The sequence below is a fragment of the Burkholderia diffusa genome (assembly GCF_001718315.1).
GTDB classification, from domain to species: domain Bacteria; phylum Pseudomonadota; class Gammaproteobacteria; order Burkholderiales; family Burkholderiaceae; genus Burkholderia; species Burkholderia diffusa_B.
Map to the genome: position 1 here is coordinate 3018760 of NZ_CP013362.1, position 114044 is coordinate 3132803.

The window sequence follows — 114044 nt, forward strand, 5'->3', positions numbered from 1 at the left end:
CGTAACGCGCGCGCGGGTCGCGGGTTGCCGCGCGGCGCTTGCGGGTCGCCCAGCCGATGTCGCCGCCCGCCAGATCGACAACCTGGAACGGCCCCATCGGGAAGCCGAATTCGCGTACCGCGCGATCGATCTGGTACGGCGACGCGCCGTCTTCCATCAGGTAATCGGCCGCCGTTCGGTAGACGGCGAGGATCCGGTTGCCGATGAAACCGTCGCACACACCCGCGCGCACCGGCGTCTTCTTCAGCTGTTTGGCCAGCGCGAACGCGGTCGCGACGACGTCCGCGCTCGCGCGCGCCGGCACGACGATCTCGAGCAGCTTCATCACGTTGGCCGGCGAGAAGAAATGCAGGCCGATCACGTCGGCCGGCCGGTCGATGCTGGCGGCCAGCTCGTCGATGTCGAGATACGACGTGTTGGTCGCGAGTACCGCGCCCGGCTTGCATACGCGCGCGAGTTCGGCGAATACGGCCTTCTTCACGGCCATGTCCTCGAACACGGCCTCGATCACGACGTCGGCCTGCGCGAGCGCGTCGTACGACGTGCTGCCCTTGAAGCGCGCGAGACGCGCCGCATGCGCGGCCGGCGTCATCCGCCCCTTCGCGACGAGCGCGTCGTACACCTTCTCGACATGCGCACGGCCGCGCGCGAGCGACGCTTCGTCGCGCTCGATCATCGTCACCGGCAGCCCGGCGTTGAGCGCCGCGACCGCGATCCCTGCGCCCATCGTGCCGCCGCCGACCACGCCGATCCGCTCGACCGGACGCGCGCTCGCGCGGCGCGCCTCGGGCGCCTTGGCCGCCTCGCGTTCCGCGAAGAACGCGTGCACGAGGCCCGCGCGTTGCGGGCTGTCGATGCATTGCAGGAACAGGCTGCGCTCGAGCCTCATCCCCGCGTCGAACGACAGCGTGAGCGCCGCCTCGACCGCTTCGACGATCTTCGCCGGCGAGAACAGCCCGCGCGACTTCTTCGGCAACTCGGCGCGCGCCGCGTCGATCGCGGCCTGCGCGGCCGCGCGATCGGCAAGCCCTTGCGCATCGCGCGTGCGCCGCGCCGGCGCGCCGAGCGACACGAGTTCCTGCGCGTAGGCGAGACCTTCGGCGAGCGTGTCGTCGCTGTGCGCGACGCGATCGACGAGGCCGAGCGCGAGCGCTTCGTCGGCGCTTGCGTGACGGCCCGTCAGCATCAGGTCGAGCGCGGCCTTCGCACCGATCAGGCGCGGCGTGCGCTGCGTGCCGCCCGCGCCGGGCAGCAGGCCGAGCGTGACTTCGGGCAGGCCGAGCTTCGCGCCGGGCACCGCGAGCCGGTAATGCGCGGCGAGCGCGACCTCGAGGCCGCCGCCGAGCGTCGCGCCGTGCAGCGCGACCACGACCGGCTTCGCACTCGACTCGATCCGCTCGCACACGTCGGGCAGCGACGGCGGCACCGGCGGCTTGCCGAATTCGCGGATGTCGGCGCCCGCGATGAAATTGCGGCCGGCGCCGACGATCAGCACCGCGCGGATCGCGTCGTCGGCCTGCGCGGCGTCCAATGCGTCGGCGAGGCCACGCCGCACGTCGGCGGACAGCGCGTTGACGGGCGGATGGTCGATCGTGACGACGAGCACCTTGTCGCGCCGTTCGCGCGTGACGGTGCCGGCTTGGGAGGATTCGGGGGAAGCGGGTGAATTCATCGTGTCTCCAGTGCGGTGCGCCGCGCGGGCGGGATCGGTCATCGGGCCGGCGAGCGATGCCGGCTCCCGAGCCTGGTGCCGCGCGGCGGGAAACGATCCGGCGTGTTTGCCGGGCATGACTCGATTCTCGATTGATCGAGATTCATTGACAATTCCCGCACGCCTTTACAAGCTGTCAAGTCTGACTTGACATTGAATGGTTTCGGACCGTCAAAGGGCCGGATCGGGGAGACACAGGGGCATGGACCTGAACGCGCTGACGCTGCTCGTCGAGATTCTCGATGCAGGCAACCTGAGCAAAGCCGCGCAGCGGCTCAAGATGAGCCGCGCGAATGTCAGCTACCGGCTGAACCAGCTCGAACGCTCGATCGGCCAGCAGCTCGTGCGCCGTACGACACGCCGCATCGAGCCGACCGAGATCGGGCTGAAGCTGTACGAACACGGCCGGCGCATCCGCAACGAACTGCTCGCCGCGCAGGAATCGGTGACGACGCTCGGCCAGGACCTGCAGGGCCGCGTGCGGCTGTCGGTGCCGAGCGGCTACGGGCAGATGGTGATGTCGGACTGGCTGCTCGCGTTCAAGCGGCTGCATCCGGGCATCGTGCTCGACGTCGTGTTCGAGAATCGCGTGGAGGACCTGATGCGCGACGAAGTCGACATCGCGATCCGCGTGATGTCCGAGCCGCCGCAGAATCTCGTCGCGCGCGACATGGGCGCGGTGCGCTACGTCGCGTGCGCGTCGCCCGCGTTCGCGGCGGCGCACGGGATGCCGGCAAGCCTGGGCGCGCTGGCCGCCGCGCCGGTCGTCACCGCGACGGTGCTCGGGCGGCAGCTGCGGATCGCCGCGTATCTCGGCGACGAGCGCCACGAGGTGCTGCTCGAGCCCACGCTGATTTCGGAGAACTTCCTGTTCCTGCGCCAGGCGATCCTCGCCGGGATCGGCGTCGGCATCGTGCCCGACTACGTGATGCAGGACGACATGCGGCGCGGCACGGTCGTCACGTCGCTCGACGCGTATCGGCTCAGCATCTTCGGCACGCACATGTACATGCTCTACATGCCGAACCGGCACCACACGCGCGCGACCGCGACGTTCATAGAGTTCATCCTCGAACAGGCCGGGAAGACCGGTCGGGGCGGGCCCGACGGGATGCGTCAGGGTTTCCTGTCGGGTGACAACCCGCCGGCCGCGCGGCGACAATAGCGCGCCGCCCGTGCGGAGCGCGTGCCGCGCACACGCCGCCTCCTTCGAATTCACTGTTGCCGAGGGTTTCAATGTTCGACCGGATCCGTCCGCATTCGCGTCCCCCGACGCTTGCCGCCACGCTCGCGCTCGTCGCGCTCGTCACGTTCAGCGCCGGCTGCACGTCCCCGTCCGCGCCGTCGGGCGCCGTCGTCCCGGTGGCCGCCGCGTCGGGCGCCGCGGTGCCGCTGCCCGGCGTTCACGCGCCGGAACGGTCGTCCGGCTGGACCGACAAGCCGGGCTGGACCTCGCAGCACTTCATGATCGCGGCCGCGAACCCGCTCGCGACGCAGGCCGGCTACGACATGCTGAAGGCCGGCGGCACCGCGATCGACGCGGCGATCGCGACGCAGATGGTGCTCGCGCTCGTCGAGCCGCAATCGTCGGGGCTCGGCGGCGGTGCGTTCATGCTGTACTCCGACGGCAAGACCACGCAGGCATACGACGGCCGCGAGACCGCGCCCGCCGCTGCGACCGACCGCCTGTTCTACGGCCCGACCGGCCAGCCGATGGGCTTCTACGAAGGTGTCGTCGGCGGCCGTTCGGTCGGCACGCCGGGCGTGTTGCGCATGCTCGACGCCGCGCACCGGGCGCACGGCAAGCTGCCGTGGCACCGGCTGTTCCAGCCCGCGATCCGGCTCGCCGAGCACGGCTTCACGATCAGCCCGCGCCTGGCGATGCTGATCGCGAACGACAAGTACCTGATGAACGACCCGGCCGCGCGCGCGTACTTCTACAACAAGGACGGCACGCCGAAGGCGGCCGGCACGGTGCTGAAGAACCCCGCGCTCGCGACCGTGCTGCGCCAGGTCGCCGACCGCGGCGCGAATGCGTTCTACACCGGTGCGATCGCGCGCGACATCGTCGCGAAGGTGCGCAAGCACCCGACCAACCCGGGCCTGCTGTCGCTGCAGGATCTCGCGCGCTACAAGGCGAAGGTGCGTGCGCCCCTGTGCGCCGACTACCGGCGCTCGGTGGTGTGCGGGATGCCGCCGCCGTCGTCGGGCGGTCTCGCGGTCGCGCAGATGCTCGGCATCCTCGAAGCGATGCCCGACTGGCAGCAGATCGGCGCGCAGAAGCCGGTGCGCACCGAGCTCGGCTACGAGCCGACGCCGTTCGCCGCGCACCTGTTCAGCGAGGCTGGGCGCCTCGCGTTCGCGGATCGCGCGCGCTACGTCGCCGATCCCGATTTCGCGCCGTTGCCGGGCGGCAGCTGGGCGAGCCTCACCGACAAGGCCTATCTCGCGCAGCGCGCGCGCCTGATCGGCGACACGAGCATGGGCGTCGCTCAGGCCGGGACGCCGCAAGGCGCGACGCTCGCGCTGGCCGACGACCGCAGCCCCGAATTGCCGTCGACGTCCGACATCGCGATCGTCGACCGCTATGGCCAGGCGCTGTCGATGACGACCAGCGTCGAGGATGCGTTCGGTTCGCGGCTGATGGTGCGCGGTTTCATGCTGAACAACCAGCTCACCGATTTCTCGTTCGTGGCGAGCGAGAACGGCCGGCCCGTCGCGAACCGCGTGCAGCCGGGCAAGCGGCCGCGCTCGTCGATGTCGCCGGAACTCGTGTTCGACAAGAAGACGAAACAGGTGACGATGATCGTCGGCTCGGCCGGCGGTCCCGCGATCATCAACCACGTCGCGAAGACGCTGATCGGCGTGATGGACTGGGGGATGACGATGCAGCAGGCGATCGCGCTGCCGAACTTCGGATCGATGAACGGGCCGACGCAGCTCGAGCGCGGCCGCGTGTCGGATGCCCTCGTCGACGGGCTGAAAGGGCGCGGGCACGACGTGCAGGTCGTCGAGATGAATTCGGGACTGCAGGGCATCCAGCGGCTGAACGTGCAGGGGCAGACGGTGTGGTTCGGCGGTGCGGATCCGCGACGCGAAGGGATCGCGATGGGGGATTGAGAATAGCTGGCAGAGGCGGCGCGTGCGCCGCCTCTTTTCGCGTCACCCGCGCCCTTTCCATGGCACCACCCGCCGCTCGCCCCATCGCATCGCGAGATCGAACAGCCACGCGATCGCGCCGATGATCAGGATGCCCATCACGACGATATCGGTGCGCAGGAAGCTCGACGCATTGAGCACCATCTGTCCGAGCCCGGCCGTCGCGGCGACCATCTCGGCCGCGACGAGCGTCGTCCAGCCGAAGCCGATCGCGATCCGCAGGCCGGTGAGGATTTCCGGCAGCGCGGCCGGCAGCACGACGTGGCGCACGATCTGCACGAAGCTGCCGCCGAGCGAATACGCGGCGTTGATCTGCTCGACCGTCGCCGCGCGCACGCCCGCGCGGGCGGCCATCGCGATCGGCGCGAAGCACGCGAGGAAGATCACGACCAGCTTCGCCGTCTCGTCGATGCCGAACCAGATCACGACGAGCGGCAGGTACGCGAGCGGCGGCAGCGGCCGGTAAAATTCCAGCAGCGGATCGAGCACGCCGCGCGCGATGCGGCTGACGCCCATCAGGATGCCCGTCGGCACGCCGATCGCAGCGGCGAACACGAACGCGCCGAACACTCGCGCGGCGCTCCACAACAAATGTTCGGACAACGGCAGGCCGCCCTGGATGCGGCCGTGCCATGCGTCGACGAACGCGGCCCACACCGCTTCCGGCGTGGGCAGGAACAGCGGCGGCAGCCACTGCAGATGCGTCGCCACCCACCACAGCACGGCCAGCGCCGCGACCGTCGCCGCGCTGAGCGCGGCCGTCTTCCCCTGCCCCGGCAGCCGGTAACGATGCGATGCGCGCGACGCACGCGCCGCGCGATGCCCTTGTGTGTTGCGCTCGTCCTGCACGAACGGCGCGGCCGCTCGATCGGCCGGCCACGAATCCTGCGTGCTCATGTCGTCCTGCCTGTGCAAAGTACTGATCCGGCCACGCCCGACGGACGCGCCCTGCCGCGCGAACTCGTGCATCACGCCGCCTGCCCGAGCGCCTCGTCGCGATGCAGATATGCGATCAGCCGCTCACGCCATGCGATGAATTCCGGCGCCGACTTCACCGCGCGCGCGTCGCGCGATTCGACGTAGCGCCGCGCGAACGGCAGCTCGAAGGTTTCCGCGATGCGGCCGGGGCCGGGCGTCATCACGACGAGACGCGTCGCGAGGAACAGCGCCTCCTCGACGTCGTGCGTGATGAAGAACACCGTCTTGCCGGTGCGTGCCCATACATCGAGCACGAGCGCCTGCATCGTGCCGCGCGTCATCGCGTCGAGCGCGCCCATCGGCTCGTCCATCAGCAGCACGCGCGGATCGCTCGCGAGCGCGCGCGCGATGCCGACGCGCTGCTGCATCCCGCCCGACAGTTCGTACACGCGCGCATGCGCATGGCGCTCGAGGCCGACGAGCGCGAGCATCTCCAGCGCGCGCGCTTCGCGCTCGGCCTTCGACACGCGTGCGAAGCGCAGCCCGAGCGCGACGTTGTCGAGCACGTCGAGCCACGGCAGCAACGCATATTTCTGGAATACGACGCCGCGATCGGCGCCGGGGCCGGCGACCGGCACACCGTCGACGCGCACGTCGCCCGTCGTCGGCGCGACGAAGCCGGCCATGCAATTCAGCAGCGTCGTCTTCCCGCAACCCGACGCGCCGAGCGCGACGACGAATTCACCGGAATCGATGCGCAGGTCGACGCGCGCGAGCGCCTGCGTCGTCGGCCGACCGCGTTCGCCCGGATAGGCGACGGATACCTGACGGACTTCCAGCGTGCTCATGATCGAGGGCTCCGCGATGAGTGGCCTGGGTCGCCTGATGCGCCGCGTTCAGCGAGCGGCTTTCTGCACGAACTGCGGATCGACGCCGACCGAGTAGTCGGCGAGCACCGTCTGGATCGTGCCCTGCGATTTCAGGAACGCGGCGGTGGCCGCGAGCGACTTCGCGGCGCCCGACTGCGCGCCGCCGCCGAGCCAGGCCGGCGACGCCTGCTCGGCCGGCGTCGGGAACGCGTAGAGCGCGAGGCTCGCGGGCACGTCCTGCACGTTCGCGCCGGACACCTTAGCCACTGCCGCGACCTGCGGCGAACCGGCTTTCCACGCGGCCGCATGCGCGCGGTAATCGGCATCAGCGGACGCAAGCACCTTCACGAAGCGCGCGACGAACTCGGGGTTCTCGCGCGCGAACTTGCGGGTCACGACGAATCCGTCGAACGTGGCCTTGCCGCTTTCCTTCGCGACCTGCCCCGACGTCGTCAGCACGGTGCCCGACTGCTTGACCTTCGCGAGCACCGGATCCCAGATATAGGTCGCGTCGATGTCGCCACGCGTCCACGCGGCCGCGACCTCGGGCGGGCGCAGGTTGACGATCTTCACGTCGTTCGGATTCACGCCGGCGGCCTGCAGCGCGACGAGCGTATGGAAATGCGACGTCGACACGAACGGCACGCCGATCTTCCTGCCCTTGAGCGCAGCCACGCTGGTCACGCCCGAGCCGTTGCGTGCGACGAGCGCCTCGGCGTCGTTGATGTTGTCGAGCACCCAGAACAGCGAGATGTCGAGCCCCTGCGACAGGCCGGCCGCGATCGGGCTGGAGCCTGCCTCGCCGAGCTGCACGGAGCCCGACGCGAGCGCGCGGATCACGTCGGCCCCACTGTCGAGCTTGCGGAACGTGACCTTGTAGCCGGTCGCCTTTTCGACTTCACCGCTCGCCTGCGCGTAGCGCCACGGCACGACCATGTCCTGGTACGCGATCACGACTTCACGCGATTCGGCGTGCGCCGCGCCCAGCGCGGCAAAGGCGGTCAGCGCGGCGACGGCGCGGCCAACGAGGCTGAAACGGGACATGCGGCTCTCCTTCGAATGCGTGCATTGCTGCTGGAGAGCCGACTTTACGGGCTTTGCGCGCGACGGGAGCGAACTTATCCTGCGAAGCTATCGATGCCGTTTCAGCTTTGCTTTCCACGTTCGATTGGATCGGGCGTCCGGTCGGGTGGCGAATGTCGTGCGAACGCGCGCTCGACGGCCGCGCCAACGAAAAAGCCCGCATCGCTGCGGGCTTTTTTCGACTGCATGGCTTCTGCGAAACAGGCCAATGGCGCTCAAACCACCCCCGCCCCATGCGCCTGCAGATCGGCGTGATAGCTCGAACGCACCATCGCGCCGACGGCCGCGTGCGTGAAGCCCATCTTGTACGCTTCTTCCTCGTACATCTTGAACGTGTCCGGATGCACGTAAGCACGCACCGGCAGGTGGTGCTCCGACGGCTGCAGATACTGGCCGATCGTCAGCATGTCGACGTCGTGCGCACGCAGGTCGCGCATCACCTGCAGGATTTCCTCTTCGGTCTCGCCGAGGCCGACCATCAGGCCCGACTTCGTCGCGACGTCCGGATGCAGCGCCTTGAAGTCCTTCAGCAGCTTCAGCGAGTGCGCGTAGTCCGAACCCGGGCGCGCTTCCTTGTACAGGCGCGGCACCGTTTCGAGGTTGTGGTTCATCACGTCGGGCGGCGCCGCGTTCAGGATCGAGATCGCGCGGTCGAGACGGCCGCGGAAGTCCGGCGTCAGGATCTCGATGCGCGTTTCCGGCGACTGCTCGCGCACTTCGCGGATGCATTCGACGAAGTGGCCCGCACCGCCGTCACGCAGGTCGTCGCGGTCGACGCTCGTGATCACCACGTACTTGAGCTTGAGTGCTGCGATCGTGCGCGCGAGGTTCTTCGGTTCGTCCGCGTCGAGCGGATCGGGACGGCCGTGGCCGACGTCGCAGAACGGGCAGCGACGCGTGCACTTGTCGCCCATGATCATGAACGTCGCGGTGCCCTTGCCGAAGCATTCGCCGATGTTCGGGCAGCTCGCTTCCTCGCATACGGTGTGCAGGTTGTGCTCGCGCAGGATCGTCTTGATCTCGTTGAAGCGCGAGCTGCCGGTGGCCGCCTTCACGCGGATCCATTCCGGCTTCTTCAGCTTCTCGATCGGAATGACCTTGATCGGGATGCGCGCCGTCTTCGCCTGCGCCTTCTGCTTGGCGGTCGGATCGTAGGCAGGGGTCGCGGCCGAATCGGCCGGTGCGGGGGAAGCGGTAACGTCAGTCATTCGAATGTTCCAGTGCCTGCGGCTTGTCGGCGGCCGCGGATTCGCCGTCGAGGTTGGCGATCAGACGCCCCACCAGCGTGTGGGCGACGTCGTTCCAGTCGGCGGCAACCTCGAGGCTCGCCATGTCGACGGTTTCCAGTCCGGCATAGCCGCACGGGTTGATCGCGAGAAACGGGCTCAGATCCATCTTCACGTTCAGGCTCAGCCCGTGATAGCTGCAGCCGTTGCGGATCTTCAGGCCGAGGGCCGCGATCTTCGCGCCCTCGTGCACGCCGGATGCCACGTAGATTCCCGGCGCGCCCGCCTTGCGGACCGAAGCGAGATTATACGCCGCGAGGGTTTCGATCACGGCCTCCTCGATCTTCGTCACGAGCGTGCGCACCATCAGCTTGCGCCGGCGCAGGTCCAGCAACAAATAGACGACGATCTGGCCGGGGCCGTGGTAGGTGATTTGTCCGCCGCGGTCGACCTTCACGAGCGGCACGCCGCTGTCGGCCACCAGCAGGTGGGCCGGGTCGCCGGCCTGGCCGAGCGTGTAGACGGGCGGATGCTCGACGACCCAGATTTCGTCGCCGGTGTCGGCCGTGCGCGTGTCGGTGAACGCGCGCATCGCGTCGAAGCTCGTCTCGTACGCCTCGCTGCCCCGCCAGCGCACGGTGACCGGCGCGACGGGCTGAACCGGAGACCCGGCGGGCGATTCGGAAACAGCGACAGGCGTGGACACGATGGCAACCGGCGAGACGGACATGGGCGGTAGTTTACCGAAAACCCATGCGTCTCGCCGGCTGCGGAAGGGGACGGATCATGCGTATCCGTCGGAGGAAAGGCCCGTCAGACGGTGCGCCAGCCGTCGTGGAACAGTGCATTCACGCGGTGACGCAGCCGTGCGAGCGCGCCGCGCGCGACCTCCGCGGCCGGCCGCGACACCGAGAACGCGACCTGCGCGCCCTGCCCGCTTTCCGCGCTGAGCCACAGCCGCTCGCCGCGGCGCAGCCGCAGCGTCTCGCCGTCGACCAGGAAATAGTCTTCGACGTCGTTGCTGCGCGTCGCCCACACCGGCCCGCATTGCACTGTCAGACGCGTGCTGCGTTGCACCTTCATCGGCACGGTTTCACCCGCCGGGATTTCGAACGTGATGCTTGAAGAAATTTCTTGCATGATCGACTCCGCCAATAAATGCTTCGATGGCTACAATCGTAGTCATTTGAAGGCACTCGACCAAACGACCAATTTTCACGTCGATGTGAGGAAAATTAGCAAATGGACCTCCGCCAGCTGCCTGCGCTGAACGCGATTCGCGCGTTCGAAGCCGCCGCCCGCCACGAGAATTTCTCCCGCGCCGCCGACGAGCTGTACGTCACGCACGGCGCGGTCAGCCACCAGGTTCGCGCGCTCGAGGAAGAGCTCGGCGTGCAGCTGTTCACGCGCAACGGCAAGCGGCTGTGCCTGACCGACGCCGGCATGCGCTACGCGCAGCAGGTCCGCACCGCGCTGATGGTGATCGCCGATGCGACGCGCGACGTGCGCGCAAGCGACCGCGGGCGGCGGCTGGTGGTGTCGATGCTGTCGTCGTTCGCGGCGCGCTTCATCACGCCGCGCATCGGCACGTTCATCGAGCGGCATCCGGAAATCGACGTCGAGCTGCAGTCGACCAACTCGCTCACCGATTTCGCGCGCGACGACGTCGACCTCGCGATCCGCTTCGGCTCCGGCCACTATCCGGGGCTGCACGTCGAGCCGTTGTTCGAGGAGGTGTTCTTTCCGGCATGCTCGCCGACACTGAACGGCGGCAAGCTGCCGCAAACGCCCGCCGATCTCGTGCACTACAACCTGCTGCGCTCGGACGACGAGCTGTGGCGGCCGTGGTTCGACGCGGCCGGGCTCGATACGCTGACCGAGCCGAAACGGGGGATTCTGTATCAGGATTCGTCGAACCTGCTGCTGGCCGCGATCGATGGTCAGGGCATCGCGCTGGTGCGCCGCTCGCTCGCGGTGCACGACCTGCTGGACGGGCGCCTCGTGCGCCTGTTCGACATCGACGGGCAGAGCCCGTGGCACTACTTTTTCGTGTGTCCGCCGCCGCTCGCGAACACGCCGCGCGTGCAGGCGTTCAGAACCTGGCTGCTTCAGGAAGTCGCCGAATACAAGCTGCTGTGCGACGAGCTGGACGCGCGGCGCGCGGCGGGGAAGCCCCCCGCCGAGTGCGCGCAGGAAGGAGGATGGAAGACGGCGCTCAGAGCACGACCTTGACCATCGGATGGCCGGTCAGCGCGCGGTAGATGTTGTCGAGCTGTTCCTGGCTCGTCGCGCGCACGGTGATCGTGAGGCCGGTGTAGTTGCCGCCGCTCGATGCACGCTCCTCGATCTTCTCGACGTCGATCTCGTTGTCGTGGACGGCCACGACCTTGAAGATCGTATCCTTGAACTCCGGGTGCGCCTTGCCCATGATCTTGATCGGGAAATCGCACGGAAACTCCAGCAGCGACTCCTTCCTGGCGTCGATCGCGCCGGTAACCTCGATGGTTTTGGTCGGTTCGCTCATCACTTTCTCCGGGTTAGGTCAAACTGTTCAAACTCGCGCGCCTTCGCACGCTGGTACGCGTCGTACAACGCCGCGAACACGGGGCCCGGCTTGCCGCCTTGCACGGGCAGATCGTCGAGCGACGTGACAGGCAGGATTTCCTTCGTCGCCGACGTGATCATGATCTCGTCCGCCGAACGCAACTCGACCTCGCTGATCTCGCGCGCGACGAACCGAATGCCGCATTCGTCGGCCAGCTGCTCGACCAGCGCGTAGCGGATTCCCTCGAGGATCTTGTTGCTGCGCGGCGGCGCCATCAGCTCGCCGTTCTTCACGATCCATACGTTCGACGACGAGCCTTCGGTCACGTTGTCGTCGCGCAGCTGGATCGTCTCGAACGCATCGCGTTCGGCCGCATGCTGCGCCATCAGCACGTTGCCAAGCAACGAAATCGACTTGATGTCGCAATGCAGCCAGCGACGATCCTCGGCCGTCACGCAGCGCACGCCCCGGGCGCGCTCGTCGTCCGACGGCAGGCGCAGCGGGCTCGCCATCGCGAACACCGTCGGCACCGCGTTCGCGGGGAACGCGTGGCCGCGTTTGGCAACGCCGCGTGTCACCTGCAGGTAGACGAGCGCATTGCCGTCGCCGAGGCCTTGCACGTTCGCGGCGACCACGCGCTCGATCAGCGCGCGCCAGCCGGCCGCGTCATGCGGATCGTCGATGCCGATCTTCTTCAGGCTGCGCGCGAGCCGCTCCAGATGCTGGTCGATCCGGAACGGCACGTGCGCGCCGGCGTGCGCATAAACGGGGACGACTTCATACACGCCATCGCCGAAGATGAACCCGCGGTCGAGCACCGGCACCCGGGCTTGCGACAGCGGCACCAGCTCCTCCTGCGACGACACGCTGAGGTAGACGATCGGTTCGAATTCGGCTTGGCTCATGGCTATACCAGATGGGGTTGAAGTCGTAAAAACAAAGGCCCGTCGTTGCTTACTTCTTCTTGCTGAACATCAGCAGAATCGAGTCCCAGATACGCCCGAAGATACCCGCTTCCGGCACCGCCTGCAGCGCGACAACCGGGAACTCCGACAGCGTCTTGCCGTCGGCGACGATCTTCACGGTACCGACCTGCTGGCCCTCCGCGAGCGGCGCGATCAGCGGCGCGTTGACCTCGACTTCCGGCTTGACCTTGTCGCCCAGGCCGCGCGGCACGGTCACCCACTGGTCGCCCTTCACGCCGACCTGCACGGTGTTTTCCTTGCCCTTGTAGATGCGCGGCGTCGACATCGCCTGGCCGCCCTTGAACAGGCGCACCGCGTCGAACGCGCTATAGCCGTAGTTCAGCATCTTCATGCTGTCCTGCGTGCGCTCGCCTTCCTTCTGCTCGCCCATCATCACCGACACGAGCCGGCGCTGGCTGTCGACACCCGGGATCGCGCGCTTGGCCGATGCGATCAGGCAGTAGCCGGCCGCTTGCGTGTGGCCCGTCTTCAGGCCGTCGACCGTCGGATCCAGCCACAGCAGGCGATTGCGGTTGCCCTGGCGGATGTTGTTGTACTTGAATTCCTTCTCCGAGAAGATGCTGTAGTACTGCGGAAAATCGCGGATCAGGTGCGCGGACAGCTTCGCGAGGTCGCCGGCCGTCGTGTAGTGGTTCGGGTCGGGCATGCCGTTCACGTCGGCGAAGTGCGTGCCCTTCATGCCGAGGCGCGCCGCCTCGTCGTTCATCATCGTGACGAACTGCCCTTCGCTGCCGCCGACGAGTTCGGCCAGCGCGATCGCGGCGTCGTTGCCCGACTGGATGATCATCCCGTATACGAGATCGTGCACCGATACCGGCTTGTTCGCCTCGATGAACATGCGCGATTCGTCGCGGCCGACGCGGCGCACCGCTTCGCTCGGCGTGACGATCTGCTCCATCGAGATCTTCTTCTTGTCGAGCGCCTCGAACACCAAGTAGGCCGTCATCAGCTTCGTCAGCGACGCGGGCTCGACGCGTTCGTCGGCGTTGCCCGATGCGAGCACGGTGTTGCTCGTCGCATCGACGAGCACCCACGAGCGCGCGTTCACGCCGGGCGGCGGCACCGCGCCCGGCATGAAGGTCGCGGGCGCGCCGGTGAACTGCTCGGCGGCGGCGGCCGGCGCGGCATGCGCGGCCTTGGTCTTGGCGGCCGGCTTCGCCTCGGCGACGACGATCGTCGACGCGAGTGCGACGGGCAGCATCACGCCCAGCGCGACGTTGCGCGCGGCGGTGCCGAAGGCGATGGAAGAAGCGAGGGACTTGAGGCCTTGGGAAGACAGACGCATGATCGATTCAGGCTGGTGGCAGAAAGTGCGGCGCGAAACGCGCAGGGGTTGAACGGCAAGGCGGCGAGCGTTCCGGTGTTCGCCCGACTGCGTCGGACGGCGCGAAACGCGCCGGTTGGACTCGTGCGGACGCGTTCGGTTCGCGGCCGTCGCGAGCGGGCGGACAGGCGGCGAAACGAGCACCGCATGGGCCCGGCCGGGCCGCGGGTGACGCGAAATGCGGCCATTATACGTGGCCGCGAACGGCGTTTTCGCGAACCATGGGCAGGTGGCCACACACAGGCTTCGGGAGGATAGCGCGGCTTCGCTGCGGACAATCGTGCTCGAAGCCGCGCGAAAGGCGTGCGCAGGCGCCGCGCAAGCCGGGTTGCGCCGCGCTGGAGCGGGCATGCGCGGTTCGTGTCGTCATGCGATGCGGCGCGACGTCGCGCGAGCGGCGACGTCGCGGGCATGCGGCAGCCGCGCCGCATGGCGGGTTCAGCGGATCAACGCCACGCGTCGACGATGATGCGCTTCAGCACGTGCAGCTTGCGATGCAGGAAATGCTCGGCACCGGGGATCACGACGACCGGCAGTTCCTGCGGCCGCGCCCAGTCGTAGACCGATCCGATCGGCACCGTGTCGTCGGTTTCGCCGTGGATCACGAGCGTGTTCTCGGGTACGTCGGCGACTTGCCAGCGGCTCGCGGCCGTGCCGACGAACACCATCCGCTCGATCGTCTCGCCCGCGTCGCGCAACCGCTTCGCGACGTGCGACAGCACGAAGGTGCCGAACGAGAAGCCCGCGAGCACGAGCGGCAAGTCCGCATAGGCGGGCTGCGCGCGCATGTGCGCGAGCACGGCGAGCAGGTCGTCGGCCTCGCCGATGCCGTTGTCGTGCACGCCCTCGGTCGCGCCGACGCCGCGGAAGTTCGACCGGTACACCACGTAGCCGAGCTGGACCAGCGTGCGCGCGAGCGTTTGCGCGACCTTGTTGTCCATCGTGCCGCCGAACAGCGGATGCGGATGCGCGACGAGCGCGATGCCGCGCGGCGCGGCGCCGCCTTCGCGCACGGCATCCGGCAGGTCGACCGCGATTTCGATCTGCCCGACCGGGCCGGCAATCAGCGACTTCTGCGTATGAACGTTCATTCGGCCCGCCCGCTCAGATCTTCAGGCGGTCGACGACCTTGCCGTCGCGCAGGTGCGATTCGACGATCTCGTCGATGTCGGCCTGGTCGACGTACGTGTACCACGTGCCTTCCGGATATACGACCATCACGGGCCCTTCCTCGCAGCGGTCGAGGCAGCCGGCCTTGTTGATGCGCACCTTGCCAGGCCCCGCGAGGCCGAGTTCCTTCACGCGCTTTTTCGCGTACTCCTGCATGGTCTGCGCATCGCATTGCGCGCAGCTCGGGCGTTCGGCGCCCGGTTCGCGCTGGTTCAGGCAGAAGAAGACGTGGTGCTGGTAGTAGGAATCCATGATGGTGACGAGCGGCCCGGCGCGGTGCCGGGCGGAAAGAGAGGCGACTGGCGTTGCGCGTGGCAACGGATGTGCGGTCGATTATAGCGACCGGCGCGCGCGGCTGCCCGCGATCGACGCGCGGCGCGGCGGCGCTGCCCCGTTGCGTCTGCCGCCGCGTCAGCGCCGCCGCGCGGCCGGCAGCCACGCGTGCTCGACCCGCTGGCCGAGCCAGATCAGCGCCGCGTAGGGCCAGATCCATGCGAGCCAGCGCGCGATGCTGTTGAAGTGCACGTAGCGGCCCTGCCGCCAGCCCGACAGCGTGAAGTCGAAGAACGGGTTGACGGGCAGCAGGTTGACGAGCGCCACGCCGGCCAGCAGCGCGAGCGCCGCGAGCAGCGCGCGCCACGCGGCCGGCACGCGCAATGCGAGCAGCGCCGCCGCGAAGCCGAGCTCGATGCCGAGCCGCGCGCCGGGCGTCGCCCATACGACAACGAGGCCGGTCCTCGACTGCATGAAGGTTGCGGCCGCCTTCAGCGCGAGCGTCGCGCCGACGAACGCGATCAGGAGCCGCACGCGGGGCGCGCCGGCGCGCATCGCGAGCGACGTGATCGCCAGCGCGGCAAACAGCATCAACCCGCCGAGCGCGGCTTCCCACGCGGAGTCGGACAGCCAGCCGTCGACGCGCTCGGGCCATTCGCTTACGCGCCACGCGGCCGGCAGCCATGCGAGCAGCGCATCCTGCATCGACCCGTCGGCGCGCTCCCACAGCGCGGCCGGCCAGTCGCCGATGCCGAACAGGAACGGCGACGGAAACAGGATCGCGAACGGCCACAGGCCGGCGAGCAGCAGCGGCGTCGCACTGTCGGCCTCGAACCACGCGAAGCGCAGCCGCCGCAGCGCGCCGCGCTCGAGCAGCGCGCCGGTGGCCGGCGCCGCAAGCGCCGCGCCGAGCAGCGCCCCGAGCGCATTGGCCGCGAGGTCGAGATTCGACGCGACGCGCGTCGGCAGGTAGGTTTGCAGCGCCTCCATCGATCCCGACAGCAGCACGCCGAGGCCGCCCACGAGCAGCGTCGCGGCCACGCCGCGCCAGCGCGGATGCAGCGCCAGCACGCCGAGGGCGCCAAACGGCATGTAGCCGAGCACGTTGGTGACCACGTCGAACGCGGTCACATAACGCTGCATCGGCGCGAACAGATAGTCGAACGGCCCGATGCCGAGCGATACCCAGCCGTCGAACGGGTACAGCGATGCATAGACGATCAGCGCCGCGTACGCGGCGAACGCCTGCCGCGCCAGCGACGACGCGCGCGACGCGCCCGGTGCGCTCATCGCAGCTGCGCGCGGTGCGTCACGGGTTGCCCGCGTACGCCTGCACGCCGACCCATGCGGCGATCTGCGACACGAGCTCGTCGCTCGCGGCCGCGAGCGCCTGCGCGCCGCCGGCCGCATCGGGCGTGCTCGACGGCGCGCGCGCGACGAACGTGCGCTGGCCGAGCACCTTGCCGTCCTGCATCAGCGTCGCGCGCGCGGTGACCGCGCCGTGGCTCTTCGATTCCCCGTCGAACACCTGCTCGAATTCATTCAGATCGACCTTCAGCGTCGGTGCACGCACGCCGTCGGAGCCTTCGAGCACCGCGCCGCGCGACGACAGCGCGCCGCGCAGCCGCTGCGTGAGCAGTTGCGCAGGCGTCGCGGTCCAGCGGCTGTCGCGATAGACGGCCATGCGTTGCGCATCCGCATACGCGAGACGGTAGACGAACTTGTCGGTATCGAGCGCGTCGGGCGCGGCGACGTCGAGCACCTTCAGCGCGGGGCCCGTGCCGGCCGTGACGGCCGATGCGGCCGGCCCGAGGTCGTAGCGGATGTTCGACAGCGCCGCGCTGTTGCCGGCACAGCCGGCGGCGAGCACGAGCGTCAGCATCGCGAGCGCGGTCGCGGCCGGACGCAGCGCGCGATCAAGGATTCGTGGCATGGCATGTTCCTGCATGATGTTTCCGGTTTCGATGGTGCCGTGGCCCTGTCTCGCGCCGGGCCGGACGATCAATTTCGATGAGCTGACGATCTGCTTCATTTCCCGGCCGCAGCCCCCGGCCAGACGAATCCCGCCTCGCCGGGCCCGGGCGCGGCGCCGGGCGAACCGAACAACAGACTGCGCGGGTTGCGGCCGAGTTCGCCGGCGACGTCCTTCAATTGCCGCGATGCATCGCCGACGCTGCCGGCCAGCGCGTTGAAACGCGGCAGCGTGTCGTACTGGACCCGCGCGTTCAGGTCGTTCAGCGCGACGCCAACCTGCTCGGCCGCCGAGCCGGCCTTGTTCAGGTTCGACACGAGCGGGCCGTTCGGCTGCAGCAGCGTGTTCGCCGACGCCATCGCGCGATCGACCTGGTGCATCGTTTCCGGCAGCGCGGCCACCGCCGGCGCGAGCTGCTTCGACAGCGTCGTCGCGCCGTCCGCCGCGTGCTGCAGGCTTTCGGCCGTCGCGCGCAGCTGCTCGCGCATTTCCGGCGACATCAGCGCGTTCGCGCTTTTCGCCGCCAGTTCGAGCTGCCGCAGCAGCACGTCGCCGCGCTCCTGGATCTGGTCGAACAGGCTCGGCCGCATCGGGATCTGCGCGATCGCCTTCGGCGACGACGGCAGCGGCGCCAGGTCGCGGCCCGTGTCCTCGAGCTGCACGAACGCGATGCCCGTCACGCCCTGGAAGCCGAGGCTGCCGTAGGTCGACTGCGTGATCGGCGCGTCGTGGTCGACGAGGATCCGGATCCGGATCTGGCCCGGATGCGTGCGGTCGAAGCCGATCGACTGCACCTTGCCGACGTCGAGCCCGCGAAAACGCACGGCCGCGTCGGGGAACAGGCCCGTCACGTTGGTGCGCGCGAGCAGGTCGTACGGCACGCGCACGGTGCGATCGACGTTGAACCAGAACACGGTGCCCGCGATCGCCAGCGTCAGCGCGATCGTGAACAGGCCGGCCCAGAACGCATGTGATTTGTTTTCCATTCGCGGGTTCCTTGCTTCTTGCCTTTCCTACAGTTCGACGCTCGACAGCGCCGGTTCGAGGGCCGCCTTCGGCAGCTTCGCGCGCCGCTCGGGCGGCAGCGCCTGGAGTGCGCGGCGCCCGCGCAGCCCCAGGAAATATTCGTGGATGAACGGATGGTCGACGCTCGCGGCCTCCTCGACCGGCGCCGCGACCAGCACCTTGCGATCGGCCAGCACCGCGACGCGCGTCGACAGCGCGACCATCGTGTCGAGATCGTGCGTCACCATCACGACGGTCAGCCCGAGCGTGCGGTGCAGCGTCGCGATCAGCTCGACGAATTCGTCGGACGCCTGCGGGTCGAGGCCGGCGGTCGGCTCGTCGAGGAACAGCAACTCCGGCTCGAGCGCGATCGCGCGCGCGATGCCGACCCGCTTCACCATCCCGCCCGACAGCGCGGCCGGCATCTTCGACGCGTGCTTGCACGGCAGCCCGACCATCTCGAGCTTGAGCATCACGATGTCGTGCAACAGGTCGGGCGGGACGCGGCCGAGCTCGCGCAGCGGCTGCGCGACGTTGTCGAACACCGTCATCGACGAGAACAGCGCGCCCTGCTGGAACAGCATTCCCGAACGCGTGCGCATCATTCGCGCGGTCGCGTCGTCGATCTTCGACGTATCTTCTCCAAACACCTTGATCGTGCCGGAAGTCGGCCGCTCGAGGCCGAGGATCTGCCGCACGAGCGTCGTCTTGCCCGAGCCCGAGCCGCCGACGATCGCGACGATCTCGCCACGTCGCACGTCGAAATCGAGCTTCTGATGAATGATGTTGCGCCCGTAGCGCTTCGTCAGGTTGCGTACCTCGATCACGAGGTCGTCGCCGCGCGCTGCCGCCGCCGGCGGCGTGCCGACCATGCCCGCGCCGATTGCCGCCGCGTGGGCGCTGGCGGCATCTGCCGGCACGGCATCGGCCGCGGATTCTTTCGACGCGTTCATCCGAGCCCCACGTTCTGAAACAGGATCGCGAACACCGCGTCGGCGAGGATCACCACCGTGATCGACGTCACGACCGACGTCGTCGTGCCTTCGCCGAGGCTCTGCGAGTTCGCCTTGATCCGGAAACCGAAATGACATGCGACCAGCGCGATCAGCATGCCGAACACGACACCCTTGCCGAGGCCGATGTACAGGTTCGCGATCGGCACGACGCCCGGCAGCGAGCGCACGAAATAGTTGACGTCGATCCCGAGCACGAATTTCGCGGCGAGCGCGCCGCCCGTGAGCGCGACGACGTTGGTCCACATCACGAGCAGCGGCATCGCGACGCCGAGCGCGAGCACGCGCGGCAGGATCAGCCGCAGCCCGTGCGGAATGCCCATCACGCGCATCGCGTCGAGCTCCTCGGTCACGCGCATCACGCCGATTTGCGCGGTGATCGCCGAGCCCGAGCGGCCCGCGACGAGGATCGCCGACAGCACGGGCCCGAGCTCGCGAATCACCGACAGCCCGAGGATGTTCACGATGTAGCGGTTCGCGCCGAACATCTGCAGTTGCTGCGCGGACAGATAGCTGAGCACGATGCCGATCAGGAATGCGACCAGCGCGGTGATCGGCAGCGCCTGCGCGCCGGCGCTGTAGATGTTCGCCGAGGTTTCCTTCCACGGCATCGTCTGCGGACGGCGCAGCACCGACAGCGCATCGAGGATCACGAGGCCGAACATCGCGATGCCGCCCTGCAGATGTTCGCCGAACGTGAAGATCGCCTGGCCGAGGCGCGTGACGGGATCGAAGCGCACGATGCGCTCGGGCGCCTCGCGCTGGCTGTCGAGACGCTCGATCCGCTCGAAGATCGTGCGCTGCGTGGCGGTCAGCGCGACGCCGGCCGGCAGCTTGCGGCCCCATACGCGCCACAGCGCCTGGCCCCCGACATGGTCGAGCCGCTCGATGCCGGACAAATCCCATTCGTTCACGCGCCCGGACGCGATGCCCGCGATGCGGCGCGCGACCTCGCCGCGATTGCGCGCGAGCGCGAGCGCGGTCCACTGGCCGGTCAGGCGCACCGTCTGGCCCTGGCCGCCGGCGTCGACCGACAGGCCGGGAGGTGTGTCGAAGTCCAAGGGCGGGTTGTTTGCAAAAGGATGACAGCGGCCATTGTAGCGAACCGTCCGGCGGCGCGACGTGAGGATTTCCGTCGGGGCGCGCAGTCGCGCGCGGCCGGCGCGGACGCCGGGCCAGAGGTGCGTCGTCGACGGTGTCCGACCCGTCACGGCGCGGCGTTCCCCGCCGCAACGCCGCGCGGCACACGCGACCTTTCATTCTTCCGTCACGTTTCCTTTCGATACTCTCACGCGCCGCACGTCAGGCCGTCGGCGCCCGCGCCGCCATTTCGTGGCGCGCCTCGCGATTCATAGAACAGAACACCAAACAGGACAATCGATGCGTCTCCCTCCGCTTACCCGCCGCCGCGCGAGCACCGCCGCCGCGCTCGCCAGCCTCGCCTTCGCCCTCGCCGGTTGCGGCGGCGACGACGTCACGGCCCCATCGTCGCAGACGCAGGCCCAGGCCCCGGCCGGCACGACGGCCACGCTCGCGCTGCTCGAAACGACCGACCTGCACACCAACGTGCTGTCGTACGACTATTTCAAGCTCGCCGCCGACAAGTCGCTCGGTTTCGAGCGCGTGTCGACGCTGATCGCGCAGGCGCGCGCGCAGTATCCGAACACGCTGCTGCTCGACAATGGCGACACGATCCAGGGCACCGCGCTGTCGGATTATCAGGCGCTCGTGAACCCGCTCGGCTGCGACCAGACGCTCGCGATCTACAAGGTGATGAATGCGGCGAAATTCGACGGCGGCGGGATCGGCAACCACGAGTTCAACTACGGGCTGCCGTATCTGTCGCAGGTGACCGGCAACACGTTCGACGTCGACGGGCTGCCGGCCCCCGCGCAACAGAAGAAGTGCGCGGGCCCGAACTTCCCGCAGGTACTCGCGAACGTGATCAGCGCGCGGACCAACGCGCCACTGTTCACGCCGTACACGATCCTGACCCGCACGGTGACGGCCGTCACGCCCGACGGCAAGACCGTCAGCGCGCCGGTGAAGATCGGCATCATCGGCTTCACGCCGCCGGCGATCATGAGCTGGGACAAGCGCTGGCTCGACGGCAAGGTCTACACGACCGGCCTGAAGGAAGCGGCCGAGAAGTACATCCCGGAGATGCGCGCGAAGGGCGCCGATCTCGTTGTCGCGATCTCGCACGGCGGCCTCGACAATTCCGCGTATTCGCCGACCATGGAAAACGGCAGCTGGTGGCTGTCGAAGGTGCCCGGCATCGACGCGATGCTGATCGGCCACTCGCACCAGGTGTTCCCGGACGCGAACAGCACCGTGGCGCAGTTCAACCTGCCGGGCGTCGACAAGGCGAAGGGCACCGTCAACGGCGTGCCGACCGTGATGGCGAATTACTGGGGCAAGCATCTCGGCGTGATCAAGCTCGGCCTGAAGTTCGACGGCAACACGTGGAGCGTCGACAAGTCGCAGACGACCGTCGAAGCGCGGCCGATCCAGAACGCGGACAAGAGCTACGTCGCCGCCGATCCGTCGGTGTCCGCCGCGATCGCCGCCGAGCACCAGGCGACGATCGACTACGTGAAGACCCCGATCGGCTCGACCGACTACCGGATGAACTCGTACTTCGCGGACGCCGGCGATCCGGGCGCGATCCAGATCGTCAACGAGGCGCAGGCCGACTACGTGAAGACCTACGTGCAGGCGAACCTGCCGCAATACGCGTCGCTGCCGGTGCTGTCGGTCAGCGCGCCGTTCAAGAGCGGCTTCGGCGGCGGCAGCGACTACACCGACGTCGCGCCCGGCGCGCTCGCGATCAACAACGCGGCCGACCTGTACCTGTATCCGAACACCGTGTACGCGGTGAAGGTGAGTGGCAGCGACGTGAAGAACTGGCTCGAGACGGCCGCGAAGCGCTTCAACACGATCGATCCGGCCAAGGCGACCGTGCAGCCGCTCGTCAGCAGCTTCCCCGGCTACAACTTCGACATGTTCACGTCCGCGGATCTCGCTTACGAGATCGACGTCACGCAGCCGGTCGGCAGCCGGATCAGGAACCTGACGTACAAGGGCGCGCCGATCGACCCGAACGCGCAGTTCATCATCGCGACCAACAACTACCGCGCGAGCGGCGGCGGCAACTTCCCGGGCCTCGACGGCAGCAAGACGATCTTCGCGTCGCCGGACGCGAACCGCGACGTGCTGATTTCGTTCATCAAGAAGCGCGGCGCGATCACGCGCGCGGCGGACGGCGCGCAGCGCAGCTGGCGCTTCACGAAGCTCGCGAGCTCGGTCGCGCACGTGCAGTTCACGTCCGCGCCGAACCGGCTCGGCGACGCGGCGGCAGCCGGCCTGACCGGCCTCACGCAGGTCGCGGCCGACGACGGCTCGGGCAAGAACCTCGCCATCTACGAGATCGACCTCACGCAATGAACACGAGACCCGCGATGCAACCGATCCGGACGATGCGTCCGGCCGAGTCCGGCTTCTCCGGCGCCGCGCGACGCGTGCTGCGCGCAAAGCTGCCGCCCGCCGCGCTGCTCGCGGCGGCGGCCGTGACCGTTGCGGCCGTCGTCGCGGCGACCGGCTGGCGCGCCGCCGGCCCCGCGCCGAGTGCCGCCCAGCTCGACGAATGGCAGGCGATGGTCGCGCAGGCCGTCGAGCCGCACGCGCTCGCGCAGTTGCGCACCCTCGCGCGGCGCGGCTCGGGCGACGCGCAGGCGGCGCTCGGCATCGCGCTCGTCGATGCGCGCGAGCCGGGGCTGCGCGACGAGGGGCGCGGCTGGCTCGAAACCGCCGCGCAGGCGGACGGCCGTACCGACACGCCGGCCGTGCGGCGTGCGCAGCTTGCGCTCGGCAAGGCGCTGCTGCTCGGCAGCGGCGACATGCCGAAGGACTACGCACGCGCCCGCACGCTGCTCGGCGAAGCGGCCGCACAGGGCGATCCGGCAGCCGCGTATTACCTCGGGCTGATCTATCGCAGCGGCTACGGCATCGCGGCCGATCCGGCGCAGGCCGCGCACTGGTTCGCGATCGCGTCGCGCGTGGACATCCCGGCCGCGGACTTCATGCTCGCCAACGCGTACCGCGAAGGCAGCGGCGTGCCGCGCGACGAAGCGCGCGCGCTCGCGCTGTATCGCCGGGCGGCGGAACACGAGTTGCCCGAAGCCGTGCAGACGCTCGCGATGGCGTATCGCAACGGCGAGCTGGGGCTGCGCGCCGACGCGGACGAGTTCCACGCGCAGTGGATCGAGACCGCGCATGCGTTGAAGCATCCGGTCGTCGCGCCGTGACGGTGCGTCGGCGGCGCCGGCGCGAACGCGGCGGCCGAGCGATGCTGGGTGCGACGAGCATGACTTGACGCGCCGCGCATCGATCGCCCGCAACGGGAATCGATGCGCGGCGCGCGGATCGTCGGGAGTCGGGCCGCCAGGGCGCAGCCCTGAATGGCAAGACGCTGCTTGCCCACGAAACGACGTCTGAAGAAGACATCAACGCGCTGGAACAGAAGGAGAAGCACCAAGTCGCGCGGCGGCGGCCCTGCGCAGGTCGCGTGCGGGCCGCGCGTCCGCGGCCCCGCCTGCCATGCGCGCCGCCCGGCACGCACTGTCCCCCTGTGGCTACAATAAGCGCCATGAACGCCCCCACCTCCTCCGACATGCCCGATTCCGGCGACGCGCACATCGCGCGCAACCGGCTCGAGGCACACCTGGACGCCGGCCCGCGTGCGTGGCCGCTCGACATCGTTGCCGCCACCGGCTCGACCAACGCCGACGTCGCGACGCGCCTCAAGGCGCTGCCGCGCACCGCGAACGCGCTGCCCGCGCCGCTCGTGCGCGTCGCGTTCGAGCAGACGGCGGGCCGCGGCCGGCAGGGGCGCCCCTGGTTCGCGCAGCCCGGCAACGCACTGCTGTGCTCGGTCGGCTGCATCGTGCCGCGCCCCGTCGATGCGCTCGGCGGCCTCAGCATCGCGATCGGCGTCGCGCTCGCGGAAGGGCTCGCCACGCTGCCGCTCGACGCCCGCACGCGCGTCGCGCTCAAGTGGCCGAACGACCTGCTGCTGACGGCCACCGACGACGGCGCGCCGCGCATCGTCGGCAAGCTCGCCGGGATCCTGATCGAAACCGTCTGGACCACCGCCGACGCGACCGCCGTCGTGATCGGTTTCGGCATCAACGTGCGCGGCGCGGAAGCCGTCGCCGCGCAGGTCGATGCACTGCGCGCGCGCGAAGCGACGCTCGCGAGCGGGCTGCCGCCGGCCGCGTTGTCGGCCGCCTGCGCGTCGGCGAACCTCACCGATACGCTCGCCGCGGCGCTGAACGCGCTCACGCCCGCACTCGCGCAGTTCGGCACCGACGGGCTCGCGCCGTTCCTGCCGCGCTGGCACGCACTGCACGCGTACGCGGGACGTGAAGTCGTGCTGCTCGAACAGGGCGTCGAACGCGTGCGCGGCATCGCGACGGGCATCGACGCGACCGGCCAGCTGCTGCTCGACACGCCCGACGGCATCCAGGCGATCGCGGCCGGCGACGTCTCGCTGCGCGAAGCGCAATGAACGACCCGCATCTGCTGATCGACGCCGGCAACAGCCGGATCAAGTGGGCGCTTGCCGACGCGCAGCGCACGCTCGTCGACACCGGCGCGTTCGGCCATACGCGCGACGGCGGTGCCGATCCCGACTGGTCGGCTCTGCCGCGTCCGCGTGGCGCATGGATCTCGAACGTCGCGGGCGCCGACGTGGCCGCGCGGCTCGATGCGCTGCTCGACGCCCGCTGGCCGGGCCTCGCGCGCACGACGATCCGCTCGCGGCCTGCGCAATGCGGCGTGACGAACGGCTATACGACGCCCGAGCAGCTCGGCAGCGATCGCTGGGCCGGCCTGATCGGCGCACGGGCGGCGTTTCCGGGCGAGCATCTGCTGATCGCGACGTTCGGCACGGCAACGACGCTCGAAGCGCTGCGCGCGGACGGCCGTTTCACTGGCGGGCTGATCGCGCCGGGCTGGGCACTGATGATGCGTGCGCTCGGCACGCACACTGCGCAGTTGCCGACGCTCACGACCGACATCGCGAGCGGGCTGCTCGCGGGCGGGCGAGCCGAGCCGTTCCAGGTCGATACGCCGCGCTCGCTGTCGGCTGGCTGCCTGTACGCGCAGGCGGGGCTGATCGAGCGCGCATGGCGCGATCTCGCCGATGCATGGCAGGCGCCCGTGCGCCTCGTGCTGGCGGGCGGCGCGGCGGACGACGTCGCGCGCGCGCTGACGCTGCCGCATACGCGACACGACGCGCTGATCCTGTCGGGGCTTGCGTTGATCGCCGCGGAAGCGGCGGCGCAGGATTGACGGCAACCGGCCGGCATCGCGCCAGTCGCGTCGATGGATGCCCGGCTGCGGGCATCGTCACGGTGAAGATGGAAAACCGGGCGCCGGCGTTTGCGCCCATGCAGACACCCGGCCGCATGGGCATGCGGCCCGGCCGACGCGTACGATCGCCCGCGGCAGATCAGCGACCCCGCGCGCCGTGCGGCCGGCCCGACCGAACGATTGAACGACTCAACAACGACGAGGAGTATCGACGATGCTGCGCTGGCTGATCGCTGTTCTCATTCTCGCGAACCTGCTGGCGTTCGTCGCGGTGCGCGGTGTGTTCGGGCCGCTGCCGGCGGCCGGCCCGCGCGAACCGGGCGTGTTGGCCCGGCAGGTTCGGCCCGATGCGTTGCATGCGATGCCGCTCGCGCAGGCGAGCGATCAGCCCGTGATCGGCGGCCCGATCGGCGCGCCGGCCGTAACGGCCGAGCCGCTCGCGGCCTCCGCGCCCTGACGGCGCGGCACCCGCATCAAGACTGCTGCGCGCGCACCTTCTTGAGCAGCGCGGTGGTCGAGCGGTCGTGCTCGAACGGAATCGCGAGCGCACGCCCGCCCCAGCCGCGCACGATGGCCGATTCCGGCAGCGCGTCCATGTCGTAGTCGCCGCCCTTCACGAGAATGTCCGGACGGACGGCCTCGATCAGCGACACCGGCGTCTTTTCCTCGAATTTCACGACCCAGTCGACGCTTTCCAGCGCCGCGAGCAGCGCCATCCGGTCTTCCTCGCGGTTGATCGGACGGTCGTCGCCCTTGCCGAGCATGCGCACCGACGCATCGCTGTTCACACCGACGATCAGGCACGCGCCGAGCGCCTTCGCATCGGCGAGATACGTGACGTGGCCCCGGTGCAGGATGTCGAACACGCCGTTCGTGAACACAACGGGCGAAGGCAGCGAAGCGCGCAGGGCAACCAGGGCATCGCGGGTGATCAGCTTGCGTTCGAAGGTAGCGGACATGATGAATTTCGGATGGCGTGAGCGGCGCGCGGTGCACGTCGCAGCGGAACACGGCGGCGCCAGATAAAAAGCCCGCCGGATGGTCGGGCGGGCTTCATGCGGAACTACACTGCGGCGATCGCGGCCGGCGTCGCTTCATGCCAGCTTCGATGCCGCGCAGCCTCAGGCCGGTTGCGCGGCCGACGACGGGCCGCTTTCGGACTGCAGGCGGCCAGTGACTTCCTTGCGGTAGCGGTTCAGTTCCTGGGCGGTCGCGAACGTGCGCTCGAACAGGATCGACAGGTTGTGCAGGATCCGTTCGACGACCTTCTTTTCCCACTCGCCGTCGAAGCGGATCTGCTCGTCGAGCCAGCGCTCGAGCCATTCCGGATCGGGCAGGCGGGACTGCACGGTGTCGCGCGGGAACAGCGCCTGGTTCACGTGCAGGTTCGTCGGGTGCAGCGGCTTCTCGGTGCGGCGCGCCGACGCCATCAGCACGCCGATTTTCGCGAACGCCGCACGCGCGACGTCGCCGCAATTGTTCAGCGCCTTCTTCATGTAGCGCAGGTATGCGCCGCCATGGCGTGCTTCATCGCGCGAGATCGTTTCGTAGATGTGCTTGATGACCGGCTCGGTGTGCCAGTCGGCCGCGCAGCGATACCAGTGGTTCAGGCGGATCTCGCCGCAGAAGTGCAGCATCAGCGTCTCGAGCGGCGGCGCCGGATCGAACTCGAAGCGCACTGCGTGCAGTTCTTCTTCGGTCGGCACCATTTCAGGCCGGAAGCGGCGCAGGTATTCCATCAGCACGAGCGAATGCTTCTGCTCCTCGAAGAACCACACGCTCATGAACGCGGAAAAGTCGCTGTCGTGCTGGTTGTCGCGCAGGAACATTTCCGTCGCGGGCAGCGCCGACCATTCGGTGATCGCGTTCATCTTGATCGTCTTCGCCTGCTCGTCGGTGAGCAGCGAAGCGTCGAACTTGTCCCACGGAATGTCCTTCTCCATGTCCCAACGGACAGCTTCGAGCGACCTGTAAAGTTCCGGATAAAGCATGGTGTTCATGATGGTCCCACCCCTGTTCTGCGCAATGCGACTTCTCTAAACGTGACTGTTGCCGCGCCAGCGCGCGAACGCGCCTTTTGCAGCCAAGACTCTAATTTTACGCGTGTATCCAGCCCCCGGACGCAGTTTCCGCTTCCGGCAGCCGGGCGGCCGCGCCGCCTTGAAGCACGACGGCCCCGCTCCGCTCGAACGGAACCGGCCGTGCGTGCCTGATGTGGGGGGCCGGCGCAGGCCGGCTCGGTGGCGAGCCCGCCCGGCGCCACGCGGTTCCCGGACGGGTCCCCGTGCGACCGCCGGACCGACGGGCTGCTCGATATGGTGTATACGGCGGCGGCCATGATAGCACGCGCGCATGACGGTTCCGAGACGCGGAACCGGTCTCGCGCCGCCAACGGCGGTGCGGCGTTCGGTCGCGGGCGGCCGTCGCGAAAACGCAACCGGTATGTAAGCTTCATCCGCTTCGGCCACGCGCCGCTCCGCGTCAGACCCGTATTTCGCCCGCCGCACGGCCGCCCTGCGGCGACATGCCGGATGCCGGCGCGCTGCCGCCATCGGCCCCGGCGATCCAGTTCGCCAGCGTGTCGCGCTGCGCGCGCCCGTCGCGATAGCCGAGCTCTATCAGTTCGCGCGTGAACGCTTCCTCGAACAGCAGGTAGCTCGCGAACGACGCGCCGGCCGGCTGGCTGCCGCCGATCGCGCCGAGCAGCCCACGCATGGTTGCCGGCATCTGCTTCAGGTGTTTCGCTGCGATCAGCTCGATGCGCTCGGACGGCGCGATCGCGAGCACGTCGACATGCCGCCAGCCGCTATCCACTTCGATCTGGTGCGGCAAGTGCTCGATCATCCGGTTGATGTGCTCGATCCGCTCGATGTCCGAGCCGATCGAGTCGAGAAACACGCTTGCGAGCACCTGCTGGCCGATCTGCGCGAGCGTCGGGTAGCCGCGCACCCGCCCGGAGCCGTTCGCGGCCGGAATCTCGGGCCGCGGGTCGGCCGCGCCGACAACGACGATCCGGTTCGCGCCGAAGTGGATCGCCGGCGACAGCGGCGCGACCTGCCGGATCGAGCCGTCGCCGAAATATTCGATCTGGCCGTCGAGCACCAGCGGCACGGCCGGAAACACGAACGGAATGGCCGACGACGCAAGCAGGTGCGATGCCGACAGATCGACGAGCCGCGCGGTGCGCTGCGCACGCCGCCATGCCTGAATCGGCTCGGCGGCCTGGTAGAACGTCAGGTGCCGGCCGCTCGAATAGCTGAGCGCCGTCACCGAAAGCGCGTGCAGCAGGCGGCCCTCGAGCATCTGCTCGATCCGGTGAAAGCTCAGCTCGCGCTGCAGCAGGTGCGCGAGCGGCGCGTTGTCGAGCAACCCTCGCGGCGAGCGGCGCGCCGCCCAGCCGAAGGTCATCGTCGCGAGCCAGCGTGCACCCGCCGCCGCGATGCCGAGCCAGTCGGTGCGATACACGTAGTCCGCGCGCAGCGGCTCCCAGAATTCGAGGAGCCGCCGCACGCCGTGCGAAAAGTCGTCCGCGTGGCTCGCGATCGAGGTTGCATTGATCGCGCCGGCCGACGAGCCGCAGACAACCGTGAACGGCACCGTGTGCCGGTTCGGATCGGCCTCGCGCGCGATCTCGGCCAGCGCCTTCAGCACGCCGACCTGGTAGGCGGCACGTGCGCCGCCCCCCATCAGCACGAGCGCGAGCCGCATGATCGACCTGCTATCCGGTTCGCGTCACGTCGAGCGCTTCGGCGGACGCGTTTCGGGCGACGAGGCGGCCGCCGCGCGCGCCGCGGCCGACCCGGCCGGCTTCGCGCGCTTCGCGGCCGGCTTGCGCGGCGCGGCGGCCGCGGCCGGTGCGGGCCGTTCCGCCTGCGCCGTCGATTCAGGCTGCCCGGACGACGCAGCGCCCGGCGCCGCGGGCTGCGCGCCCGGCTGCGTCATCGCGAGGCTCGCGAGCTGGTTGAACTGCGCCTGCAGCAGGTTCCACCAGCCGGCCGGGTCGAATGCCTGCTGCGCGGCGTCGCCTGCCGGCGGTGCGTCAGCCGCGGCAGCAGCATCCGCTTGCGGCGCATCGGCGCGCGGCGCGGACGCCGCTTGCGCGGCCGCGACCGCCGCTTCCTCGGCCGCCGACATCGAGCTTTGCGCGAATGCGCCGAACGCGCGCAGCGTCGCGAGCGTCGCGCGCTGCACCTCGAGCGCCTGGATCGCGGACTGCAGCATCCCGAGATTGAGCTTGAGCCACTGCTCGACGGCACGCAGATCGGTGATCCGCTTGTCTAGCTCCTCGACGCTCGTGAGCGGCGCCATCATGTCGGACATGCTCGACAGCGACGGCGGCAGCCCCGATGCGGCGCCGGGAAACGACGCCATCCCGCCGAACGGCGACATCCGCATCATGTCCCACATCCGGTCGAGCATGTCGGCAGGCTTGAAACCGGCAAAGCCGGCGAAAGGATTGGAGCCGGAGGCATCGGTCGTCATACGGGCATCCTGGTTGACTGGGTGGGCGATGCGGCCGGCACGAGTCGCGCGGCCGCCCTTGGTCCGATCATAGCGCGCGTCAGAACGGAGCGTCGCCGGGGAAGTCGGGCGGGCGCCGCTCGCGCAGCGAGCGAATGCCTTCCTGCACGTCGGGCCCCGAGAAGCCCATGAATTCGAGCGCGAGCGACGTATCGAAGGCCGGCCCGGCACTGCGCAGCCAGTTGTTCAGCGCGTACTTGGTCCAGCGGATCGCCGATTGCGACCCGTGCGCGAGCCGCTCCGCGACCTCATACGCCTTCGGCAGCAGGTCGGCCGGCTCGACCGCGAGCGACACGAGGCCGATCCGTTCGGCCTCCTCGCCGCTCACCGGTTCGCACAGCAGCAGGTAATACTTCGCCTTCGCCATCCCGCACAACAGCGGCCACACGATCGCCGCGTGATCGCCGGCCGCGACGCCGAGCCGCGTATGGCCGTCGATGATGCGCGCGTCCTTCGCGGCGATCGAGATATCGGCGAGCAGCCCGGCGACGAGCCCCGCGCCGACGGCCGGGCCGTGCATTGCGGACACGATCGGCTTGCTGCAGTTGATCACGTTGTAGACGAGGTCGCGCGCCTCGCGCCACACGCGGGCGCGCACGTCGAAGTCGTTCGCCATCGCCTCGACGAGCGCGAGATCGCCACCCGCCGAAAATCCCTTGCCCTCGCCGCGGATCACCGCGACGCGCGTGTCGGGATCACGGTCGACGTCGCGCCAGATGTCGGCGAGCTCGCGATGCATGCGTTCGTTCGCGGTCGCGAGCCCGCTGCGGTTCGCGCCCTCGCCGCTCATCACGATGTCGAGCACGCCATGCTCGCGGCGCGTCACCTTCAATGCTTCATAACCGCCGTATGCGGCGAGATCGGCCATGCGCAGCTCCCGGGTTCCTGAAATGCCATCAACGTTTGAAACGTCTGAATCGAGTGTAGCCAAGCCCGCGCGGCCAAACATCGGGCGAAACCCGGCGCGCGGGCCGCGGCCGGGCTTCGCGCGGGCGTTCAGGCCGCGCCGTCGGGCGGCGCGACGGCCTGCTCGATCGCGCCGAAGATCGACTTGCCGGCCGCGTCGAACATCTCGATGCGCACGGTGTCGCCGTAGCGCATGAACTCGGTCTGCGGCGCGCCGTGCTCGATCGTCTCGAGGCAGCGCTTCTCGGCGATGCAGCAGTAGCCGCGCTTCGCGTCCTTGTTCGACACCGTGCCCGAGCCGACAATCGAGCCGGCACGCAGGTTGCGCGTCTTCGCCGCATGCGCGATCAGCTGGCCGAAGTGGAAGACCATGTCGGTGCCCGCGTCGGGCTGGCCGACTTTCCTGCCGTTCCAGTGGACGATCATCGGCCGGTGCACGCGGCCTTCGCGCCATTCGTCGCCGAGTTCGTCGAGCGTCACCGCGACCGGTGCGAATGCGGTGGCCGGCTTGCTCTGGAAGAAGCCGAAGCCCTTCGCGAGTTCGGCCGGAATCAGGTTGCGCAGCGACACGTCGTTCACGAGCGTGACGAGCCGCACGGCCTTCAGCGCGTCGTCGGGCGATGCACTCATCGGCACGTCGCCGGTGATCACCGCGACTTCGGCCTCGAAATCGATGCCCCACTCCTCGGACGGGCACACGATGTCGTCGCGCGCACCGAGGAAATCGTCGCTGCCGCCCTGGTACATCAGCGGATCGGTCCAGAACTCCGGCGGCATCTCGGCACCGCGCGCGCGGCGCACGAGCTCGACGTGATTCACATAGGCGGAGCCGTCGGCCCACTGGAACGCGCGCGGCAGCGGCGCCATGCAGTTCGCCGGGTCGAATGCGAACGCGTTGCGCGCGCGACCATGGTTCAGCGCGTCGTACAGGTCGCGCAGTTGCGGCGCGTAGAACGCCCAGTCGTCGAGGACGCGCTGCAGCGTCGGTGCGATCGCGTCGGCGATCGCCGCGGTGTGCAGGTCGCGCGACACGACGATCAGCTGGCCGTCGCGCGTGCCGTCCTTCAGCGATGCAAGTTTCATGGGGTATCTGCCGTTGTAGTGACGATGGAGGGAATCTATTTTACGATGGTGAATCCATGCGGCGCGCCACGATCGTGCACGCCGTTTTCGTCCCGACCCTTGTCGCCTTGTCGCGCCCCGTTGCCCATGCCCGCCAGCCCGCTCCCCGACGACGATCTCGTCGATTCCGACACCGACGACACCGGCTCCGGCGAGCCCGGCGAAGGCGGCGAGAAGGTCCGCTCCGGCATCCAGTCGATCGAGGTCGGCTTCCGCCTGCTCGACGTGCTGACGAGCGAGCCGCGCGCGATGATGCTGCGCGATCTCGCGCAGCGCGCGGGCATGAGCCCGGCGAAGGCGCATCGCTATCTGGTCAGCTTCTTGCGGCTCGGCGTCGTGTCGCAGGATCCCGTATCGGGCCGTTACGAACTCGGCGGCTTCGCGCTGCAGATGGGCCTCGCGCGGCTCGCGCGCGTGGACGGCGTGAAGCTCGCGCGGATCGCGCTGACCGAATTGCGCGACCGCGTCGACCAGACGGTCGGCATCGCGGTGTGGGGCAATCAGGGGCCGACGATCGTGCACTGGATGGAGTCGAGCCACCCCGCGAAGGCGTCGCTGAAGCTCGGCGACGTGATGCCGCTGCTCGGCTCCGCGACGGGCCTGCTGTTCGCCGCGTATCTGCCGCGCAGCAAGACCGCGGCGATGCTCGAACGCGAGCTCGCGGACACGCGCCGCTCGCCGCATCACGGCGGCCCGCGCACGCTCGACGAAGTCGAGGCGGTGCTCGCCGACGTGCGCGCGCATCAGGCCGCGCGCGTCGAAGGGATGCTGCTGCCGACAATCCACGCGTTCTGCATGCCGGTGTTCGATGCGGTCGGCGAACTCGCGCTCGCGATCGTCGCGCTCGGCCAGGAAGGCACGTTCGACATCGCGTGGGGCGGCGAAATGGACACCGCGCTGCGTGCATGCGCGCAGAAACTGTCTTACGAACTCGGCTATAGTCCGGACGCACGCGACGCCTGACACGCGGGGCGTGCGACACCCGCGCGATGTACCGCGAACGCGCGGCGCATCCGGCGGTCCGAACGCTGTGCGCGCCACGCGCCGCGACCGCCCCAAACCTTGCTCCGTTTCGCCGATGCCGCCTGCCGACACCCGTCCTCGTCACGCCCTGCCCCGCCACTGGCTGCGCGTGGGCGTCGCGCTCGTCGTCGTGCTGGTGCTGCACGCGCTCGCGGCGTTGTGGCTGACGCGCAGCCGCGACGCATTCACGCCGCCTGCGCCCGCCGAGATACCGGTGCAGATCGAGCTGCTCAAGCCGCAGCGAATCGAGCGCGGGCCTGCGCCGAAGCCGGCCGAGCAACCGACCAGACAACCGGCCGAGCCAGCGCCGGCCAAGCCGGCCGCCGCCGCACCGAAGCCTGCAGCGAAGCCCGCGCCGCCAGCCGAGCCGGTCCTCACGTCGACGCAGACGGCCGAGCATGGCGAACCGCCGGCCGCTGCCTCCGCCGCAAGCGGCGCGGCAGGCGCATCCGGCACGCACGCGGCATCAGCCGGCGAGGCCGGCAGTGCCGCGACGCCCGGCCCCGCGACGAGCGGCGTGAAATTCGCGGCGCCGCCGCCCGGCGACCTGCAGTACGACACGTTCTACAACGGAATGCAGAACATGATCGGCACGATCCACTGGCGCACCGACGGCCATACCTACGACCTGTCGGTGTCCATGCCCGTGCCGTTCGTCGGCCCGTTCACCTATCGCAGCGAAGGCCGTATCGACGCATTCGGCATCGCGCCCGATCGTTATGTCGAAAAGCGCGGCAAGCGGCCCGAGGACATCGCGATCTTCAACCGCGAGATCCACCAGGTCGTCTTCACGCGCACGCCGAACAACGCACCATTGCCCGACGGCGTGCAGGACCGCTTCAGCATGCTGATGCAATTGTCGGGGCTCGTGCGCGGCAATCCGTCCGCCTACAAGCCAGGCGTCACGCAGCAGTTCTTCGTGATCGACAACAACAACGGCGAGACCTGGCCGATCACGGTGATTGGCGACGAAGATGTGCAGACGCAGGCCGGCAGCGTCCGCGCACGCCACTTCATGCGGCTGCCGCGCCGCGACGGCGACACGCGCCGCATCGACATGTGGCTCGCGCCGTCGCTCGGCTGGCTGCCCGCGCGGCTCGTCCAATCGGAACCGAACGGCTCGCAGATCGAGCTGCTGTGGCATGGCCGGCTCGCCCCGCCCGGTGCGCCCGCCGTTGGCGAGACGCAACGCGCAACGAACGAAGACGCAACGAACGCGCCTGCCAGCGGACCGGCCCTCGCCGCACCGGCTGCGGAGCCGGTACAACCCGCGCCGCCGCCCGCCGGGCAGGCGTCCGCGCCGGCGGCTGCACCGGCGGCCTCGTCGCCACCCGCGCCGTGACGATCGACCAATCGGCAATTTCGACCGATTAAAGCTCTCGCCAAAATGGCCGATGACACTCTTTAACAACTATTTCGGTGCACCGGATCACAATAAGAAACGTTTGAGAGATATCGGCTTCTAACCCGATACACCCCACGCAAAGGGAGAACGGGGTGTGCTGCGCAAGCCCCTTGAAACCGGCAAGGTCTGCCCCACCTACGGGACAACAAGGCCAGATGCCACTGCGAAGAGGAGTGCCGCCATGCAAATGATCTACAACAGCCCGAACTACTGCGTCGTCGAATTCGCGCCGCAGGCCGGCCACCATCTGATGAATGCCGGCGGATACGAAATCGTCGACAAGAACGCGCAGCGCGAGATCTTCATCGACGGCGAGCTCGCCGAGCGATTCCGCGCACACGTGAAGCAACTGATCGAGGATGAACCGTCGCTCGACGAAGTGGACGAATTCCTCGGACAGTTCGACAGCCTGATGATGATGCCCGTCGTCCTGCACTGACGACCTGCGGCCCGGCGCATCGCCGGGCCATTCGCCGCGTTCGAGCGGCGCCGCGAGCACTCCGATCCAAGCCCCCGTCCGGTTCGCCGGGCGGGGGTTTTCCTTTGGTGCGGGCCGGGCGGCGCCCCGGCGCACCGGCTACAATGACGGTTTTCCCGTCTTCGCCGCTCTTCCGCCATGTCCGCGACTCCTCTCGCCGCTTCCGCCCCGCTCGACGCGCCCTACACGCGCGGCGCCGACCTGCCCGCGCTGCTGAAATCGCGCATCCTGATCCTCGACGGCGCGATGGGCACGATGATCCAGCGCTACAAGCTCGACGAGGCCGCGTATCGCGGCGAGCGTTTCAAGGATTTCCCGCGCGACATCAAGGGCAACAACGAACTGCTGTCGCTCACGCAGCCGCAGATCATCAGCGAGATCCACGACCAGTACTTCGCGGCCGGCGCGGACATCGTCGAAACCAACACGTTCGGCGCGACGACGGTCGCGCAGGCCGACTACGGGATGGAAGACCTCGTCGTCGAGATGAACGTCGAATCGGCGCGGCTCGCGCGCGCATCGGCCGAGCGCCATGCGACGCCCGACAAGCCGCGCTTCGTCGCCGGCGCAATCGGGCCGACGCCGAAGACGGCGAGCATCTCGCCGGACGTCAACGATCCGGGCGCGCGCAACGTCACGTTCGACGAGCTGCGCGACGCGTATTACCAGCAGGCGAAGGCGCTGCTCGACGGCGGGGTCGACCTGTTCCTCGTCGAGACGATCTTCGACACGCTGAACGCGAAGGCCGCGCTCTTCGCGCTCGACGAACTGTTCGAGGACACCGGCGAGCGCCTGCCGATCATGATCTCGGGCACCGTGACCGACGCATCGGGCCGCATCCTGTCGGGCCAGACGGTCGAGGCGTTCTGGAATTCGCTGCGCCACGCGAAGCCGCTCACGTTCGGCCTGAACTGCGCGCTCGGCGCGGCGCTGATGCGCCCGTACATCGCCGAGCTCGCGAAGCTGTGCGACACCTACGTGTCGTGCTACCCGAACGCCGGCCTGCCGAATCCGATGAGCGACACCGGCTTCGACGAGACGCCGGACGTCACGTCGGGCCTGCTGAAGGAATTCGCGCAGGCCGGGCTCGTGAATCTCGCGGGCGGCTGCTGCGGCACGACGCCCGAGCACATCGCCGAGATCGCGAAGGCGCTCGCCGACGTGAAACCGCGCCGCTGGCCGAGCCAGTACAGCGACGCCGCCTGACCCGAACGCATCAACGCCCTACCTCACACGAATTCGCACCGCCATGACCGATCACATGATGCGCCTTGCCGGCCTCGAGCCGTTCAACGTCACGTCCGGGACGCTCTTCATCAACGTCGGTGAACGCACCAACGTCACCGGCTCGAAGGCATTCGCGCGAATGATCCTCAACGGCCAGTTCGACGAGGCGCTCGCCGTCGCGCGCCAGCAGGTCGAGAACGGCGCGCAGGTGATCGACATCAACATGGACGAGGCGATGCTCGATTCGAAGGCGGCGATGGTGCGCTTCCTGAACCTGATCGCATCCGAGCCGGACATCGCGCGCGTGCCGATCATGATCGATTCGTCGAAGTGGGAAGTCATCGAAGCGGGCCTCAAGTGCGTGCAGGGCAAGGCGATCGTGAACTCGATCTCGCTGAAGGAAGGCGAGGAAGCGTTCCGCCACCACGCGAACCTGATCCGCCGCTACGGCGCGGCCGCGGTCGTGATGGCGTTCGACGAGAAGGGCCAGGCCGACACCTACGAGCGCAAGATCGAAATCTGCAAGCGCTCGTACGACTTCCTCGTGAACGAAGTCGGCTTTCCGCCGGAAGACATCATCTTCGACCCGAACATCTTCGCGGTCGCGACCGGCATCGAGGAGCACAACAACTACGCGGTCGACTTCATCGAGGCGACCCGCTGGATCAAGCAGAACCTGCCGTACGCGAAGGTGAGCGGCGGCGTGTCGAACGTGTCGTTCTCGTTCCGCGGCAACGACCCGGTGCGCGAGGCGATCCATACCGTGTTCCTGTACCACGCGATCCAGGCGGGCATGGACATGGGCATCGTGAACGCGGGCCAGCTCGGCGTGTACGCCGATCTCGACCCGGAGCTGCGCGAGCACGTGGAGGACGTGATCCTGAACCGTCGCGCGGATTCCACCGACCGCCTGCTCGAGATCGCCGACAAGTTCAAGACCGGCGCCGCGAAGAAGGAAGAGAACCTCGAATGGCGCAACCAGCCGGTCGAGAAGCGCCTCGCGCATGCGCTCGTGCATGGCATCACGAACTTCATCGTCGAAGATACGGAAGAAGCGCGCGCGGCCATCGCCGCGGCCGGCGGCCGCCCGATCAACGTGATCGAAGGCCCGCTGATGGACGGGATGAACATCGTCGGCGACCTGTTCGGCCAGGGCAAGATGTTCCTGCCGCAGGTCGTGAAGTCGGCGCGCGTGATGAAGCAGGCGGTCGCGCACCTGATCCCGTTCATCGAGGAAGAGAAGCGCCTGCTCGCGGAAGCGGGCGGCGACGTTCGCGCGAAGGGCAAGATCGTCATCGCGACCGTGAAGGGCGACGTGCACGACATCGGCAAGAACATCGTGTCGGTCGTGCTCCAGTGCAACAACTTCGAAGTGGTCAACATGGGCGTGATGGTCCCGTGCAACGAGATCCTCGCGAAGGCGAAGGTCGAGGGCGCGGACATCATCGGGCTGTCGGGCCTCATCACGCCGAGCCTCGAGGAAATGGCGTATGTCGCGTCCGAGATGCAGCGCGACGACTATTTCCGCGTGAAGAAGATTCCGCTCCTGATCGGCGGCGCGACGACCTCGCGCGTGCACACGGCCGTGAAGATCGCTCCGCACTACGAAGGCCCGGTCGTCTACGTGCCGGACGCTTCACGCTCGGTGTCGGTCGCGTCGAACCTGTTGTCGGACGAAGGCGCGGCGAAGTACCTCGACGAACTGAAGTCCGATTACGAACGCATTCGCGACCAGCACGCGAACCGCAAGGCGCAGCCGATGGTCACGCTCGCCGAAGCGCGCGCGAACAAGACGAAGATCGACTGGGCGGGATACCAGCCCGTGAAGCCGAAGTTCATCGGCCGCCGCGTGTTCAGGAACTACGACCTGAACGAACTCGCGAACTACATCGACTGGGGCCCGTTCTTCCAGACCTGGGACCTCGCGGGCCCGTACCCGGCGATCCTGAACGACGAGATCGTAGGCGAATCGGCGCGGCGCGTGTTCTCCGACGCGAAGTCGATGCTCGCGCGCCTGATCCAGGGCCGCTGGCTGACCGCGAATGGCGTGATCTCGCTGCTGCCGGCGAACACGGTGAACGACGACGACATCGAGATCTACACCGACGAGTCGCGCTCGGAAGTGCTGATGACGTGGCGCAACCTGCGCCAGCAGAGCGTGCGACCGGTGGTCGACGGCGTGATGCGCCCGAACCGCTCGCTCGCCGACTTCATCGCGCCGAAGGAATCGGGCGTCGCCGACTACATCGGGATGTTCGCGGTGACGGCCGGCCTCGGCGTCGACGTGAAGGAAAAGCAGTTCGAAGCCGACCACGACGACTACAGCGCGATCATGCTGAAGGCGCTCGCCGACCGCTTCGCGGAAGCGTTCGCCGAGGCGATGCACGCGCGCGTGCGCCGCGAATTGTGGGGCTATGCGAGCAGCGAGACGCTCGACAACGACGCGCTGATCGCCGAAAAGTACGCGGGCATCCGCCCGGCGCCCGGCTACCCGGCGTGCCCTGACCATCTGGTGAAGCGCGACATGTTCGCCGCGCTGCATGCGGACGAGATCGGCATGAGCGTCACCGATTCGCTGGCGATGCTGCCGGCGGCCAGCGTGTCGGGTTTCTACCTCGCGCACCCCGACAGCAGGTATTTCTCGGTCGGGAAAATCGGTCAGGATCAGCTTGAGGACTACGCGCAGCGGATGGCACTGTCGCTCGACGACGCGCGCCGCGCGCTCGCGCCGCAACTCTGATCGATGCACGACCGGGGCGGCCTCGCCGCCTTTTGATCAGACAAATAAAAAGCCCGCATCGCGCGGGCTTTTTCTTGCCTGACCCATCCTGCGGCCCGTATCGGCCGGGGCAATGAAGCTTAGAAGCCCCAATGCACGTCGGCCTCGGCGGCCTTCGCTTCGCGCAGCATCGTGAGGAACGGCGCCACGCGCTGCGCCAGGCTCGGCGGCACTTCGTGGTGCGCGTGATCGGCTTCGTCCTCGTGGAAATGGCCGGCGTGCTCGGCGCGCTCCTGCTTCGCCTGCGCGACCGCGCCTTCCAGCTTCGCAATCGCGTGGTCCAGTTCGTCGTGCGTAATGACACCGCGTTCGCCCAGCTGCTTGCCGACGAGGCCCAGCACGTATACGGCGAAATCCTTCAGCACGTCGAGATCCTGTGCCGCCTTGCTCTTGAACGTAATCATGACAATTCCCTTTTCATCTTGTTGTGCCTGCGCGGCGCGGTTGGGGCACGCCGGCTGGCCGGCGTCCGGCCTCGCGGACGCGGGGCGCCTGAGCGGCATATTAGCACCTGTTAAAATTCTGCGATCCCTGAAACGCGCGCTTAAAAAGCGCGCCGGCCGGCCGGCGTTTCCGGCCGCCACCAACGAAGCCTTCTACCAGCATGCTGCCAGCTCACAAACAGACCCTCGAAGCCCTGCTCGCGGATAGCGTCACGCAGGTCGCACACGCGCTGAAAGGCGCCGACGCGGCATTCGTCACCCCGGCCATCACGCTGGAGCGCCCGAAGGTCGCCGCGCACGGCGATGTCGCGTGCAACGTCGCGATGCAGCTCGCCAAGCCGCTCGGCACGAACCCGCGCCAGCTCGCCGAGAAGATCGTCGCCGCGCTCACGGCCCAGCCGGCCGCGCAAGGGCTCGTCGACGCGGCCGAAATCGCCGGTCCCGGCTTCATCAACCTGCGCCTGACGGCCGCCGCGAAACAGGCGGTGATCGCCGCCGTGTTCGACCAGGGCCGCGCGTTCGGCACGTCGGATCGCGAAAAAGGCAAGCAGGTGCTGCTCGAATTCGTGTCGGCCAACCCGACCGGCCCGCTGCACGTCGGCCACGGCCGCCAGGCGGCACTCGGCGACGTGCTCGCGAACGTGATCGCGAGCCAGGGCTATGCGGTGCATCGCGAGTTCTACTACAACGACGCCGGCGTGCAGATCGGCAACCTCGCGATCTCGACGCAGGCGCGCGCGCGCGGCCTGAAGCCGGGCGACGCGGGCTGGCCGGAAGCCGCGTACAACGGCGAATACATCGCCGACATCGCACGCGACTACCTGAACCGCGAGACGGTGGCCGCGAAGGACGGCGAGCCGGTCACCGGCGCGGGCGACATCGACGATCTCGACGCGATCCGCAAGTTCGCGGTCGCGTACCTGCGTCACGAGCAGGACATGGACCTGCAGGCGTTCGGCGTGAAATTCGACCAGTACTACCTCGAGTCGTCGCTGTACAGCGAAGGCCGGGTCGAGAAAACGGTCGACGCGCTGATCAAGGCCGGCATGACCTACGAGCAGGACGGCGCGCTGTGGCTGCGCACGACCGACGAAGGCGACGACAAGGACCGCGTAATGCGCAAGACGGACGGCACGTACACGTACTTCGTGCCCGACGTCGCGTACCACGTGACGAAATGGGAGCGCGGCTTCACGAAGGTCATCAACATCCAGGGCTCCGACCACCACGGCACGATCGCACGCGTGCGCGCGGGCCTGCAGGGCCTGCACGTCGGCATCCCGAAGGGCTATCCCGACTACGTGCTGCACAAGATGGTCACCGTGATGCGCGACGGTCAGGAAGTGAAACTGTCGAAGCGCGCAGGCAGCTACGTGACGGTCCGTGACCTGATCGAATGGTCCGGCGGCGCGGCGCCGGGCCAGGAAGCGGCACCCGACCTGATCGACGAGGCCACCATCACGCGCGGCCGCGACGCGGTCCGTTTCTTCCTGATCTCCCGCAAGGCCGACACCGAATTCGTGTTCGACATCGACCTCGCGCTGAAACAGAACGACGAGAACCCGGTCTATTACGTCCAGTACGCGCACGCGCGGATCTGCTCGGTGCTCAACGAACTGAAGTCGCGCTACAACGTCGAGGCCGCGCAACTGCCGGGCGCCGACCTGTCGCAGCTCACGAGTCCGCAGGCCGTGTCGCTGATGCAGAAGCTCGCCGAGTATCCGGACATGCTCACGCACGCGGCGAACGAACTGGCGCCGCACGCGGTCGCGTTCTACCTGCGCGATCTCGCTGGTGAATTCCACTCGTTCTACAATGCGGAGCGCGTGCTGGTGGACGACGAAGCGCCGCGCAACGCGCGCGCCGCCCTCCTCGCCGCGACCCGGCAGGTGCTCGAGAATGGTCTGGCGGTGCTCGGCGTGTCCGCGCCCGCCAAGATGTAAGCGGCCCGAACCGGGCTGCGAATGGCCGCGGCAGCACCCGTCGCCGGATGCCCGTCGCCGGATGCCCGCCGCGACCTCTTCACGATTCTTTTTGCAGGTGACTCAAGCAATGGCACAACCACGCCGCACTTCGAAGCAATCGAAACAAACCGGAGGGACATTTCTGGGAATCGTGCTGGGCCTGATCGTCGGCCTCGCGATCGCCGTGGTCGTGGCGCTCTACATCACGCGCTCGCCGTCGCCGTTCGTGTCGAAGGTCGCGCCGCCGCCGGCCGACAACGGCGCGAGCCAGCCGCAGCAGTTCGACCCGAACCGCGCGCTGCAGGGCAAGACGCCCGGCCAGCCGGTGCCGCAGGCCGCACAGCCCGCGCCGCCCAATACCGCGCCGGGGCAGGCCGCGAACCAGACCCAGGGCGGCCTGCTGCCCGAGCCGCAGATCGTCGAAGTGCCGCCGTCGGGTAGCTCGAACGGCACGACCGGCTCGAGCAACACCACCGCGTCGAACAATGCGTCGTCGGGCAACGGCGTCGCCGTCGCGCCGAAGCCGGCCGACAACACGCCGCCGCCGAAGAAGACGCAGCAGGCGCAGCAACAGCAGCAGCAAGGCGGCGAGGACGACCTCGCGCGCTTCGCCGCGCAGAAGCAGGCGCAGCAGGCTGCCGCGCAGAAACAGCAGCAACAGCAACTGGCCGCGAACACGCCGAAGCCGGCGCCGTCCGCGACATCCTCCGCGGCAGCGAAACCGCCGACCGCGAACGACGCGAACACCGGCTACTTCCTGCAGGTCGGCGCGTACAAGACGGAAGGCGACGCCGAGCAGCAGCGCGCGCGCCTGGGCTTCCAGGGCTTCGAGTCGAAGGTGTCGAAACGCGATGTCAGCGGCGTGACCTATTTCCGCGTGCGCGTCGGTCCGTTCTCGAAATTCGAGGATATGAACTCGGCCCGTCAACGCCTGTCCGATGCAGGTGTCGACACGGCGGTGATCCGTTTCACGAAGCAGTAAGCAACCGGCCGCGCCCACGCAGAACCCGTTACGTTTCGTAACCCGAGCAACTGATTCGACGTCCACAACATGAAAAAACTGCTTAGCACGCTCCTTCTGTCCCTGGGCCTGGCCGCTGCCGGCTTCGCCCAGGCAACGCCTGCCGCACCGGTGTCCGGCAAGGACTTCGAGGTGATGAAGTCGCCGCAGCCGGTGTCCGCGCCGGCCGGCAAGGTCGAGGTCATCGAGTTCTTCTGGTACGGCTGCCCGCACTGCTACGAATTCGAGCCGACGATCGAGGCCTGGGTGAAGAAGCAGGGCAACAACATCGACTTCAAGCGCGTGCCGGTCGCCTTCCGCGACGATTTCGTCCCGCATTCGAAGCTGTTCTACGCGGTGTCGGCGCTCGGCATCTCGGAGAAGGTCACGCCGGCGATCTTCAACGCGATCCACAAGCAGAAGAACTACCTGCTGACGCCGCAGGCGCAGGCCGACTTCCTGGCGACGCAAGGCGTCGACAAGAAGCAGTTCATGGACGCGTACAACTCGTTCAGCGTGCAGGGCCAGGTGAAGCAGTCGGCCGAGCTGCTGAAGAACTACGCGATCGACGGCGTGCCGACGGTCGTCGTCCAGGGCAAGTACAAGACGGGCCCGGCTTACACGAACAGCATCCCGGGTACCGCGCAGGTGCTCGATTACCTCGTGAAGCAGGTTCAGGACAAGAAGCTTTGATCCCCGCCCGCGCGCCGGCATGACTACTCCGCTGAAGGTCTTCATCACCGGCGCGTCGAGCGGCCTCGGCCTCGCGATGGCCGAGGAATACGCCCGCCAGGGCGCCACGCTCGCACTCGTCGCGCGACGCACCGAGGCCCTCGATGCGTTCGCGCGACGCTTTCCGAAGCTGTCCGTCTCCGTCTATTCCGCCGACGTGCGCGACGCCGACGCGCTCGCCACGGCCGCCGCGTCGTTCATCGCCGCGCACGGCTGCCCCGACATCGTGATCGCGAACGCGGGCATCAGTCAGGGCGCCGTCACGGGACAGGGCGATCTCGCCACGTTCCGCAACGTAATGGACATCAATTACTACGGGATGGTCGCGACGTTCGAGCCGTTCGTCGGCCCGATGACCGCCGCGCGCCACGGCACGCTGGTCGGCGTCGCGAGCGTCGCCGGCGTGCGCGGCCTGCCCGGCTCCGGCGCGTACAGCGCGTCCAAATCGGCTGCGATCAAGTATCTCGAAGCGCTGCGCGTCGAGCTGCGCCCGGCCGGCGTCGGCGTCGTGACGATCGCGCCCGGCTACATCCGCACGCCGATGACCGCGCACAACCCGTACCGGATGCCGTTCCTGATGGACGCCGACCGCTTCGCGGCTCGCGCGGCGCGTGCGATCGCCCGGCAGCACGCGTTCCGCGTGATTCCGTGGCAGATGGGTGTCGTCGCGAAGGTGCTGCACGTGCTGCCGCGCTGGCTGTACGACCGCCTGTTCGAAAAGGCGCCGCGCAAGCCGAAGGCCGGCGCGCACTGAGCACATCGGGCATCCGGCGCGTTTGTCGCGCCGCTTCCGCCGGGCCGGTGGGACGTCACGCTTCGGTGCCGATGCGGCGCGTGCGGCTTCCTCCTGCTGGCCGTGCCACGCGTCGCACGCGGCAGCCGCGCCCCCTTCGGCTTTCTCCGCTTTCTCCGCTTCGGCCGATCCGGCGGATTCACGGCGATTCGCGCTGATCCGTCCCCGACCACCGCCTCGACCACACACCGCTCGCCTGCGCCCCCTGCCCCGACTGCCCCGCTGCCCCCGCCTTCCCCCGCTGCGCCGCCCCAACATGCATTCCGCCGCGAACGCAGCCGTTTTTCGCTCAATTCATCGCGTTCCGGCGCCTTTTTTCACGCGCGGCACGCTTTGCCGGTATGCTATTCGCCAGCCGCGCCGGCCCTGCCTGCTGTCAGGCCGCGCCCGCATTCCGACACCCGGCAAAAAATCACAAATCACGTGGGAGAACCTATGCAGGTCAAGCTGTTCGCCGCGGCCGCGCTCGCCGCCGCCCTCGCCGCTCCCGGCCTCGCCGCCGCCAAACCGCTCACCGTCTGCACGGAATCGAGCCCGGACGGCTTCGACGTCGTGCAATACAACTCGCTCGTCACGACCAACGCATCGGCCGACGTGATCTTCAACACGCTCGTGTCGTACGACGAAGCCGCGAAGAAGGTCGTGCCCGCTCTTGCCGACAAATGGGAAGCAAGCGCCGACGGCCTCACGTACACGTTTCACCTGCGCCCGAACGTCGCGTTCCAGACCACCGACTACTTCAAGCCGGGCCGCCCGCTGAACGCGGACGACGTCGTGTTCACGTTCAGCCGGATGCTCGACGATGCGAACCCGTGGCACAAGGTGGCCGGCGCGAGCGGCTTCCCGCACGCGCAGTCGATGGGCCTCGTGAAACTCGTGAAGTCGGTCACGAAGGTCGACGACAGCACGGTGAAGTTCGTGCTCAACGAGCCGAACGCGACGTTCGTGCCGATCCTGACGATGGGCTTCGCGTCGATCTATTCGGCCGAATATGCGGACCAGCTGCTGAAGGCCGGCAAGCAGGCCGACCTGAACGCGAAGCCGATCGGCACCGGCCCGTTCGTGCTGAAGAGCTACACGAAGGATGCGCTGATCCGCTACGACGTGAACCCGGCCTACTGGGGCGCGAAGCCGAAGGTCGACCGGCTGATCTACGCGATCACGCCCGACGCGTCGGTGCGCATGCAGAAGGTGAAGGCCGGCGAATGCCAGATCGCGCTGTCGCCGAAGCCGCAGGACGTGCTCGCCGCGAAGGGCGAAAGCGCGCTGAAGGTCGTGCAGACGCCCGCGTTCATGACCGCGTTCGTCGCGCTGAACACGCAGAAGAAGCCGCTCGACAACGACAAGGTGCGCGAGGCGCTGAACCTCGCGTTCGATCGCGCGACCTACCTGAAGGTGGTGTTTGACAACACGGCGACGGCCGCGAACAACCCGTATCCGCCGAACACATGGAGCTACGCGAAGGATGTCACGCCGTATGCGTACGATCCCGCGAAGGCGAAGCAGTTGCTGGCGCAGGCCGGTTTCCCGAACGGCTTCTCGACGACGATCTGGACGCGCCCGACGGGCAGCGTGCTGAACCCGAACCCGAAGGCCGGCGCGGAGCTGCTGCAGGCCGACCTCGCGAAGATCGGCGTGAAGGCCGAGGTCAAGGTGATCGAATGGGGCGAGCTGATCAAGCAGGCGAAGCTCGGCCAGCATGACATGCTGTTCATGGGCTGGGCCGGCGACAACGGCGATCCGGACAACTACCTGTCCCCGCTGTTCAGCTGCAACGCGGTGAAGTCGGGCATCAACTTCGCGCGCTTCTGCGACGCGCAGCTCGACAAGCTGATCGCCGACGGCAAGTCGACCGCCGATCAGGCCAAGCGCGCGAAGCTGTACGAATCCGCGCAGAAGATCATCCACGACCAGGCGCTGTGGATTCCGCTCGGCTACCCGACCGCGGCCGCGCTCACGCGCGCGAACGTGAGCGGGTATCGCGTCAGTCCGTTCGGCCGCCAGAACTTCGCGGCGGTCACGGTGCAGTAACCGCGCGTGGCACGCAAGCGACGGCACGCTCGCCCGTTGCTTGCGGCCCGCGCGCCGCACTTGTTACACTGCGCGCTCATTCCTCATACCGGACGCCAGCCAAAGTGAACAACTAAGCCTTCCCAAAAATGTCGTCGCCGCCGTGCCACGCACGCCGCGCGAAGGTTTCACGCATTTTCGGAGGTGCTTATGGCTGCTGCCACGCCGACCGGCGCGCTCGTCGCGCTTCATCACGTTTCTTTCCGCTTCGACGACGGCGTCACGTTGTTCGATTCGCTCGACCTTTCCATCGATCGCACGCCGACGGGCATCGTCGGCCGCAACGGCGTCGGCAAGAGCCTGCTCGCGCAACTGATCGCGGGCCGGCGCACGCCGAGCACGGGCACGATCGACCGGCAGACGCCCGTCGTCTACGTCGCGCAGCAGCACGACGAAGCGCTGGCCGGCACGCGGAGCGTCGCGCAAATCGCCTCGCTCGATGCGCCGCTCGCGGCCCTCGCGCGCCTCGCGGACGGACGCGCGACGGCACACGACTTCGACCTGATCGACGATCGCTGGGACCTGGCCGAGCGGCTTCGCACGGCGCTCGACGCGACCGGCCTGCACGACGTGCGCGCCGACACACCGGCGCATGCGTTGAGCGGCGGCCAGATGGCGCGCGTCGCGCTGATCGGTGCGCTGCTGTCGAACGCCGGGTTGCTCGTGCTCGACGAACCGACCAACCATCTCGATGCGCCGGGCCGTGCATGGCTGCGCAGTGCGCTCGACGGCTGGCGCGGCGGTGTCGTCATCGTCAGTCATGACCGCGCCCTGCTCGCGCACGTGCAACGCATCGTCGAACTGACGCCGCACGGCGTACGCGCGTACGGCGGCAACTATGCGCTGTATCGCGCGCAACGCGATGCGCAACACGATGCCGCGCAGGCCGCGCTCGAGCATGCGCGTATCGAGCGCGGGCGCGTGCGACGCCGGCTCGAACAGGAGCACGACACGATCCAGCGCCACGCGGCCGGCTCGCTGCGCGACGCGAAGACGGCCAACCTGTCGTCAGGGGCGAAGCAGCGTCGCAAGGGTGCGGCGCGCAACATCATGGGGCAGGTTCGTCGTGATCAGCTCGCGTTCAAGGCGACGCTCGACGAGCGCGTGCAGGAAGCAGCCGCGCGCGTCGAAGCCCATGCGCCGGTGCTCGTGTCACTGCCGGGCACCGAGGTCAGTGCGCGCCGTCAGCTCTTCACGCTCGAGCACGCGCAATTTCCCTGGCCCATCGCCGGTCGCACGGACGCGCTCACATGGTCGGCCAGCGGCCCGGTGCGCATCGCGCTGACGGGCCCGAACGGCTGCGGAAAATCGACGCTGCTGCGCATGCTCGCCGGCGAAATCGCGCCGCGCGCCGGTACGTGCACGACGCACGTGAGCGCCGCGTATCTCGACCAGCGGCTCGCGCTGCTCGATTCCGAACGCTCGATCGTCGAGCAGTTGGGACTCCTCGATACGCCGCTCGCCGAAGGCGACCTGCGCAGCCGGCTCGCGCTGCTGCAGCTCGATGCCGCGCGCTCGACGCAGCCGGTGCACCGCCTGAGCGGCGGCGAACGGCTGAAGGCCGCGCTCGCGTGTGCGCTGTGGCGCGGCACGCCCGCGCAGCTCCTGCTGCTCGACGAGCCGACCAATCACCTCGATCTCGAATCGGTGCGCGCGATCGAAGCCGCGCTGCGAGGCTTCCCCGGCGCGCTCGTGGTCGCATCGCACGATACCGCATTTCTCGCGGCACTCGCACCGACGCACACGATGCGATGGCAGCGCGACGGGTGGCGTTACGAACCCGTCACGTGACGACGACGACGCGCGCTCAGCGCGCGCAACGGAAGCGCAGCACGCCGTCGTCGCCCTGCTCGCGCACGAGCTCGCCCGCGAGCCAGAGCAGGTTCAGGTGCGCGAGCGCCTCGCCGAGCGCGAAGGTCATCTGATGAATGTCGAGCTCGCGGCGGCGGAACATGATCGGGACGATGTCGGCCGCGCTCGCCGGCTTTTCCGCGCACGCGACGCGCACTTCGTCGAGCCGCGCGTCGTGGTGCGCGCGCAGTTGCGCGATGCGTGTGCGCACGCCGCGGAACGGCTTGCCGTGCGACGGCAGCACGAGCGTATCGGGTGCCATCGTCTCGTAGCGGCCGAGCGATTCCAGATACAGCGCGAGCGGATTCGCTTCCGGCTCGAGGTCGAACACGGACACGTTGGTCGAGATGCGCGGCAGCACCATGTCGCCGGAGATCAGCACGCCGTCCGCTTCGCTGTGGAGCGCGCAATGTTCAGGCGAATGACCGTAGCCGGTGACGACGCGCCAGGTGCGCGCGCCGATCGTCACCGCGTCGCCTTCGCGCAGGCGCCGGTAGCGCGGCGGCACGGCCGGCACGAGGTCCGAGTAGTAGCTGCGGCGGTTGCGCAGCTTCTCGAGCGCAGCAGGATCGGTCAGGCCGTGGCGCGCGAAATGATCGGCCGCGGCCGCGCCGCCGGCGTTCGAACCGTTGCCGGCCGCCATCAGGCAACCGAACATATATTCGCCGAGCGTCATCCACAGCCGCACGTTCCAGCGGCCCTTGTCGCCGCCTTCGCAGAGCCAGTTCGCGAGGCCGAAGTGGTCGGGATGGCAATGCGTGACGAGCACGCGCAGCACCGGCAGCCCGTCGAGACGCGTGTCGAAAATTCGTTCCCAGTGCGTACGGATCGCGTCCGACGAGATCCCGCAATCGACGATCGTCCAGCCGGCCTGCCCGTCGATTTCGTCGCGCAGCAGCCAGAGGTTGATGTGATCCAGCGAAAACGGCAGCGGCATGCGCAGCCAGCGCACGCCGGGCGCGACCTCGAAGGTGTCGCCAGCGGTGGGCAGCGTGTCGGCGAAGGGATAGTCGAGTTGGTGTTCCAGTGCGTTCATCGGTGGGGCGTCTCGTCGTTATCGGGCGAATGAGGGTGCCAATGCAGGCGCGAATGCAGGACAGGCGCACGCGGGCGGCATGCCGCGGCGGGCATCGCGTCGATTCTATCGCCGTCGCGCGAAACGCGTGCCCGGCGGGCGTCGGACGGTCAAAAAAAGTTCGTGCCAGAATCGATTCCGTACCCGTATCTTTACGCGAAGATGCGTCGAACAGCTTGTAACGGCGAACAACCCGCGCATTGACGGCACCTGGCGCTGCCCCCCGAAAGTCATTGAAGCGCCGACTTGGGCGCTAAAATGGCGAGTGCTTACAGTCCCTCGAACGAGCCTGCACGCAATGAATCACTTCCCCAAACTGCTGTCGTCTCAGATCGGATTCGACGTCGCGCAGACGATGCTCGAATACTTCGACCGCCACTACCGGATCTTCCGGGAAGCCGCCGTCGAGGCGAAGACGCTATACGAGCGCACCGACTGGCACGGCCTGCAGCGGCTGGCGCGCGAGCGGATCACGTCGTACGACGATCGCGTGCAGGAATGCGTCGAGGTGCTGGAGGACGAATACGACGCGGAGAACATCGACGACGAGGTGTGGCAGCAGATCAAGCTGCACTACATCGGCCTGCTCACGTCACATCGCCAGCCCGAGTGTGCGGAGACGTTCTTCAATTCGGTGTGCTGCAAGATCCTGCACCGCTCGTATTTCAACAACGATTTCATCTTCGTGCGCCCCGCGATCTCGACCGAATACCTCGAGAACGACGAGCCGGCCGCGAAACCGACCTATCGCGCGTACTATCCGGGCACCGACGGGCTCGCGGCCACGCTCGAGCGCATCGTCACGAACTTCCAGCTCGAGCCGCCGTTCGAGGATCTCACGCGCGACATCGGCTGCGTGATGCAGGCGATTACCGACGAATTCGGCCAGTTCGACGCCGCGGCAAATTTCCAGATCCACGTGCTCTCGTCGCTCTTCTTCCGCAACAAGAGCGCGTACATCATCGGCCGCATCATCAACGCCGATCGCGTGCTGCCGTTCGCGGTGCCGATCCGCCACGTGCGCCCGGGCCTGCTCGCGCTCGACACCGTGCTGCTGCGCCGCGACCTTCTGCAGATCATCTTCAGCTTCTCGCATTCGTATTTCCTCGTCGACATGGGCGTGCCGTCCGCGTACGTGGACTTCCTCTGCTCGATCATGCCGGGCAAGCCGAAGGCCGAGATCTACACGTCGGTCGGCCTGCAGAAGCAGGGCAAGAACCTGTTCTACCGCGACCTGCTGCATCATCTGTCGCATTCGAGCGACCGCTTCATCATCGCGCCCGGCATCAAGGGCCTTGTGATGCTCGTGTTCACGCTGCCGTCGTTCCCGTACGTGTTCAAGATCATCAAGGATCACTTCCCGCCGCCGAAGGAAACGACGCGCGCGCAGATCATGGAGAAGTACCAGCTCGTGAAGCGCCACGACCGACTCGGGCGGATGGCCGACACGCTCGAGTATTCGAGCGTCGCGCTGCCGCTGTCGCGGCTCGACCATGCGCTCGTGCGCGAGCTGGAGAAGGAAGTGCCGTCGCTGCTCGAATACGAGGACGACAATCTCGTGATCAAGCATCTGTACATCGAGCGCCGGATGACGCCGCTCAACCTGTACCTGCAGAACGGCAGCGACGCGGACATCGAGCACGGCGTGAAGGAATACGGCAACGCGGTAAAGGAGCTGATGAAGGCCAACATCTTCCCGGGCGACATGCTGTACAAGAACTTCGGCGTCACGCGTCACGGCCGCGTCGTGTTCTACGACTACGACGAGATCGAGTACCTGACCGACTGCAACGTGCGGCGCGTGCCGCCGCCGCGCAACGAGGAAGACGAACTGTCGGGCGAGCCGTGGTATACCGTCGGCCCGCACGACATCTTTCCGGAAACCTACGGACCGTTCCTGCTCGGCGACCCGCGCGTGCGGACGGTCTTCATGAAGCATCACGCGGACTTTTTCGAACCCGCGCTGTGGCAAGAGAGCAAGGACAAGCTGCTGCAGGGCGAGTTGCCCGATTTTTTCCCGTACGACGCGTCGCTGCGCTTCAGCGTGCGCTACCCCGCGCGCTTCGACACGACGCCGGACGCCGGTGACGACGCAGGCGACGCGCAGCGCGCCGCCTGACGCACGACCGGATTCAATCGAATCGAACCCGTTATCGACCCGCTTTCCGCCAACGGAATCCACAACGATGAATACCCAAGACAATCCGCTTTCACATCTGTTCGACAACAACGACGCCTGGGTCAAGCGCCAGCTCGCCGACGATCCCGACTTCTTCGCGCGTCTCGCCGACCAGCAGGCGCCGGAATATCTGTGGATCGGCTGCTCGGATTCGCGCGTGCCCGCGAACCAGATCATCGGCCTGCCGCCGGGCGAAGTGTTCGTGCACCGCAATATCGCGAACGTCGTCGTCCATAGCGACCTGAACTGCCTGTCGGTAATCCAGTTCGCGGTCGACATCCTGCGCGTGAAGCACATCATGGTCGTCGGCCACTATGGCTGCTCGGGCGTGAACGCGGCGCTCCACAACCGCCGCGTCGGCCTCGCCGACAACTGGCTGCATCACGTGCAGGACGTGCGCGAGCGCCACGCGGCGCTACTCGACGAGTGGCCGGTCGGCGAGGCGCGGTACCGCCGCCTGATCGAGCTGAACTCGATCGAGCAGGTCGTCAACGTGTGCCGCACGACAATCGTCAACGACGCGTGGGCGCGCGGCCAGTCGCTCACCGTGCACGGGCTCGTGTACGGCGTGCACGACGGACGGATGCGCAACCTCGGGATGTCCGTGTCGAACTTCGACGCGCTCGATGCAACCTACAAGCGCTGCGTCGCGGCGCTGACCGCGCGCGGCCAGCACGCGCCCGACAACGACATGGTCGCGGCCGACGCCGCGCACCTCGACGGCATCGCGCAGGCAGTCGTCGATACGCTGAAACCGTGCGGCGACGCGAAGTAGCCGCACTCACGCCGCGCGGCGCACACGTCGCGCGGCGTCAGGCCGAACACGCATCACGCACGGGGCCTCATCGGCCCTCGAACTGATCTGACACCGACACTGCCGCGACGGCGGTGCAATGCGAAGGAGCGGCGAACATGAAAACCGTATTGATCGTCGGCGCATCGCGCGGCCTCGGACGCGAATTCGTCCGGCAATACCGGCGCGACGGCTGGAACGTGATCGCGACCGCGCGCGACGACGCATCGCTCGCCGCGCTGCGCGCACTCGGCGCGCACGCGCATGCGCTCGACATCGCGCGGCCCGAACAGATCGCGGCGCTCGGCTGGCGGCTCGACGGCGAACGGCTCGACGCCGCAGTGCTCGTGTCGGGCGTGTACGGGCCGCGCACCGAAGGCGTCGAAACGATCGGCGCCGAGGATTTCGACACGGTGATGCATACGAACGTGCGCGGACCGATGCAGTTGCTGCCGATCCTGCTGCCGCTCGTCGAGGATGCGCGCGGCGTGCTGGCCGTCGTCTCGAGCCGGATGGGCAGCATCGCCGAGGCGACCGGCACGACCGGCTGGCTCTATCGCGCGAGCAAGGCGGCGCTGAATGACGTGCTGCGCATCGCGTCGCTGCAGACGCGCCACGCCGCATGCATCTCGCTCCATCCCGGCTGGGTGCGCACCGACATGGGCGGCGCGCAGGCCGCGATCGATCCGGAAACCAGCGTGACCGGCATGCGCCGCGTGATCGCGGAAGCCGGCGCGGACGTGTCGCAGGCCAACGGCCGTTTCTTCCAGTACGACGGCGTCGAGCTGAGCTGGTGAGCCGGCTCACAACCCGGCGTCGTTAATTCACGATTCGCATGATTTTGAACCGACCTGACGCGTGCCCGTGCGGCGGCGCGTCCCCCGCACCTGCCGGCAAAGCCCCGGCACCGCGCTATGCGGCCTGCTGCGGCCGCTTCATCGACGGCGGCGAAGCCGCGCCGAGCGCGCTGGAGTTGATGCGCTCGCGGTACAGCGCGTACGTGCTCGGCGCGATCGACTACCTGCGTGCGACCTGGGACCCGCGCACCTGCCCGGCCGATCTCGATGCGGACCCGAATGCACCCGACGCGCCGCGCTGGCTCGGCCTCGCGATCAAGCGCCACACGCCGCTCGACGAACGGCACGCGGAGGTCGAATTCGTGGCCCGCTACAAGGTCGGCGGGCGCGCTTACCGGCTTCACGAGACGAGTCGCTTCACCCGCGACGAGCACGGTTTCTGGCGCTATGTCGACGGCGAAGTAAGTGAACGCTGACAAATAGTTGCCGTGTCAGACGCCGGGTAATTCCCGCATTGCACAACCTGAATTTGTCGGGCTAGGATGGCCGTCAGATTGGTCATGTTGCATGGCAGGGCTTACGAATGGCGTTCAGCAAGGTATTGGTGGGATGGATGGCGGCCTGTGCGCTGTCGGCCGCTCAGGCCGGTGCGCTGCCGAACGCAAATGCCGGCGCGGCCACGGCCGGCGGCTCGCTCGCCCACGCCGAGCGCTTCGACTACGGCGATTCGGGCCTCCCGCAAGTCGCCGCGAATCTCAACGAACAAATCGTCAGCATTCCGGCCGATGCGTCGGGCTCGGTGATGCTCGAGGCCACGCTGTTCAAGCCGAACGGCCCCGGCCCCTTCCCGCTCGTCGTCTTCAATCACGGCAAGAACACCGGTGATCTCCATCAGCAGCCGCGCAGCCGGCCGCTCGCGTTCGCGCGCGAATTCGTGCGCCGCGGTTATGCGGTGATCGCGCCGAACCGGCAGGGCTTCGCCGGATCGGGCGGCACGTATCAGCAGGAAGGCTGCAACGTCGGCAAGAACGGGCTCACGCAGGCCGCCGACGTCGACGCGACGGTCCGCTACATGTCGCACCAGTCGTACATTGATGCGTCGCGCATCGTCGTCGCGGGCACGTCGCACGGCGGCCTCGTGTCGGTCGCATACGGCACCGAAGCGGCGCCCGGCGTGCGCGGCATCATCAACTTCTCCGGCGGGCTTCGCCAGGATCTCTGCGACGGCTGGCAGCGCAATCTCGTCGATGCGTTCGACCAGTACGGCGCGCATACGGCCGTACGTTCGCTGTGGCTGTACGGCGACAACGATTCGGTGTGGACCCCGGCGCTCGTCGCGCAGATGCACGACGCGTACGTATCGCACGGCACGCAGGCGCAGTTCGTCGATTTCGGCCGCTACAAGGACGATGCGCACCGGCTGATCGTCGATCGCGACGGCGTGCCCGTGTGGTGGCCGGCCGTGAATGCGTTCCTCGCGGAACTGAACCTGCCGACCTCGGTGCGCTACGCGGTCGCCAACCCGCACGAACCGAATGCGACCGGCTATGCATCGATCGATGCGGTCGACGCAGTGCCGTTCCTCGACGAGGCCGGCCGCGAAGGCTATCGCCGCTTCCTGAACCAGCATCCGAGCCGTGCATTCGCGGTGTCCGCCGAAGGCGCATGGTCGTGGGCCGAAGGCGGCGACGATCCGATGGCGCTCGCGCTCGACAACTGCTCGAAGCAGGGTGCGGGCGCATGCCGGCTGTATGCGGTCAACGACCGCGTCGTGTGGAACGCGAACGCGACGCAGACGGCCGACGACGGCAACGCCATCTCGCGCGCGCTGGCGTCGCGCTGACGCGCCGGGCGCGGCCAGCCTCCCCTTCTCCTTTTCATGAACGTGCGCGCGGCCCGCGGCGGCGTTCGCACGCCCGTTCACGCGGCGGCCTGAGCCACCGCGAAGAGCGCCCCGTCCGCAATGCCCTCCGGATTGTGATCCAGCCTTTCCTGAATCTCGACCGCCCCAGAGTCCGCACGCCATTCGCTGCGCCTATTGCGTGTCGCTGCATGCACCTTTTCTCTTCCCGCCCCGAATTTTCGTCCCATCGGCATTCGTCTGCCCGCGATTTTTTTCTATCGGGGGGTGTCACTCGAACGTCGTCATCTGCGGTCATTTCGGGGCATCTGGCGCGTACCGTTCCGAGCACCCCGTATCTGCATGGAACTCCCGCCCAGCAAGGCTTCCCGGTGTTTGTAACCGGTAGTGCAACGTGCGGCGGAACACGCTAATCTCAGCGCGTTTTCCGTCTGTCGCCGTGCGGTATCCCGTTCGATACCCGCCGCCGTTTTACCCCGGAGTTGCCTTGAGTACGCCAGCCACCGACGACTGGGTCGCGCGCAGCCTGCGCGCGGTCTGGCATCCCTGCACCCAGATGAAGCACCACGAGCGCATGCCGCTCATTCCCGTCGCACGCGGCGCGGGCCTGTGGCTGTACGACCGCGACGGGCGCCGCTACTTCGACGCGATCAGCTCGTGGTGGGTGAACCTGTTCGGCCATGCGAACCCGGACATCAACGCGGCGCTGAAGGACCAGCTCGACACGCTCGAGCACGCGATGCTCGCCGGCTGCACGCACGAGCCGGCGATCGAGCTCGCCGAGCGCCTGCACGCGCTCACCGCGCGCACGCTCGGCCATGCGTTCTTCGCGTCCGACGGCGCGTCGGCCGTCGAGATCGCGCTGAAGATGAGCTTCCACGCGTGGCGCAACCGCGGCCGCGCGGACAAGCGCGAATTCGTGTGCGTCGCGAACAGCTATCACGGCGAGACCATTGGCGCGCTCGGCGTGACCGACGTCGCGCTGTTCAAGGATGCATACGACCCGCTGATCCGCCATGCGCACGTGGTCGCGTCGCCCGATGCGCGCGGCGCGCTGCCGGGCGAGACGGCCGCCGACGTCGCCGGCCGCGCGCTCGACGACGTGCGGCGCCTGTTCGCCGAACGCGCCGACCGGATCGCCGCGCTGATCGTCGAGCCGCTCGTGCAATGCGCGGCCGGCATGGCGATGCACGATCCGTCGTACGTGCGCGGGCTGCGCGCGCTGTGCGACGAATTCGGCGTGCACCTGATCGCCGACGAGATCGCGGTCGGCTGCGGCCGCACCGGCACCTTCTTCGCCTGCGAGCAGGCCGGCGTGTGGCCCGATTTCCTGTGCCTGTCGAAGGGCATCAGCGGCGGCTATCTGCCGCTGTCGCTCGTGCTCACGCGCGACGACGTGTTCGCCGCCTTCTACGACGACGACACGACGCGCGGCTTCCTGCATTCGCATTCGTACACCGGCAACCCGCTCGCATGCCGTGCGGCCGTCGCGACGCTCGACCTGTTCGCGCGCGACGACGTGCTCGCCGCGAACGCGCGCAAGTCGGCCGCGATGCGCGCCGCGCTCGCGCCGCTCGGCGCGCACCCGCAAGTGCGTCACCTGCGCGAGCGCGGCACGCTGTTCGCCTTCGACGTCGCGCTCGACGGCGACGCCGCGCGCGGTTTCTCGCGGCGCTTCTTCGAGCGTGCGCTCGAACGCGAGCTGCTGCTGCGCCCGATCGGCACGACCGTGTACCTGATGCCGCCGTACGTGATGGGCGACGACGACATCGCGTGGCTCGCGCAACGCACGCGCGATACGCTCGACGCGACGCTCGCGGAGGCGGCGCGATGAAGCAATCCTCACCGGAGACGACCATGCCCCTGCTCGACACGCTGCAGCGCGGCCTCGCCGAACTCGACGCGCAGGGCCTGCGACGCGTGCGCCGCACCGCCGACACCGCATGCGACGCGCATATGCGCGTCGACGGTCGCGACATCGTCGGCTTCGCAAGCAACGACTACCTCGGCCTCGCCGCGCATCCCGCGCTCGTCGCCGCGTTCGCCGAAGGCGCGCAGCGCTACGGCTCCGGCAGCGGCGGCTCGCATCTGCTCGGCGGCCATTCGCGCGCGCACGCGACGCTCGAGGACGAGCTCGCCGGCTTCGCGGGCGGCTTCTCCGATGCACCGCGCGCGCTGTACTTCAGCACCGGCTACATGGCGAACCTCGCCGCGATGACGGCGCTTGCGGCCAGGCACGCGACGATCTTCTCGGACGCGCTGAACCACGCATCGCTGATCGACGGGATCCGGCTGTCGCGCGCGACCGTGCAGGTCTACCCGCATGCGGACATGGCCGCGCTCGCCGCGCTGCTCGATGCGTCGGATGCCGAAACGAAACTGATCGTCAGCGACACCGTGTTCAGCATGGACGGCGACATCGCGCCGCTCGCCGAACTCGTCGCGCTGGCCGAACGCCACGGCGCGTGGCTCGTCGTCGACGACGCGCATGGCTTCGGCGTGCTCGGCCCGCAGGGTCGCGGCGCGCTCGCGGCCGCCGCGCTGCGCTCGCCGAACCTCGTGTACGTCGGCACGCTCGGCAAGGCCGCCGGCGTCGCGGGCGCGTTCGTCGTCGCGCACGAAACCGTGATCGAATGGATGATCCAGCGCGCGCGCAGCTACATCTTCACGACGGCCGCGCCGCCGGCCGTCGCACATGCGGTCTCGGCGAGCCTGAAGGTGATCGCCGGCGACGAAGGCGATGCGCGACGCGCGCACCTCGCCGCGCTGATCCAGCGCACGCGCGCGCTGCTGCGCATGACGCGCTGGCAGCCGGTCGACTCGCACACGGCCGTGCAGCCGCTCGTGATCGGCAGCAACGACGCGACGCTCGCGGCGATGCGCTCGCTCGACGCGCACGGCCTGTGGGTGCCCGCGATCCGGCCGCCGACGGTGCCCGTCGGCACGTCGCGGCTGCGCATCTCGCTGTCGGCCGCGCATTCGTTCGACGATCTCGCGCGGCTCGAAGCCGCGCTGATCGAAGCCAGCGAAGGACCGGGCCGCCCCGACGCTCACGCTCGTTCGCTGCCCGCCGAGGAAGCTTCAGCATGACGGCCGCGCTTTCCCTCTTCGTCACCGGCACCGATACCGAGATCGGCAAGACTTTCGTGTCGGCCGCGATGCTGCACGGCTTCGCGCGGCACGGGCTGCGCGCCGCCGCGCTGAAGCCCGTCGCCGCCGGCGCGTACGAACGCGACGGCGTCTGGCACAACGAGGACGCCGACCAGCTCGACGCGGCCGCGAACGTCGCGCTGCCGCCCGAGCTGCGCACGCCGTTCCTGCTGAAGGCGCCCGCCGCACCGCACATCGTCGCCGCGCAGGAAGGCGTGACGCTCGACATCGACACGATCGTCGCGAGCCACCGCGAAGCGCTGACGCGCGCGGACGTCGTCGTCGTCGAAGGCGTCGGCGGCTTCCGCGTGCCGCTGAACGACACGCAGGACACGGCCGATCTCGCGGTCGCGCTCGGCCTGCCGGTCGTGCTCGTCGTCGGCGTGCGGCTCGGCTGCATCAGCCACGCGCTGCTGACGGCCGACGCGATTCGCCAGCGCGGACTCACGCTCGCCGGCTGGGTCGCAAACCACGTCGACCCGGCCATGTCGTACGCCGACGAGAACGTCTCGACGATCCGCGACTGGCTCGCGCGCGAACATCGCGCGCCGCTTCTTGGCCGCATCGCGCACCTGCGCCCGGCCGCCCCCGAATCCGCCGCGGCGATGCTCGACATTGCCACGCTCGTCGACACGCTGCGCGCCGCGCGGCATTGACACCTCGATTCCGAATTCAAGAACCTCGAATCCACGACAGGAAAAACACCATGACCCAAGCCCAGACCGCCGCCGTGCAACCCGACGCGATCCCCGTGGCCGCTCCGGCGCCGCAGCGCTGGCGCGTCGCCGACGTCGTCGCGCTGTTCGAGCTGCCGTTCAACGACCTGATGTTCCGCGCGCAGCAGGTGCATCGCGAGCACTTCGACGCGAACGCGGTGCAACTGTCGACGCTGCTGTCGATCAAGACGGGCGGCTGCGAGGAAGATTGCGGCTACTGCTCGCAGTCGTCGCATCACGACACGGGCCTGAAGGCCGAGAAGCTGATGGACGTCGACGCGGTGCTCGACGCCGCGCGCGCGGCGAAGGCGAACGGCGCGAGCCGCTTCTGCATGGGCGCCGCATGGCGCAACCCGAAGGAGCGCCACATGCCGGCGCTGACCGAGATGGTGCGCGGCGTGAAGGAACTGGGCCTCGAGACCTGCATGACGCTCGGCATGCTCGAGGACGAGCAGGCGCAGCAGCTCGCCGACGCGGGCCTCGACTACTACAACCACAACCTCGACACGTCGCCGGAGTTCTACGGCCAGGTGATCTCGACGCGCACGTACCAGGATCGTCTCGACACGCTCGACCGCGTGCGCGACGCGGGCATCAACGTGTGCTGCGGCGGCATCATCGGGATGGGCGAATCGCGCCGCGAGCGCGCGGGCCTGATTTCGCAGCTCGCAAACCTGAACCCGTATCCGGAGTCGGTGCCGATCAACAACCTCGTCGCGATCGAAGGCACGCCGCTCGAAGGCACCGCGCCGCTCGACCCGTTCGAGTTCGTGCGCACGATCGCGGTCGCGCGCATCACGATGCCGAAGGCCGTCGTGCGCCTGTCGGCCGGCCGCGAGCAGCTCGACGACGCGATGCAGGCGATGTGCTTCCTCGCAGGCGCGAACTCGATGTTCTACGGCGACCAGCTGCTGACCACGAGCAATCCGCAGACGCAGCGCGACCGCGCGCTGTTCGAGCGCCTCGGCATCCGCGCGAGCCAGGCCGACGCGCTGGCGGAGAACGCGTAAGCGGCCGCGTCGCGTTTTTCGCGAGCAGACGAAAAAGCCGGGGCATGCCCCGGCTTTTTTTTGCCCGATCGTCGGCGCGCAGCGCTCGGCGCCGCGCGTCAAACATGCGCCGCGGCACCGTCGAGTGCCGCGCGCACGCGTTCGACGCGCTGTTCGTCGACCGGCGCCAGCACTTCGCCGCGCGGTCGCACGCCCGAGCCGAAATGCACCGCGCGCACGCCGGTCGCGCGGACGAAATCACCGACCGCGTCGATCGTGAGCCCGGAGCCGGCCAGCACCGTGCAGGTCGAGCCCGCCGCCTGCCGCACCAGCCGCGTGATCGTCGCGACCGCGTCGAGCACCGACGGATGGCCGCCCGAGGTCAGCACCGACGTGACGGCCGGCACGCGCAGCAGCGCATCGAACGCGGCATTGAGGTCGCGCGACACGTCGAATGCGCGGTGGAACGTCAGGTCGCGCCCGTCCGCAGCCGCCGCGACGCGCTCGAGCGCACCGAGGTCGACGTCGCCGCGCGCATCGAGCGCGCCGAACACGACCCCGTTCGCACCGGCCGCGACGGCCGCGCGCACGTCGCGTTCGATCACGCGCAAGTCGTCGGCGTCGTAGATGAACGAGCGGCTGTGCGGCCGCACGATCACGTTCACCGGAATCGCCACGGCGGCCACGACGGCCTCGATCAGGCCGACGCTCGGCGTCAGCCCGCCCTCGCTGATCGCGGTCACGAGTTCGAGGCGGTCGGCGCCCGCGCGGGCGGCGGCCTTCGCGTCGCCGACGGTGGTGGCGATCACTTCGAGGAGGACGGAAGAAGCGGCGGTTCGGTTCATCGGCGGCTCGCGAATCGTCAGGACAATGCGCGCATCCTAGCCGAGCGACGTGAACAGCGCCAGCGCGACGGCGCCGCTATGCGCCGTCCGTTTCGTCGTCGATCCAGTCGATATCGCCGCACAGCACGTGCTGCGCATCGCCGATGCGCACGGCCACCGACAGCGTCACGCACGGCTGCGCCTCGTTGATCGACAGGTACGGGCGCGTCACCTGCACGCGCCCGGGCTCGGCGATCGCCGAGCGGAAATACGGCCGGCGCAGCCAGTTCGCGCCCTGCGCATCCGCGAGCGGCGAGAAGCGAGCCTCGGCGAGCGCACGGTCCGCGCGCAGCACGACATTGCGGCCCGCCTGGCGGCCCCGCGCGTCGAGCAGGAAGCAGCGCGCGGCGGCGTCGAGCGCGAGGAAGTTCCAGCACACCTCGTCGAGCGGCTCGCCGGCCGCCACCCGCTCGGCCGCACGCTCGAACGCGCGCAGATACGGCGCGAGCCGCTGCGCGTCGCGCCGCTCGCGCGCTTCGGTCTGTTGCCGAAAGCGCTCGGTCAGCTCGCCGATGCAGCCGGTCGCCGTCGCGCTGTCGGGCAGCCCGGGCGCCGGGCGGCCAAAGTAATAGCCCTGCACGAAATCGGCCTCGCACGACAGCGCGATCTGCGCGTCGTGCTCGGTCTCGATGCCCTCGACGAGCACGAGCTTGCCGGCCTCGTGCAGCAGCGTGACAAGCCCGTGCAGGATCGCGGTGAGCCCCGTGCGGTGCGCCGCGTGGGACAGCATGATCCGGTCGAGTTTCACGATGTCCGGGTTCAGCTGCCAGATCCGCTCGAGGTTCGAGTGGCCGGCGCCGAAATCGTCGAGCGCGATCAGGAAACCCTGCGCGCGGAATTCGCGCACGGCTTCGGCGAGCCGCTCGATGTCGTCCGCGCGCTGTTCGAGCACTTCGAGCACGACGCGGCGCGGCGGCATGCCGATCCGCTTCAGGTTCGCGAGCAGCGCGGCGGCCTGGAACGGGTCGGTGAGCACGCCCGGATGCACGTTGAGGAACAGCCACTCGCGCTCCGCGCCGAGCAGCGCGAAATTCTCGAGATGCAGTGCCTGCGCGAGCCGGTCGAGCTGCAGCAGTTCGCCCTGGCGCGCGGCCTCGCCGAATACGTCGAGCGGCGACACCGCCCGGTCAAGCGCGTCATGGGCGCGCAATAGCGCCTCGTAGCCCACCGCGCGCTGGTGCGACAGGCTGAAGATCGGCTGGAACACGGTCGTGAGCGTCAGGTCGCGATGCTGAGTCGCGAGGCGTTCGAGGCCGGAGCTCATCTCCCGCTCGAAACGATACGGCGAAGCGGCGGCCGGACGCTCCTGTTGCACGATCGTCATGGCGCCCTCCTGGTGATGCAGCCGAACGCGGCGATTGCTTGAAACGGCGCGCGCATTGTCATGGTGGAATCCTCGGTTGTCCGGGCGGCGCCGGACGGTACGCAAGCATCAAGCAAGCTCCGTGCAAGCCCTTGAACCACGCGCCACGCCTGCGTGCGGCGCCGCCGCACCAGCGTGGCGCAGGCCGGATGCACCGTTTGCGTGCACCCGCACCGGCCCACTCGAACGCACCCGTCACGGCGTCACGCTAAACTCCGTACGGTCGTTTCATTCTCCACAATTGCCGTATCGATGGAAATCGTCTTCACAGTCCTGATCCTGCTGCTGACCGTCGCGCTGTCCGGCGCGGTCACGCGCATCCTGCCGTTGCGATTGCCGCTGCCGCTGATGCAGATCGCGTTCGGCGCGATGCTCGCGTGGCCGAAGCTGAACCTGCACGTCACGTTCGATCCCGAAATCTTCATGCTGCTGTTCATTCCGCCGCTGCTGTTCGCGGACGGCTGGCGGATCCCGAAACGCGAGCTGTACCTGCAGCGCCGCGCGATCCTGATGCTCGCGTTCGGGCTCGTGTTCATGACGGTACTCGCAGTCGGGTACTTCGCGCACTGGCTGATACCCGAGTTGCCGCTGCCGATCGCGTTCGCGCTCGCCGCGGTGCTGTCGCCCACCGACGCGGTCGCGCTGTCGGGCATCGCCGGCAAGGGGCGGATTCCGCCGCAACTGATGCACATCCTCGAAGGCGAGGCGCTGATGAACGATGCGTCGGGCCTGGTCGCGCTGAAATTCGCGGTCGCGGCCGCGCTCACCGGCATGTTCTCGTTGCGCGCCGCGTCGATCACGTTCGTGATCGTCGCCGCCGGCGGCCTCGCGACGGGCGCGGTCGTCGCATGGCTGTTCAGCGCGCTGTCAACCCGCTTCCTGAACGCCGAGCAGGAAGGCGATCCGGCCCCCGGCATCGTGATGACGCTGCTCGTGCCGTTCGCCGCCTATCTGTTCGCCGAGCATCTCGAGCTGTCGGGCGTACTCGCGGCCGTATCGGCCGGGATGATGATGAACTACACGAGTTTCTCCCGCAAAAGCACGGTCGCATCGCGCGTGCGGGCCGAAAGCACATGGGCGATGATCGAGTTCGTGTTCAACGGCATGGTGTTCATCATGCTCGGGTTGCAGCTGCCGCACATCATCGGCCGCGCGCTCGTCGACGCGCATCACACGAGCGACGCGCTCGTCGGCCGGATGATCTTCAACGTGTGCGCGATGATGCTGGCGTTGTACGCGATCCGCTTCCTGTGGGTCTGGCTGCTGCGCTGGATCGCGAGCCGCCGCGCCGCGCGCCACGGCCTCGCGGGCACGATGGCCGGCGTGCGCACGATCGCGGTGATGACGGTGGGCGGCGTACGCGGCGCGGTCACGCTCGCGGGCGTGCTGTCGATCCCCGTCGCGCTGTCGGACGGTGCGCCGCTGCCCGGGCGCGACACCGCGATCTTCATCGCGTCGGCGGTGATCCTCGGTTCGCTGATCGTCGCGGTAATCGGCCTGCCGTTGCTGCTGCGCGGCGTGCGCTCGACGCGCAACCCGCTCGCCGACGAGGAGCGCACCGCGCGCGCGGCCGCCGCGCAGGCTGCGATCCGCGCGATCGACTCGTCACACGACGCGATCTCGGCCGATCTCGACGAGTCGGGCGCCGCACGTTGCGCGGACATCTCGGCACGCGTGATGGACCAGTATCGCCGCCGCCTGGCCGCGCTCGCCGAGGACGGCCCGACGCCACGCGCCGAAGCCAAGCAGACCGAAACGATGGAACTGCAGATGCGAATCGCGGCGGTGCGCGCGGAACGTTCGGTGTTGTACCGGCTGCGCAGCGAAAGCAAGATTTCCGACGAGACGCTGACGAAGCTGATCCGCGAGATCGATCTGTCGGAAACGGCGCTGTCGACGCGCAAGAAAGGAATCGTCTAGCCCGATGTCGAAGTGTCCCCTCGCTGCACGGCCGCGCTCGACAAAGGGTGGCCGCGTCGAGTCGGGTCGTGCCGGCGCGATGCCGGATTTCGCTGCCGGCTGCTTGACGGCCACCAAATAAAAACGGCGACGCGCAAGCGTCGCCGTTTGCACATCCGCGCGCGTTCGCGTTACTTCGCGACCACGACCGGGATTCCCTTCAGCATCCCCGCGCCCTTCATCTCGTCGAGCGCATGCTGCACGGCCGCGCTTGTCGCGGCATCGATGCCAAGTTGCAGCGCGAGCTCGCGCTCCGCACGCTTCACGCCCGCGAGGTTGCGCACCTTCACGTGACCGAAGCCGCGCACGCGGGCGTGCAGGTCGGCCAGTTGCGCGACCTGCGCCGCATTGGAGGCAGTCGTCGCGGCGAGCGCGCGCGTGAGCGTCGTCTCGTAGTCGTCCGCGAGCGCGCGCTCCATCCTGCGCTCGACCGTGCGGCCGAACGGATCGAGCCACGTGCCGCGCAGGCCGCGCACGCGCGCGAGCGTGCCGAGCACCGGCCACATCCACTGGCCGAACACGCGCTTCTTCGGCACGCTGCCGTCGCGCCCCGCCTTCGCGACGGTCGGCGGCGCCAGGTTGAACTTCACGCGATAGTCCTGCCCCGGCACGCCTTCGAACTGCGCTTCGAGCGCCGAGCGGAACGCACCGTCCGCATACAGTCGCGCGACCTCGTATTCGTCCTTCACTGCCAGCAGCCGGTAGAACGTCGTCGCGACGGCCCGCGTCAGCGCATCGTCACCCTTCGCTCGCGCCGCGCTCACCAGCGCGCGGTAGCGCTCGACGTAACGCGCGCCGCCGTATGCATCGAGGCGCGCTTCGCGATCGGCGATCAGCTCGTCGAGCGTCTCCGGCGCGGCGTGGGCGGCCACCGCATGACGCGCGTTCCACAACGCATCGAGGCCCGCCGCGTCGCCGGCCGCCATCCGGCCGATCGCGAACGCGAGCTTGTTCATCGGCACCGCGACGTTGTTCAGCTCGATCGCGCGCATCATCGCGGCGAGCGACACCGGCACGAGGCCGAGCTGCCATGCATAGCCGAGCATCAGGATGTTCGCGCCGATCGAATCGCCGAGGAATTTCGCGGCGAGCGCCTGCGCGTCGCAGCTCGACAGGTAGCCTTCACCGGCCGCATGGTGCATTTTTTCGAGCAGCGCGTCCGCGTGCAGGTTCGCGTCGGGGTTCTGCACGAACGACGCGTTCGGAATCCGGTGCGTGTTGACGACGATCCGCGTGCGCTCGTGGCGCACCGTCTGCAGCGCCTCGGCGCTCGCGCCGACGACCATGTCGCACGCAAGCAGCACGTCGGCCTGCTGCGTGTCGATGCGCACCTGGTTCAGCCACCGGTCGCTCGACGCGATCCGCACGAACGACAGCACCGAGCCGCCCTTCTGCGCGAAGCCCATGAAGTCGAGCACCGACGCGCTCTTGCCTTCGAGGTGCGCGGCCATGCTGATCAGCGCGCCGACCGTCACGACGCCCGTGCCGCCCACGCCCGTCACGAGCATGTCGTACGGCGCCGCGTCGAGATGCGTCGCGGGCACCGGCAGCGCGTCGACGCGCACGGCGAGCGCCGCCTCGTCGAACGCCGCGCCCGCGGCCTTTTTCAGCGCCGCGCCTTCGACCGTCACGAAGCTCGGGCAAAAGCCGTTCACGCACGAGTAGTCCTTGTTGCACGACGATTGGTCGATGCGGCGCTTGCGGCCCAGCGGCGTCTCGAGCGGCTCGACCGACAGGCAGTTCGACTGCACGCCGCAGTCGCCGCAGCCTTCGCACACCGCGTCGTTGATGAACAGGCGCTTGTCCGGGTCGGGGAACTCGCCCTTCTTGCGGCGGCGACGCTTTTCGGCCGCGCAGGTCTGGTCGTAGATCAGCACGGTGACGCCCGGCGTCTCGCGCAGCTCGCGCTGCACCGCGTCGAGTTCGCTGCGGTGATGGAACGTCGTGCCCTTCGGAAACAGGCCGTGATGACCGTCGTACTTCTCCGGTTCGTCGGACACCACGACGAAGCGCGACACGCCTTCCGCCTCGACCTGCCGTGCGATCTGCGGCACCGAGATGCTGCCGTCGACCGGCTGGCCGCCCGTCATCGCGACCGCATCGTTGTAGAGAATCTTGTACGTGATGTTCGCCTTCGCGGCGACCGCCTGGCGGATCGCGAGGATGCCCGAGTGGAAGTAAGTGCCGTCGCCCAGGTTCTGGAACACGTGCTTCGTGTTGGTGAACATCGCGTGCGCGGCCCAGTCGACGCCCTCGCCGCCCATCTGGATCAGGCCCGTCGTGTCGCGCTCCATCCACGATGCCATGAAGTGGCAGCCGATGCCGGCCTGCGCGATCGAGCCTTCCGGCACCTTCGTCGACGTGTTGTGCGGGCAGCCCGAGCAGAAGTACGGCGTGCGCTTCACCGCGTCCGCTTCGTTCGACAGGATCTGCGGCGCAACGAGATCGACGACGCGCTCGCGGCGATCGAGCGCCGGCTTGTGTCGCGCGAGCCAGGTGGCGAACACCGGCAGAATGCGCGACGGGCGCAGCTCGCCGAGTTCGGACAGCAGGCACGCGCCTTCGGCGTCGTGCTTGCCGAGCACGCGCGGGCGCGCGCCGTCCGCGCGGTTGTACAGGTAGTCCTTGATCTGCTGCTCGATCACCGGGCCCTTCTCTTCGATCACGAGCACTTCCGACAGGCCGTCGACGAAGGTTTCGATCCGGGTCATCTCGAGCGGATACGACAGGCCGACCTTGTAGATCCGCACGCCGGCCGCTTCCAGGTCGGCGACGGTGAGATCGAGCCGGCGCAGCGCTTCCATCAGGTCGAGGTGCGCCTTGCCGCACGTGACGATGCCGACGTTCGCGTGCGCACTCGGCGCGATCCACTTGTCGATGCTGTTGGTGCGCGCGAAGTGGCGCACCGCGTCGAGCTTCGCCGCGAGGCGCGCCTCGATCGTGAGGCTCGGCAGGTCGGGCCAGCGATTGTGCAGACCGCCCGCCGGCGGCGTGAAGCCCGCCGGCGCCGGCCATTGCGTCTGCAGCGCGTCGAGATCGACGGTCGAGCCCGATTCGACGGTCTCCGAGATCGCCTTGAAGCCGACCCACGCACCCGAGAAGCGCGACAGCGCCCAGCCGTACAGGCCGAACTCGAGCATGTCGGCGATGTTCGACGGGTTCACGACCGGCATGTGCCACGCGATCATTGCGAAGTCGCTCTGGTGCGGCATCGACGACGACACGCAGCCGTGGTCGTCGCCCGCCACCACCAGCACGCCGCCGTGCGGCGACGAGCCATATGCGTTGCCGTGCTTCAGCGCGTCGCCGGCGCGGTCGACGCCGGGGCCCTTGCCGTACCACATCGCATACACGCCATCGACCGTGCGTTCGGGGTCGGCTTCGACGCGCTGCGTCCCGAGCACGGCCGTGCCGCCGAGTTCCTCGTTGATCGCGGGCAGGAAGCGCACGCTGCTGCCGTCGAGCAGTTTCTTCGCCTTCCACAGCTGCTGGTCGACCATCCCGAGCGGCGAGCCGCGGTAGCCGCTGACGAAGCCGGCCGTGTTCAGGCCCTGCGCGGTGTCGGACGCGCGCTGCATCAGCAGCAGGCGCACCAGCGCCTGCGTGCCGGTCAGGAAGATCCGGCCGCGCGTGGCGGTCAGGTTGTCGGTCAGGCGGTAGTCGGATAGCGCGGGCGTGCCGTCGACGGGCAGTCGGGCGGTCATGGGGATGTCTCCTGATAGTGTGTTCTGGGCCGCGCACCGGGGCGTCAGGCGACGCCGGCCGGGGGCGGCTGGACGACTCTATTTTTTCGCGGGAAGGGGAGAAATATTTTTCTCATCTTGCTCGGGCGGGTTCAGATTGAGAAAAACCGCTCAGGTTTTGGTCGGAAATTGAGAGAGTTTTCGCGCGGCGTGGCGGATGGCTTTTGGACGCATATCGGACCGGGCGAAGCCGTTGCCTCGAAAACGCGCGGATATGCGGGAGGCAAACCGCAGGCGTGGCTGCAAGCGCTCGCGGGCCGCGGGGCAAGGGTTCGCGCGGAGCAACGGGCGCATGCTCACCCATCGGATGCACAGCGTTCGGATTGGTCGTGAATGCGGGATGTCCACAACGCCGGGGCCGCCGGCGAAGCGGGCGCGCGCTCACCGGTCGATTGCACAGGGTTTCGAGTCGCGTCGGAGGCCGGATGTCCACACCTCGATCAGCCCTCGATTCGACCGGATGGCGACGCTCACCATTGAAATCCACAGCAAGACGAGTCGATGTCGGCGCGAGATATCCACATCGCCGGATTCCTGTCCGGCCGCTACGACGATCGCCCTCACCGGTCGATGCACAGATTTGCGAGTCGATTCGACGGCGCGATATCCACACCGCCGTCCTCCGGTGCGTCGCCCCGGAGCGGCTCTCCGGTCGCCGCGGCAATGCAAGCGCAAGTTCGGCGGGCGCGTCCCGCGTGCCGGCTCCACGCGGATGGGCGTCCCTGCGCCAGCAGTGGCGCGGCGCTGGCGTTCATCGGTACCCGCGTTAGCGCAGCCGAACGAGGCGCAGGTGTGCGTTGGAGATCGCCACCACCAGACACTAAAAACCCTGTGAATTTCGATGGTGAGCACCGGCACGCGCTCGAACGAGGATACCGATTCGGGTGTGGACAGCCCAACCCGCGACAACTCGAAACACTGTGAAATTCAACGGTGAGCGGCGACCCTCGATCAAACGAGCGTGCCGATTCCGGTGTGAACAACCCGACCCACGACAACTCGGAACACTGTGAATTCCGACGGTGAGCAGCGGCATCGCGATCAAACGAGACCGCCGATTCCGGTGTGAACAACCCGACCCACGACAACTCGGAACGCCGTGAATTCCGACGGTGAGCAGCGGCATCGCGATCAAACGAGACCGCCGATTCCGGTGTGAACAACCCGACCCACGACGACTCGGAACACTGTGAATTCCGACGGTGAGCAGCGGCATCGCGATCAAACGAGACCGCCGATTCCGGTGTGAACAACCCGACCCACGACAACTCGGAACGCTGTGAATTCCGACGGTGAGCAGCGGCATCGCGATCAAACGAGACCGCCGATTCCGTGTGAACAACCCGATCCACGACGACTCGAAACACTGTGAACCCCAACGGTGAGCACGGCATCGCTATCGAACCAGGACGCCGACAAGGATGTGGATAGCCCGCCCCACAAGCACTCGAGATGCTGTGAAATTCAACGGTGAGCGGCGGCACGGTATTGCACGCAGTCGCCGATTCAGGCGGTGCCCGCAACCCCGCCGAGGCCCCTGGATCCAGGCTCGCACCGACGCGGCCGAGCAGCACGCGTTGACCCTCACCGCTGAAATGCACAGCAAGCCGACTAGGCTCGACGACCGGATATCCACATCGCGGCGCACACCCGAATGAAACGCACGATCGCGAGTGCGGTTAGAATGCGCGACCCTCGAAGCCGCGATCGACGATCACGACCGGGCGAGCAAGCCGACGTTCACCATCGAAATACACAGCGCTCCAAGTGAATCCGGCGGCAGGATATCCACACCGCGATACGCATGCTGACCTGTCGCGGATCGGCGCACGCCGTTAGAATGCGCGGCGGTCCGGATTTCGCTCGACACACGGAAGTCCACACCAGCCAAGCCTCACGGGCAATCGGCCGACGGCGCTCACCGTTCGATGGCACAGCTTTTTTCGTCCTCGGGAACGCGGTTGTCCACACCCCGCATCGCGCGCCTGGTCGCACGAGGTCGCACTCACCGGTGAAATGCACAGCGCGCAGAGTGGTTCCGGGGCCGGGATATCCACAACCGGCCTGGCGCGAAAATTTACCGCCGGCGCATCGGCAACGTCGGTTCATGTCGCTGCCCGCGATCGGCGTCAAATGCCGGAAAGCCCCGCAAATTGCGGCCTCCAGGCACACGCTCACCGTTCGAATCCACAGCATTTCGAGTGGGCGGCGCGGCCGGTTGTCCACATTCTGCGCAGCGGGCGGCGCCCGCGAACGCGCTCACTCGGCAATCGAACGGATGATCCGCGCCGGGTTTCCGCCGACCAGCGTATTCGCCGGAACGTCGCGCGTCACGACGGCACCCGCGCCGACCACCGAGTTGTCGCCAACCGTCACACCGCCGATGATCGTCGCGCCCGCGCCGATCCACACGTTGCGCCCGATCGTGATCGGCCGGGCGACGACGGCGTCGCGTCGGCGGGACGGCTCGACCGGATGGCCCGACGTGATGAGGCTGACGTTCGGGCCGATCATCACGTCGTCGCCGATGTAGAGGCCGCCGAGGTCGTAGAACGTGCAGTTCTGATTGACGAACACGTTGCGGCCGATCTGCGTGTCGGCGCCGCCCGTCGCATAGAACGGCGGGATCAGCAGGAAGCCGTCGTCCATCGGCTTGCCGATCAGTTCTCCGAACAACGCCCGGACTTCGTCCGCATCGTCGAACGTCAGACGGTTGAGCCGCGCGGTGATCGCCATCGTCCGCTTGAGCTCCGCACGCATCGCGGCCGATTCCGGCGTGCGTCGGGCAATGATCGTGGTGCGATCGTCGTTCGTCATTCGTTGCTGTTCTCCGTGCGATCGGACTGGCTCGCTGCGCATCACGCAGCGCCTGACTCGTCGAATGCGCTTCGCCTGGCCTTGAGTCCGATCATTCGGCCGACCCGCGCGAAGGACCGGTTTTCGTGTTTTGCGCCCCGTCGACGAACATCGTCCAGGCTCGCGTGATCAACCCGCCGGCGCGGCGGCTGCAAAGCACTCGGAGCAATGTGGTCGCGGCCACGTCGGTGGGGCATTCGTACATCAGCTCACAACTAGTAAATCAATAACTAGTCATTTCATGAACGTTAGCAGCACCGGGCTTTGCGGGAAATTCGTTACCCGGCTTCCATCGTCCGCCCCTGTCCGAACCTTTCCCGCTCGGGTACGCTTGAGCATCCACCGAACCGACACGCACACCGATACGCGGAGGCGCGATGAAGCTCTACTACTGGCCGAAAACCCGGGCATTCCGGGCGCTGTGGATGCTGGAGGAAATCGGCGCCGTCTACGAGCTCGTGCCGATCGACCTGCGTTCTCACGAACAGGGCAGCGACGCGTTCGTCCAGGTCAATCCGATGGCCAAGCTGCCCGCGCTCGACGACGGCAGCGAACCGTTCGCCGAATCCGGCGCCGTGCTGCTCTATCTCGCCGATCGCTGCCCGGGCGCCGGGCTCGGCATCGCGCCGGACGATCCGCTGCGCGGCCGCTTCCTGCAATGGATGTTCTTCACGCCCAGCTGCCTCGAACCCGCGATGGCCGAGAAATTCACCGGTGCGTCGGGCAATCCGGTCGCCTTCGGCTGGGGCAACATCTCGCGTGTGCAGCGTGCGCTCGCGCAAACGCTCGCCCACAGCCGCTGGCTGGTCGGCGATCACTTCACCGCGGCCGACCTGCTGCTCGCCAGCACGCTCAAGATCGCGTTCGACGCGCATTTGCTGCCGCACGAAGGCGTGCTTGGCGATTATGTCGCACGGGCCGAGGATCGCGACGGCCATCGCCGCGCGGTCGCGGTCGAACAGCGGGAAGCGGCGCGTCTGCTGCATGCGTGACGCGTGACCGGCACGGCATCCGGTCGCGGCAGCCACGCCCGAATGCCGGCGCCCGTTCGCGCCGGTCGCCGATGTCATGCGGCCGGCCCAGGCGCCTGCGTCGCCGCATCGGCCCCGACCACCACGCCCGGCGAGCCGCGCTCGTCCGTATCGGCGTCGACCGGCACGACGTCGTGAAAATGCGTGTAGTCGATGTGCGTGATGCCGCCTTCGTCGTGCATCAGGTCGACATAGCGGTGACGCCAGCGGATCTCCGCATGCGCCCATGAGTAGCGCGCCTGCATGACTTGCGCAGTCGTCTCGTCGGAACCTTCGATCGTGATCAGCAACGACGCGTCGCGCGCGGCGAGCGACTCGGCAGTCTCGCCGAACAACGGGCTCGTTTCGTCGATCACGTGCATCAGGTTCCAGCCGAGCAGGAAGATCGGATGCTCGCTGCGCACGAGCGGGAGGTCGTGAATCTTGCGCAGCGTATAGCCTTCGTGCGTGCCTTCGACACGCATCAGCCGCAGTTTCGCCTGCGCTTCGGCGATCACGTTCTGGCGCGCATTCGCGGCACGCACCATCAGCGTCATCCTGCCGTTCAGCGGGCGCACGATCGCGTAACGCGCGAACAGGATCTTCGCCTGCGGCCGCGAGAATCGCGCGAACACGAGGCCGGTCGCCAGCGCGATGCCCGACATCCCGATGAAGATCTCCAACGTTGCGACGAGGTGCGCGTAGACGGTCTGCGGATGCATGTCGCCGTAGCCGACCGTCGCGAGCGTCTCGACGCTGAAGAAGAATGCGCCGACGAATCCGGCCGGCGACTGGTTCGCGATCGGCGCATCGCCGAGCACGTAAAGCGTCGCGAAGCCGCCGTTGAGCAGCAGGAACAGCACCGCGAGCGACAGGAAGAATACGGGCCAGCTCACCGTCAACGCACGGTGATAGAGGTCGCGCCAGCCGGGCGGCGGCATCCCGTATGCAATCACGGGGCGGGTGCCCGACCAGATCTTGCGGCCACGGCCGCGGGAAGCTGGGGAGGACGAATCGACGTTCATCGCGCGAGGCCTGAAGCAGGGAGGCGATGAGCGTAGCACGCCAAGGCCGCGGCCGGGAATGCGCCGCGGGCTTCGCGCGAGACGCGCAAAAAAATCCGGCCGCATGGGCGGCCGGTCTCGTGATCGTCCCGCCGGCACGCGCGCGGCGGGCGGCGGGCGGCGGGCTTACTTGCGGTCGACGATCACGCGGTCGAACGTGCCGCCGTCAGCGAAGTGGGTCTTCTGCGCGTTCGCCCAGCTGCCGAAAACCTGCTCGACGCTGAACGTCTTCAGCGGCTTGAACTCGGCCGCATGCTTCTTCAGCACGTTCGCATCGCGAGGGCGCAGATGGTGCCGCGCGATGATCTCCTGCGCCTGCGGCATATAAAGGTAGTCGAGATACGCCTGCGCGACCTTGCGCGTGCCTTTCTTGTCGACGACCTTGTCGACGACGGCGACGGGCGGCTCCGCGAGAATGCTCGCCGACGGATACACGGCGTCGAATTCCGCGCCCGACGCACCCACGTCCATTAGCGCGACCTCGTTCTCGAACGTGACAAGCACGTCGCCGATGCCGCGCTGCGTGAAGGTCGTCGTCGCGCCGCGGCCGCCCGAGTCCAGCACGGGCACGTTGCGGAACACCGCCTTCTCGAAGTCGAGCGCCTGCTGATCGGTCGCGCCCTTCTGCTTCTGGTAGCCCCACGCGGCGAGGTACGCGTAGCGGCCGTTGCCCGACGTCTTCGGGTTCGCGATGATCACCTGCACGCCCGGCTTCGCGAGATCGCTCCAGTCCTTGATCGCCTTCGGGTTGCCCTTGCGCACGAGGAACACCATCGTCGTCGAGTACGGCGAGCTGCCGTCGGGAAAGCGCGCGCGCCAGTCCTTCGGCAGCAGCTGGCCGCGCTCGGCGAGCAGATCGATGTCGTTCGGCTGGTTCATCGTCACGACGTCGGCCTGCAGCCCCTGCAGCACCGACAGCGCCTGCGCGCTCGACGCGCCGTGCGACTGCTTGATCGTCACGGTTTCGCCCGTCTGCTGCTTGTACGCGGCGGCGAAGCTCGTGTTGATGTCCTTGTACAACTCGCGCGTCACGTCGTACGACACGTTCAGGATCGACGTGTCCGCATGCGCGGCCGTTGCCGCCACGACCAGCGCCGCCGCGGCGCCCGTGTGCAGCCAGCGGCCGATCCCGTTGATGCTTGCCATCGTGATATGCCCCGTTTCCAGTAGTAGGGAATGTGCGTGACGACACGCGTACGCGCCGTCATCGAAACGTAAGCGGGCATTCTAGCGGCCGGGCGCTGCGTGCTTTCCAATCTGTCGTGCAAAGCAAATCTCGAATTCTGCTAAACGGCCTGCGCGGCTCGCGCACGCGCCGGATCCGGTGTTAAGATCGCCGCTCAGCCCATTTCACGGTTCATCCATGTCCGCTGCCCTGCGCTCGCCCTCGATCCTTGCCGCCATCGCGGCAGGTACGCGCGCGGCCGGGCTGAAACTGAAAAAACGACTCCTCGACTGACGGGGACGTCGCGTCCCGTCAGGCGAATGCCGGACGGAATGCACGCAGGTCGTTTCTTTCTCCTTGCTCGCACGCCTCGCTCCGGCACACCGCCGGCGGAACGGTTCCCTCCCACTCCGTTTCCACCATGAGGCTTTTCATGCACACACGTTTCGAAGGTATCTGGCTGCCGCTCATCACGCCGTTCCACGACGGCGAGGTCGACCATCGCGCGCTCGCGCGGCTCGCGCGTCACTATGCGGCGGCGGGCATCGCGGGTTTCGTCGCGGGCGCCACGACCGGTGAAGGCGTGCTGCTCGACGCGCGCGAACAGGACGCCGTGTTCGCGACGCTGCGCGATGCGGTGCCCGACCTGCCGATCGTCGTCGGGCTCACCGCGAGCGCGACGCACTTCGCGGCCGCCCGCGCACGCGAACTCGCCGCGCTGCGGCCCGACGGACTGCTCGTCACGCCGCCCGTCTACGTTCGGCCGACGCAGGACGGCATCCGCCGCCACGTCGAAGCGATCGTCGCGGCGGCCGACCTGCCGATCCTCGTCTACAACATCCCGTACCGCACCGGCGTGAACGTCGAACTGGAAACGCTGCAGGCGCTCGCGCGCGACCCGCGCGTCGCGGGCATCAAGGAGTGCGGCGGGACGCTCGACCGGATGAGCCGGCTCGTGCACGACACGCCGCTCGCGATCCTCTCCGGCGACGACAACCAGAACTTCGCCGCGCTGTGCGCCGGCGCGCACGGCGCGATCGCCAGCAGCGCGCACGTGCTGCCCGAATGGCACGTGCGCATTCATGCGCTGCTGCGCGACGGCCGGCTCGCCGACGCGCGACGGCTGTCGGTCGCGCTGCAGCCGCTCGTCGCGGCGCTGTTCGCGGAGCCGAATCCGGCGCCGGTGAAGGCGGTGCTGGCAGCGCAGGGGTGGTGCGAGGATGGGCTGAGGCTGCCGTTCGTGCCGGCGAGCGAGGGGTTGCGGGAGAGGCTGGGCAAGCTGTGCGCGGCACTGGACGCATCGGTGCAGGTTGTCGCGGCAGCGTAGGATTTCACTCCGAAACTGTTTCAGACCGTCAAGACTCTCGACGAGCCGTACTGCGAAAGACGGCTGTCAGCCGTTATGAGCAGCATCGGTTCGGATCAGGCCTGCGCGACCAGCAAGCGGTCGAACGGGTCGCGATGGTAATGGGGCAGATAGCGCACGGCTGCGCCGTGCGCGGCCCGAACTGGCAGTTCCCGATACCGGCTCATCGCGATTGCGTCGACCATCCGATCCACATTCACGTCCAGCGTCCCCGTCCCGGCCTTGATCGCAACTTCCCAGATGCTCGCGCTGCTGATGAATACTTCGTCGGCTTCAGCGATCAGATTGCGCGCGCGAGCGCTCAGTTTCGGGTCATTGGCCCACATCCAGAGAAAGATGTGCGTATCGAACAGCAGCCGCATCACTTTCCTTCGAACGCGTCCAGGATGTCGTCGGGAAGCGGTGCGTCGAAGTCGTCGGCGATCCATATCTGCCCCTCGAGAAGCCCGTAATGATGAATCGGCTTGAGCGGCACAAGTTGGACCGACTGCTTGCCGTCCTGCATGATCACGACGCGTTCGCCGGCGATCGCGGCATCGAGAAGCCGCTGAAGATCGAGCGTGGCTTCGGGGACAGTGGCAACTTGCATGATGGCCTCCATTGAGCGATCCACCATTGTCACGACATTCGCCCCGTCCCTCCAATAGGCCGAACGTCTGGTCGCCGCATGCGCGTCCAACGATGTCACGCCGCCAGCGCCGCCCCCTCCCCCGCCGTTGCTTCCCGCACCGCCTGCGTGACGATCCGCGCGAGCCGCTCGACGGTCGGCGTCGCCGACGACGTACGCCGCAGCAGCATCAGCGGCAGGCTCGGCAGCGCCGGCAGCCCCGACGACGACGCGTCGAGCACGCGCACCGACGCCGGCAGCCCGTAGTGCGATCGCACCGTCAGCCCGAGGCCTGCCGCCGCCGCGGCCCACAGCCCGGCCAGGCTCGGCGTCGTGAACGCGACGCGCCACGGCATGTCCGCGCGGTCGAGCGCATCGGTCGCCGCGCCGAAGAAGCGGCACGGGCGATCGAACACGACGAGCGGCAGCGGCTCGCCCGCTGCACGTATCGCACGAAGTCGCGCGCCGCCGTCGTCGGCCGCATCCGCCGGTCCGTCGCCGTCCGGCATCCCGAAGCCGCTCGCACCGACCGCCGCGATCCACTGCATCGGCACCTGCGCGATCGCGTCGCTGTCGATGCCCGCGCGCGACACCAGCGTCGCCGACGCCGGGTCGCCCCACACGAGCGCGAGATCGAGCTGGTTCGCGTCCAGCCGCTCGAGCAGCTCGGCATTGCGCGCGACGCGCGCCTCGATCTTCACCTTCGGATGCGCACGCGCGAAACGCCCGAGCACGTCGGGCAGGATCGCTTCGCCGAAATCCTCCTGCAGGCCCACCCGCACCCAGCCGTCGAGATTCACGCCGCGCACGGCCGCGGCCGCTTCGTCGTTCAGCTCGATCATCCGCCGCGCATAGCGCAGCATCGCGTCGCCGGCGTCGGTCAGCGCGAGCCCGCGCCCGGCCTTCACGAACAACGGCGTGCCGGCCTGTTCCTCGAGCTTGCGGATCTGCGCGCTCACCGCCGATGACGAACGCGCGACGCGATCGGCGGCCTTCGCGAAGCTGCCGAGATCCACGCCCGCCACCAGGCTGCGCAACGCCGCGACGTCGAAGTTCGGCCGGGCCAGCGTGGAGTCGGGGGCCGCGAGCGCCGCCGCGCCGTGGGCATTGTCTTGTCCGGACATGTCAATCATCCCGCTTTATCGAACGATTCATCAAAAACTTTCCGATTTTCAGGATGAATGTAGGTCGCCACACTGGCGATGTCAATTTCCAAACGGGCCCTGTCGCCATGGATACCTCCTGCCTCGCTTCTCCGACCTCGCCCGCGCACGCCGCGCGCGGCCCGGCACATCGCTGGCGCGTGCTCGCGGCCGGCGTCGCCGCGAACATGAGCTTTTCCGCGGCCGCGGCCGGCATTCCGACCACCGCCGTGTGGATGCGCTCGGCCTATCACCTCGACAACGGCGCGCTCGGCCTCGTGCTCGGCGCGCTCGGCTTCGGCGTCGCGCTGTCCGAGCTGCCGTGGGGAATCGCCGCCGACCGTTTCGGCGATCGACGCGTGCTGCTCGCCGGCCTCGTCGCGACGGCCGCGATGCTTGCGCTGATGGTGGCCACGATCGTGCCGAGCGCGCATGCGGTGCCGCCGCTCATGCGCGTCGTCGCGGCGATGTGCTGCGTCGGCCTGCTCGGCGGCAGCGTGAACGGATCGAGCGGACGCGCGGTGATGCGCTGGTTCGGCGAGCGCGAACGCGGGCTCGCGATGAGCATCCGCCAGACGGCCGTGCCGCTCGGCGGCGGCGTCGGCGCGGCGCTGCTGCCGTCGCTCGCGTCGCATGCGGGCTTCGCCGCGGTGTACGGCGCGTTGATGCTGCTCTGCGCAGGATCGGCCGCGCTGACGTGGCGCTGGCTGCACGAACCGCCCGACGCGCCGGCCGGCGCGCACCGCCCCGCCGCGCAGCCGCAGCCGGCCGCGCCCGCGCGCAGCCCGCTCGCGAGCGGGCGCGTATGGCGCATCGTGCTCGGCATCGGCGCGCTGTGTGCGCCGCAGTTCGCGGTGCTCACGTTCGCGACCGTGTTCCTGCACGATTTCGGCCGGCTCGGCCTCGCCGGCATCAGCGCGGCGATGGTCGCGCTGCAGCTCGGCGCGATGGTGATGCGCGTGTGGAGCGGCCGCCATACCGATCGGCACGGCAACCGGCGTGCGTACCTGCGCGGGTCGGTCTGCGTCGCGGCCGGTTCGTTCGCGCTGCTCGCGGCCGCGACCGCCGGCAGCCCGCACGTGCCGCTCGCCGCGATCGTCGCGATCCTCGTGTTCGCCGGCATCTGCGTGTCGGCGTGGCACGGCGTCGCGTACACCGAACTCGCGACGCTCGCGGGCGCGAACCACGCGGGCACCGCACTCGGGATGGCGAACACGATCGTCTATCTCGGCCTGTTCGCGACGCCGCTCGCGATTCCGCCGCTGCTCGCCGTCAGTTCGTGGAGCGTGGTCTGGCTCGCGGCCGCGCTGATTGCGGGTGCGACCTGGCCGCTGTTCGCGCGATAGCGAGCCATCGCGCGGAACACGCGGACACCGCCGCCGATGCCGTCCAGGCCACGCCGTGCTCGCGCCGTCATACCGGCTCGCGGGCCAGCGCGCGCCGCGCGGCCGGCCGCTCTGCCTCGCGCCGCGCATGCGCGGTCCAGGCGGGATGCCGCGTCATGTCGAGCCCGATCGCAACACCCCGGCGATACAGCACCAGCAGGAACGGATCGACGATCGAATGGCCGCCCGGCCCGGGCGACGTGCGACCGTCGGCGAGCGCGGGTTCGATCGATGCGTTCGCGGCATCGATCAGGCCTGCATCGGCATCGCGACCTTGTCGAGCGTGATCGGCAGGTCGCGCACGCGCACGCCTGTCGCGTGATAGACAGCGTTCGCGATCGCGGCCGGCACGCCGGTAATCCCGATTTCGCCGATTCCGCGAATGCCGAGCGGATTGAAATGCGTGTCGCGCTCGTCGACGAAGGCGACGTCGAGCACCCCGACATCCGCGTTCACCGGTACGTGATATTCGGCGAGATTCGCATTCGTGAAGCGGCCGTGCCGCAGGTCGAGATACGAGCCTTCCTCGAGCGCCGTGCCGAGCCCCCACACCATCCCGCCGATCAGCTGGCTGCGCGCGGTCTTCGCATTGAGCAGGCTGCCGACGCTGTACACGCCGACGATGCGCGCCACGCGGATCGTGCCGAGTTCGGCATCGACGTGCACCTCCGCAAACACGGCGCCGAACGAATGAGATGCATAGCGTGACTTCTCGTCGCCCGGCTTCGTCGTCGCGAACGCGTCGATCGGCTGGCCGCCCGCTCGCGCGATCACTGCGGCAGCCGGATCGCGCCGCGACGGGTCGCCGCGATGCACGACCCAGCCGTTGTCGACCGTTACGTCGTCGGCTGCGACACCGTGCAGCGGCGACCCGGAATCGGCGATCGCCAGCGCGATCAGCTTCGCGCGCGCCTGCAGCGCGGCCTCGCGCACGGCCGGCGCGACGCTCGCCGCGGATTGCGACCCGCCCGATACCGGCGCGCGCGGCAGGCTCGAATCGCCGAGCGCGAAGCGCACGTTCTGCAGCGCGAAGCCGAGCGCATCGGCAGCGACCTGCGTCATGACCGTATAGGTGCCCGTGCCGATGTCCTGCGTGCCCGACGCCACTTCGGCCGTGCCGTCCGGGAGAATGCGCGCACGCGCCGTGGCCTCGCTGCGATTCGCGGGATACGTCGCGGCGGCCATCCCCAGGCCGATCAGCGTGTCGCCGTCGCGCATCGTGCGCGGCGCGTCGGTGCGGCGTGACCAGCCGAAACGCTGCGCGCCGACGCGGTAGCACTCGCGCAGCGCGTTGCTCGACCATGGCTTGCCGTCCTGCGGATCGACCTGCGCGTAATTCGCGAGCCGCAGCGCGACCGGATCCATCCCGAGCCGCCACGCGAGTTCGTCCATTGCCGACTCCAGCGCGAACGAGCCGGACGCCTCGCCCGGCGCGCGCATGAAGGTCGGCGTGCCGACGTTCAGCGACACGATCCGGTGCGTGGTCGCCTGGTTCGGCACCGCATACATGATGCGCGACGGCATCCCGCACATCTCGGTCCAGTCCTCGAAGGTCGACGTGGTGACGATCGAGTCGTGACGCATCGCCGTCAGCGTGCCGTCACGGCGGGCGGCCAGTACGACGCGCTGCTCGGTGAACGGCCGGCCGCCGACCGGGCCGAACATCTGCGGGCGCGTCAGCACCAGCCGGACCGGGCGACCGGCCTGCTTCGCCGCCATCGCGCAAAGCGACACGTGCGACCACGACGAGCCCTTGCAGCCGAATCCGCCGCCGAGGAACGGCGAAATCACGCGCACGTGTTCCGGTGCGATGCCGAAGACGGCGGCCACGGCGGTGCTCGCGCCCGACACGCCCTGCGTCGCGTCGTGCAGCATGAGCGTCGGGCCGTCCCAGTGCGCCATCGTCGCGTGCGGTTCGATCGGGTTGTGGTGCTGCATCGGCGTCGTGTAGGTCGCGTCGATGCGCACCGCGCCTTCGCGCAGGCCGGCATCCACGTCGCCGCGCTGGGTGTCCATCGGGCGCCCCTGCTGCGTCGGCGGCACGCGCGCGCCGCGCTTCGCATGCAGAAAATCGAGCGTGGCATCGCTCGCCCGATAGCGCACCTGCACGGCATTCGCGGCGTCGGTCGCGTGCTCGAGCGTGTCGGCAACGACCACCGCGACGGGCTCGTTGCTGTAGCGCACCTTGTCGTCCTGCAGCAACGTGAGCCGGCGCCCGGCGGGTGGCGACAGGGGCGGGCGGCCGCCATTGGGCAGCCGCATCGCATTCTCGTGCGTCATCACGAGCAGCACGCCCGGCATCGCGCGTGCGCGCGCCGTGTCGATCGATTCGATGCGGCCGGCGGCGATCGTGCTGGTCACGAGCACCGCATGCGCGAGCCGCGCATCGGTGAATTCGGCCGCGTAATGCGCGCCGCCCGTCACCTTGAGTACGCCGTCGACGCGGTCGAGCGGCTGTCCGGTCAGCGTGTTCATGCGGCACCTCCGGTCGCCGAGGCGGCGATTTTCACCGCGCGGACGATCGCGCGCTGCGCGAGCGCGATCTTGAATGCATTGCCGTCGAGCGGATGCGCATCGCGCAACGCAAGCGCGGCCGCCTCGTGCAGCGCGGCATCGGTCGGCGCGCGCCCCGCCAGATGCCGCTCCGCGTCCGTGGCATGCAACGGTTTGTGCGCGACACCGCCGAGCGCGATCCGCGCATCGGCGATGCGCGGGCCGTCCATGCGCAACGCGGCGGCGACCGACACCAGCGCAAATGCGTAGCTCGCGCGGTCGCGCACCTTCAGGTAATGCGCATGGTCCGCGAAGCGCGGCGGCGGCAGGTCCACTGCGGTGATCAGTTCGCCCGGTTCGAGCGTCGTATCGAGATCGGGTCGATCGCCGGGCAGGCGGTGAAACGTCGCGAACGGAATCTGCCGCGCACCGTTCGGCCCGCTCACCTGCACGACGGCGTCGAGCGCCGCGAGCGCAACGCTCATGTCCGACGGGTTCACCGCGACGCATTGCGGGCTGGCGCCGAGAATCGCGTGCATCCGGTTGTGGCCGCCGATGGCCGCGCAGCCGCTGCCCGGCTCGCGCTTGTTGCATTGCGCGAACGCGGGATCGTAGAAATACGGGCAGCGCGTGCGCTGCATCAGGTTGCCGCCGATGGTCGCCATGTTGCGCAATTGCGCCGATGCGCCGGCAAGCAGCGCCTGCGACAGCAGCGGATAGTCCGCGCGGATGCGCGAATGATCGGCCGCATCGCTGTTGCGCACGAGCGCGCCGATGCGCAAGCCGCCGCCGGGCAGCGCATCGACCGTGTCGAGCCCATCGATGCGCGTGATGTCGATGAGCGTGACGGGCCGCGCGACGCCGCCCTTCATCAGATCCAGCAGGTTCGTGCCGCCGCCGATGAACGCCGTGCCCGGCCGCTGTGCCGCCCGCACGGCATCGGCGACATCCGTTGCGCGTTCGTATGTGATCGCTTCCATTGCGCTGGCCCCTCTAGGTGGCGGCCGCGTGCGCGGCGCGCACGGCGGCGACGATGTTCGGGTATGCGCCACAGCGGCACAGATTGCCGCTCATGCGTTCGCGAATCTCGTCGTCCGACAGTTGCACGGGACGCTGCCGCACGTCGCCGGTCACCGCGCTCGCGGCACCCGCCGCGAACTCGTCGAGCAGCGCGGTCGCGGAGCAGAGCTGGCCGGATGTGCAATAGCCGCACTGGAATGCATCGTGTTCGATGAATGCACGCTGCATCGGGCTCAACATGCCACCGCGCGCGAGCCCCTCGACGGTCGTGATCCGCTCGCCTTCGTGCATCACCGCGAGTGTCAGGCAAGCGTTGATGCGTCTTCCGTCGACGAGCACCGTGCATGCGCCGCATTGCCCGCGATCGCAGCCCTTCTTCGTGCCCGTGAGCCCCGCGTATTCGCGCAGCGCGTCGAGCAGCGTGACACGCGGCTCGAGCTGCAGCACATATTCGCGTCCGTTGACGTCGAGACGAACGGGGCGTGCCGGTACCGGATCGCGGCGCGCAACCGCGGAGGGAGACGCCGCGTGCGACGGCTGCGAATGGACGGGCGACGCTGCGCTGACCGTCGCCGCCGCCGCGGATTGGAGAAAACGGCGCCGCGCGGCACTCGACGGCGTATCGTGCGTCAACGGCAGCGCCGCTGACCGGCCGGCTCCGAGCCTCGAGCGGGCGACATCGCGCGCGGGTTCGGCCGGTGGGGAATCGGATGGATCGCTGGACATGGCTTCTGCTCGCTCCATGGTTGATGGACGCGGATGTGCCGCCCGTGCGCGAATGGTCGCGCGGGACGGCACGCGCATCGGTGCAGATAGCAATTCCGGTGCCGCGGACAGGTTCGGGCCGCGTCGATGGGCGGTAGCGCACGGCGCGCCATCCCGGTTTGCCGTTGATGGCGCATGCATGGCGCCGTGCTGGCGTGCAGCTGACCGCTTGCTGACGAGACGGCAAGAAACGCCCGTTTTTCGGCGTAAGCGGCGATGCATCGATCACCGATTTGCCGGCGGTATCGAGGGCGCCACGCACACGCCCGCTCCGCGCGCCCGCGGTCGCTGGGCCGCACGCGGATGCAAGCGCGTGCAGCATCTGCATCCGATGGAAAATTCCGCCGTACGTGCGACGTTCCGAGAAAGCGTTCGGTCAGGTTTGCGAAAGCATTTCGCGATCATGCTCCGGTCGCAAACGATTCACCGAATCGTCGCATCGCACCGGCATACTCGAAAACGTTTCCCGATCCGCCTGCCAGGAGAGAAGTCATGCGTCGCGTCGCCCTCGTCGTCGTTCTATGTGCCGCCGCCCTCGTCGCCGCCTGCAGCGACGACGCGCCGCACGACGCGCACGCGGCCGACGCCTCCCGGCAGGCCGGCGCAGCGCCCGGCTCCGCGAGCGCGTTCAACAGCGACGCGGGCGCGAGCGCCGCCGCGTCCGATGCCGCACCGCTCGCGCCGCCCGTCGTCCACTACCCGCCCGACGATGACGACGACGCGAAGTCCGCGACCAACGCGGGCGCGTCCGGCGTCGCCGCATCGTCGGCACATTGATCCCGCCGTTCCCGTCCCTCTCCCCCGATCGCAGAACCGAGGTGAAATAACATGACGTCATCCAGCCGCCGCCGTTTCCTGCACACCGTCGCACAGTCCGCGGGCGCGGCCGTCGCGCTCAACGCGTTCCCCGAATCGATCCGCCGCGCGCTCGCGATTCCGGCCGCGCGCGGCACCGGCACGATCCGCGATGTCGAGCACATCGTCGTGTTCATGCAGGAGAACCGGTCGTTCGACCATTACTTCGGACACCTGCGCGGGGTGCGCGGCTACAACGACCGCTTCCCGATCCCGCTGCCGAGCGGCAAGCCGGTGTGGTACCAGCCGTCGAAGGAAGACCCGACGAAGCCCGTGCTGCCGTTCCGGCTCGACACGAAGACGACCAGCGCGCAGTGCCTCGGCGCGCTCGACCACTCGTGGGCGAAGACCCACGCGGCGATCGACGGCGGCCGCTACGATCAATGGCCCGCGAACAAGACCGACATGACGATGGGCTATCACGTGCGCGAGGACATCCCGTTCCACTACGCGCTCGCCGATGCGTTCACCGTGTGCGACAACTACTTCTGCTCGCTGCCGGGGCCGACGCACCCGAACCGCTCGTATCTGATGACGGGCACGGTCGACCCGACCGGCAAGTTCGGCGGCCCGTTGCTCGACAACGCCGACTACGTCGACGGCGACCTGCCGCCCGCGTATCAGCTGCTGTCGTGGACGACCTTCCCCGAACGGCTCGAGGCGCGCGGCGTGTCGTGGCAAATCTACCAGCAGGGGCTCACGTGGGCCGATCCGTACAACGGCAACTACGGCACGAACATCCTGCAGAACTTCACGAACTTCATCAACGCGAAGCCGGGCTCGTCGCTGTACCAGCGCGCGCAGACGGTGCGCACGCTCGACAACCTGAAGGACGACGTGATCAACGACCGCCTGCCGCAGGTGTCGTGGCTGCTGCCGCCCGCCGTATTCTCCGAGCACCCGAAATACACGCCCGCATACGGCGCGAACTACACGTCGCAGATCCTCGACGCGCTCACGGCGAATCCGGACGTATGGGCGAAGACCGTGCTGTTCATCATGTACGACGAGAACGACGGCTTCTTCGATCACATCGTGCCGCCGCAGCCGCCGACGTCGGCCGCGCAGGGCGCATCGACCGTGACCACCGACGGCGAGCTGCACACGGTCGTGAATCCCGGCCGCGGCGGCAGCTACACGGCCGACGGCCTGCCGTACGGCCTCGGGCCGCGCGTGCCGATGACGGTCGTGTCGCCGTGGTCGAAAGGCGGCTTCGTGTGCTCGCAGGTGTTCGACCACACGTCGGTGATCCGCTTCATCGGCGAGCGCTTCGGCGTCGACGAGCCGAACATCACGCCGTGGCGCCGGACCGTCTGCGGCGACCTCACCGCCGCGTTCGACTTCCGCTCGTCCGATGCGACGTTTCCGACGCTGCCCGACACGAGCCAGTACCGCACGATCGCCGACCAGCAATGCACGTCGCAGCCCGCGCCGACCGTGCCCGCGACGCTCTCGCCTATCGATCCGCAGGAGCCCGGCGTGCGCCCCGCGCGTGCGCTGCCGTACGAACTGCACGTGAACGCGAGCATCTACGGCGGCAACACGCTGCGCATCGAGTTCGCGAACCGCGGCAACCAGGGCGCGCACTTCCAGGTGTACGCGACGAACCGCACCGACGGCCCGTGGCGCTATACGGTCGGCGCGCGCCGCGTGCTGCATGCGGACTTCGACCTGACGGAGACGAACGGCGCGTATGCGTTCTCGGTGTACGGGCCGAACGGCTTCGTGCGGATGTTCGCGGGCAACGTGTCGGCCGCGACGGCGCGCCGCCGCAACCATGCACAGCCGGAAGTGAAGGCCGGCTACGACATCGCGAACGGCAACCTGTACCTGAAGCTGCGCAACCACGGCGCGGGGCACGTCACGCTGACGCTGGCCGACAACGCGTACGGCACGCCCGCGCGCCAGGTGACGCTGCACGGCGGCGACGAACACGTCGAACAATGGGCGCTCGCGTCGAGCCACCACTGGTATGACGTGACGGTGAGCGACGGCGCGAACGGCACGTTCTCGCGCCGCTTCGCGGGCCACGTCGAAAACGGCCGGCCGAGCTACTCGGATCCGGCCGCCGTGCGCCCGGTTTCCGCGTCGTAAGCGCCGGCGGCGCGACGCTGCGCGGCCCCGGTCGCGCAGCGCGTGCGCGTGGTGTCAGATCGCGTGCGCGAGCGCGCGATCGACGAGCGCGGCGTCGAAGCCGTCGTCCGCGTCGCGAAAGCGCAGCGGCGCGGCACAGTGCACCAGCGTGTCGATGAAGTGCTTCGCGCGCGGCCATGGCCCGAAGCCGGCCGCGGTGTTGATGTGTCCCGCGTCGCCAAGGTTGACGAATGCGCTGCCGAGCCGCTGCGCGAGCGTGCGCGCATCGGCGAGCGGCATCCACGGATCGGTCTCACTGCCGATCACGATCGACGGCACCGCGAGCCGGCGCGCGTCGAACGGCCCCGCGAACGTGAATTTCCTCGGACTGGCCGGCGCGACGAGCAGCACGCCGGCGACGTCGGCCGCCTGCGGCCACTGCGCGAGCGCATGCGCGGCCGCCAGGCAGCCGAAGCTGTGCGCGGCCAGCACGAACGGGCCGCGCTCGCGCTCGAGCAGCGCGCGCACGGACTGCGCCCATCGTGCGAGATCGGGGGCATCCCAGTCGGCCTGCTCGACCCGCAGCGAGCGCGGGAACTGCCGCTCGAGCCAGGTCTGCCAGTGGGCGCCTTCGCTGCCGTGCAGGCCCGGAACGGTCACGAGCCGCGGCGGCCACGCCGATTTGCTGCATGCGCGCATGATTGCCCTCGCTTGCTTTGCTTGAAGACGAGATTCGATTGTGGCGCGCCGCACGTGGCAGCCGAACCAATATTTTGTGCTTTGCTTTTGCGCGGGACAGCCGACGGCACGGGCCGCTCGGTGCGGGCCGGCCGCCTCGCGGCGGCGCAACGCGCCACGAAACCGTAGAATGTGGGCTTCCCGCTTGCCTTGCATCGGATCGAACCGGGCGCCGCCGCGCCGGTTCCGATCGACAGGAGACGCCCGATGTCCGCTACGCCCGCCGGCGCGCTGCGCCCGTTCCATCTCGCCTTTCCCGTGTCGAGCCTCGCCGGCGCACGTGCGTTCTACGGCGGCCTGCTCGGCTGCCCCGAGGGCCGCAGCTCCGAGCATTGGGTCGACTTCGACTTCTTCGGCCATCAGCTCGTCGCGCATCTCGCGCCGGACGAAACCGGCAAGAGCGCGGTGAACCCGGTCGACGGCGATGACGTACCCGTGCGTCATTTCGGCGTCGTGCTGTCGATGGACGAATGGCATGCGCTCGCCGACAAGCTCAAGGCCGCGCACACGCGCTTCGTGATCGAGCCGCACGTCCGCTTCAAGGGCGAGGTCGGCGAGCAGGCGACGATGTTCTTCCTCGATCCGTGCGGCAACGCGCTGGAGTTCAAGGCGTTCGCCGACATCGGCCAGCTGTTCGCGAAGTAGACGCATGAAGATCCTGTTCTACTCGCCACATCAGGAAGCCGACGCATGGCGCGACGCGATCGCGCAAGCGCTGCCCGAGGCCGAGCTGCGCGCATGGCAGCCGGGCGACACGGGCGCCGCCGATTACGCGCTCGTGTGGCGCGCGCCGCGCGAGGTGTTCGCGCCGCGCGACGGCCTGCGCGCGATCTTCAATCTCGGCGCGGGCGTCGATGCGCTGCTCGCGCTCGAGCGCGCGCATCCCGGCACGCTGCCGCGCGACGTGCCGCTGGTGCGCCTCGAGGATTCGGGCATGGCGCGGCAGATGATCGAATACGTGACGCACGCGGCGCTGCGCTACCTGCGCCGCTTCGACGAATACGATGCGCTGCAGCGCGTGCGCCGCTGGCAGGTGCTCGAGCCGCATCCGCGCGCGAGTTTCACCGTCGCGGTGCTCGGCCTCGGCGTGCTCGGCGCGCAGGTCGCGCAGGCGCTCGCGGCGCTCGGCCTGCCGGTGCGCGGCTACAGCCGCAGCCCGAAACGGCTCGATGGTGTCGAGACCTTCGCGGGCAACGACGCGTTCGACGCATGCATCGACGGCGCGAAGATGCTCGTGAACCTGCTGCCGAGCACGCGCGATACCGACGGGATCCTGTCGGCACGCACCTTCGCACGGCTCGCGCCGGGCGCGTACCTGGTGAACGTCGCACGCGGCGCGCATCTCGTCGAAGCCGACCTGCTCGACGCGCTCGCGAGCGGCCGGATCGCCGCCGCGACGCTCGACGTGTTCCAGCATGAGCCGTTGCCCGCCGATCATCCGTTCTGGCACGCGCCGCGCATCACGATCACGCCGCACAGCTCGGCCGAGACGCTGCGCGACGAGGCCGTCGAACAGATCGCCGGCAAGATCCGCGCGCTCGAGCGCGGCGAGCGCGTCGGCGGCATCGTCGACTACGCGCGCGGCTACTGAATTCCGCCCATACAAAACTGGAGACAACCATGACGTTCCCCACCGCCGTCAAGATCGTCGAAGTCGGCCCGCGCGACGGGCTGCAGAACGAAAAGACCTTCGTGCCGACCGACGTGAAGATCGCGCTCGTCGATCGTCTGTCGCGCGCCGGCTTCCGCAACATCGAGGCCGCGTCGTTCGTGTCGCCGAAATGGGTGCCGCAGATGGCCGACGGCGCCGACGTGATGGCCGGCATCGAGCGCCGCGCGGGCACCGTGTACTCGGTGCTCACGCCAAACCTGAAGGGCTTCGAGAATGCGCTCGCCGCGCGCGCGGACGAAGTCGTGATCTTCGGTGCGGCGAGCGAGGCGTTCTCGCAGCGGAACATCAACTGCAGCATCGCCGAGAGCATCGCGCGCTTCGAGCCGGTCGCGAAGGCCGCGAAGGACGCCGGCCTGCGGCTGCGCGGCAGCGTGTCGTGCGCGCTCGGCTGCCCGTACCAGGGCGAGGTGCCGGTCGCATCGGTGGTCGACGTCGTCGAACGCTTCGCCGCGCTCGGCTGCGACGAGATCGACATCGCCGACACGATCGGCGTCGGCACGCCGAAGCGCACGCGCGAAGTGCTGTCAGCCGTCACGCGCGTGTTTGCGCGCGAGCGGCTGTCGGGCCATTTCCACGACACCTACGGCCAGGCGCTCGCGAACATCTACGCGGCGCTGTTCGAAGGAATCGAGATCTTCCACGCGTCGGTCGCCGGCCTCGGCGGCTGCCCGTATGCGAAGGGCGCGACCGGCAACGTCGCGACCGAGGACGTGCTGTACCTGATGCAGGGCCTCGGCATCGACACCGGCATCGACCTCGCGCAAGTGGTCGCCGCCGGCGACTTCATCTCGAACGCGATCGGCCGCGCGAACGTGTCGCGCGCCGGTCGCGCGCTGCTCGCCAAGGCGCAAAGCGCGGCCGACACACCGAGCTGCGTCTGATCCCACACCTTCGGATTACCCATGACGACACCCGCTTCATTCGACTCTCTCCCCGATTCCGCGCGACGCGTCGCGCTGCTGCTGCGCGAACGCGGTCATTCAAAAGGGATCGTGATGCTCGCCGAAACCGGCAAGACCTCCGCCGAGGCCGCGGCCGGGCTCGGCTGCTCCGTCGCGCAGATCGCGAAGTCGATCCTGTTTCGCCGCGAATCGGACGGCCTGCCGGTGCTCGTCGTCGCGAGCGGCGTGAACCGCGTCGACGAGAAGAAAGTCGCCGCGCAAGTTGGCGCGGTCGGCCGCGCCGATGCCAAATTCGTGCGCGACAACACCGGCTACGCGATCGGCGGCGTCTGCCCGATCGGCCATCTCGTCGAACCGGTCACGCTGATCGACGCCGATCTGCTCGAACTCGACAGCCTGTGGGCGGCCGCCGGTCATCCGCACGCGGTATTCAACCTGTCGCCGCAGGAACTCGTATCGCTGACGGGCGCGCCGGTCGCCGACGTCGCGCTGCGCAACGACGCATGAGCGACGTGCCGGTACCAGTCGGCACGGTCGCGTCGCCGTGCACCGACGTATGCAGGATCGATCCGCGCACCGACTGGTGCGCGGGCTGCCTGCGCACGCGCGACGAGATCAAGGGATGGCGCGCGTCCGACGACGACGCGAGGCGCATGTTGCTCGCGCGGCTCGACGCGCGGCGGCGCCTGCTCGCACGGAGCGGCGCATAAAAAAATGCCGTTCGGCCTGCTTGGCGAACGGCATGAGATCGGAATCCTGTGAACGTGATCAACGTCACAGCCCGCATCATACGAGCGACGCTGCAGCATCGCATCGGGTGTTTCCCTACAACTTCTTACAGCACTTCGCGCGCAACCTTCGTTCCCGGATGCGGCGCCAGCCGGTGTCGGCAGCCTGCCGTAGCGGCAAGCCGTAACGGCGAGCCGAATCGCACGACCGTTTCAGTTGCCGAGCGCCGTGCGACGCGCCGGCACGATGCGCCAGCCGAGGTTCACGCCGGCCGCCGCGAGCAGGATCAGCAGCGCGCCGAGCACCTGCGTCCACGCAAGCGTCTGCCCGAACGCGACGCGATCGACGATGATCGCGACGACCGGATAGACGAACGACAGCGCACCCGTCATCGCGACCGGCAGCTTCTGGATCGCGCCGTACAGCAGCACATACATCAGACCTGTATTCACGACGCCGAGCACGACGAGATCGAGCCACTGCGCGGCCGTCGCGGGCAAGCTGCCGAAATGCGCGAACGGCGCGAGCAGCACGATGCCGAGGCCGGCCTGCAGCAGCGCGAGCAGATGCGGCGGCGTGCCCTTCAGGTGCTTCGTGACGATCGACGACACCGCATACAGGAACGCCGCGCCGAGCGACAGCGCAACGCCTTCGAGATATTCGCCGGGCACCGCGAGCACGGCCGGCTCGACGCGCACCACGCACACGAGCCCGATGAAGGCGAGCGCGAGCCACGCGATCGTCGACGCGCTGATCCGTTCGCGGAACACGATCGCGCCGAGCGCGACGAGCATGAACGGCTGCGTGTTGTAGACGGCGGTCGCCATCGAGATCGACGCGCGCGAATACGCGGCGAACAGCAGCAGCCAGTTCGCGACGATCGCGACGCTGCCGAGCGTCGCGAGCGCGAGCATGCGCGGCGAGAACAGCGCGCGACGCAGGAAGCCGAGCGCCGCGCAGACGATCGCGAGCGTCGCGGCGCCGAACAGGCAGCGGAAGAACACGACGTTGGTGAGCGGTTGCTGCGACGACATCACGAGCCAGCCGATCGTGCCGGACATCAGCATCGCGACGACCATCTCGGCGGCGCCGCGGCGAATTTCGTTCGAGGCCATCATGGACTCCGTTTGACGAGAGGTGATGACTTCGATTCTAGGAACTTGCTTTCCGTGCATCCACGACTAAACTGAAGCGAAACCACCGATTCACCTTCGAAAGCAAAGCGATCATGTCGAAACGCCTTTCCCCGCCCGCCGTCGCGTCGCTGGACGCGACCGACCGCGCGATCCTCGCGGCGCTGGCCGAGGATGCGCGCATCGCCACCAGCGAACTGGCGCGACAGATCGGGCTGTCGGCGCCCGCGACCGCCGACCGCGTGCGACGGCTCGAAGCGCAGGGCGTGATCGCGGGTTTCACCGTCGAGCTCGACCCGCGCGCGCTCGGCTACACGCTGCAGGCGATCGTTCGCGTGAAGCCGCTGCCGGGGCAGCTGCATCTCGTCGAGGAGGTGCTGCGGCGAATTCCGGAATTCGTCGAATGCGACAAGGTGACCGGCGAGGACTGCTTCATCTGCCGGCTCTACCTGCGCACGATCGAGCACCTCGACGACATCCTGTCGAAGGTGACGGAGCGCGCTGAAACGAGCACGGCGATCGTGAAATCGACGCCGGTGCCGCGCCGCCTGCCGCCGCTCGTCGACGACGACGCCGCCGCGCGCCGCTGACCGTCGCCGCGTGGCCGGCGCCGCTCACGCGGCCGCGTCGCGCGCCTCGAAGAACGCGAGCAGTTCGTCGATCAGCGCGACGGGCGCCTCCTCCGGGATGTAGTGTCCGCAATCCAGCGCGCGGCCGCTGACGTCGCGCGCGACGCGCCGCCATTCGTCGAGCGGATCGAAGCAGCGTCCGACGATCCCGTTTTCGCCCCACAGCACGCGCAGCGGGCACGCGACCTTGTTGCCGCGCTCGAGATCCGCGCGGTCGTGCTCGAGGTCGATCGTCGCCGACGCGCGGTAGTCCTCGCACATCGCATGCACCGCGCCCGGCTGCGCGAGCGCGGCGCGATACGCGGCGAGCGCCTCGGGCGCGAACGGCGCGAGCCCGGCGGACCGGTTGCCCATCACGCGCTCGATGTACGCGTCGGTGCGACCTTCGATCAGCGTCTCGGGCAGCGGCGCCGGCTGGATCAGGAAGAACCAGTGGAAATACGCGGTCGCGAACGCGCGATCGGTTTGCTCGTACATCGCGAGCGTCGGCGCGATGTCGAGCAGCATCATCCGCTCGACGGCCACCGGATGATCGAGCGCGAGCCGGTGCGCAACGCGCGCGCCGCGATCGTGCGCGCACACGTGGAATTGCTCGAAGCCGAAATGCCGCATCACGGCGACCTGATCGGCCGCCATCGCGCGTTTCGAATACGGCGCATGCCGCGCATCGCTCGGTGGCTTGCCCGACGCGCCGTAGCCGCGCAGGTCGGTCGCGATCACCGTGAAGTGATTCGCCAGCGTCGCGGCGACGCGATGCCAGATCATGTGGGTCTGCGGATGGCCGTGCAGCAACAGAAGCGGCGGCCCCGCGCCTCCTTTGACACCGAAGATGTCGGTGTCCCGCACCGTCACGCGAAACGGTGCAAACGCCTCAAACGACATGGTTTGTTTCTCGTTGGTTTGTTATGGCGGCTATTGTAGGAGCGCGCGGCCGGACGCTGCGCGCGCCAGATGCCCGAATGCGTAGAAAGAGAACACTCACTCGATTGTGGACATGCCGCGCCGTTTGCTAAGCTCGCGTAGAATCGCACGACCGTTCGTATTAATATGAGCGCCTCGCTGCACCGCTACACTCGAAGCATCGTTCGACCGCCACGCATTGATGCCGGCGTCGGCGCGACCGCGCCGCATCCGGCCGCCCCTCGAGACTGGAGACATCACATGGCATTGCCCGCCGTCCTGCAGAACCTGACGCTGCCCGTCATCGCGTCGCCGATGTTCATCGTCAGCTATCCCGAACTCGTGCTCGCGCAGTGCAAGGCGGGCATCGTCGGATCATTTCCCGCGCTCAACGCCCGTCCTTCCGAACTGCTCAACGAATGGCTCACGCAGATCCAGGCCGAGCTCGCCGACCACAAGGCGAAGCACCCGGATGCGGTGATCGGCCCGATCGCGGTCAACCAGATCGTCCATCAGTCGAACGTACGGCTCGAACATGACGTGCGCGTGTGCGTCGACCACAAGGTGCCGATCTTCATCACGAGCCTGCGCGCGCCGGCGCGCGAAATCGTCGACGCGGTGCACAGCTACGGCGGCATCGTGCTGCACGACGTGATCAACCTGCGTCACGCGCAGAAGGCGCTCGAAGCCGGCGTCGACGGGCTGATCCTCGTCGCGGCCGGCGCCGGCGGCCACGCGGGCACGACGTCGCCGTTCGCGCTCGTCGGCGAAGTGCGCAAGATGTTCGACGGTCCAATCGTGCTGTCCGGCTCGATCGCGAACGGCGGCTCGATCCTCGCCGCGCAGGCGATGGGCGCCGACCTCGCATACATGGGCACGCGCTTCATCGCGACACAGGAAGCGCACGCGGTCGAGGATTACAAGCACGCGATCCTCAACGCGAAATCGTCGGACATCATCTACACGAACCTCTTCACCGGCGTGCACGGCAACTACATCCGCGAGAGCATCGAGAAGGCCGGACTCGATCCGGACGCGCTGCCGGAATCGGACAAGTCGAAGATGAATTTCGGCGGCGACAAGGCGAAGGCGTGGAAGGACATCTGGGGCGCCGGCCAGGGCGTCGGCCTGATGGACGACCTGCCGAGCGTCGGCGCGCTCGTCGAGCGGCTCAAGCGCGAGTACGACGAAGCGAAGGCGCGTCTCGGCATCGCGCGCTGACGCGAGCGGCGGGTTGCGCCACTGCCGCGCACAACGTCGGACAAAAAACAAAAAAGCGCGAACCGCAACGGCTCGCGCTTTTTTACATCTGCATGCAGCGGTATCGGCGCGGGGTCAGGCGCGCTTGATTCGCGTGATCGGCAGCACGCGCAGGCGCGACTCGATCGACGGGCACAGCGACTGCCCTTCGAAGCGTGCGGCAAGAAAGTCGACGAACGAGCGCACCTTCGCGGACACGTGGCGGCGGCTCGCATACACCGCATAGATCGGCGCCTCGTGCGGCGGCACCGAGTCGAGCAGCACCGGCACGAGACGGCCGGATTCGATGTCGTCGCCGATCACCTCGGTGCCGAGCAGCGCGATGCCCGCGCCCGCGAGCACGGCCGCGCGCAGCCCCTCGAGATGGTTCACGATCAGGTTGCCGTTCAGGTTCACGCGCGACGCGGCGGCCGCGTCGATCACGAGCGAATCGAGCATCGTCGAATTCGAATCGCGGCGCAGGTAATTGTGGTGCGCGAGATCGGCAATCGTTCGGGGCGTGCCGTGCTTCTCGAGATACTCGGGCGACGCGACCAGCAGGATGTGCGCGGTCGCGATCTGCCGCGCGACCAGCGACGACGATTTCAGTCCGTTCGGCGCCGCGCGCACCGCGACGTCGTAGCCTTCCTCGATCAGGTCGACCACGCGATCGGACAGCGTCATGTCGACGGTCACGTCCGGGAACCGACCCGCATAATCGGTGACGGCCTGCATCACATGCCGCAAGCCGAACGCGGACAGCGACGTCACGCGCAGGCGGCCCTGCGGCACGACGCTCGCGGCGCCGACCGCCTGTCCGGCCTCGTCGAGCTCCGACAGCGCCTGCACGAGGCGCTCGTAGTATTCGCGTCCCGCCTCGGTCGGCGCGACGCGTCGGGTCGTGCGATGCAGCAGCCGCGCGCCGAGCTGCTGCTCGAGATGCATCACGTGCTTGCTCGCCATCGCGGCCGACATCTGCATGCGCTCCGCCGCGCCGACGAAGCTGCCCACTTCGACGACGTAGCGAAACACATTCATGCTGACGAGGGTATCCATCGAACTAGCCCGCAATTCCTGGGAATCATGCAATTACGGGATAGGGTAACAAAGGCGAGGAAACAAGAAGGTCAACAAAGGCAAAACGGCGCCGCATGACGCGGCGCCGTTTCGGGGGCGGAAGACCGGCAGGCGGGACACGCGATGCGCGTGCGTGCCCGGCAGGCCGATCGTCAGAACTTCGCGCGGATGCCTGCGCCGAATGTGTTGCCGCTCGACAGGCCGCTGATGTGGTCGTTCATGTACGCAGCGTAGACGTCGGTGCGCTTGGACAGCGGGTAGTCGTAGCCGACGGCCCAGGTCTGGCGCGTCTGGTCGAGGCCGCCGCCGTCGCGCGAGTACGCATACGACGCCATCGCGTTACCGACGCCGAGCGGCACCGACACGCCGCCCTGCGCGGTATTCACGTGCCAGCTGCCGGCAACCTGGTCGTTCTTCGTATACATGTACTGGCCGAACAGCTTCACGTACTTCAGGTCGTAGGTCGCGCCGACCAGCCCGATGCCCTGGCTCTTCATGCCGGTCACGAGCGAGCTCAGATCCTGCGGGCCGTTGTTGAAGTTCACGTATTGGTAGACGGCGGTCGCCGCGAACGGGCCGTTCGCGTAGTTGAACTGCGCGCTCCACTTCTTCGAGCGGTTGTCGCCTGCCGTGTTGCCGAGCGCGTACATCGCCGCGAAATTCAGGCCCCCGAACGAAGGCGACGTGTACGACAGCGCGTTGTTCCAGCCCGAATCGCCGACCGCGCCCTGGTCGCTCGGATAGGTCGGGAACGTGCCGAGACCGAGGAACACGTGGTACACCATCGGCGAGAAGGTGTACGAATCGTAGAACGGGTTGAACAGGATCGTCGACAGGAACAGGTGCGTCGTCAGGCGGCCTGCCGTCACCGTGCCGTACGGCGAGCTGACGCCGACGTATGCGTTGCGCGCGAAGAACGTGTCGCCCTGGAAGCGGCCGAACTGGCCGTTCTGCGCACGGAAGAAGCTCTCCAGCGTGAAGATCGCCTTGTAGCCGTCGCCGAGATCCTCGGCGCCGTGCAGGCCCCAGTACGACGTCGACATCCCGCCGCCCGACACGTTCCATGCACGATTGCCGCCCGGGAACTTGGTGGCGCCGACCCATTCGTCGACCTGACCATAGAGCGAGACGCTCGATTGCGCGTGGACGGGTGCCGTTGCCGCCACGCAGGCGGCCGCGGCGATCAGCTTGACGGACGTGCGCGACGCACGGCGAGCGAATGCTTTCATGGGATCTCCAGGTTTTGTCGAAGTGTCGATAAGTGGCGCGAGCGTTGTTTTTTGGAGCCGATTGCTTGCGTCGTATGGGGCGCAGCCATCTTTACGGATCATGCGTCCGGTCAAAATTGCGCACACTTATTGCGGGTATAGCGGCAGCATTAACTTCGCTGAATCGGCACATGGCCAGGCGCGCCGCAGCGGCCCCGCGCGGAGCGCTCACGCGATGGGCAAGCCGCCGGACGCGCGCGCGCCGGGCGCGAAAGATAGCGCAATGCGGGGGGAAAATCAGCGGAAATCTGCGCGCGACTGTGGCGAATTCGCATCACACCCGGCGGGGGACGAACGCGCGGGGCGTTCAGTTTCGGTAGAACGGGGAGAAAAACGGCGAGTGCGGAGGATCTTCCTGCGCGCGGGGCGGCGGCATCGGGCGGCCGCCGCGCTCCTCGTTGTAGCGCGCGACGTCGGCGCGGATCGAGCCGGCACGCAGCGGCACGTTGCCGCCGCCCGGCGGGCGCGGCATCTGGCGGGAATCGGCGCTGATCGGACGATACGGGCTTTGCGCGGCGTAATGGCCGTAGGACGGCGTCGGCCGCAGCCCCCAGCGGGAACCGTAGCCGCTCACGCCGCCGCTACGCGCGCCGCCCGGCGGCAGCGTCCGGCGCCACACCGGCGCGTTGCCGGCCGGCTGCCCATATGCGCGCATGTCGCCGCCACCGAAACCGTGACCGAAGCCCTGGCCGCCGCCGAACGCCTGGCCGCCATGCGGCGGCTGCGCGAGCGCGAGCGGCACCAGCAGCGCGCCGAGCACGCCTGCCACCCATCGTCCGACCTTCAGTTTCACCCGTTCCGTCATCATTCAGTGCCTGTTGCCGCCTGCCGCCGGGTGTTTCCGGCCGACGCAAGCCTTTCAGCAGTAATTTATGAGCGCCCCGAAACGGTGTCGAGCCAAAAAGTGTTAGGTCGCGGGCATCGGTGTAACACCATGTTACTGCTAGGTTTTTTCACTTCGGGGCGCAATCGCGGCAGAACATTCTTCTGCCGTTTTGCGCATCGAGCGCCCGTCGCCGGCACCGCCCTCGGATGCAGCCGATTCATCAATCGATTCGCACAATGAATTTGTTTATTGAATGGTCTGCCCGGACAATATCGGCTTCGCGCGCGACACGCGCGCCTGCCGTTTCCGAATCGAGTTTCCCGATGGCCCGTCCCCGTTTCCTTCCCGACAACTTCACGCTCGCGCTCGTCGGCACCGTCGTGCTCGCGAGCCTGCTGCCGTGCCGCGGCCCGGCCGCCCATGCGTTCAATTGGGCGACCAACGTCGCGGTCGGCCTGCTGTTCTTCCTGCACGGCGCGAAGCTGTCGCGCGAAGCCGTCGTCGCGGGCGCCACCCACTGGCGGCTGCATGCGGTCGTGCTGCTCAGCACGTTCGCGCTGTTCCCGCTGCTCGGCCTCGCGCTGAAGCCCGTGCTGCAGCCGCTCGTCACGCCGGCGCTCTACGCCGGCGTGCTCTTTCTGTGCACGCTGCCGTCCACGGTCCAGTCGTCGATCGCGTTCACGTCGATCGCCAAGGGCAACGTGCCGGCCGCCGTGTGCGCGGCGTCCGCGTCCAGCCTGCTCGGGATCTTCGTGACGCCGGCGCTCGTCGGGCTGATGATCACGTCGCAGTCGGCCTCGGCCGCGTCGCCGTGGAGCACCGTCGGGAGCATCGTGATGCAGCTGCTCGTGCCGTTCATCGCCGGCCAGCTGCTGCGGCCCGTGATCGGCCGCTGGATCGAACGCAATCGTGGCGTGCTGCGCTTCGTCGACCAGGGCTCGATCCTGCTCGTCGTCTACGTCGCGTTCAGCGAGGCCGTGAACCAGGGGCTGTGGCACCAGATTCCGGCGCGCGCGCTCGGCGGCCTGCTGGTCGTCAACGTCGTGCTGCTGGTGATCGCGCTGGTGCTGACCACGTTCGTCAGCAAGCGGCTCGGCTTCAACCGCGCCGACCAGATCACGATCATCTTCTGCGGCTCGAAGAAGAGCCTCGCGGCCGGCGTACCGATGGCGAAGGTGATCTTCTCCGCGCAGGCGGTCGGGGCGATCGTGCTGCCGCTGATGCTGTTCCACCAGATCCAGCTGATGGCGTGCGCGGCGCTCGCGCAGCGCTGGGGCGCGCGCGACATGCGCGGCGAGCGCGAAGGCGACGAAGGCGACGAAGGCGCGGCCAACGCTGCACGCGGACGCGAGGCGCTGAGCGCGGGCAAGCGCTGACCGAGACTGCGTGGCCGGCATGGCTGGCCGCGCGGGGGTATTTGCGTCGCTCTGATTCCCCTTTCCGCTTCTCCGCCTTCGCGCCTTCGCGCCTTCTCCGCCTTCTCCGCCTTCTCCGCCTTCTCCGCCTTCTCCGCCTTCTCCGCCTTCTCCGCCTTCTCCGCCTTCTCCGCCTTCTCCGCCTTCTCCGCCTTCTCCGCCTTCTCCGCCTTCTCCGCCTTCTCCGCCTTCTCGGCCTTCTCCGCCTTCTCGGCCTTCTCGGCCACGCCGCCGCCTGTCCACTCCGGACGACGCATGCACCATCGACGTGCATCGCGTCACGAAATCTTCATTCAATTCTCCACGCAAGCTGCCGTTAAAGTCGGGCGTCCCGTCGCCTCGGCCCCTCGCCATGCTCGCGCCCCATCCCGCCCCCTCCGTCGCCCCAACCACGCGCCTGATCGCGGAACGTGCGCTCGCGGCCGTATTCCAGCCGATCGTCGACCTCGGGTCGGGCACGGTCGTCGGTTACGAAGGCCTGATCCGCGGCCCGCGCGGCACGGAGCTCGAGCCGCCGGCCGCGCTGTTCGCGCAGGCCGCCCTTGACGGCACGACCATCGCGCTCGAACAGGCGGCCGCCCTCACCTGCCTCGACGCGTTCGCGGCACTCGGTTGCGACGGCAAGCTGTTCCTCAACTTCAGCGCGGGCACGATCCTGCAACTCGCGCGCGAACGCGAGCGTGCGCGGCAATTGCTCGGACGCGCGCGGGTCGGCGCGCAGCGCATCGTGATCGAGCTGACCGAGCAGACCGCGATGCCGGACGTCGCGCGCATCGGGCCGGCGGTCGCGTCGCTGCGCGACGCCGGCATCCAGTTCGCGCTCGACGACTACGGCACCGCCAGCGCGAGCATGAACCTGTGGCTGCGCCTGCACCCGGACGTCGTGAAGATCGACCGCTTCTTCATCCACGACATCGCGCGTGATCCGCTGAAGTTCGAGGCGGTCAGGGCGATGCAGCACTTCGCGCATGCGAGCGGCGCGAAGCTGATCGCCGAAGGGATCGAGAACGAATGCGACCTGATCGTCGTGCGCGACATGGGCATCTGCTGCGTGCAGGGCTTCCTGCTCGGCCGGCCGGACGCGCAACCGTCGCCGGTCGTCGCGCAGGCCGCGCGCGATGCGATCCGCACCCCGCACATTGCGGTGTTCCCCGGCGCGACGCGCACCGCGCGGCCGAGCGGCACGATCGCCGCGAAGATGCTCGTCCCCGCGCCCGCGCTGCCGCTGGATGCAACCAGCAACGACGTGCTCGACCTGTTCAACCGGATGCCGGCCCTGCATGCAGTCGCGCTCGTCGAAGGCGGGCGGCCAGTCGCGCTCGTGAACCGGCGCGGCTTCATCGACCGCTTCACGCTGCCGTACCACCGCGAGGTGTTCGGAAAGAAGCCGTGCCTGCAGTTCGCGAACGATGCGCCGCTGATGATCGACAACGCGACGTCGGTCGAACAGCTCGCGATGCTGCTCGCGAGCCACGACCAGCGCTACCTCGCGGACGGCTTCGTGATCACCGAGCACGGCCGCTACGTCGGGCTCGGCACTGGCGAGAGCCTCGTGCGCGCGGTGACCGAGATGCGCATCGAGGCCGCGCGCTATGCGAATCCGCTGACGTTCCTGCCCGGCAACATCCCGATCAGCGCCCACATCGAGCGCCTGCTGGCGCGCGACGCCGGCTTCCATGCATGCTACGTCGACCTGAACCAGTTCAAGCCGTTCAACGACCAATACGGCTACTGGCAGGGCGACGAAGTGCTGAAGTTCGCGGCAACGGTGCTGGCCGGCGTGTGTGATCCGCAACGCGACTTTCTCGGGCACGTCGGCGGCGACGATTTCCTCGTGCTGTTCCAGCGCGACGACTGGCACGCGCGCGCGGCCGACGCGATCGCGCGCTTCAACGACGGCGCGCGGCGCTTCTACACGCAGGCCGACCGGCTCGCGGGCGGGCTGCGCGGCGAGGACCGCCACGGCAACCCCGCGTTCTTCGGTTTCGTGACGATGGCGATCGGCGCGGTCGGCGTGCCGGCGGGCGCGAACGGCGCGATGCGCTACGGCAGCGACGAGATCGCGTCGGTCGCGGCGCTCGCGAAGCGGCGCGCGAAACAGCAGCCGGACGGGCTTGCGGTTGTCGATCTCGATGCGGGCCGCGCGGCGCTGCGCGATCGCGGCGGGCCGCCGCACGCGGCAGCGGGCTGAAACGGCGAGGGCGACGGACGCAAGCGCGCCGCCCGGGGGCGCGGACGGCAGCGACGGTGGAGCCGGTGTCGCGCGGCCGTCGGACTCCCCGTAACGGCCTGCCGCTCGCTTCTCTCGCTTCTCTCGCTTCTCTCGCTTCTCTCGCTTCTCTCGCTTCTCTCGCTTCTCTCGCTTCTCCCGCCTCTCCCGCCTCTCCCGCCTCTCCCGCCTCTCCCGCCTCTCCCGCCTCTCCCGCCTCTCCCGCCTCTCCCGCCTCTCCCGCTCTCCCGCTTCTCCCGCTTCTCCCGCTTCTCCCGCCTCTCCCGCCTCTCCCGCCTCTCCCGCTTCTCCCGCTTCTCCCGCTTCTCCCGCTTCTCCCGCTTCTCCCGCTTCTCCCGCTTCTCCCGCTTCTCCCGCTTCTCCCGCTTCTCCCGCTTCTCCCGCTTCTCCCGCTTCTCCCGCTTCTCCCCGCTCAGCCCCGCTTCCCCGCCACCCAGCGCGCCCCTCGCCGACCGGGCAGCCGAACACATGCGCCGCACCTCCGTCTGGCAAAGCCCGATGCCGCGCGATCACCTTGCCTTTTTCGCGCTTTGTTTAGTATTTTTAGTAACGTCGTTTTCGCAGATTAGCGCGCAAAAACCCGTTATTTCCGGGTATTCCCCGGTTATCCGGCCCGAATTTGGCGCTGAGTTTTACTATACAATCGCCGTCAACCTAAACAAACCGGATCCCGAACGATGGGCACCACCATTCGCGACGTGGCGCGGGCGGCAGAGGTCTCGATCGGCACCGTCTCCCGCGCGCTGAAAAACCAGCCGGGCCTGTCGGAAGCCACGCGGGCGCGCATCGTCGAGATCGCGCAGCGGCTCGGCTACGACCCGGCCCAGTTGCGCCCGCGCATCCGCCGGCTCACCTTCCTGCTGCACCGCCAGCACAACCGCTTTCCCGCCAGCCCGTTCTTCTCGCACGTGCTGCACGGCGTCGAGGACGCATGCCGCGAGCGCGGCATCGTGCCGACGCTGCTCACGGTCGGCCCGAATGACGACGTGCTGCGCCAGATGCGCCCGCACGCGCCCGACGCGATCGCGGTAGCCGGCTTCATCGAGCCCGAGACGATCGAGGCCCTCGCCGCGACCGGCCGGCCGCTCGTGCTGATCGACCTGTGGGCGCCCGGCCTGCGCTCGGTGAACATCGACAACGCGACGGGCGCGGCCCTCGCGATGCGTCACCTGCTCGCCATCGGCCGCTCGCGGATCGCGTTCATCGGCGGCTCGGCCGCGCACTTCAGCATCGCGCAGCGCGCGATCGGCTACCGCCGCGCGTTCTTCGAGGCCGGGCGGCTGTTCGATCCCGCATACGAAGTAACGATCGATGCCGGGCTCGACCCCGACACCGGCGCGGCGCGCGCGATGCAGCAGCTGCTCGATGCGCCCGGCCCGCGCCCGGACGCCGTGTTCGCCTACAACGACGCCGCCGCGCTCGCCGCGCAGCGCGTGTGCATCGCGCGCGGCGTGCGGATTCCGGAAGACATCGCGATCGTCGGCTTCGACGATATCCCGGCCGCCGCGCACGCGAACCCGCCGCTCACGACGCTCGCCGTCGACAAGGAAGCGCTCGGCCGCCGCGGCGTCGAACTGCTGCTCGCGGAAGCGCCCGAGCGCACCGAGATCTCCCTGCCCGTCGAACTGATCGTACGGGCCAGCAGCCAGCCCGCCGGCTCACCGGCACTCGATACCGCCACGGTCACCGAATCATGAACATGCCCCCGGTCCAATCCCGCCCGGCCGCGCCGGCCGCCCACGCGCAAGCGGCACCGTTCGTCGCGAGCTTCCGCGATCCGTCGTTCCTGCTGTCGCACGTCGAGGACACGCTGCGCTTCTACGCGCCGAACGCGTTCGACCCGACGGGCGGCTTCTACCATTACTTCCGCGACGACGGCAGCGTCTACAACCGCACGTCGCGGCACCTGGTCAGCAGCTGCCGGTTCGTCTTCAACTACGCGATGGCCTACCGGCATTTCGGCGATCCGCGCCATCTCGAGTACGCGCGCCACGGGCTGCGCTTCCTGCGCGACGCGCACTGGGATGAAACGCTGCAGGGCTACGACTGGGAACTCGACTGGCGCGACGGCGCGAAACGCGCGACGCTCGACGGCACGCGCCACTGCTACGGGCTCGCGTTCGTGCTGCTCGCCGCCGCGCACGCGACGATGGCGGGCATCGACGAAGCGCGCGCGCTGATCGCGTCGACCTACGAGCTCGCCGAGCACCGCTTCTGGGACGCGGCCGCGGGACTCTACGCGGACGATGCGACGCCGAACTGGAACGTGTCGTCGTACCGCGGCCAGAACGCAAACATGCACATGACGGAAGCGCTGCTCGCGGCGTACGAGGCGACGGGCCATCTCACGTATCTCGATCGCGCGGAAAAGCTCGCGACCCACATCACGCAGCGCCAGGCCTCGCTGTCGGGCGGCCTCGTGTGGGAGCACTACCATGCGGACTGGTCGGTCGACTGGGACTACAACAAGGAAGACAGTTCGAACATCTTCCGTCCGTGGGGCTTCCAGCCCGGGCACCAGACCGAATGGGCGAAGCTGCTGCTGATCCTGGAGCGGCACCGCCCGCTCGACTGGCTCGTGCCGCGCGCGACCGAGCTGTTCGACGCGGCGCTCGCGCATGCGTGGGACGCCGATCACGGCGGCCTCTGCTACGGCTTCGGGCCCGACTTCACGATCTGCGACCACAACAAGTATTTCTGGGTGCAGGCGGAAACCTTCGCGGCGGCCGCGATGCTCGGCGCGCGCACCGGCAGCGAGCGCTTCTGGGACTGGTACGACGAGATCTGGCGCTACAGCTGGGCGCATTTCGTCGATCACCGCTATGGCGCGTGGTACCGGATCCTCACCTGCGACAACCGCAAGTACAGCGACGAGAAGAGCCCGGCCGGCAAGACCGACTATCACACGATGGGCGCATGCTACGACGTGCTCGCGACCCTCGCGCGCGCGGCGCGCAGCGAGCCGACGCAATGAGCGGCGGCACCTTTCCGGCCTTCGTGTCGGCGGGCGACATCCTGACCGACATGGTGCGCGCGGGCGACGCGCAGTGGACCTCGGTGCCGGGCGGCGCCGGCTGGAACGTCGCGCGCGCGGTCGCGCGCCTCGGCGTGCCGAGCGCGCTCGCGGGTTCGATCGGCGAGGACTGCTTCTCCGACGTGCTGTGGCGCACGAGCGAGGCCGCCGGCCTCGACCTGCGCTTCCTGCAACGGGTGCCGCGTGCACCGCTGCTCGCGATCGTCCATGAGACGCGGCCGCCCGCATACTTCTTCATCGGCGAAGCGAGTGCGGATCTCGCGTTCGACCCGGCGAAATTGCCGGCCGGCTGGGCCGGCCACGTGAAGTGGGCGCACTTCGGCTGCATCAGCCTTGTGCGCGAACCGCTCGCGGGCACGCTCATGGCGCTCGCGGCCGACCTGCACGCGCGCGGCGTGAAGATCAGTTTCGATCCGAACTACCGGAACCTGATGACGGCCGCGTACCGGCCGACGCTCGAGAAGATGGCCGCGCTCGCCGACCTGATCAAGGTGTCCGACGAGGACCTGCGCCACCTGTTCGGCGGCGACGGCGCCGATGCGGTCGCCGCGGTGCGCGCGCTGAATCCGCGCGCGGCCGTGCTCGTCACGCGCGGCGCGCAGGCGGCCACGCTTTATGCGGACGGCGACGTGCTCGAGGCCAGCCCGCCGCGCGTCGAGGTGGTCGACACCGTCGGCGCGGGCGACGCGTCGATCGGCGGCATGCTGTTCAGCCTGATGGCCGCGCCGCAGCGATCGTGGCGCGAGCATCTCGCGTTCGCGCTCGCGGCGGGCGCCGCCGCGTGCCGGCATACGGGCGCGCACGCGCCGACGCTCGACGAGGTCGTCGCGTTGCTCGAACGGTGACGGGATGATGACGGTGCGCTGATCGGTCGCCGATTCGCGGCGCTGTACATGCTGCGCCGCAGTGCTACGATGAAGTGTCCTATTGCGGGAGAGGCACGATGGACACGAACACGTTCACGAAAGGCATCTACACGGCCAAGGCGCATACGCAGCACGCCGCCAACGGACAGTTCCAGGGTTACGTGATCCTCGCCCGGGACGACGGCGACGAGACGGAGAACATGCGCTACGACGTCCACACGACGAGTCCGAGCGAGGAAGAGGCGTTCGACGAAGCGAAGGCGCTCGCGCACCGGATCCTCGGCGAAATCGAACTGTGATGCGCGAACCGTAACGCGCGAAACCATCACGCGCGCGCCGCGGCCCGGCTGCGGCGCGCCGCCGCATTCGGCAAGGCTCAGAGCAGCCGCGCCACCATCGACACCAGCATCGTCAGCACCAGCGTCGACATGAACGGGAACGGGTAGCGCCGCCCGCCGAGCGTCAGCGTGACGTCGCCCGGCATCCGCCCGATGCCGAGCTTGCCGAGCCACGGCCAGCAGCGCGTCAGGATCATCACCGCGACGAACGACGCCATCAGCCAGCGCAGCATCCCAGGGGCCCGTCCCGTCAGAGCGCGTGCGAGCGGTCGCCGCGCGCGAACGCGTCGAGCGTGCCGTCGATCCCGCGCGAGAACGCGATCACCTTGAACAGCTCGCCCATCTCGGCTTCAGAGATCAGTTTCTGCACCGCGTTCGCCGCAGGCAGGAACTGGTGGATGTCGGACGGATCGATCGCGGCCAGCGCGTCGGTGATGCCCGCGTTCAACAGGAAACGCGCCTGCGACGTGTAGCCGAGGAGATCCGCGCCGGTCGCGACGCCCGCGTCGTAGATGCCGGTGAATTCGACGTGCGCGGTGATGTCCTGCAGCCCCGGGTACAGGAATGCGTCGTCATGCGCGTGGTGGCGGTAGTGGCACATCAGCGTGCCGCGGTCGCGCTGCGGATGGTAGTACTCGTGCGCGGGGAAACCGTAGTCGACCAGTAGCACCGCACCGCGCCCGAGCATCGTGCACACGGTGCGCGTGAACGCCAGCGCGGCTTCGTGCGTCTCGGTCACGTAGCCATCGTCGACATCGAGCGTCGCGAGCACCGGCGGCAGACCGGCCGCGCTGGCGGGCCGGTCGTCGAACACGAACGCGTGCCGCGCGTCGAGCGCGACGCCGCGCTCGAGCCACGCGCCGTCCGCCTTCGCGAAGAGGCGCACCGGCATCGCGTCGAGCACCTCGTTGCCGACCACGACGCCGTCGAAGCGCTCGGGCAGCGCGTCGAGCCAGCGCACCTTCCCGGCGAGCGCCGGCGCGGCCGCCGCGATCGTGTCGCGCTGGCGTTCGCGCAACTCGCCGGACAGGTCGACGATCAGGTATTCGTCGAGTTCGACGCCGAGCGCATCGAGCGCCGCGAGCAGCCCGGCCGCGAGCTTGCCCGTGCCCGCGCCGAACTCCATCACGCGGCGCGTGCCGCTTGCCGCGAGCGCTTGCCCAACCGGATTCGCGAGCGTCTGCGCGAACAGCGGCGACAATTCGGGGGCCGTCACGAAGTCGCTGCCGTCGTCGGCGCGGCGGCCGAACTTGCGCGCGCCGCCGCTGTAATAGCCGAGGCCGGGCGCATACAGCGCGCGTTCCATGAAACGGTCGAACGGCAGCCAGCCGCCGGCCGCCGCGATCTCGTCGCGCAATTGCGCGGCAAGGGTTTCGGACTGCGCGAGCGCGTCAGGGCCGGGAGCAGGTAAACTAGCGGGTTCGTGAGCTTTCGGGTTCATCCCGGCATTGTAAATGACCGTTTCAGCCGATACGTCGACCCCGCGCATCGCGCTCGTCGCCGGCGCGCTGGGCAGCGCGGCCGACGCCGCGTCGCTCGGTCGTGCGCTCGCGACCGGATTCGCGCAGCGCGGCTGGGACGTCGCGCTGCAGCGCAGCCCCGGCGCGCCGAGCGCGGCCGCCGACGCGCTCGGCGCCGAAGTTGCCGCGCACGGCCGCCGTGCAGTCGTGCTCGACGCCGACCTGGCCCTTGAAACCGACGCGGCCGCGCTCGTCGCCGCGTGCGGCGCGGCGCTCGGCCGGCCCGCCTGTGCGGTGTTCGTGAGTGCCTGCGCCGGTACCGACGATGTGCACACCGTAGACGGCGCATCGCTCGGTGCCGCGCTTGCGCGCAACGTGACCGCGCCGCTTGCGCTGGCCCGCGCGCTTGCCGACGCGACGCCCGACGCCGCGCGCGACGACGAGTCGCTGCGCGCGTGCGCGATCCACGTGCTGGATCAGGCCCTGTTTCATCCGGCGCCGGCGCAGCTGTCGCATGCGCTGATGCAGGCCGCGTTGAACCGCGCGACCGCCGCGCTGGCGCTGACGCTCGCGCCGAAGGTGCGCGTCGCGGCGCTCGTGCGCGGCCATGCGCCGCACGCGAACGACATCGCGGCGGCGGCCTGCTATCTCGCGAGCGCGCCCGGCGTCACGGGCGCGACGCTGACCGTCGACGGCGGCGAGCACCTGGTGCCGCCCGCCGCCGGCCCGAATGAATGAACTGCGCGGATCGCGCGGCCTGAATGCCGCCGCCCGCGCCACTTTGCGTGCGCGCACGCCAATTTGACTGGGACGACCATGTTTTCCGCTCTCCTGCACCCCCGCCTCGCGGACTGCCGCAGGCTCTACCTGCGCGACTACGAGGTGCACATCAACATCGGGGCCTTCGAACACGAGAAGCGCGGCGAGCAGCGCGTCGTCATCAACGTCGACCTGTTCGTGCCGCTCGCGCTGTCCACCCCCGTCGACGACCGTCTGCATGAAGTCGTCGACTACGACCTGATGAAGCAGAGCGTCGCGCAATGCGTGGCGCGCGGCCACATCCATCTGCAGGAAACGCTGTGCGACGCGATCGCCGCGAACCTGCTGGCGCACGACGCCGTGCGCGCGGTACGCGTCTGTACCGAGAAACCGGACGCCTATCCGGACTGCGACGCCGTCGGCGTCGAAGTCTTTCGCATCAAGGACGAGGAGCGCGCATGAACGCCCCCCACATGAACGACACGGCGGCCGATGGCGCCGCCATCGAAGCCACCGCCGCCGGCACCGGCCGCCGCGCGCTGACGCGCCGCGAGCAGAAGGAAGCGTACGAGAACAACAAGCTGTTCAAGCGGATCGTGCGCCAGGTCGGCCAGGCGATCGGCGACTACAACATGATCGAGCAGGGCGACAAGGTGATGGTGTGCCTGTCGGGCGGCAAGGACAGCTACGCGATGCTCGACGTGCTGCTGCGCCTGCGCGAGCGCGCGCCGATCGACTTCGACATCGTCGCGGTCAACCTCGACCAGAAGCAGCCCGGCTTCCCGGAACACGTGCTGCCCGAATACTTGACGCAGGTCGGCGTGCCGTTCCACATCGAGAACCAGGATACTTACAGCATCGTCAAGCGGCTCGTGCCCGAAGGCAAGACGACGTGCTCGCTGTGCTCGCGGCTGCGCCGGGGGATCCTGTACCGCGTGGCCGGCGAACTCGGCGCGACCAAGATCGCGCTCGGCCACCACCGCGACGACATCCTGCAGACGCTGCTGCTCAACATGTTCTACGGCGGCAAGCTGAAGGGCATGCCGCCGAAGCTGCAGTCGGACGATGGCAAGAACGTCGTGATCCGCCCGCTCGCGTACGTGAAGGAAACCGATCTCGAGAAATACGCGGAGTTGCGCGAATTTCCGATCATCCCGTGCAATCTGTGCGGCAGCCAGCCGAACCTGAAGCGCGCGGAGATGAAGGCGCTGATCCGCGAATGGGACAAGCGCTTCCCGGGCCGCGTCGACAACATGTTCAGCGCGCTCGCGAACGTCGTGCCGTCGCATCTGATGGATACCGGCCTGTTCCCGTTCGCGTCGTTGCGCGCGACCGGCGAGGCCGATCCGCAGGGCGACATCGCGTTCGACGAGGAGCCGTGTGCGACGGGCGACGACACGTCCACGCCGGGCGCCGCGAAGCCGATCTCGATCGTCCAGTTCGACGACCTGTAATCCGGGTCCGAACACCCGCCGGAACCGCGGCCGCGGCCTCGTTCCGGCGCTGTCGCCCCGCCGCGACAGGCCCGGAACGACGGGGGCCGCATGCTAAAATGGACGGCTTCGAACTCCTCTGACAAGCTGGCGCCATGAATATCGTGATTTTGGCGGCAGGCACCGGCAAGCGCATGCGTTCCGCGCTGCCGAAAGTGCTCCATCCCCTGGCCGGCAGGCCGCTCCTCTCCCACGTCATCGCCACCGCGCGCACGCTGCAGCCGTCGCGGCTCGTCGTCGTGGTCGGTCACGGCGCCGAGCAGGTCCAGGCCGCCGTCGCCGCGCCCGACGTCCAGTTCGCGGTGCAGGCCGAGCAGCTCGGCACGGGCCACGCGGTGCGCCAGGCGCTGCCGCTGCTCGATCCCGCGCAACCGACGCTGGTGCTCTACGGCGACGTGCCGCTCACGCGCGCATCGACGCTGCGGCGCCTCGTCGACGCCGCGCGCGACGGCCGCTACGGGATTCTGACCGTCACGCTCGACGACCCGACCGGCTACGGCCGCATCGTGCGCGACGCGTCCGGCTTCGTCACGCGCATCGTCGAGCAGAAGGACGCGTCGCCCGAGCAATTGAAGATCGCCGAGATCAACACCGGCATCATCGTCACGCCCACCGCGCAGCTGTCGATGTGGCTCGGCGCGCTGAAGAACGAGAACGCGCAGGGCGAGTACTACCTGACCGACGTCGTCGAGCTCGCGATCGAGGCCGGCTTCGAGATCGTCACCGCGCAGCCCGACGAGGAATGGGAAACGCTCGGCGTGAACAGCAAGGCGCAGCTCGCGGAGCTCGAGCGCATCCATCAGCGCAACGTCGCCGATGCGCTGCTCGTCGACGGCGTCACGCTCGCCGATCCGGCGCGGCTCGACGTGCGCGGCACGCTGCGCTGCGGCCGCGACGTGTCGATCGACGTGAACTGCGTGTTCGAAGGCAACGTGACGCTCGCCGACAACGTGACGATCGGCGCGAACTGCGTGATCCGCAACGCGTCGATCGGCGCGGGCACGCGCATCGACGCGTTCACGCATATCGACGGCGCGGAGCTCGGCGCGAACACCGTGATCGGCCCGTACGCGCGGCTGCGTCCGGGCGCGCAGCTCGCGGACGAAGCGCACGTCGGCAACTTCGTCGAGGTGAAGAACGCGGTGCTCGGCCACGGCTCGAAGGCGAACCATCTCACCTACATCGGCGACGCCGACATCGGCGCGCGCGTGAACATCGGCGCGGGCACGATCACCTGCAACTACGACGGCGCGAACAAGTTCCGCACCGTGATCGAGGACGACGTGTTCGTCGGCTCCGACACGCAGCTCGTCGCGCCGGTGCGCGTGGGCCGCGGCGTGACGATCGCGGCCGGCACGACGATCTGGAAGGACGTCGCCGAAGGCGTCCTCGCATTGAACGAAAAGACGCAGACCGCGAAGAGCGGCTACGTCCGCCCGGTCAAGAAGAAGAGCTGAACCTTTAGCGGGCGCCCGGACGGCGCCCGCGTCGACTTACAGGATTGACCATTCATGTGCGGCATTGTCGGCGCAGTTGCGCAGCGTAATATCGTTCCGGTGCTGATCGAAGGATTGCGGCGCCTCGAATACCGTGGCTACGATTCATGCGGCGTCGCCGTGCTCGAGCCTGGCGCGCCGAAGCGCGCGCGCAGCGTCGCGCGCGTCGCCGATCTCGACGCGCAGGTGCGCGAATCGCATCTCGAAGGCGCCACCGGCGTCGCGCACACGCGCTGGGCGACGCACGGCGCGCCCGTCACGCACAACGCGCATCCGATCTTCTCGTCGAACGCGCTCGCGCTGGTGCACAACGGCATCATCGAGAACTTCGAGACGCTGCGCGACGCGCTGCGCGCGAAGGGCTACGAGTTCGTGTCGCAGACCGACACCGAAGTCATCGCGCACCTCGTGCACAGCCTGTATCGCGGCGACCTGTTCGAGGCCGTGCGCGAAGCCGTGCAGCAGCTGCACGGCGCGTATGCGATCGCGGTGACGCACAAGGACCAGCCGCACATCGTCGTCGGCGCGCGCCAGGGTTCGCCGCTCGTCGTCGGCCACGGCGACGGCGAGAACTTCCTCGCATCCGACGCACTGGCGCTGGCCGGCAGCACCGACCGCTTCACGTTCCTCGAGGAAGGCGACGTATGCGAGCTGTCGCTCGACGGCGTGAAGATCGTCGACCGCCACGGCGCGCTCGCGCAGCGCGAGATCCGCGTGGTCAGCGCATACGGCGGCGCGGTCGAGCTGGGCCCGTATCGCCACTTCATGCAAAAGGAAATCTTCGAGCAGCCGCGCGCGATCAGCGACACGGTGCCGCAAACCGAAGCGTTCGACGCAACGCTGTTCGGCGAGGCGGCCCCCGCCGCGTTCGCGGACATCGACAGCCTGCTGATCCTCGCGTGCGGCACGAGCTACTACTCGGGCCTCACCGCGAAGTACTGGCTCGAATCGATCGCGAAAATCCCGACCCAGGTCGAGATCGCGAGCGAATACCGCTACCGCGAGTCGGTGCCGAACCCGCGCCAGCTCGTGCTGGTGATCTCGCAGTCGGGCGAGACGGCCGACACGCTCGCCGCGCTCAAGCACGCGCAGTCGCTCGGCCACACGCATACGCTCGCGGTGTGCAACGTCGCGACGAGCGCGATGGTGCGCCTCACCGAAATGCAGTTCCTGACGCATGCGGGCACCGAGATCGGCGTCGCGTCGACCAAGGCGTTCACGACGCAGCTCGTCGCGCTGTTCGTGCTGGCCGCGACGCTCGGCAAGCTGCGCGGGCACGTCGACGCCGCGCAGGAAGCGCAATTCCTGAAGGAACTGCGCCACCTGCCGGCCGCGCTGAACAGCGTGCTCGCGCTCGAGCCGCAGATCATCGCGTGGTCCGACGAATTCGCCCGCAAGGAAAACGCGCTGTTCCTCGGCCGCGGGCTGCACTACCCGATCGCGCTCGAAGGCGCGCTGAAGCTGAAGGAAATCTCGTACATCCATGCGGAAGCGTATCCGGCGGGCGAACTAAAGCACGGGCCGCTCGCGCTCGTCACGGAAGCGATGCCGGTCGTCACGGTCGCGCCGAACGACACGCTGCTCGAGAAGCTGAAATCGAACATGCAGGAAGTGCGCGCGCGCGGCGGCGAGCTGTATGTGTTCGCGGATGCCGACACGCACATCGTCAACGACGACGGCCTGCACGTGATCCGGATGCCGGAACACTACGGGCAGCTGTCGCCGATCCTGCATGTCGTGCCGCTGCAGCTGCTCGCGTATCACACCGCATGCGCGCGCGGCACCGACGTCGACAAGCCGCGCAACCTCGCGAAGTCGGTGACGGTGGAGTAAGCAATCGGCGCAGCGCGGTCCGGCGCGCCGACGAGACTGACGGAGAGACCATGGTAAGACTGTTTGGATGCGGATTGCTGGCGCTGAGCTTCGCGTCGACGGGCTGGGCGGCCGAGCACTACGTGGAAGTCTGGAATCCGCCCGAGGCGCGGTTGCCGGCGGCGCATGCGCCGGCCCGTACGCTGGATGCCCGTACGCCGGATGCCCGTATGCCGGCAACGCGCCCGGGTGCCGACGCGCACGCCGGCGGCAAGACCGTGGAAAAGCACGCGAGCGTGCAGCCGAAGGCTGCGGTCAAGCCTCACAAGCGCCGCGTCGCACAAGCCGTGAAAACCGCACCGCATCGACCGGCTGCCGCGACGGTCGAAGCACCGGCCGCACCGCGCCCCGTCGCGCAGCCCGCGCCGGGCCGGCTCACGGTGATGCAGCCGGCCATGCCCGACACGCCGCACGCACTCAAGTTTTCGGACATCCCTCGGCAATACACACCGGACGGCAACGTGCTGCGCGTCGGCACGAGCAGCCGATCCGCGGAGGTGACGCGATAATGGAAGCGCAGACCTATCACGGCTACCAGATCTGGGGGCATTCGATCCTGCAGCAGGATGAAATCCTGCAGCCCGAACGCTTCGCGGCCAGTGGCACGATCACGCAGAACAATCGGCTCGTCGAAGCGTCGGGCGTGCTCGGCGTGTTCGATACCGAGGACGAAGCGCGCGAAGCGGGGCTCGAATGGGCCCGCGCATGGATCGACAACCATCGCTGAACGGGCCGCGCGGCTGCGCGCGAGCCGTCAACGCAAAGACAAAGGGGCGTCGCATGACGCCCCTTTCCGCATTCTGCCCCGTCCCGCTCAGGCAACGGGCCGCGGCGGCGGCACCACCGTCCGGGGCCGGCCGACGAGTCGCGCCAGCACGACGATCGCGACCAGCGTGACGACGTACGCAACGATCTGGATCCCCGCCGGACGCGCGGTATAGCCGATCAGCGTATGCAGCGCCTTGCCGACGATGCTTGATTCCTTGAGCAGCCACGACGTATCCCAGACCGCATCGCCCCACGACGGCACGAGGCCGGCGGCCAGCAGGAAGCCGACGCACTGGCTCGCCATGCCCGCCGCGAGCAACACGATCAGCGCGTTGGTGACGGAGAACAGGCGCTTGAGCGGAATCTGCAGCAGGCCCGCATACATCGCGTAGCCAAGCCCGGCGCCGCCCAGCACGCCGAGCAGCCCGCCGGCGATCATCTGCGGCGTCTGCCCCGGATCGCCCGCCGCGATGCCGTACAGGAACAGCACGGCCTCGGAGCCTTCGCGCAGCACCGCGACACCGACGACGATCGCCAACCCCGTCAGCGGCCGGCTGCCGGCCGCGACGGCCCGGCCGACCTCGCCCATGTGCAGCGCCATCTCGCGGCCGTGGCGGCTCATCCAGATGCAGTGCCACGCCAGCATCAGCGTCGCGACGAACATCACGCCGGCGTTGAACACTTCCTGCCCCATGCCGGAGGCCCACTGCGAAATCACGTCGGCGAACGCGGCGATCAGGCCGGCGCCGATCACACCGCCGGCAAGCCCGCCGCCGACCCACCAGCCGCGCGTCGGCACGCCCTTCGTCGCGGCCATCACGATCGAAACCACCAGCGCGGCCTCGAGCACTTCACGAAAGACGATCAGAGCGGTAGACAGCATGGCGATATCCGCTTATTTGACGGTGAGGTGCGTCTTCGACTGCGCTTCGTGATACTCGTCGTGGAACTCGTAGGTGCCGGCCTTCAGCGGCCCGACGAGGATCTCGACCGACTTGCCGGCCGGCACGACCTTCTCCGCCTTGAAATCGTCGCTTTCGAATTCCGCGGGCGTCGCATCGAGGTTCTTCACGACGAACTTCACCTTCTTGCCGGCGGGAATCGTCACGCCGTCCGGCGAAAACTTGTGGTCCTTCAGCGTCAGGTTGACGATATCGTCGGCGGCAAATGCGGACGTTGCAGATGCGCCCAGCAGGGCCAATGCGAAACCGAAAGCGAAGCGATTCATACGGGTAACGAAATGAAATATCGAGGGGAACCGATAGTAAGATCGATTCGCATTTCCCTCTCCGAGTACCCTTACTGGCTTCATGGGCATCGTGCATCATCATGATCACACGCGCCTTGTCGTGCAAGGCTTCGCCAGATTTCGCCGACAATACTCGACCGTCAATCAGGAAAAATTCGGACTGACGTGCAGGGACGAATTGAAATTCGTCTGACTTCAGCTTTACAAAATGCTTGTGCGGTGCCGAGGGCATCGAACGTGCTTGACCTTCCCACCATGGCAAGCTTCATGCTGGTGACGCTTGTCAATCGCCCATCACCCAGGAGAACACGATGGAATTCGAAGTCCAGGACATGACCTGCGGCGGCTGCGCCAACGCCATCACGCGCGCCGTGACGGCAGCAGACCCCACCGCGAAGCTCGACATCGACGTGGCCGCGAAGACGGTCAAGGTGGAATCGGCGCAAGGCGCCGAACGCGTGCAGTCGATCATCGAAGCGGCGGGCTTCCACCCGGCACTGCGCTCGGCCTGACGCGCGCGGGCGCGGCGCCCGCCGGCACCGCGCCCGCACACCGGCCGCGTCAGCGCAGCCGGATCAGCGTCGACTTCAGCTCGGTGTACTTCTCGAGCGCGTGCAACGACTTGTCGCGGCCGTTGCCCGACTGCTTGTAGCCGCCGAACGGGAAGTTCATGTCGCCGCCTTCGTCGTAGCAGTTCA

Annotated in this window: 102 protein-coding genes and 2 pseudogenes (2 of these 104 only partly in view); 55 read left to right on the forward strand and 49 right to left on the reverse strand. The window is 68.5% G+C overall.

Annotated features, from left to right (window positions below; translation table 11 throughout):
• Positions 1 to 1672: the 5' portion of a 3-hydroxyacyl-CoA dehydrogenase NAD-binding domain-containing protein gene (locus tag WI26_RS13910; protein WP_069226425.1), read on the reverse strand. 464 nt of this gene lie to the left of the window's left edge; only the first 1672 of its 2136 coding nucleotides appear in the window; the start codon lies at positions 1670 to 1672; the stop codon falls past the left edge of the window.
• A gap of 241 nt (positions 1673 to 1913) precedes the next feature.
• Here WI26_RS13910 and WI26_RS13915 point away from each other — a divergent pair, with 241 nt between their 5' ends.
• A complete protein-coding gene (locus tag WI26_RS13915; protein WP_059451532.1) occupies positions 1914 to 2876 on the forward strand; it encodes a LysR family transcriptional regulator in 963 nt (320 codons plus the stop codon).
• A gap of 71 nt (positions 2877 to 2947) precedes the next feature.
• Positions 2948 to 4831, forward strand: a complete 1884-nt coding sequence (gene ggt / locus WI26_RS13920; protein ID WP_069226201.1) for a gamma-glutamyltransferase — start codon at positions 2948 to 2950, stop codon at positions 4829 to 4831.
• A gap of 42 nt (positions 4832 to 4873) precedes the next feature.
• Here ggt and WI26_RS13925 read toward each other — a convergent pair whose 3' ends face one another.
• From WI26_RS13925 to WI26_RS13950, 6 genes are all read right to left on the reverse strand, one after another.
• Complete coding sequence (locus WI26_RS13925; RefSeq protein WP_069226202.1) at positions 4874 to 5839, reverse strand: ABC transporter permease subunit; 966 nt, start codon at positions 5837 to 5839, stop codon at positions 4874 to 4876.
• On the reverse strand, positions 5839 to 6636 hold the full coding sequence (locus WI26_RS13930) for a taurine ABC transporter ATP-binding protein (protein ID WP_069226203.1): 798 nt from the start codon (positions 6634 to 6636) through the stop codon (positions 5839 to 5841). The genes WI26_RS13925 and WI26_RS13930 overlap by 1 nt, the downstream gene beginning before the upstream one ends.
• Positions 6637 to 6684: 48 nt before the next feature.
• Entirely contained in the window at positions 6685 to 7701 is a 1017-nt protein-coding gene (tauA, locus tag WI26_RS13935; protein ID WP_069226204.1) for a taurine ABC transporter substrate-binding protein, read from the reverse strand.
• 254 nt (positions 7702 to 7955) lie between these two features.
• A complete protein-coding gene (gene lipA / locus WI26_RS13940) occupies positions 7956 to 8948 on the reverse strand; it encodes a lipoyl synthase (RefSeq protein ID WP_059465903.1) in 993 nt (330 codons plus the stop codon).
• A complete protein-coding gene (lipB, locus tag WI26_RS13945; RefSeq protein ID WP_059511898.1) occupies positions 8941 to 9696 on the reverse strand; it encodes a lipoyl(octanoyl) transferase LipB in 756 nt (251 codons plus the stop codon). Before lipB ends, lipA begins: the two co-directional genes overlap by 8 nt.
• A gap of 83 nt (positions 9697 to 9779) precedes the next feature.
• Complete coding sequence (locus tag WI26_RS13950) at positions 9780 to 10106, reverse strand: DUF2917 domain-containing protein (RefSeq protein WP_059541331.1); 327 nt, start codon at positions 10104 to 10106, stop codon at positions 9780 to 9782.
• A gap of 102 nt (positions 10107 to 10208) precedes the next feature.
• On the opposite strand from WI26_RS13950, the gene WI26_RS13955 reads away from it, so the two are divergent.
• Positions 10209 to 11198, forward strand: coding sequence for a transcriptional regulator GcvA (locus WI26_RS13955; RefSeq protein ID WP_059465901.1), 990 nt, complete (start codon positions 10209 to 10211; stop codon positions 11196 to 11198).
• Here WI26_RS13955 and WI26_RS13960 read toward each other — a convergent pair.
• From WI26_RS13960 to WI26_RS14005, 10 genes are all read right to left on the reverse strand, one after another.
• Positions 11182 to 11490 carry a YbeD family protein gene (locus WI26_RS13960; protein ID WP_059451540.1) on the reverse strand — a complete coding sequence of 103 codons (309 nt, stop codon included), beginning with the start codon at positions 11488 to 11490 and terminating at the stop codon, positions 11182 to 11184. The genes WI26_RS13955 and WI26_RS13960 overlap by 17 nt on opposite strands.
• On the reverse strand, positions 11490 to 12416 hold the full coding sequence (locus WI26_RS13965) for a D-amino acid aminotransferase (protein WP_069226205.1): 927 nt from the start codon (positions 12414 to 12416) through the stop codon (positions 11490 to 11492). Before WI26_RS13965 ends, WI26_RS13960 begins: the two co-directional genes overlap by 1 nt.
• Positions 12417 to 12465: 49 nt before the next feature.
• A complete protein-coding gene (locus WI26_RS13970) occupies positions 12466 to 13782 on the reverse strand; it encodes a D-alanyl-D-alanine carboxypeptidase family protein (RefSeq protein ID WP_069226206.1) in 1317 nt (438 codons plus the stop codon).
• 485 nt (positions 13783 to 14267) lie between these two features.
• A complete protein-coding gene (locus tag WI26_RS13975) occupies positions 14268 to 14912 on the reverse strand; it encodes an alpha/beta hydrolase (RefSeq protein ID WP_059451543.1) in 645 nt (214 codons plus the stop codon).
• A 13-nt stretch (positions 14913 to 14925) separates the two neighbouring features.
• Entirely contained in the window at positions 14926 to 15243 is a 318-nt protein-coding gene (locus WI26_RS13980; RefSeq protein ID WP_011694422.1) for a (2Fe-2S) ferredoxin domain-containing protein, read from the reverse strand.
• Positions 15244 to 15402: 159 nt separating this feature from the next.
• Complete coding sequence (locus tag WI26_RS13985) at positions 15403 to 16554, reverse strand: VanZ family protein (protein WP_069226207.1); 1152 nt, start codon at positions 16552 to 16554, stop codon at positions 15403 to 15405.
• A gap of 19 nt (positions 16555 to 16573) precedes the next feature.
• Complete coding sequence (locus tag WI26_RS13990) at positions 16574 to 17197, reverse strand: ABC-type transport auxiliary lipoprotein family protein (RefSeq protein WP_069226426.1); 624 nt, start codon at positions 17195 to 17197, stop codon at positions 16574 to 16576.
• A 95-nt stretch (positions 17198 to 17292) separates the two neighbouring features.
• Positions 17293 to 18222 (reverse strand): MlaD family protein, encoded by a 930-nt coding sequence (locus WI26_RS13995; RefSeq protein ID WP_059465896.1) that lies wholly within the window; start codon positions 18220 to 18222, stop codon positions 17293 to 17295.
• A 27-nt stretch (positions 18223 to 18249) separates the two neighbouring features.
• On the reverse strand, positions 18250 to 19194 hold the full coding sequence (locus tag WI26_RS14000) for an ABC transporter ATP-binding protein (RefSeq protein ID WP_060325029.1): 945 nt from the start codon (positions 19192 to 19194) through the stop codon (positions 18250 to 18252).
• Complete coding sequence (locus WI26_RS14005) at positions 19191 to 20315, reverse strand: MlaE family ABC transporter permease (RefSeq protein ID WP_059465895.1); 1125 nt, start codon at positions 20313 to 20315, stop codon at positions 19191 to 19193. Before WI26_RS14005 ends, WI26_RS14000 begins: the two co-directional genes overlap by 4 nt.
• Before the next feature lie 319 nt (positions 20316 to 20634).
• Here WI26_RS14005 and WI26_RS14010 point away from each other — a divergent pair, with 319 nt between their 5' ends.
• The 5 genes from WI26_RS14010 to WI26_RS14030 all read left to right on the forward strand — a co-directional run bounded on the left by WI26_RS14010 (position 20635) and on the right by WI26_RS14030 (position 26086).
• Positions 20635 to 22701, forward strand: coding sequence for a bifunctional 2',3'-cyclic-nucleotide 2'-phosphodiesterase/3'-nucleotidase (locus WI26_RS14010; protein ID WP_069226208.1), 2067 nt, complete (start codon positions 20635 to 20637; stop codon positions 22699 to 22701).
• A gap of 14 nt (positions 22702 to 22715) precedes the next feature.
• Positions 22716 to 23561 (forward strand): tetratricopeptide repeat protein, encoded by an 846-nt coding sequence (locus WI26_RS14015; RefSeq protein ID WP_069226209.1) that lies wholly within the window; start codon positions 22716 to 22718, stop codon positions 23559 to 23561.
• A 341-nt stretch (positions 23562 to 23902) separates the two neighbouring features.
• Positions 23903 to 24823 carry a biotin--[acetyl-CoA-carboxylase] ligase gene (locus tag WI26_RS14020; protein ID WP_069226210.1) on the forward strand — a complete coding sequence of 307 codons (921 nt, stop codon included), beginning with the start codon at positions 23903 to 23905 and terminating at the stop codon, positions 24821 to 24823.
• Positions 24820 to 25608, forward strand: coding sequence for a type III pantothenate kinase (locus tag WI26_RS14025; RefSeq protein WP_069226211.1), 789 nt, complete (start codon positions 24820 to 24822; stop codon positions 25606 to 25608). The genes WI26_RS14020 and WI26_RS14025 overlap by 4 nt, the downstream gene beginning before the upstream one ends.
• Before the next feature lie 235 nt (positions 25609 to 25843).
• Positions 25844 to 26086: a hypothetical protein gene (locus tag WI26_RS14030; protein WP_069226212.1), complete on the forward strand. Its 243-nt coding sequence runs from the start codon at positions 25844 to 25846 to the stop codon at positions 26084 to 26086.
• Positions 26087 to 26102: 16 nt separating this feature from the next.
• On the opposite strand, the gene rfaE2 is transcribed toward WI26_RS14030, so the two are convergent.
• From rfaE2 to WI26_RS14060, 6 genes are all read right to left on the reverse strand, one after another.
• Positions 26103 to 26588, reverse strand: a complete 486-nt coding sequence (gene rfaE2 / locus WI26_RS14035) for a D-glycero-beta-D-manno-heptose 1-phosphate adenylyltransferase (RefSeq protein ID WP_059451616.1) — start codon at positions 26586 to 26588, stop codon at positions 26103 to 26105.
• A 162-nt stretch (positions 26589 to 26750) separates the two neighbouring features.
• On the reverse strand, positions 26751 to 27629 hold the full coding sequence (locus WI26_RS14040; protein ID WP_059451551.1) for a ferritin: 879 nt from the start codon (positions 27627 to 27629) through the stop codon (positions 26751 to 26753).
• Between the two features lie 481 nt (positions 27630 to 28110).
• Positions 28111 to 29337 carry a patatin-like phospholipase family protein gene (locus WI26_RS14045; RefSeq protein ID WP_069226213.1) on the reverse strand — a complete coding sequence of 409 codons (1227 nt, stop codon included), beginning with the start codon at positions 29335 to 29337 and terminating at the stop codon, positions 28111 to 28113.
• Between the two features lie 24 nt (positions 29338 to 29361).
• Positions 29362 to 30111, reverse strand: a complete 750-nt coding sequence (locus WI26_RS14050; RefSeq protein WP_069226214.1) for a PhaM family polyhydroxyalkanoate granule multifunctional regulatory protein — start codon at positions 30109 to 30111, stop codon at positions 29362 to 29364.
• A gap of 79 nt (positions 30112 to 30190) precedes the next feature.
• Complete coding sequence (locus tag WI26_RS14055) at positions 30191 to 31018, reverse strand: enoyl-CoA hydratase/isomerase family protein (protein ID WP_069226215.1); 828 nt, start codon at positions 31016 to 31018, stop codon at positions 30191 to 30193.
• Between the two features lie 128 nt (positions 31019 to 31146).
• Entirely contained in the window at positions 31147 to 32139 is a 993-nt protein-coding gene (locus WI26_RS14060) for a fumarylacetoacetate hydrolase family protein (RefSeq protein ID WP_059465886.1), read from the reverse strand.
• A gap of 126 nt (positions 32140 to 32265) precedes the next feature.
• Here WI26_RS14060 and WI26_RS14065 point away from each other — a divergent pair, with 126 nt between their 5' ends.
• The 5 genes from WI26_RS14065 (at position 32266) to metH (ending at position 39051) form a co-directional block, all read left to right on the forward strand.
• Positions 32266 to 33141, forward strand: a complete 876-nt coding sequence (locus WI26_RS14065) for an IclR family transcriptional regulator (protein ID WP_059465885.1) — start codon at positions 32266 to 32268, stop codon at positions 33139 to 33141.
• Between the two features lie 115 nt (positions 33142 to 33256).
• Positions 33257 to 34543 carry a DUF3108 domain-containing protein gene (locus WI26_RS14070; protein WP_069226216.1) on the forward strand — a complete coding sequence of 429 codons (1287 nt, stop codon included), beginning with the start codon at positions 33257 to 33259 and terminating at the stop codon, positions 34541 to 34543.
• Between the two features lie 244 nt (positions 34544 to 34787).
• On the forward strand, positions 34788 to 35045 hold the full coding sequence (locus WI26_RS14075; RefSeq protein ID WP_006477667.1) for a DUF3567 domain-containing protein: 258 nt from the start codon (positions 34788 to 34790) through the stop codon (positions 35043 to 35045).
• Positions 35046 to 35222: 177 nt separating this feature from the next.
• Entirely contained in the window at positions 35223 to 36290 is a 1068-nt protein-coding gene (locus tag WI26_RS14080) for a homocysteine S-methyltransferase family protein (protein ID WP_059465883.1), read from the forward strand.
• A gap of 43 nt (positions 36291 to 36333) precedes the next feature.
• Entirely contained in the window at positions 36334 to 39051 is a 2718-nt protein-coding gene (metH, locus tag WI26_RS14085; RefSeq protein ID WP_059541181.1) for a methionine synthase, read from the forward strand.
• Positions 39052 to 39170: 119 nt separating this feature from the next.
• On the opposite strand, the gene WI26_RS14090 is transcribed toward metH, so the two are convergent.
• Positions 39171 to 39494 (reverse strand): DUF1840 domain-containing protein, encoded by a 324-nt coding sequence (locus WI26_RS14090; protein WP_059465881.1) that lies wholly within the window; start codon positions 39492 to 39494, stop codon positions 39171 to 39173.
• A gap of 200 nt (positions 39495 to 39694) precedes the next feature.
• On the opposite strand from WI26_RS14090, the gene argS reads away from it, so the two are divergent.
• From argS to WI26_RS14120, 6 genes are all read left to right on the forward strand, one after another.
• Entirely contained in the window at positions 39695 to 41476 is a 1782-nt protein-coding gene (argS, locus tag WI26_RS14095) for an arginine--tRNA ligase (RefSeq protein WP_059541178.1), read from the forward strand.
• A 109-nt stretch (positions 41477 to 41585) separates the two neighbouring features.
• Positions 41586 to 42479: an SPOR domain-containing protein gene (locus WI26_RS14100; protein ID WP_059465879.1), complete on the forward strand. Its 894-nt coding sequence runs from the start codon at positions 41586 to 41588 to the stop codon at positions 42477 to 42479.
• Between the two features lie 69 nt (positions 42480 to 42548).
• Positions 42549 to 43190: a thiol:disulfide interchange protein DsbA/DsbL gene (locus WI26_RS14105; protein ID WP_059465878.1), complete on the forward strand. Its 642-nt coding sequence runs from the start codon at positions 42549 to 42551 to the stop codon at positions 43188 to 43190.
• A 19-nt stretch (positions 43191 to 43209) separates the two neighbouring features.
• Positions 43210 to 43983, forward strand: a complete 774-nt coding sequence (locus WI26_RS14110; RefSeq protein ID WP_059541173.1) for an SDR family oxidoreductase — start codon at positions 43210 to 43212, stop codon at positions 43981 to 43983.
• Between the two features lie 474 nt (positions 43984 to 44457).
• The gene (locus WI26_RS14115; RefSeq protein ID WP_069226217.1) at positions 44458 to 46053 is read left to right on the forward strand and encodes an ABC transporter substrate-binding protein; all 1596 of its coding nucleotides are present in this window, start codon (positions 44458 to 44460) and stop codon (positions 46051 to 46053) included.
• Between the two features lie 189 nt (positions 46054 to 46242).
• Complete coding sequence (locus WI26_RS14120) at positions 46243 to 47883, forward strand: ABC-F family ATP-binding cassette domain-containing protein (protein WP_069226218.1); 1641 nt, start codon at positions 46243 to 46245, stop codon at positions 47881 to 47883.
• 16 nt (positions 47884 to 47899) lie between these two features.
• Here the strand turns inward: WI26_RS14120 and WI26_RS14125 are convergent, their stop codons facing one another.
• Positions 47900 to 48979: an MBL fold metallo-hydrolase gene (locus tag WI26_RS14125; protein WP_069226219.1), complete on the reverse strand. Its 1080-nt coding sequence runs from the start codon at positions 48977 to 48979 to the stop codon at positions 47900 to 47902.
• 337 nt (positions 48980 to 49316) lie between these two features.
• Between WI26_RS14125 and aceK the strand changes: the two genes are divergently transcribed.
• The 9 genes from aceK to bioB all read left to right on the forward strand — a co-directional run bounded on the left by aceK (position 49317) and on the right by bioB (position 59524).
• A complete protein-coding gene (aceK, locus tag WI26_RS14130; protein ID WP_059465872.1) occupies positions 49317 to 51137 on the forward strand; it encodes a bifunctional isocitrate dehydrogenase kinase/phosphatase in 1821 nt (606 codons plus the stop codon).
• A 67-nt stretch (positions 51138 to 51204) separates the two neighbouring features.
• Positions 51205 to 51972 carry a carbonate dehydratase gene (gene can / locus WI26_RS14135; RefSeq protein ID WP_059541164.1) on the forward strand — a complete coding sequence of 256 codons (768 nt, stop codon included), beginning with the start codon at positions 51205 to 51207 and terminating at the stop codon, positions 51970 to 51972.
• Between the two features lie 137 nt (positions 51973 to 52109).
• Positions 52110 to 52787 carry an SDR family oxidoreductase gene (locus tag WI26_RS14140; protein ID WP_059465870.1) on the forward strand — a complete coding sequence of 226 codons (678 nt, stop codon included), beginning with the start codon at positions 52110 to 52112 and terminating at the stop codon, positions 52785 to 52787.
• Between the two features lie 38 nt (positions 52788 to 52825).
• Positions 52826 to 53263, forward strand: a complete 438-nt coding sequence (locus WI26_RS14145) for a YchJ family protein (protein WP_059541158.1) — start codon at positions 52826 to 52828, stop codon at positions 53261 to 53263.
• A 107-nt stretch (positions 53264 to 53370) separates the two neighbouring features.
• The gene (locus WI26_RS14150; RefSeq protein WP_069226220.1) at positions 53371 to 54630 is read left to right on the forward strand and encodes a dienelactone hydrolase family protein; all 1260 of its coding nucleotides are present in this window, start codon (positions 53371 to 53373) and stop codon (positions 54628 to 54630) included.
• A 505-nt stretch (positions 54631 to 55135) separates the two neighbouring features.
• The gene (gene bioA, locus WI26_RS14155; RefSeq protein ID WP_059465867.1) at positions 55136 to 56482 is read left to right on the forward strand and encodes an adenosylmethionine--8-amino-7-oxononanoate transaminase; all 1347 of its coding nucleotides are present in this window, start codon (positions 55136 to 55138) and stop codon (positions 56480 to 56482) included.
• A 23-nt stretch (positions 56483 to 56505) separates the two neighbouring features.
• The gene (gene bioF / locus WI26_RS14160; RefSeq protein ID WP_059465866.1) at positions 56506 to 57738 is read left to right on the forward strand and encodes an 8-amino-7-oxononanoate synthase; all 1233 of its coding nucleotides are present in this window, start codon (positions 56506 to 56508) and stop codon (positions 57736 to 57738) included.
• A complete protein-coding gene (gene bioD / locus WI26_RS14165) occupies positions 57735 to 58454 on the forward strand; it encodes a dethiobiotin synthase (RefSeq protein ID WP_069226221.1) in 720 nt (239 codons plus the stop codon). The genes bioF and bioD overlap by 4 nt, the downstream gene beginning before the upstream one ends.
• A gap of 50 nt (positions 58455 to 58504) precedes the next feature.
• The gene (gene bioB, locus WI26_RS14170) at positions 58505 to 59524 is read left to right on the forward strand and encodes a biotin synthase BioB (protein ID WP_034208525.1); all 1020 of its coding nucleotides are present in this window, start codon (positions 58505 to 58507) and stop codon (positions 59522 to 59524) included.
• Positions 59525 to 59622: 98 nt separating this feature from the next.
• Here the strand turns inward: bioB and WI26_RS14175 are convergent, their stop codons facing one another.
• Positions 59623 to 60348, reverse strand: a complete 726-nt coding sequence (locus WI26_RS14175) for a copper homeostasis protein CutC (RefSeq protein WP_069226222.1) — start codon at positions 60346 to 60348, stop codon at positions 59623 to 59625.
• A gap of 76 nt (positions 60349 to 60424) precedes the next feature.
• Positions 60425 to 61711, reverse strand: a complete 1287-nt coding sequence (locus WI26_RS14180; protein ID WP_069226223.1) for an EAL domain-containing protein — start codon at positions 61709 to 61711, stop codon at positions 60425 to 60427.
• A 291-nt stretch (positions 61712 to 62002) separates the two neighbouring features.
• Here WI26_RS14180 and WI26_RS14185 point away from each other — a divergent pair, with 291 nt between their 5' ends.
• The gene (locus WI26_RS14185) at positions 62003 to 63670 is read left to right on the forward strand and encodes a Na+/H+ antiporter (protein ID WP_059465861.1); all 1668 of its coding nucleotides are present in this window, start codon (positions 62003 to 62005) and stop codon (positions 63668 to 63670) included.
• Positions 63671 to 63840: 170 nt separating this feature from the next.
• Here WI26_RS14185 and WI26_RS14190 read toward each other — a convergent pair whose 3' ends face one another.
• The gene (locus tag WI26_RS14190) at positions 63841 to 67413 is read right to left on the reverse strand and encodes an indolepyruvate ferredoxin oxidoreductase family protein (RefSeq protein WP_069226224.1); all 3573 of its coding nucleotides are present in this window, start codon (positions 67411 to 67413) and stop codon (positions 63841 to 63843) included.
• 2298 nt (positions 67414 to 69711) lie between these two features.
• A complete protein-coding gene (locus WI26_RS14195) occupies positions 69712 to 70269 on the reverse strand; it encodes a sugar O-acetyltransferase (RefSeq protein WP_069226225.1) in 558 nt (185 codons plus the stop codon).
• Between the two features lie 416 nt (positions 70270 to 70685).
• Here WI26_RS14195 and WI26_RS14200 point away from each other — a divergent pair, with 416 nt between their 5' ends.
• On the forward strand, positions 70686 to 71300 hold the full coding sequence (locus WI26_RS14200; RefSeq protein ID WP_069226226.1) for a glutathione S-transferase family protein: 615 nt from the start codon (positions 70686 to 70688) through the stop codon (positions 71298 to 71300).
• A gap of 74 nt (positions 71301 to 71374) precedes the next feature.
• Here WI26_RS14200 and WI26_RS14205 read toward each other — a convergent pair whose 3' ends face one another.
• The gene (locus WI26_RS14205) at positions 71375 to 72343 is read right to left on the reverse strand and encodes an ion channel (protein ID WP_059465857.1); all 969 of its coding nucleotides are present in this window, start codon (positions 72341 to 72343) and stop codon (positions 71375 to 71377) included.
• Positions 72344 to 72508: 165 nt separating this feature from the next.
• Positions 72509 to 73528, reverse strand: a complete 1020-nt coding sequence (locus tag WI26_RS14210; RefSeq protein ID WP_069226227.1) for a sulfate ABC transporter substrate-binding protein — start codon at positions 73526 to 73528, stop codon at positions 72509 to 72511.
• 452 nt (positions 73529 to 73980) lie between these two features.
• Here WI26_RS14210 and dapA point away from each other — a divergent pair, with 452 nt between their 5' ends.
• Positions 73981 to 74874: a 4-hydroxy-tetrahydrodipicolinate synthase gene (gene dapA / locus WI26_RS14215; RefSeq protein ID WP_069226228.1), complete on the forward strand. Its 894-nt coding sequence runs from the start codon at positions 73981 to 73983 to the stop codon at positions 74872 to 74874.
• 20 nt (positions 74875 to 74894) lie between these two features.
• Here the strand turns inward: dapA and WI26_RS14220 are convergent.
• The 3 genes and pseudogenes from WI26_RS14220 to WI26_RS14230 form a co-directional block, all read right to left on the reverse strand.
• Positions 74895 to 75275 (reverse strand): annotated as a pseudogene (locus WI26_RS14220) (type II toxin-antitoxin system VapC family toxin).
• Positions 75275 to 75514, reverse strand: coding sequence for a type II toxin-antitoxin system Phd/YefM family antitoxin (locus WI26_RS14225; RefSeq protein ID WP_081334265.1), 240 nt, complete (start codon positions 75512 to 75514; stop codon positions 75275 to 75277). The pseudogene WI26_RS14220 and the gene WI26_RS14225 overlap by 1 nt, the downstream one beginning before the upstream one ends.
• 83 nt (positions 75515 to 75597) lie before the next feature.
• Entirely contained in the window at positions 75598 to 76644 is a 1047-nt protein-coding gene (locus WI26_RS14230; RefSeq protein ID WP_069226428.1) for a LysR substrate-binding domain-containing protein, read from the reverse strand.
• Positions 76645 to 76751: 107 nt separating this feature from the next.
• Here WI26_RS14230 and WI26_RS14235 point away from each other — a divergent pair, with 107 nt between their 5' ends.
• Positions 76752 to 78008 (forward strand): MFS transporter, encoded by a 1257-nt coding sequence (locus WI26_RS14235; protein WP_069226229.1) that lies wholly within the window; start codon positions 76752 to 76754, stop codon positions 78006 to 78008.
• Between the two features lie 67 nt (positions 78009 to 78075).
• Here WI26_RS14235 and WI26_RS32980 read toward each other — a convergent pair.
• The 4 genes and pseudogenes from WI26_RS32980 to WI26_RS14255 form a co-directional block, all read right to left on the reverse strand.
• Positions 78076 to 78303: pseudogene (locus WI26_RS32980) on the reverse strand (glutathione S-transferase); the annotation flags it as partial.
• Complete coding sequence (locus tag WI26_RS14245; RefSeq protein ID WP_069226230.1) at positions 78297 to 80522, reverse strand: xanthine dehydrogenase family protein molybdopterin-binding subunit; 2226 nt, start codon at positions 80520 to 80522, stop codon at positions 78297 to 78299. The gene WI26_RS14245 and the pseudogene WI26_RS32980, both read right to left, overlap by 7 nt.
• Positions 80519 to 81520, reverse strand: a complete 1002-nt coding sequence (locus WI26_RS14250) for an FAD binding domain-containing protein (protein ID WP_069226231.1) — start codon at positions 81518 to 81520, stop codon at positions 80519 to 80521. Before WI26_RS14250 ends, WI26_RS14245 begins: the two co-directional genes overlap by 4 nt.
• A 13-nt stretch (positions 81521 to 81533) precedes the next feature.
• Positions 81534 to 82286, reverse strand: a complete 753-nt coding sequence (locus WI26_RS14255) for a 2Fe-2S iron-sulfur cluster-binding protein (protein ID WP_069226232.1) — start codon at positions 82284 to 82286, stop codon at positions 81534 to 81536.
• A gap of 531 nt (positions 82287 to 82817) precedes the next feature.
• On the opposite strand from WI26_RS14255, the gene WI26_RS14260 reads away from it, so the two are divergent.
• Positions 82818 to 83102, forward strand: coding sequence for a hypothetical protein (locus WI26_RS14260; protein WP_059913577.1), 285 nt, complete (start codon positions 82818 to 82820; stop codon positions 83100 to 83102).
• A gap of 51 nt (positions 83103 to 83153) precedes the next feature.
• Positions 83154 to 85274: a phosphocholine-specific phospholipase C gene (locus tag WI26_RS14265; RefSeq protein WP_069226233.1), complete on the forward strand. Its 2121-nt coding sequence runs from the start codon at positions 83154 to 83156 to the stop codon at positions 85272 to 85274.
• 54 nt (positions 85275 to 85328) lie between these two features.
• Here WI26_RS14265 and WI26_RS14270 read toward each other — a convergent pair whose 3' ends face one another.
• On the reverse strand, positions 85329 to 85952 hold the full coding sequence (locus tag WI26_RS14270) for an RBBP9/YdeN family alpha/beta hydrolase (protein WP_059465846.1): 624 nt from the start codon (positions 85950 to 85952) through the stop codon (positions 85329 to 85331).
• Positions 85953 to 86198: 246 nt separating this feature from the next.
• Between WI26_RS14270 and WI26_RS14275 the strand changes: the two genes are divergently transcribed.
• Genes WI26_RS14275 through WI26_RS14295 form a run of 5 tightly spaced genes read left to right on the forward strand, consistent with a single transcriptional unit; the run spans position 86199 to position 89275 of the window.
• On the forward strand, positions 86199 to 86636 hold the full coding sequence (locus tag WI26_RS14275; RefSeq protein ID WP_069226429.1) for a VOC family protein: 438 nt from the start codon (positions 86199 to 86201) through the stop codon (positions 86634 to 86636).
• Between the two features lie 4 nt (positions 86637 to 86640).
• Positions 86641 to 87582 (forward strand): 2-hydroxyacid dehydrogenase, encoded by a 942-nt coding sequence (locus tag WI26_RS14280; protein WP_069226234.1) that lies wholly within the window; start codon positions 86641 to 86643, stop codon positions 87580 to 87582.
• A 29-nt stretch (positions 87583 to 87611) separates the two neighbouring features.
• Entirely contained in the window at positions 87612 to 88544 is a 933-nt protein-coding gene (locus tag WI26_RS14285) for a hydroxymethylglutaryl-CoA lyase (protein ID WP_069226235.1), read from the forward strand.
• Between the two features lie 21 nt (positions 88545 to 88565).
• Complete coding sequence (locus tag WI26_RS14290; RefSeq protein WP_069226236.1) at positions 88566 to 89072, forward strand: YbaK/EbsC family protein; 507 nt, start codon at positions 88566 to 88568, stop codon at positions 89070 to 89072.
• Positions 89069 to 89275, forward strand: a complete 207-nt coding sequence (locus tag WI26_RS14295; protein ID WP_059511865.1) for a DUF1289 domain-containing protein — start codon at positions 89069 to 89071, stop codon at positions 89273 to 89275. The genes WI26_RS14290 and WI26_RS14295 overlap by 4 nt, the downstream gene beginning before the upstream one ends.
• A 231-nt stretch (positions 89276 to 89506) precedes the next feature.
• On the opposite strand, the gene WI26_RS14300 is transcribed toward WI26_RS14295, so the two are convergent.
• Positions 89507 to 90409, reverse strand: a complete 903-nt coding sequence (locus WI26_RS14300; RefSeq protein ID WP_059465841.1) for a DMT family transporter — start codon at positions 90407 to 90409, stop codon at positions 89507 to 89509.
• 113 nt (positions 90410 to 90522) lie between these two features.
• On the opposite strand from WI26_RS14300, the gene WI26_RS14305 reads away from it, so the two are divergent.
• On the forward strand, positions 90523 to 91017 hold the full coding sequence (locus WI26_RS14305; RefSeq protein ID WP_063550587.1) for an Lrp/AsnC family transcriptional regulator: 495 nt from the start codon (positions 90523 to 90525) through the stop codon (positions 91015 to 91017).
• Between the two features lie 24 nt (positions 91018 to 91041).
• Here the strand turns inward: WI26_RS14305 and WI26_RS14310 are convergent, their stop codons facing one another.
• Positions 91042 to 91938 carry an alpha/beta fold hydrolase gene (locus tag WI26_RS14310; RefSeq protein ID WP_069226237.1) on the reverse strand — a complete coding sequence of 299 codons (897 nt, stop codon included), beginning with the start codon at positions 91936 to 91938 and terminating at the stop codon, positions 91042 to 91044.
• A 279-nt stretch (positions 91939 to 92217) separates the two neighbouring features.
• On the opposite strand from WI26_RS14310, the gene WI26_RS14315 reads away from it, so the two are divergent.
• A complete protein-coding gene (locus WI26_RS14315) occupies positions 92218 to 93177 on the forward strand; it encodes an NAD(P)H-dependent flavin oxidoreductase (protein ID WP_069226238.1) in 960 nt (319 codons plus the stop codon).
• Between the two features lie 114 nt (positions 93178 to 93291).
• On the opposite strand, the gene WI26_RS14320 is transcribed toward WI26_RS14315, so the two are convergent.
• The 3 genes from WI26_RS14320 to WI26_RS14330 all read right to left on the reverse strand — a co-directional run bounded on the left by WI26_RS14320 (position 93292) and on the right by WI26_RS14330 (position 96345).
• Positions 93292 to 94251 (reverse strand): LysR family transcriptional regulator, encoded by a 960-nt coding sequence (locus tag WI26_RS14320; RefSeq protein WP_059465837.1) that lies wholly within the window; start codon positions 94249 to 94251, stop codon positions 93292 to 93294.
• Between the two features lie 173 nt (positions 94252 to 94424).
• On the reverse strand, positions 94425 to 95501 hold the full coding sequence (locus tag WI26_RS14325; RefSeq protein ID WP_059465836.1) for a porin: 1077 nt from the start codon (positions 95499 to 95501) through the stop codon (positions 94425 to 94427).
• Positions 95502 to 95847: 346 nt separating this feature from the next.
• Positions 95848 to 96345, reverse strand: a complete 498-nt coding sequence (locus WI26_RS14330; RefSeq protein ID WP_059465919.1) for a hypothetical protein — start codon at positions 96343 to 96345, stop codon at positions 95848 to 95850.
• A 344-nt stretch (positions 96346 to 96689) separates the two neighbouring features.
• On the opposite strand from WI26_RS14330, the gene WI26_RS14335 reads away from it, so the two are divergent.
• From WI26_RS14335 to WI26_RS14360, 6 genes are all read left to right on the forward strand, one after another.
• Positions 96690 to 97742, forward strand: a complete 1053-nt coding sequence (locus tag WI26_RS14335; protein WP_069226239.1) for a bile acid:sodium symporter family protein — start codon at positions 96690 to 96692, stop codon at positions 97740 to 97742.
• 391 nt (positions 97743 to 98133) lie between these two features.
• Positions 98134 to 99972 carry an EAL domain-containing protein gene (locus tag WI26_RS14340; protein WP_069226240.1) on the forward strand — a complete coding sequence of 613 codons (1839 nt, stop codon included), beginning with the start codon at positions 98134 to 98136 and terminating at the stop codon, positions 99970 to 99972.
• A gap of 716 nt (positions 99973 to 100688) precedes the next feature.
• Positions 100689 to 101708 carry a LacI family DNA-binding transcriptional regulator gene (locus WI26_RS14345; RefSeq protein ID WP_059465833.1) on the forward strand — a complete coding sequence of 340 codons (1020 nt, stop codon included), beginning with the start codon at positions 100689 to 100691 and terminating at the stop codon, positions 101706 to 101708.
• Positions 101705 to 102985, forward strand: coding sequence for an AGE family epimerase/isomerase (locus WI26_RS14350; RefSeq protein WP_059511334.1), 1281 nt, complete (start codon positions 101705 to 101707; stop codon positions 102983 to 102985). Before WI26_RS14345 ends, WI26_RS14350 begins: the two co-directional genes overlap by 4 nt.
• The gene (locus WI26_RS14355; RefSeq protein ID WP_069226241.1) at positions 102982 to 103890 is read left to right on the forward strand and encodes a carbohydrate kinase family protein; all 909 of its coding nucleotides are present in this window, start codon (positions 102982 to 102984) and stop codon (positions 103888 to 103890) included. Before WI26_RS14350 ends, WI26_RS14355 begins: the two co-directional genes overlap by 4 nt.
• Positions 103891 to 103988: 98 nt before the next feature.
• Positions 103989 to 104210: a hypothetical protein gene (locus tag WI26_RS14360; protein WP_059450680.1), complete on the forward strand. Its 222-nt coding sequence runs from the start codon at positions 103989 to 103991 to the stop codon at positions 104208 to 104210.
• 77 nt (positions 104211 to 104287) lie between these two features.
• On the opposite strand, the gene WI26_RS14365 is transcribed toward WI26_RS14360, so the two are convergent.
• Both WI26_RS14365 and WI26_RS14370 read right to left on the reverse strand, forming a co-directional pair.
• Positions 104288 to 104482, reverse strand: coding sequence for a DUF2905 domain-containing protein (locus tag WI26_RS14365; RefSeq protein WP_006484654.1), 195 nt, complete (start codon positions 104480 to 104482; stop codon positions 104288 to 104290).
• Between the two features lie 17 nt (positions 104483 to 104499).
• A complete protein-coding gene (locus WI26_RS14370) occupies positions 104500 to 105690 on the reverse strand; it encodes a class I SAM-dependent methyltransferase (protein ID WP_069226242.1) in 1191 nt (396 codons plus the stop codon).
• A 13-nt stretch (positions 105691 to 105703) separates the two neighbouring features.
• On the opposite strand from WI26_RS14370, the gene WI26_RS14375 reads away from it, so the two are divergent.
• From WI26_RS14375 to WI26_RS14405, 7 genes are all read left to right on the forward strand, one after another.
• Positions 105704 to 106447, forward strand: coding sequence for an SDR family oxidoreductase (locus WI26_RS14375; protein WP_069226243.1), 744 nt, complete (start codon positions 105704 to 105706; stop codon positions 106445 to 106447).
• 78 nt (positions 106448 to 106525) lie between these two features.
• Positions 106526 to 106930 carry a dihydroneopterin aldolase gene (locus WI26_RS14380; protein ID WP_059450683.1) on the forward strand — a complete coding sequence of 135 codons (405 nt, stop codon included), beginning with the start codon at positions 106526 to 106528 and terminating at the stop codon, positions 106928 to 106930.
• Complete coding sequence (gene ttcA, locus WI26_RS14385; RefSeq protein WP_069226244.1) at positions 106927 to 107922, forward strand: tRNA 2-thiocytidine(32) synthetase TtcA; 996 nt, start codon at positions 106927 to 106929, stop codon at positions 107920 to 107922. The genes WI26_RS14380 and ttcA overlap by 4 nt, the downstream gene beginning before the upstream one ends.
• A 134-nt stretch (positions 107923 to 108056) precedes the next feature.
• Positions 108057 to 109418 (forward strand): bifunctional UDP-N-acetylglucosamine diphosphorylase/glucosamine-1-phosphate N-acetyltransferase GlmU, encoded by a 1362-nt coding sequence (glmU, locus tag WI26_RS14390; RefSeq protein WP_059465827.1) that lies wholly within the window; start codon positions 108057 to 108059, stop codon positions 109416 to 109418.
• 54 nt (positions 109419 to 109472) lie between these two features.
• Positions 109473 to 111290, forward strand: coding sequence for a glutamine--fructose-6-phosphate transaminase (isomerizing) (glmS, locus tag WI26_RS14395; RefSeq protein WP_069226245.1), 1818 nt, complete (start codon positions 109473 to 109475; stop codon positions 111288 to 111290).
• A gap of 50 nt (positions 111291 to 111340) precedes the next feature.
• Positions 111341 to 111838 (forward strand): hypothetical protein, encoded by a 498-nt coding sequence (locus WI26_RS14400; RefSeq protein WP_069226246.1) that lies wholly within the window; start codon positions 111341 to 111343, stop codon positions 111836 to 111838.
• Positions 111838 to 112056, forward strand: coding sequence for a hypothetical protein (locus WI26_RS14405; protein ID WP_059450688.1), 219 nt, complete (start codon positions 111838 to 111840; stop codon positions 112054 to 112056). The genes WI26_RS14400 and WI26_RS14405 overlap by 1 nt, the downstream gene beginning before the upstream one ends.
• Positions 112057 to 112143: 87 nt before the next feature.
• Here the strand turns inward: WI26_RS14405 and WI26_RS14410 are convergent, their stop codons facing one another.
• Together WI26_RS14410 and WI26_RS14415 are read right to left on the reverse strand one after the other, a co-directional pair.
• Positions 112144 to 112980, reverse strand: coding sequence for an FTR1 family iron permease (locus WI26_RS14410; RefSeq protein ID WP_059465824.1), 837 nt, complete (start codon positions 112978 to 112980; stop codon positions 112144 to 112146).
• Between the two features lie 12 nt (positions 112981 to 112992).
• The gene (locus WI26_RS14415) at positions 112993 to 113325 is read right to left on the reverse strand and encodes a cupredoxin domain-containing protein (RefSeq protein ID WP_060322081.1); all 333 of its coding nucleotides are present in this window, start codon (positions 113323 to 113325) and stop codon (positions 112993 to 112995) included.
• Positions 113326 to 113657: 332 nt separating this feature from the next.
• On the opposite strand from WI26_RS14415, the gene WI26_RS14425 reads away from it, so the two are divergent.
• Positions 113658 to 113858, forward strand: coding sequence for a heavy-metal-associated domain-containing protein (locus tag WI26_RS14425; RefSeq protein WP_059540466.1), 201 nt, complete (start codon positions 113658 to 113660; stop codon positions 113856 to 113858).
• 49 nt (positions 113859 to 113907) lie between these two features.
• On the opposite strand, the gene WI26_RS14430 is transcribed toward WI26_RS14425, so the two are convergent.
• Positions 113908 to 114044, reverse strand: the final stretch of a protein-coding gene (locus tag WI26_RS14430; RefSeq protein WP_059540465.1) for an aldehyde dehydrogenase. Its footprint extends 1354 nt past the window's final position; the window shows 137 of its 1491 coding nt (coding positions 1355–1491); its start codon lies beyond the right edge, outside the window — the gene reads right to left on this strand; the stop codon is at positions 113908 to 113910.

Excerpts from the sequence above, each read along its gene's own strand:
- WI26_RS13915 (WP_059451532.1), top strand. The coding sequence starts at position 1,914 with ATGGACCTGAACGCGCTGACGCTGCTCGTCGAGATTCTCGATGCAGGC.
- ggt (WP_069226201.1), top strand. The coding sequence starts at position 2,948 with ATGTTCGACCGGATCCGTCCGCATTCGCGTCCCCCGACGCTTGCCGCC.
- WI26_RS13925 (WP_069226202.1), bottom strand. The coding sequence starts at position 5,839 with ATGCACGAGTTCGCGCGGCAGGGCGCGTCCGTCGGGCGTGGCCGGATC.
- WI26_RS13930 (WP_069226203.1), bottom strand. The coding sequence starts at position 6,636 with ATGAGCACGCTGGAAGTCCGTCAGGTATCCGTCGCCTATCCGGGCGAA.
- tauA (WP_069226204.1), bottom strand. The coding sequence starts at position 7,701 with ATGTCCCGTTTCAGCCTCGTTGGCCGCGCCGTCGCCGCGCTGACCGCC.
- lipA (WP_059465903.1), bottom strand. The coding sequence starts at position 8,948 with ATGACTGACGTTACCGCTTCCCCCGCACCGGCCGATTCGGCCGCGACC.
- lipB (WP_059511898.1), bottom strand. The coding sequence starts at position 9,696 with ATGTCCGTCTCGCCGGTTGCCATCGTGTCCACGCCTGTCGCTGTTTCC.
- WI26_RS13950 (WP_059541331.1), bottom strand. The coding sequence starts at position 10,106 with ATGCAAGAAATTTCTTCAAGCATCACGTTCGAAATCCCGGCGGGTGAA.
- WI26_RS13955 (WP_059465901.1), top strand. The coding sequence starts at position 10,209 with ATGGACCTCCGCCAGCTGCCTGCGCTGAACGCGATTCGCGCGTTCGAA.
- WI26_RS13960 (WP_059451540.1), bottom strand. The coding sequence starts at position 11,490 with ATGAGCGAACCGACCAAAACCATCGAGGTTACCGGCGCGATCGACGCC.
- WI26_RS13965 (WP_069226205.1), bottom strand. The coding sequence starts at position 12,416 with ATGAGCCAAGCCGAATTCGAACCGATCGTCTACCTCAGCGTGTCGTCG.
- WI26_RS13970 (WP_069226206.1), bottom strand. The coding sequence starts at position 13,782 with ATGCGTCTGTCTTCCCAAGGCCTCAAGTCCCTCGCTTCTTCCATCGCC.
- WI26_RS13975 (WP_059451543.1), bottom strand. The coding sequence starts at position 14,912 with ATGAACGTTCATACGCAGAAGTCGCTGATTGCCGGCCCGGTCGGGCAG.
- WI26_RS13980 (WP_011694422.1), bottom strand. The coding sequence starts at position 15,243 with ATGGATTCCTACTACCAGCACCACGTCTTCTTCTGCCTGAACCAGCGC.
- WI26_RS13985 (WP_069226207.1), bottom strand. The coding sequence starts at position 16,554 with ATGAGCGCACCGGGCGCGTCGCGCGCGTCGTCGCTGGCGCGGCAGGCG.
- WI26_RS13990 (WP_069226426.1), bottom strand. The coding sequence starts at position 17,197 with ATGCCACGAATCCTTGATCGCGCGCTGCGTCCGGCCGCGACCGCGCTC.
- WI26_RS13995 (WP_059465896.1), bottom strand. The coding sequence starts at position 18,222 with ATGGAAAACAAATCACATGCGTTCTGGGCCGGCCTGTTCACGATCGCG.
- WI26_RS14000 (WP_060325029.1), bottom strand. The coding sequence starts at position 19,194 with ATGAACGCGTCGAAAGAATCCGCGGCCGATGCCGTGCCGGCAGATGCC.
- WI26_RS14010 (WP_069226208.1), top strand. The coding sequence starts at position 20,635 with ATGCGTCTCCCTCCGCTTACCCGCCGCCGCGCGAGCACCGCCGCCGCG.
- WI26_RS14015 (WP_069226209.1), top strand. The coding sequence starts at position 22,716 with ATGCAACCGATCCGGACGATGCGTCCGGCCGAGTCCGGCTTCTCCGGC.
- WI26_RS14020 (WP_069226210.1), top strand. The coding sequence starts at position 23,903 with ATGAACGCCCCCACCTCCTCCGACATGCCCGATTCCGGCGACGCGCAC.
- WI26_RS14025 (WP_069226211.1), top strand. The coding sequence starts at position 24,820 with ATGAACGACCCGCATCTGCTGATCGACGCCGGCAACAGCCGGATCAAG.
- WI26_RS14030 (WP_069226212.1), top strand. The coding sequence starts at position 25,844 with ATGCTGCGCTGGCTGATCGCTGTTCTCATTCTCGCGAACCTGCTGGCG.
- rfaE2 (WP_059451616.1), bottom strand. The coding sequence starts at position 26,588 with ATGTCCGCTACCTTCGAACGCAAGCTGATCACCCGCGATGCCCTGGTT.
- WI26_RS14040 (WP_059451551.1), bottom strand. The coding sequence starts at position 27,629 with ATGAACACCATGCTTTATCCGGAACTTTACAGGTCGCTCGAAGCTGTC.
- WI26_RS14045 (WP_069226213.1), bottom strand. The coding sequence starts at position 29,337 with ATGCGGCTCGCGCTCGTGCTGATGGGGGGCGGCGCACGTGCCGCCTAC.
- WI26_RS14050 (WP_069226214.1), bottom strand. The coding sequence starts at position 30,111 with ATGACGACCGATGCCTCCGGCTCCAATCCTTTCGCCGGCTTTGCCGGT.
- WI26_RS14055 (WP_069226215.1), bottom strand. The coding sequence starts at position 31,018 with ATGGCCGATCTCGCCGCATACGGCGGTTATGAAGCATTGAAGGTGACG.
- WI26_RS14060 (WP_059465886.1), bottom strand. The coding sequence starts at position 32,139 with ATGAAACTTGCATCGCTGAAGGACGGCACGCGCGACGGCCAGCTGATC.
- WI26_RS14065 (WP_059465885.1), top strand. The coding sequence starts at position 32,266 with ATGCCCGCCAGCCCGCTCCCCGACGACGATCTCGTCGATTCCGACACC.
- WI26_RS14070 (WP_069226216.1), top strand. The coding sequence starts at position 33,257 with ATGCCGCCTGCCGACACCCGTCCTCGTCACGCCCTGCCCCGCCACTGG.
- WI26_RS14075 (WP_006477667.1), top strand. The coding sequence starts at position 34,788 with ATGCAAATGATCTACAACAGCCCGAACTACTGCGTCGTCGAATTCGCG.
- WI26_RS14080 (WP_059465883.1), top strand. The coding sequence starts at position 35,223 with ATGTCCGCGACTCCTCTCGCCGCTTCCGCCCCGCTCGACGCGCCCTAC.
- metH (WP_059541181.1), top strand. The coding sequence starts at position 36,334 with ATGACCGATCACATGATGCGCCTTGCCGGCCTCGAGCCGTTCAACGTC.
- WI26_RS14090 (WP_059465881.1), bottom strand. The coding sequence starts at position 39,494 with ATGATTACGTTCAAGAGCAAGGCGGCACAGGATCTCGACGTGCTGAAG.
- argS (WP_059541178.1), top strand. The coding sequence starts at position 39,695 with ATGCTGCCAGCTCACAAACAGACCCTCGAAGCCCTGCTCGCGGATAGC.
- WI26_RS14100 (WP_059465879.1), top strand. The coding sequence starts at position 41,586 with ATGGCACAACCACGCCGCACTTCGAAGCAATCGAAACAAACCGGAGGG.
- WI26_RS14105 (WP_059465878.1), top strand. The coding sequence starts at position 42,549 with ATGAAAAAACTGCTTAGCACGCTCCTTCTGTCCCTGGGCCTGGCCGCT.
- WI26_RS14110 (WP_059541173.1), top strand. The coding sequence starts at position 43,210 with ATGACTACTCCGCTGAAGGTCTTCATCACCGGCGCGTCGAGCGGCCTC.
- WI26_RS14115 (WP_069226217.1), top strand. The coding sequence starts at position 44,458 with ATGCAGGTCAAGCTGTTCGCCGCGGCCGCGCTCGCCGCCGCCCTCGCC.
- WI26_RS14120 (WP_069226218.1), top strand. The coding sequence starts at position 46,243 with ATGGCTGCTGCCACGCCGACCGGCGCGCTCGTCGCGCTTCATCACGTT.
- WI26_RS14125 (WP_069226219.1), bottom strand. The coding sequence starts at position 48,979 with ATGAACGCACTGGAACACCAACTCGACTATCCCTTCGCCGACACGCTG.
- aceK (WP_059465872.1), top strand. The coding sequence starts at position 49,317 with ATGAATCACTTCCCCAAACTGCTGTCGTCTCAGATCGGATTCGACGTC.
- can (WP_059541164.1), top strand. The coding sequence starts at position 51,205 with ATGAATACCCAAGACAATCCGCTTTCACATCTGTTCGACAACAACGAC.
- WI26_RS14140 (WP_059465870.1), top strand. The coding sequence starts at position 52,110 with ATGAAAACCGTATTGATCGTCGGCGCATCGCGCGGCCTCGGACGCGAA.
- WI26_RS14145 (WP_059541158.1), top strand. The coding sequence starts at position 52,826 with ATGATTTTGAACCGACCTGACGCGTGCCCGTGCGGCGGCGCGTCCCCC.
- WI26_RS14150 (WP_069226220.1), top strand. The coding sequence starts at position 53,371 with ATGGCGTTCAGCAAGGTATTGGTGGGATGGATGGCGGCCTGTGCGCTG.
- bioF (WP_059465866.1), top strand. The coding sequence starts at position 56,506 with ATGCCCCTGCTCGACACGCTGCAGCGCGGCCTCGCCGAACTCGACGCG.
- bioD (WP_069226221.1), top strand. The coding sequence starts at position 57,735 with ATGACGGCCGCGCTTTCCCTCTTCGTCACCGGCACCGATACCGAGATC.
- bioB (WP_034208525.1), top strand. The coding sequence starts at position 58,505 with ATGACCCAAGCCCAGACCGCCGCCGTGCAACCCGACGCGATCCCCGTG.
- WI26_RS14175 (WP_069226222.1), bottom strand. The coding sequence starts at position 60,348 with ATGAACCGAACCGCCGCTTCTTCCGTCCTCCTCGAAGTGATCGCCACC.
- WI26_RS14180 (WP_069226223.1), bottom strand. The coding sequence starts at position 61,711 with ATGACGATCGTGCAACAGGAGCGTCCGGCCGCCGCTTCGCCGTATCGT.
- WI26_RS14185 (WP_059465861.1), top strand. The coding sequence starts at position 62,003 with ATGGAAATCGTCTTCACAGTCCTGATCCTGCTGCTGACCGTCGCGCTG.
- WI26_RS14190 (WP_069226224.1), bottom strand. The coding sequence starts at position 67,413 with ATGACCGCCCGACTGCCCGTCGACGGCACGCCCGCGCTATCCGACTAC.
- WI26_RS14195 (WP_069226225.1), bottom strand. The coding sequence starts at position 70,269 with ATGACGAACGACGATCGCACCACGATCATTGCCCGACGCACGCCGGAA.
- WI26_RS14200 (WP_069226226.1), top strand. The coding sequence starts at position 70,686 with ATGAAGCTCTACTACTGGCCGAAAACCCGGGCATTCCGGGCGCTGTGG.
- WI26_RS14205 (WP_059465857.1), bottom strand. The coding sequence starts at position 72,343 with ATGAACGTCGATTCGTCCTCCCCAGCTTCCCGCGGCCGTGGCCGCAAG.
- WI26_RS14210 (WP_069226227.1), bottom strand. The coding sequence starts at position 73,528 with ATGGCAAGCATCAACGGGATCGGCCGCTGGCTGCACACGGGCGCCGCG.
- dapA (WP_069226228.1), top strand. The coding sequence starts at position 73,981 with ATGCACACACGTTTCGAAGGTATCTGGCTGCCGCTCATCACGCCGTTC.
- WI26_RS14225 (WP_081334265.1), bottom strand. The coding sequence starts at position 75,514 with ATGGAGGCCATCATGCAAGTTGCCACTGTCCCCGAAGCCACGCTCGAT.
- WI26_RS14230 (WP_069226428.1), bottom strand. The coding sequence starts at position 76,644 with ATGTCCGGACAAGACAATGCCCACGGCGCGGCGGCGCTCGCGGCCCCC.
- WI26_RS14235 (WP_069226229.1), top strand. The coding sequence starts at position 76,752 with ATGGATACCTCCTGCCTCGCTTCTCCGACCTCGCCCGCGCACGCCGCG.
- WI26_RS14245 (WP_069226230.1), bottom strand. The coding sequence starts at position 80,522 with ATGAACACGCTGACCGGACAGCCGCTCGACCGCGTCGACGGCGTACTC.
- WI26_RS14250 (WP_069226231.1), bottom strand. The coding sequence starts at position 81,520 with ATGGAAGCGATCACATACGAACGCGCAACGGATGTCGCCGATGCCGTG.
- WI26_RS14255 (WP_069226232.1), bottom strand. The coding sequence starts at position 82,286 with ATGTCCAGCGATCCATCCGATTCCCCACCGGCCGAACCCGCGCGCGAT.
- WI26_RS14260 (WP_059913577.1), top strand. The coding sequence starts at position 82,818 with ATGCGTCGCGTCGCCCTCGTCGTCGTTCTATGTGCCGCCGCCCTCGTC.
- WI26_RS14265 (WP_069226233.1), top strand. The coding sequence starts at position 83,154 with ATGACGTCATCCAGCCGCCGCCGTTTCCTGCACACCGTCGCACAGTCC.
- WI26_RS14270 (WP_059465846.1), bottom strand. The coding sequence starts at position 85,952 with ATGCGCGCATGCAGCAAATCGGCGTGGCCGCCGCGGCTCGTGACCGTT.
- WI26_RS14275 (WP_069226429.1), top strand. The coding sequence starts at position 86,199 with ATGTCCGCTACGCCCGCCGGCGCGCTGCGCCCGTTCCATCTCGCCTTT.
- WI26_RS14280 (WP_069226234.1), top strand. The coding sequence starts at position 86,641 with ATGAAGATCCTGTTCTACTCGCCACATCAGGAAGCCGACGCATGGCGC.
- WI26_RS14285 (WP_069226235.1), top strand. The coding sequence starts at position 87,612 with ATGACGTTCCCCACCGCCGTCAAGATCGTCGAAGTCGGCCCGCGCGAC.
- WI26_RS14290 (WP_069226236.1), top strand. The coding sequence starts at position 88,566 with ATGACGACACCCGCTTCATTCGACTCTCTCCCCGATTCCGCGCGACGC.
- WI26_RS14295 (WP_059511865.1), top strand. The coding sequence starts at position 89,069 with ATGAGCGACGTGCCGGTACCAGTCGGCACGGTCGCGTCGCCGTGCACC.
- WI26_RS14300 (WP_059465841.1), bottom strand. The coding sequence starts at position 90,409 with ATGGCCTCGAACGAAATTCGCCGCGGCGCCGCCGAGATGGTCGTCGCG.
- WI26_RS14305 (WP_063550587.1), top strand. The coding sequence starts at position 90,523 with ATGTCGAAACGCCTTTCCCCGCCCGCCGTCGCGTCGCTGGACGCGACC.
- WI26_RS14310 (WP_069226237.1), bottom strand. The coding sequence starts at position 91,938 with ATGTCGTTTGAGGCGTTTGCACCGTTTCGCGTGACGGTGCGGGACACC.
- WI26_RS14315 (WP_069226238.1), top strand. The coding sequence starts at position 92,218 with ATGGCATTGCCCGCCGTCCTGCAGAACCTGACGCTGCCCGTCATCGCG.
- WI26_RS14320 (WP_059465837.1), bottom strand. The coding sequence starts at position 94,251 with ATGGATACCCTCGTCAGCATGAATGTGTTTCGCTACGTCGTCGAAGTG.
- WI26_RS14325 (WP_059465836.1), bottom strand. The coding sequence starts at position 95,501 with ATGAAAGCATTCGCTCGCCGTGCGTCGCGCACGTCCGTCAAGCTGATC.
- WI26_RS14330 (WP_059465919.1), bottom strand. The coding sequence starts at position 96,345 with ATGACGGAACGGGTGAAACTGAAGGTCGGACGATGGGTGGCAGGCGTG.
- WI26_RS14335 (WP_069226239.1), top strand. The coding sequence starts at position 96,690 with ATGGCCCGTCCCCGTTTCCTTCCCGACAACTTCACGCTCGCGCTCGTC.
- WI26_RS14340 (WP_069226240.1), top strand. The coding sequence starts at position 98,134 with ATGCTCGCGCCCCATCCCGCCCCCTCCGTCGCCCCAACCACGCGCCTG.
- WI26_RS14345 (WP_059465833.1), top strand. The coding sequence starts at position 100,689 with ATGGGCACCACCATTCGCGACGTGGCGCGGGCGGCAGAGGTCTCGATC.
- WI26_RS14350 (WP_059511334.1), top strand. The coding sequence starts at position 101,705 with ATGAACATGCCCCCGGTCCAATCCCGCCCGGCCGCGCCGGCCGCCCAC.
- WI26_RS14355 (WP_069226241.1), top strand. The coding sequence starts at position 102,982 with ATGAGCGGCGGCACCTTTCCGGCCTTCGTGTCGGCGGGCGACATCCTG.
- WI26_RS14360 (WP_059450680.1), top strand. The coding sequence starts at position 103,989 with ATGGACACGAACACGTTCACGAAAGGCATCTACACGGCCAAGGCGCAT.
- WI26_RS14365 (WP_006484654.1), bottom strand. The coding sequence starts at position 104,482 with ATGCTGCGCTGGCTGATGGCGTCGTTCGTCGCGGTGATGATCCTGACG.
- WI26_RS14370 (WP_069226242.1), bottom strand. The coding sequence starts at position 105,690 with ATGAACCCGAAAGCTCACGAACCCGCTAGTTTACCTGCTCCCGGCCCT.
- WI26_RS14375 (WP_069226243.1), top strand. The coding sequence starts at position 105,704 with ATGACCGTTTCAGCCGATACGTCGACCCCGCGCATCGCGCTCGTCGCC.
- WI26_RS14380 (WP_059450683.1), top strand. The coding sequence starts at position 106,526 with ATGTTTTCCGCTCTCCTGCACCCCCGCCTCGCGGACTGCCGCAGGCTC.
- ttcA (WP_069226244.1), top strand. The coding sequence starts at position 106,927 with ATGAACGCCCCCCACATGAACGACACGGCGGCCGATGGCGCCGCCATC.
- glmU (WP_059465827.1), top strand. The coding sequence starts at position 108,057 with ATGAATATCGTGATTTTGGCGGCAGGCACCGGCAAGCGCATGCGTTCC.
- glmS (WP_069226245.1), top strand. The coding sequence starts at position 109,473 with ATGTGCGGCATTGTCGGCGCAGTTGCGCAGCGTAATATCGTTCCGGTG.
- WI26_RS14400 (WP_069226246.1), top strand. The coding sequence starts at position 111,341 with ATGGTAAGACTGTTTGGATGCGGATTGCTGGCGCTGAGCTTCGCGTCG.
- WI26_RS14405 (WP_059450688.1), top strand. The coding sequence starts at position 111,838 with ATGGAAGCGCAGACCTATCACGGCTACCAGATCTGGGGGCATTCGATC.
- WI26_RS14410 (WP_059465824.1), bottom strand. The coding sequence starts at position 112,980 with ATGCTGTCTACCGCTCTGATCGTCTTTCGTGAAGTGCTCGAGGCCGCG.
- WI26_RS14415 (WP_060322081.1), bottom strand. The coding sequence starts at position 113,325 with ATGAATCGCTTCGCTTTCGGTTTCGCATTGGCCCTGCTGGGCGCATCT.
- WI26_RS14425 (WP_059540466.1), top strand. The coding sequence starts at position 113,658 with ATGGAATTCGAAGTCCAGGACATGACCTGCGGCGGCTGCGCCAACGCC.